This window comes from Actinobacillus succinogenes 130Z, from assembly GCF_000017245.1.
Taxonomy (GTDB): domain Bacteria; phylum Pseudomonadota; class Gammaproteobacteria; order Enterobacterales; family Pasteurellaceae; genus Exercitatus; species Exercitatus succinogenes.
This window is the reverse complement of record NC_009655.1, coordinates 1,268,776-1,384,118: the sequence shown is the minus strand read 5'-3', so window position 1 is coordinate 1,384,118 and position 115,343 is coordinate 1,268,776. Positions and strand designations below refer to the sequence as shown.

General features: G+C 45.2%; 102 protein-coding genes, 2 tRNA genes and 1 pseudogene (2 of these 105 only partly in view). 37 read left to right on the top strand and 68 right to left on the bottom strand.

Translation table 11 applies throughout. The features are described from left to right. From ASUC_RS06495 to ASUC_RS11245, 11 genes are all read right to left on the bottom strand, one after another. A protein-coding gene (locus ASUC_RS06495) for a phage portal protein (RefSeq protein WP_012072975.1) crosses the window boundary here: on the bottom strand, nucleotides 1-706 show its 5' portion. It extends 515 nt beyond the left edge of the window; only the first 706 of its 1,221 coding nucleotides appear in the window; its start codon is at nucleotides 704-706; its stop codon lies off the left edge, out of view. Next, nucleotides 703-855 (bottom strand): hypothetical protein, encoded by a 153-nt coding sequence (locus ASUC_RS11290; protein WP_012072974.1) that lies wholly within the window; start codon nucleotides 853-855, stop codon nucleotides 703-705. The genes ASUC_RS06495 and ASUC_RS11290 overlap by 4 nt, the downstream gene beginning before the upstream one ends. Then, on the bottom strand, nucleotides 852-2,555 hold the full coding sequence (locus tag ASUC_RS06490) for a terminase large subunit (RefSeq protein ID WP_012072973.1): 1,704 nt from the start codon (nucleotides 2,553-2,555) through the stop codon (nucleotides 852-854). Before ASUC_RS06490 ends, ASUC_RS11290 begins: the two co-directional genes overlap by 4 nt. Continuing rightward, the gene (locus ASUC_RS06485) at nucleotides 2,543-3,037 is read right to left on the bottom strand and encodes a phage terminase small subunit P27 family (protein ID WP_012072972.1); all 495 of its coding nucleotides are present in this window, start codon (nucleotides 3,035-3,037) and stop codon (nucleotides 2,543-2,545) included. The genes ASUC_RS06490 and ASUC_RS06485 overlap by 13 nt, the downstream gene beginning before the upstream one ends. A 115-nt stretch (nucleotides 3,038-3,152) precedes the next feature. Further along, a complete protein-coding gene (locus tag ASUC_RS11135) occupies nucleotides 3,153-3,503 on the bottom strand; it encodes an HNH endonuclease (RefSeq protein ID WP_012072971.1) in 351 nt (116 codons plus the stop codon). After that, entirely contained in the window at nucleotides 3,484-3,732 is a 249-nt protein-coding gene (locus ASUC_RS06475; protein ID WP_012072970.1) for a hypothetical protein, read from the bottom strand. The genes ASUC_RS11135 and ASUC_RS06475 overlap by 20 nt, the downstream gene beginning before the upstream one ends. A gap of 9 nt (nucleotides 3,733-3,741) precedes the next feature. Continuing rightward, nucleotides 3,742-3,954: an Rz1-like lysis system protein LysC gene (gene lysC, locus ASUC_RS11420; RefSeq protein ID WP_143228904.1), complete on the bottom strand. Its 213-nt coding sequence runs from the start codon at nucleotides 3,952-3,954 to the stop codon at nucleotides 3,742-3,744. After that, nucleotides 3,929-4,276 (bottom strand): DUF2570 family protein, encoded by a 348-nt coding sequence (locus ASUC_RS06470; protein ID WP_041834636.1) that lies wholly within the window; start codon nucleotides 4,274-4,276, stop codon nucleotides 3,929-3,931. Before ASUC_RS06470 ends, lysC begins: the two co-directional genes overlap by 26 nt. A 94-nt stretch (nucleotides 4,277-4,370) precedes the next feature. Further along, nucleotides 4,371-4,976 (bottom strand): lysozyme family protein, encoded by a 606-nt coding sequence (locus ASUC_RS06465; protein WP_143228885.1) that lies wholly within the window; start codon nucleotides 4,974-4,976, stop codon nucleotides 4,371-4,373. Then, nucleotides 4,939-5,328: a phage holin, lambda family gene (locus tag ASUC_RS06460; RefSeq protein ID WP_012072967.1), complete on the bottom strand. Its 390-nt coding sequence runs from the start codon at nucleotides 5,326-5,328 to the stop codon at nucleotides 4,939-4,941. The genes ASUC_RS06465 and ASUC_RS06460 overlap by 38 nt, the downstream gene beginning before the upstream one ends. Nucleotides 5,329-5,394: 66 nt before the next feature. Then, a tRNA-OTHER gene (locus ASUC_RS11245) sits at nucleotides 5,395-5,487 on the bottom strand. 78 nt (nucleotides 5,488-5,565) lie between these two features. Between ASUC_RS11245 and ASUC_RS06455 the strand changes: the two genes are divergently transcribed. After that, nucleotides 5,566-6,144, top strand: coding sequence for a hypothetical protein (locus ASUC_RS06455; RefSeq protein WP_012072966.1), 579 nt, complete (start codon nucleotides 5,566-5,568; stop codon nucleotides 6,142-6,144). Nucleotides 6,145-6,299: 155 nt separating this feature from the next. On the opposite strand, the gene ASUC_RS11125 is transcribed toward ASUC_RS06455, so the two are convergent. The 15 genes from ASUC_RS11125 to ASUC_RS06385 all read right to left on the bottom strand — a co-directional run bounded on the left by ASUC_RS11125 (nucleotide 6,300) and on the right by ASUC_RS06385 (nucleotide 14,357). Continuing rightward, a complete protein-coding gene (locus ASUC_RS11125) occupies nucleotides 6,300-7,220 on the bottom strand; it encodes a phage antirepressor N-terminal domain-containing protein (RefSeq protein WP_012072965.1) in 921 nt (306 codons plus the stop codon). Between the two features lie 295 nt (nucleotides 7,221-7,515). After that, nucleotides 7,516-9,015 carry a DUF4041 domain-containing protein gene (locus tag ASUC_RS06445; protein ID WP_041834635.1) on the bottom strand — a complete coding sequence of 500 codons (1,500 nt, stop codon included), beginning with the start codon at nucleotides 9,013-9,015 and terminating at the stop codon, nucleotides 7,516-7,518. A gap of 14 nt (nucleotides 9,016-9,029) precedes the next feature. After that, on the bottom strand, nucleotides 9,030-9,398 hold the full coding sequence (locus ASUC_RS06440) for a hypothetical protein (RefSeq protein ID WP_041834634.1): 369 nt from the start codon (nucleotides 9,396-9,398) through the stop codon (nucleotides 9,030-9,032). A 163-nt stretch (nucleotides 9,399-9,561) separates the two neighbouring features. Next, nucleotides 9,562-9,912 (bottom strand): antiterminator Q family protein, encoded by a 351-nt coding sequence (locus ASUC_RS06435; protein ID WP_012072963.1) that lies wholly within the window; start codon nucleotides 9,910-9,912, stop codon nucleotides 9,562-9,564. 14 nt (nucleotides 9,913-9,926) lie between these two features. Continuing rightward, nucleotides 9,927-10,292 (bottom strand): RusA family crossover junction endodeoxyribonuclease, encoded by a 366-nt coding sequence (locus tag ASUC_RS06430; protein WP_012072962.1) that lies wholly within the window; start codon nucleotides 10,290-10,292, stop codon nucleotides 9,927-9,929. Continuing rightward, nucleotides 10,289-10,579: a DUF1364 domain-containing protein gene (locus ASUC_RS06425; protein WP_012072961.1), complete on the bottom strand. Its 291-nt coding sequence runs from the start codon at nucleotides 10,577-10,579 to the stop codon at nucleotides 10,289-10,291. The genes ASUC_RS06430 and ASUC_RS06425 overlap by 4 nt, the downstream gene beginning before the upstream one ends. After that, on the bottom strand, nucleotides 10,579-10,704 hold the full coding sequence (locus tag ASUC_RS11365) for a hypothetical protein (RefSeq protein WP_281256849.1): 126 nt from the start codon (nucleotides 10,702-10,704) through the stop codon (nucleotides 10,579-10,581). Before ASUC_RS11365 ends, ASUC_RS06425 begins: the two co-directional genes overlap by 1 nt. Further along, nucleotides 10,704-11,339, bottom strand: coding sequence for a DUF1367 family protein (locus ASUC_RS06420; RefSeq protein ID WP_012072960.1), 636 nt, complete (start codon nucleotides 11,337-11,339; stop codon nucleotides 10,704-10,706). The genes ASUC_RS11365 and ASUC_RS06420 overlap by 1 nt, the downstream gene beginning before the upstream one ends. Further along, the gene (locus tag ASUC_RS06415; RefSeq protein ID WP_012072959.1) at nucleotides 11,306-11,821 is read right to left on the bottom strand and encodes a DNA N-6-adenine-methyltransferase; all 516 of its coding nucleotides are present in this window, start codon (nucleotides 11,819-11,821) and stop codon (nucleotides 11,306-11,308) included. The genes ASUC_RS06420 and ASUC_RS06415 overlap by 34 nt, the downstream gene beginning before the upstream one ends. 9 nt (nucleotides 11,822-11,830) lie before the next feature. Continuing rightward, entirely contained in the window at nucleotides 11,831-12,487 is a 657-nt protein-coding gene (locus tag ASUC_RS06410; protein ID WP_012072958.1) for a replication protein P, read from the bottom strand. Then, on the bottom strand, nucleotides 12,487-12,813 hold the full coding sequence (locus ASUC_RS06405; protein WP_083757689.1) for a hypothetical protein: 327 nt from the start codon (nucleotides 12,811-12,813) through the stop codon (nucleotides 12,487-12,489). The genes ASUC_RS06410 and ASUC_RS06405 overlap by 1 nt, the downstream gene beginning before the upstream one ends. Further along, nucleotides 12,810-13,331 (bottom strand): replication protein, encoded by a 522-nt coding sequence (locus ASUC_RS11010; protein WP_049752184.1) that lies wholly within the window; start codon nucleotides 13,329-13,331, stop codon nucleotides 12,810-12,812. The genes ASUC_RS06405 and ASUC_RS11010 overlap by 4 nt, the downstream gene beginning before the upstream one ends. Next, nucleotides 13,328-13,585: a helix-turn-helix domain-containing protein gene (locus tag ASUC_RS06395; protein ID WP_041834633.1), complete on the bottom strand. Its 258-nt coding sequence runs from the start codon at nucleotides 13,583-13,585 to the stop codon at nucleotides 13,328-13,330. Before ASUC_RS06395 ends, ASUC_RS11010 begins: the two co-directional genes overlap by 4 nt. A gap of 76 nt (nucleotides 13,586-13,661) precedes the next feature. After that, the gene (locus tag ASUC_RS06390) at nucleotides 13,662-14,105 is read right to left on the bottom strand and encodes a YmfL family putative regulatory protein (protein ID WP_012072956.1); all 444 of its coding nucleotides are present in this window, start codon (nucleotides 14,103-14,105) and stop codon (nucleotides 13,662-13,664) included. A 48-nt stretch (nucleotides 14,106-14,153) separates the two neighbouring features. After that, complete coding sequence (locus tag ASUC_RS06385; RefSeq protein WP_012072955.1) at nucleotides 14,154-14,357, bottom strand: YdaS family helix-turn-helix protein; 204 nt, start codon at nucleotides 14,355-14,357, stop codon at nucleotides 14,154-14,156. Nucleotides 14,358-14,482: 125 nt separating this feature from the next. Here ASUC_RS06385 and ASUC_RS11005 point away from each other — a divergent pair, with 125 nt between their 5' ends. The 3 genes from ASUC_RS11005 to ASUC_RS06370 all read left to right on the top strand — a co-directional run bounded on the left by ASUC_RS11005 (nucleotide 14,483) and on the right by ASUC_RS06370 (nucleotide 16,835). Then, nucleotides 14,483-15,169: an XRE family transcriptional regulator gene (locus tag ASUC_RS11005; RefSeq protein WP_012072954.1), complete on the top strand. Its 687-nt coding sequence runs from the start codon at nucleotides 14,483-14,485 to the stop codon at nucleotides 15,167-15,169. Nucleotides 15,170-15,401: 232 nt separating this feature from the next. After that, entirely contained in the window at nucleotides 15,402-15,743 is a 342-nt protein-coding gene (locus ASUC_RS06375; protein WP_012072953.1) for a type II toxin-antitoxin system RelE/ParE family toxin, read from the top strand. A gap of 12 nt (nucleotides 15,744-15,755) precedes the next feature. Then, nucleotides 15,756-16,835, top strand: a complete 1,080-nt coding sequence (locus tag ASUC_RS06370) for a HigA family addiction module antitoxin (protein ID WP_041834632.1) — start codon at nucleotides 15,756-15,758, stop codon at nucleotides 16,833-16,835. A gap of 82 nt (nucleotides 16,836-16,917) precedes the next feature. On the opposite strand, the gene ASUC_RS06365 is transcribed toward ASUC_RS06370, so the two are convergent. Both ASUC_RS06365 and ASUC_RS06360 read right to left on the bottom strand, forming a co-directional pair. Continuing rightward, nucleotides 16,918-17,208 carry an addiction module antidote protein gene (locus ASUC_RS06365; protein WP_012072951.1) on the bottom strand — a complete coding sequence of 97 codons (291 nt, stop codon included), beginning with the start codon at nucleotides 17,206-17,208 and terminating at the stop codon, nucleotides 16,918-16,920. Further along, nucleotides 17,201-17,518: a type II toxin-antitoxin system RelE/ParE family toxin gene (locus ASUC_RS06360; protein ID WP_012072950.1), complete on the bottom strand. Its 318-nt coding sequence runs from the start codon at nucleotides 17,516-17,518 to the stop codon at nucleotides 17,201-17,203. The genes ASUC_RS06365 and ASUC_RS06360 overlap by 8 nt, the downstream gene beginning before the upstream one ends. 506 nt (nucleotides 17,519-18,024) lie before the next feature. On the opposite strand from ASUC_RS06360, the gene ASUC_RS06355 reads away from it, so the two are divergent. From ASUC_RS06355 to ASUC_RS06320, 7 genes are all read left to right on the top strand, one after another. After that, a complete protein-coding gene (locus ASUC_RS06355) occupies nucleotides 18,025-18,492 on the top strand; it encodes a hypothetical protein (protein ID WP_041834631.1) in 468 nt (155 codons plus the stop codon). 390 nt (nucleotides 18,493-18,882) lie between these two features. Further along, nucleotides 18,883-18,958: transfer RNA gene (locus ASUC_RS06350), tRNA-Lys, on the top strand. Between the two features lie 633 nt (nucleotides 18,959-19,591). After that, nucleotides 19,592-20,242 carry a ribonuclease H-like domain-containing protein gene (locus ASUC_RS06340; protein WP_041834766.1) on the top strand — a complete coding sequence of 217 codons (651 nt, stop codon included), beginning with the start codon at nucleotides 19,592-19,594 and terminating at the stop codon, nucleotides 20,240-20,242. Then, nucleotides 20,239-20,907 (top strand): DUF1071 domain-containing protein, encoded by a 669-nt coding sequence (locus tag ASUC_RS06335; RefSeq protein WP_012072948.1) that lies wholly within the window; start codon nucleotides 20,239-20,241, stop codon nucleotides 20,905-20,907. The genes ASUC_RS06340 and ASUC_RS06335 overlap by 4 nt, the downstream gene beginning before the upstream one ends. Before the next feature lie 231 nt (nucleotides 20,908-21,138). Then, on the top strand, nucleotides 21,139-21,633 hold the full coding sequence (locus ASUC_RS06330; protein ID WP_012072947.1) for a class I SAM-dependent methyltransferase: 495 nt from the start codon (nucleotides 21,139-21,141) through the stop codon (nucleotides 21,631-21,633). Nucleotides 21,634-21,645: 12 nt separating this feature from the next. Beyond that, complete coding sequence (locus ASUC_RS06325; RefSeq protein WP_041834629.1) at nucleotides 21,646-21,882, top strand: hypothetical protein; 237 nt, start codon at nucleotides 21,646-21,648, stop codon at nucleotides 21,880-21,882. Between the two features lie 341 nt (nucleotides 21,883-22,223). Continuing rightward, nucleotides 22,224-22,409, top strand: coding sequence for a helix-turn-helix domain-containing protein (locus ASUC_RS06320; protein ID WP_012072946.1), 186 nt, complete (start codon nucleotides 22,224-22,226; stop codon nucleotides 22,407-22,409). A 142-nt stretch (nucleotides 22,410-22,551) separates the two neighbouring features. Here the strand turns inward: ASUC_RS06320 and truC are convergent, their stop codons facing one another. Both truC and ASUC_RS06310 read right to left on the bottom strand, forming a co-directional pair. Next, complete coding sequence (truC, locus tag ASUC_RS06315) at nucleotides 22,552-23,268, bottom strand: tRNA pseudouridine(65) synthase TruC (protein WP_012072945.1); 717 nt, start codon at nucleotides 23,266-23,268, stop codon at nucleotides 22,552-22,554. Then, complete coding sequence (locus ASUC_RS06310; RefSeq protein ID WP_012072944.1) at nucleotides 23,268-23,588, bottom strand: YqcC family protein; 321 nt, start codon at nucleotides 23,586-23,588, stop codon at nucleotides 23,268-23,270. The genes truC and ASUC_RS06310 overlap by 1 nt, the downstream gene beginning before the upstream one ends. A 54-nt stretch (nucleotides 23,589-23,642) precedes the next feature. Between ASUC_RS06310 and ASUC_RS06305 the strand changes: the two genes are divergently transcribed. Genes ASUC_RS06305 through can form a run of 4 tightly spaced genes read left to right on the top strand, consistent with a single transcriptional unit; the run spans nucleotide 23,643 to nucleotide 27,349 of the window. After that, nucleotides 23,643-24,437, top strand: coding sequence for a Zn-ribbon-containing protein (locus ASUC_RS06305; protein WP_012072943.1), 795 nt, complete (start codon nucleotides 23,643-23,645; stop codon nucleotides 24,435-24,437). Further along, nucleotides 24,424-25,263, top strand: a complete 840-nt coding sequence (queF, locus tag ASUC_RS06300) for an NADPH-dependent 7-cyano-7-deazaguanine reductase QueF (RefSeq protein WP_012072942.1) — start codon at nucleotides 24,424-24,426, stop codon at nucleotides 25,261-25,263. The genes ASUC_RS06305 and queF overlap by 14 nt, the downstream gene beginning before the upstream one ends. Nucleotides 25,264-25,265: 2 nt before the next feature. Beyond that, entirely contained in the window at nucleotides 25,266-26,633 is a 1,368-nt protein-coding gene (gene ppnN, locus ASUC_RS06295; protein ID WP_012072941.1) for a nucleotide 5'-monophosphate nucleosidase PpnN, read from the top strand. A gap of 23 nt (nucleotides 26,634-26,656) precedes the next feature. After that, nucleotides 26,657-27,349 carry a carbonate dehydratase gene (gene can / locus ASUC_RS06290; RefSeq protein WP_012072940.1) on the top strand — a complete coding sequence of 231 codons (693 nt, stop codon included), beginning with the start codon at nucleotides 26,657-26,659 and terminating at the stop codon, nucleotides 27,347-27,349. Nucleotides 27,350-27,627: 278 nt separating this feature from the next. On the opposite strand, the gene citG is transcribed toward can, so the two are convergent. The 5 genes from citG to citD form a co-directional block, all read right to left on the bottom strand. Next, nucleotides 27,628-29,010, bottom strand: coding sequence for a triphosphoribosyl-dephospho-CoA synthase CitG (gene citG / locus ASUC_RS06285; protein ID WP_012072939.1), 1,383 nt, complete (start codon nucleotides 29,008-29,010; stop codon nucleotides 27,628-27,630). A gap of 20 nt (nucleotides 29,011-29,030) precedes the next feature. After that, nucleotides 29,031-29,510 carry a ribonuclease E activity regulator RraA gene (rraA, locus tag ASUC_RS06280; RefSeq protein WP_012072938.1) on the bottom strand — a complete coding sequence of 160 codons (480 nt, stop codon included), beginning with the start codon at nucleotides 29,508-29,510 and terminating at the stop codon, nucleotides 29,031-29,033. Nucleotides 29,511-29,589: 79 nt separating this feature from the next. Beyond that, nucleotides 29,590-31,092, bottom strand: coding sequence for a citrate lyase subunit alpha (gene citF, locus ASUC_RS06275; RefSeq protein ID WP_012072937.1), 1,503 nt, complete (start codon nucleotides 31,090-31,092; stop codon nucleotides 29,590-29,592). Nucleotides 31,093-31,106: 14 nt separating this feature from the next. Continuing rightward, the gene (gene citE, locus ASUC_RS06270; protein ID WP_012072936.1) at nucleotides 31,107-32,000 is read right to left on the bottom strand and encodes a citrate (pro-3S)-lyase subunit beta; all 894 of its coding nucleotides are present in this window, start codon (nucleotides 31,998-32,000) and stop codon (nucleotides 31,107-31,109) included. Beyond that, nucleotides 31,997-32,284 (bottom strand): citrate lyase acyl carrier protein, encoded by a 288-nt coding sequence (gene citD / locus ASUC_RS06265; protein WP_012072935.1) that lies wholly within the window; start codon nucleotides 32,282-32,284, stop codon nucleotides 31,997-31,999. The genes citE and citD overlap by 4 nt, the downstream gene beginning before the upstream one ends. Before the next feature lie 189 nt (nucleotides 32,285-32,473). Between citD and purR the strand changes: the two genes are divergently transcribed. Beyond that, complete coding sequence (gene purR, locus ASUC_RS06260; protein ID WP_012072934.1) at nucleotides 32,474-33,484, top strand: HTH-type transcriptional repressor PurR; 1,011 nt, start codon at nucleotides 32,474-32,476, stop codon at nucleotides 33,482-33,484. Nucleotides 33,485-34,029: 545 nt separating this feature from the next. After that, on the top strand, nucleotides 34,030-34,659 hold the full coding sequence (locus tag ASUC_RS06255; RefSeq protein WP_012072933.1) for an OmpW family outer membrane protein: 630 nt from the start codon (nucleotides 34,030-34,032) through the stop codon (nucleotides 34,657-34,659). Between the two features lie 81 nt (nucleotides 34,660-34,740). Here ASUC_RS06255 and ASUC_RS06250 read toward each other — a convergent pair whose 3' ends face one another. The 3 genes from ASUC_RS06250 to codB form a co-directional block, all read right to left on the bottom strand. After that, the gene (locus tag ASUC_RS06250; protein ID WP_012072932.1) at nucleotides 34,741-35,889 is read right to left on the bottom strand and encodes a 5-methyltetrahydropteroyltriglutamate--homocysteine S-methyltransferase; all 1,149 of its coding nucleotides are present in this window, start codon (nucleotides 35,887-35,889) and stop codon (nucleotides 34,741-34,743) included. Nucleotides 35,890-36,059: 170 nt separating this feature from the next. Further along, nucleotides 36,060-37,322, bottom strand: coding sequence for a cytosine deaminase (locus ASUC_RS06245; protein WP_012072931.1), 1,263 nt, complete (start codon nucleotides 37,320-37,322; stop codon nucleotides 36,060-36,062). A gap of 15 nt (nucleotides 37,323-37,337) precedes the next feature. Beyond that, nucleotides 37,338-38,558, bottom strand: a complete 1,221-nt coding sequence (gene codB / locus ASUC_RS06240; protein ID WP_012072930.1) for a cytosine permease — start codon at nucleotides 38,556-38,558, stop codon at nucleotides 37,338-37,340. Between the two features lie 171 nt (nucleotides 38,559-38,729). Between codB and ASUC_RS06235 the strand changes: the two genes are divergently transcribed. Further along, nucleotides 38,730-39,545 (top strand): DNA ligase, encoded by an 816-nt coding sequence (locus tag ASUC_RS06235; RefSeq protein WP_012072929.1) that lies wholly within the window; start codon nucleotides 38,730-38,732, stop codon nucleotides 39,543-39,545. Between the two features lie 42 nt (nucleotides 39,546-39,587). Here the strand turns inward: ASUC_RS06235 and gloB are convergent, their stop codons facing one another. Beyond that, nucleotides 39,588-40,289, bottom strand: coding sequence for a hydroxyacylglutathione hydrolase (gene gloB / locus ASUC_RS06230; RefSeq protein ID WP_012072928.1), 702 nt, complete (start codon nucleotides 40,287-40,289; stop codon nucleotides 39,588-39,590). 11 nt (nucleotides 40,290-40,300) lie between these two features. On the opposite strand from gloB, the gene ASUC_RS06225 reads away from it, so the two are divergent. The 3 genes from ASUC_RS06225 to ASUC_RS06215 all read left to right on the top strand — a co-directional run bounded on the left by ASUC_RS06225 (nucleotide 40,301) and on the right by ASUC_RS06215 (nucleotide 43,769). Then, a complete protein-coding gene (locus ASUC_RS06225) occupies nucleotides 40,301-40,996 on the top strand; it encodes a class I SAM-dependent methyltransferase (RefSeq protein ID WP_012072927.1) in 696 nt (231 codons plus the stop codon). Between the two features lie 55 nt (nucleotides 40,997-41,051). Further along, nucleotides 41,052-42,812 (top strand): 30S ribosomal protein S12 methylthiotransferase accessory factor YcaO, encoded by a 1,761-nt coding sequence (gene ycaO / locus ASUC_RS06220; protein ID WP_012072926.1) that lies wholly within the window; start codon nucleotides 41,052-41,054, stop codon nucleotides 42,810-42,812. Between the two features lie 75 nt (nucleotides 42,813-42,887). After that, nucleotides 42,888-43,769, top strand: coding sequence for a DUF808 domain-containing protein (locus ASUC_RS06215; RefSeq protein WP_012072925.1), 882 nt, complete (start codon nucleotides 42,888-42,890; stop codon nucleotides 43,767-43,769). Nucleotides 43,770-43,822: 53 nt separating this feature from the next. Here ASUC_RS06215 and recD read toward each other — a convergent pair whose 3' ends face one another. The 4 genes from recD to ASUC_RS06195 form a co-directional block, all read right to left on the bottom strand. Beyond that, a complete protein-coding gene (gene recD, locus ASUC_RS06210; RefSeq protein WP_012072924.1) occupies nucleotides 43,823-45,784 on the bottom strand; it encodes an exodeoxyribonuclease V subunit alpha in 1,962 nt (653 codons plus the stop codon). Further along, nucleotides 45,777-49,460: an exodeoxyribonuclease V subunit beta gene (gene recB, locus ASUC_RS06205; RefSeq protein WP_012072923.1), complete on the bottom strand. Its 3,684-nt coding sequence runs from the start codon at nucleotides 49,458-49,460 to the stop codon at nucleotides 45,777-45,779. Before recB ends, recD begins: the two co-directional genes overlap by 8 nt. A gap of 75 nt (nucleotides 49,461-49,535) precedes the next feature. Continuing rightward, nucleotides 49,536-49,892, bottom strand: coding sequence for a DsrE/DsrF/TusD sulfur relay family protein (locus tag ASUC_RS06200; protein ID WP_012072922.1), 357 nt, complete (start codon nucleotides 49,890-49,892; stop codon nucleotides 49,536-49,538). A gap of 19 nt (nucleotides 49,893-49,911) precedes the next feature. Then, the gene (locus ASUC_RS06195) at nucleotides 49,912-51,222 is read right to left on the bottom strand and encodes an NCS2 family permease (protein ID WP_012072921.1); all 1,311 of its coding nucleotides are present in this window, start codon (nucleotides 51,220-51,222) and stop codon (nucleotides 49,912-49,914) included. A 314-nt stretch (nucleotides 51,223-51,536) separates the two neighbouring features. On the opposite strand from ASUC_RS06195, the gene dolP reads away from it, so the two are divergent. The 6 genes and pseudogenes from dolP (at nucleotide 51,537) to ASUC_RS06175 (ending at nucleotide 55,108) form a co-directional block, all read left to right on the top strand. Further along, a complete protein-coding gene (gene dolP, locus ASUC_RS06190) occupies nucleotides 51,537-52,124 on the top strand; it encodes a division/outer membrane stress-associated lipid-binding lipoprotein (protein ID WP_012072920.1) in 588 nt (195 codons plus the stop codon). Between the two features lie 129 nt (nucleotides 52,125-52,253). Next, nucleotides 52,254-52,682 carry a GtrA family protein gene (locus ASUC_RS06185; protein ID WP_012072919.1) on the top strand — a complete coding sequence of 143 codons (429 nt, stop codon included), beginning with the start codon at nucleotides 52,254-52,256 and terminating at the stop codon, nucleotides 52,680-52,682. Between the two features lie 3 nt (nucleotides 52,683-52,685). Continuing rightward, the gene (locus ASUC_RS11360; protein WP_281256850.1) at nucleotides 52,686-52,895 is read left to right on the top strand and encodes a glycosyltransferase; all 210 of its coding nucleotides are present in this window, start codon (nucleotides 52,686-52,688) and stop codon (nucleotides 52,893-52,895) included. Beyond that, a pseudogene (locus tag ASUC_RS11355) lies at nucleotides 52,850-53,143 on the top strand (glycosyltransferase); the annotation flags it as partial. The gene ASUC_RS11360 and the pseudogene ASUC_RS11355, both read left to right, overlap by 46 nt. 36 nt (nucleotides 53,144-53,179) lie before the next feature. Continuing rightward, entirely contained in the window at nucleotides 53,180-53,632 is a 453-nt protein-coding gene (locus ASUC_RS11350; RefSeq protein ID WP_245822122.1) for a hypothetical protein, read from the top strand. A 3-nt stretch (nucleotides 53,633-53,635) separates the two neighbouring features. Next, complete coding sequence (locus tag ASUC_RS06175) at nucleotides 53,636-55,108, top strand: glucosyltransferase domain-containing protein (protein ID WP_012072918.1); 1,473 nt, start codon at nucleotides 53,636-53,638, stop codon at nucleotides 55,106-55,108. A 120-nt stretch (nucleotides 55,109-55,228) separates the two neighbouring features. On the opposite strand, the gene ASUC_RS06170 is transcribed toward ASUC_RS06175, so the two are convergent. Then, nucleotides 55,229-55,843 carry a riboflavin synthase gene (locus ASUC_RS06170; RefSeq protein ID WP_012072917.1) on the bottom strand — a complete coding sequence of 205 codons (615 nt, stop codon included), beginning with the start codon at nucleotides 55,841-55,843 and terminating at the stop codon, nucleotides 55,229-55,231. 40 nt (nucleotides 55,844-55,883) lie between these two features. Here ASUC_RS06170 and ASUC_RS06165 point away from each other — a divergent pair, with 40 nt between their 5' ends. The 3 genes from ASUC_RS06165 (at nucleotide 55,884) to ASUC_RS06155 (ending at nucleotide 61,550) form a co-directional block, all read left to right on the top strand. Beyond that, on the top strand, nucleotides 55,884-57,281 hold the full coding sequence (locus ASUC_RS06165; protein ID WP_012072916.1) for an MATE family efflux transporter: 1,398 nt from the start codon (nucleotides 55,884-55,886) through the stop codon (nucleotides 57,279-57,281). Between the two features lie 295 nt (nucleotides 57,282-57,576). Next, nucleotides 57,577-59,697, top strand: a complete 2,121-nt coding sequence (locus ASUC_RS06160) for a TonB-dependent receptor (RefSeq protein ID WP_012072915.1) — start codon at nucleotides 57,577-57,579, stop codon at nucleotides 59,695-59,697. Between the two features lie 74 nt (nucleotides 59,698-59,771). Then, nucleotides 59,772-61,550 (top strand): ABC transporter ATP-binding protein/permease, encoded by a 1,779-nt coding sequence (locus ASUC_RS06155; protein WP_012072914.1) that lies wholly within the window; start codon nucleotides 59,772-59,774, stop codon nucleotides 61,548-61,550. 281 nt (nucleotides 61,551-61,831) lie between these two features. On the opposite strand, the gene pyk is transcribed toward ASUC_RS06155, so the two are convergent. After that, nucleotides 61,832-63,268: a pyruvate kinase gene (pyk, locus tag ASUC_RS06150; RefSeq protein WP_012072913.1), complete on the bottom strand. Its 1,437-nt coding sequence runs from the start codon at nucleotides 63,266-63,268 to the stop codon at nucleotides 61,832-61,834. Between the two features lie 227 nt (nucleotides 63,269-63,495). Here pyk and ASUC_RS06145 point away from each other — a divergent pair, with 227 nt between their 5' ends. Then, entirely contained in the window at nucleotides 63,496-63,768 is a 273-nt protein-coding gene (locus ASUC_RS06145; RefSeq protein WP_012072912.1) for an ACT domain-containing protein, read from the top strand. A 9-nt stretch (nucleotides 63,769-63,777) separates the two neighbouring features. After that, nucleotides 63,778-65,133, top strand: coding sequence for a PFL family protein (locus tag ASUC_RS06140; protein ID WP_012072911.1), 1,356 nt, complete (start codon nucleotides 63,778-63,780; stop codon nucleotides 65,131-65,133). A 164-nt stretch (nucleotides 65,134-65,297) separates the two neighbouring features. Here the strand turns inward: ASUC_RS06140 and ASUC_RS06135 are convergent, their stop codons facing one another. The 14 genes from ASUC_RS06135 to idnD all read right to left on the bottom strand — a co-directional run bounded on the left by ASUC_RS06135 (nucleotide 65,298) and on the right by idnD (nucleotide 97,167). Further along, on the bottom strand, nucleotides 65,298-66,272 hold the full coding sequence (locus ASUC_RS06135) for a 2-hydroxyacid dehydrogenase (RefSeq protein ID WP_012072910.1): 975 nt from the start codon (nucleotides 66,270-66,272) through the stop codon (nucleotides 65,298-65,300). Between the two features lie 9 nt (nucleotides 66,273-66,281). After that, entirely contained in the window at nucleotides 66,282-67,226 is a 945-nt protein-coding gene (locus tag ASUC_RS06130) for a sugar kinase (protein ID WP_012072909.1), read from the bottom strand. Beyond that, nucleotides 67,226-68,242, bottom strand: coding sequence for a LacI family DNA-binding transcriptional regulator (locus ASUC_RS06125; protein WP_012072908.1), 1,017 nt, complete (start codon nucleotides 68,240-68,242; stop codon nucleotides 67,226-67,228). The genes ASUC_RS06130 and ASUC_RS06125 overlap by 1 nt, the downstream gene beginning before the upstream one ends. A gap of 6 nt (nucleotides 68,243-68,248) precedes the next feature. Then, nucleotides 68,249-69,520, bottom strand: a complete 1,272-nt coding sequence (locus tag ASUC_RS06120; RefSeq protein ID WP_012072907.1) for a TRAP transporter large permease — start codon at nucleotides 69,518-69,520, stop codon at nucleotides 68,249-68,251. Nucleotides 69,521-69,530: 10 nt separating this feature from the next. Then, nucleotides 69,531-70,013 (bottom strand): TRAP transporter small permease, encoded by a 483-nt coding sequence (locus ASUC_RS06115; protein ID WP_012072906.1) that lies wholly within the window; start codon nucleotides 70,011-70,013, stop codon nucleotides 69,531-69,533. Nucleotides 70,014-70,032: 19 nt separating this feature from the next. After that, nucleotides 70,033-71,022, bottom strand: coding sequence for a TRAP transporter substrate-binding protein (locus tag ASUC_RS06110; protein WP_012072905.1), 990 nt, complete (start codon nucleotides 71,020-71,022; stop codon nucleotides 70,033-70,035). Between the two features lie 269 nt (nucleotides 71,023-71,291). Further along, nucleotides 71,292-72,404 carry an MBL fold metallo-hydrolase gene (locus tag ASUC_RS06105; protein WP_245822086.1) on the bottom strand — a complete coding sequence of 371 codons (1,113 nt, stop codon included), beginning with the start codon at nucleotides 72,402-72,404 and terminating at the stop codon, nucleotides 71,292-71,294. Nucleotides 72,405-72,613: 209 nt separating this feature from the next. Next, nucleotides 72,614-74,389 carry a gamma-glutamyltransferase gene (gene ggt, locus ASUC_RS06100; RefSeq protein ID WP_012072903.1) on the bottom strand — a complete coding sequence of 592 codons (1,776 nt, stop codon included), beginning with the start codon at nucleotides 74,387-74,389 and terminating at the stop codon, nucleotides 72,614-72,616. 196 nt (nucleotides 74,390-74,585) lie between these two features. After that, nucleotides 74,586-75,980 (bottom strand): Do family serine endopeptidase, encoded by a 1,395-nt coding sequence (locus tag ASUC_RS06095; RefSeq protein ID WP_012072902.1) that lies wholly within the window; start codon nucleotides 75,978-75,980, stop codon nucleotides 74,586-74,588. A gap of 460 nt (nucleotides 75,981-76,440) precedes the next feature. Next, nucleotides 76,441-77,391 (bottom strand): bile acid:sodium symporter family protein, encoded by a 951-nt coding sequence (locus ASUC_RS06090; RefSeq protein WP_012072901.1) that lies wholly within the window; start codon nucleotides 77,389-77,391, stop codon nucleotides 76,441-76,443. A gap of 194 nt (nucleotides 77,392-77,585) precedes the next feature. Then, the gene (locus ASUC_RS06085) at nucleotides 77,586-93,365 is read right to left on the bottom strand and encodes an ESPR-type extended signal peptide-containing protein (protein WP_012072900.1); all 15,780 of its coding nucleotides are present in this window, start codon (nucleotides 93,363-93,365) and stop codon (nucleotides 77,586-77,588) included. A 610-nt stretch (nucleotides 93,366-93,975) separates the two neighbouring features. After that, nucleotides 93,976-95,325 (bottom strand): GntP family permease, encoded by a 1,350-nt coding sequence (locus tag ASUC_RS06080; protein ID WP_012072899.1) that lies wholly within the window; start codon nucleotides 95,323-95,325, stop codon nucleotides 93,976-93,978. A gap of 22 nt (nucleotides 95,326-95,347) precedes the next feature. After that, nucleotides 95,348-96,112: a gluconate 5-dehydrogenase gene (idnO, locus tag ASUC_RS06075; RefSeq protein WP_012072898.1), complete on the bottom strand. Its 765-nt coding sequence runs from the start codon at nucleotides 96,110-96,112 to the stop codon at nucleotides 95,348-95,350. An 11-nt stretch (nucleotides 96,113-96,123) separates the two neighbouring features. Further along, nucleotides 96,124-97,167 (bottom strand): L-idonate 5-dehydrogenase, encoded by a 1,044-nt coding sequence (idnD, locus tag ASUC_RS06070; RefSeq protein ID WP_012072897.1) that lies wholly within the window; start codon nucleotides 97,165-97,167, stop codon nucleotides 96,124-96,126. Between the two features lie 225 nt (nucleotides 97,168-97,392). On the opposite strand from idnD, the gene ASUC_RS06065 reads away from it, so the two are divergent. Next, nucleotides 97,393-97,908, top strand: a complete 516-nt coding sequence (locus ASUC_RS06065) for a gluconokinase (RefSeq protein ID WP_012072896.1) — start codon at nucleotides 97,393-97,395, stop codon at nucleotides 97,906-97,908. Between the two features lie 284 nt (nucleotides 97,909-98,192). Here ASUC_RS06065 and ASUC_RS11000 read toward each other — a convergent pair whose 3' ends face one another. The 4 genes from ASUC_RS11000 to ASUC_RS06045 all read right to left on the bottom strand — a co-directional run bounded on the left by ASUC_RS11000 (nucleotide 98,193) and on the right by ASUC_RS06045 (nucleotide 103,823). Then, nucleotides 98,193-98,738 carry a transglycosylase domain-containing protein gene (locus tag ASUC_RS11000; RefSeq protein ID WP_049752183.1) on the bottom strand — a complete coding sequence of 182 codons (546 nt, stop codon included), beginning with the start codon at nucleotides 98,736-98,738 and terminating at the stop codon, nucleotides 98,193-98,195. 31 nt (nucleotides 98,739-98,769) lie between these two features. Next, nucleotides 98,770-99,360, bottom strand: coding sequence for a hypothetical protein (locus ASUC_RS06055; RefSeq protein WP_041834626.1), 591 nt, complete (start codon nucleotides 99,358-99,360; stop codon nucleotides 98,770-98,772). Beyond that, nucleotides 99,360-103,298: an ATP-dependent RNA helicase HrpA gene (hrpA, locus tag ASUC_RS06050; RefSeq protein ID WP_012072894.1), complete on the bottom strand. Its 3,939-nt coding sequence runs from the start codon at nucleotides 103,296-103,298 to the stop codon at nucleotides 99,360-99,362. Before hrpA ends, ASUC_RS06055 begins: the two co-directional genes overlap by 1 nt. Nucleotides 103,299-103,370: 72 nt before the next feature. After that, on the bottom strand, nucleotides 103,371-103,823 hold the full coding sequence (locus ASUC_RS06045; RefSeq protein WP_012072893.1) for a DUF441 domain-containing protein: 453 nt from the start codon (nucleotides 103,821-103,823) through the stop codon (nucleotides 103,371-103,373). A gap of 137 nt (nucleotides 103,824-103,960) precedes the next feature. On the opposite strand from ASUC_RS06045, the gene ASUC_RS06040 reads away from it, so the two are divergent. Then, entirely contained in the window at nucleotides 103,961-104,890 is a 930-nt protein-coding gene (locus tag ASUC_RS06040; protein WP_041834625.1) for an AEC family transporter, read from the top strand. A 127-nt stretch (nucleotides 104,891-105,017) separates the two neighbouring features. Continuing rightward, nucleotides 105,018-105,890 (top strand): LysR family transcriptional regulator, encoded by an 873-nt coding sequence (locus tag ASUC_RS06035; protein WP_012072891.1) that lies wholly within the window; start codon nucleotides 105,018-105,020, stop codon nucleotides 105,888-105,890. A 69-nt stretch (nucleotides 105,891-105,959) separates the two neighbouring features. Here the strand turns inward: ASUC_RS06035 and purD are convergent, their stop codons facing one another. The 5 genes from purD to ASUC_RS06010 form a co-directional block, all read right to left on the bottom strand. After that, on the bottom strand, nucleotides 105,960-107,249 hold the full coding sequence (gene purD, locus ASUC_RS06030) for a phosphoribosylamine--glycine ligase (protein ID WP_012072890.1): 1,290 nt from the start codon (nucleotides 107,247-107,249) through the stop codon (nucleotides 105,960-105,962). Nucleotides 107,250-107,757: 508 nt separating this feature from the next. After that, nucleotides 107,758-109,356: a bifunctional phosphoribosylaminoimidazolecarboxamide formyltransferase/IMP cyclohydrolase gene (purH, locus tag ASUC_RS06025; protein ID WP_012072889.1), complete on the bottom strand. Its 1,599-nt coding sequence runs from the start codon at nucleotides 109,354-109,356 to the stop codon at nucleotides 107,758-107,760. A gap of 134 nt (nucleotides 109,357-109,490) precedes the next feature. Continuing rightward, the gene (locus ASUC_RS06020; RefSeq protein ID WP_012072888.1) at nucleotides 109,491-110,381 is read right to left on the bottom strand and encodes a Dyp-type peroxidase; all 891 of its coding nucleotides are present in this window, start codon (nucleotides 110,379-110,381) and stop codon (nucleotides 109,491-109,493) included. 13 nt (nucleotides 110,382-110,394) lie between these two features. Continuing rightward, nucleotides 110,395-112,113 (bottom strand): protein-disulfide reductase DsbD, encoded by a 1,719-nt coding sequence (locus tag ASUC_RS06015; RefSeq protein WP_012072887.1) that lies wholly within the window; start codon nucleotides 112,111-112,113, stop codon nucleotides 110,395-110,397. Nucleotides 112,114-112,157: 44 nt separating this feature from the next. Continuing rightward, entirely contained in the window at nucleotides 112,158-112,724 is a 567-nt protein-coding gene (locus ASUC_RS06010; protein WP_012072886.1) for a TetR/AcrR family transcriptional regulator, read from the bottom strand. A 156-nt stretch (nucleotides 112,725-112,880) separates the two neighbouring features. Here ASUC_RS06010 and ASUC_RS06005 point away from each other — a divergent pair, with 156 nt between their 5' ends. Together ASUC_RS06005 and rbbA are read left to right on the top strand one after the other, a co-directional pair. After that, a complete protein-coding gene (locus ASUC_RS06005; RefSeq protein ID WP_012072885.1) occupies nucleotides 112,881-113,864 on the top strand; it encodes an HlyD family secretion protein in 984 nt (327 codons plus the stop codon). Then, nucleotides 113,864-115,343, top strand: the 5' portion of a protein-coding gene (gene rbbA, locus ASUC_RS06000; protein WP_012072884.1) for a ribosome-associated ATPase/putative transporter RbbA. The gene runs 1,265 nt beyond the window's last position; only the first 1,480 of its 2,745 coding nucleotides appear in the window; the start codon lies at nucleotides 113,864-113,866; its stop codon lies off the right edge, out of view. Before ASUC_RS06005 ends, rbbA begins: the two co-directional genes overlap by 1 nt.

Genomic DNA, 115,343 nt, shown 5'->3' with positions numbered 1-115,343 from the left:
GTTCCGAGCTTGCTTTATCCCAGAACTTTTTGAAGCTCACCCAAGATTTTTCGTTAAGCGGCGTTTTCACACTCACAATCCCTGCTGGGCGAGCATTACCAAGGAAAAACGATCCGGCAAAATCTTTCGCATTCAGACCTAATCCGATCGTTTCCGCGTGCTGCTGAATAACGGATTTACCCGTTTTCAACGACGCACCAAGCGCTTTAATATGGATCATGTCATCAGGACTGATTGACAGCGTTTCATCTTCGCCGTAATAGCCGTAAATATAGCGTCTGCCGTTTTTCAGTAACTGCACCAACCATGGCTCGCGTGTTTCAAGCGATTCGATTTCACCACTTCGGCGGCGGACAATGTGTAAGTAAGAGTTCCCGTGTAAAAGTACCGCACTTTGTCCATATTCCCGCATTTTGTAGGACGTCTGCCAGAAATTCGGACTATCGTGTAACAGGTAAAATAACGGGTGGTCGCGTGCCGGCTCTATGTTTTTCCCGTCTTTGCGCATAACGTGTAACGGTAACTGAGCGATAGCACTTGATAGCACATACACGCAGGCATATACCGCACTTAATTTCATCGCTGTGTCAGCATTGACTGTTCGGGGCTGCAACGTGCCGAATAGATCATCATAAGCACCTTCAGCACTCAAGGGTACCTGAGGATTTTCTAAAGACCGTGCAGCAAATAACTTATCAAAAATCATTTACGCCCCCGTGAAGCGACAACCGCATATAACAGACACAGACCACCACCGACAATACAGGTTTGGGCGATCCCATATTGGAGATAAACGCCGGCACACAATGAACCAAGTCCAGCCAAGCCGACCAGATCAATAAAAAATGTTCTCATAGCGTTAATACCTCGTCCGGGATAAAAATCCCGTCATCTTCATTTAGCATAATTCGACCGATTGCCATCATTAAGGCAACCGCACCATCAATTTTGTTTTCAGGGATTTCTTTCACCGGGCGTACAATATCATCGTTCCCGACGGCAGATTTTCCCACGACATTACCGATACACCACGTCATGATCGGATTGCCGTCGTGATGGAACCTGCCGCTTTCAATAGCGGCCTCTAGTTCTTTCATGGGGTCAGATAGGTTCGTATAGTTTTGTGTGATCGTGATGGGATTTAAGCCTTCATCCGCCATATCGTGTGCGATTGCTATAGCTCCGTGCGGGTCGATTGCGACACAATTAACTTGATGTTCTTTGTTTGTGTCTTTAACACACTCAAGGATTTCGCGATAATCCACTTCCGCCCCATCGGTTGCTATTAAATGTCCGCTATTTACCCATTTTTGATATTTGTCCACCACCCGCTTTAAAGCAGTATCAATGCTGAAAACCGTATCTTCCGGTACAAAAAACAGCGGCGATATACAGTAATAATGACGTTTTCCGTCAATCATTCGACTAAATACCCGCACAAGCGAGTTCATATCCAGCTTCCGCGCCATATCAAGCCCCAAAACCACTTCTTCACCTTGGAAATCTTCAAGGCTTAATGTTTCGTCGTAGCACTTCTCCCAACTCACCATGTTGAAATAAGATTCTTTCGCTGATACCCAAACATTTAAGTGTTTTGTTTTAAATTTATTAGCAAAACGCGGATTGTTGATTGCCTGCTTTTGTTGGCTCAGTAGATAATCACCGTACACTGATACATCAAAGTTAGGATTAGCTTTTCGCAGCACATCCGAGCTTGTCCAGTCGTCGCCTTCATCAATAGTGTAAATCAGCCCAAATAGTTCATCGTTTGGCACAGCGCCATTCAGCATTTCAATCACTTCACGGCGTTTGTCGTAACAAGGACCTTCGATGTTGTAGCCTGCTGTCGTGATAATCCACATTAACGGCTGTCGACGTGCGCCCATACCGGTAAGCATGGTCGTGTAAAGTTCATCGTCTTTATGTTCGTGGTATTCGTCCACGATTGCGCAGCTTGGTGACGCGCCATCACCCGGATTCCCGATCAGCGGTTCAAAGCGCGATCCGTCTGCTGGGCGATTTAGATTAGACGCGTTGACCTCAACCCCAAACGTGGTACAAAGTAATTCAGTTTTCTTACACATCAATCGAGCCGGGCGAAACACTTCCCAAGCTTGTTTTTCCGTTGTCGCGCCGGAATATACCTCTGCCCCAAACTCACCATCAATACAAAACATATACAAGCCGACACCGGCAGATATAGCCGATTTACCGTTTTTACGCGGGATTTCAGTATAAACTTCACGATAACGGCGCAATCCATTGGATTTTTTCAACCAACCGAAAGCATTAGCAACGGCGAATAATTGCCATGGTTCAAGCGTGATTAGTTGCCGCTTTAGCGCCCATTCGCCTTTTGTGTGTGGCAAAAGCTGAATAAACTTACAAGCGCGTTCCGCCAGTGCCTCATCAAACCGAAAAGGGAAATATTTGTCCTTTTGATTGTCTAGATCGTCTAAATGACGCTGACAAGCTTTAATCACCAAACGGCAGGCGGGAATTTTTCCGGAAACAACGTCTTTCGCATACTTATTCGCTTTCTTTACGTTGTCCATTGTTGCATCAACTCCGCAAATGGATTAGTTACTTGATTATCCGCATTACCCATCAATCGCGATCGGCTAGATGGATCAAGCCCAAGCAGTGAGCCAAACTTTGCCATATCTGCCATTGCTTCTTTGAGCGTTGTATAGGCCGGATTCCGCTTAATGCCTGAATCCGTCACAATAACACTGCCGTGCTTTTCAATATCTTGATTCGCTTTCTTGCGGTTTTGATAAGCAATGCAGTAATTCGCAACGGTTTGTAAATCTGTTTTCATTAGCACTTTTTGCGGGATGAGTTCTTTCAGCACAAACCCCCACATGATTTGACCATTTTCATCTAAATCATCGGGCGGGGGAACGTGTTCATCCAATTCGCTAAAGTGCGGTTCATTTTCGTTTAATTTTCTCTTTCCAGGGTTGCCTTGACGGATTTTCACTGCCGTTGGCTTAGGCTTGCGCCCTCGGCCTGGAACTAATGCTTTACCTGTCATTTGGGCGTACCTTGTAAATTTTAATTTCGCGGTTGTAAAAATTGAGTTCCACGGGCGGTTTCCATAGGCGAAACCTATAGAGATTTTCCCACCCCCACCCGTACCATCGCATAGGCTAACTCAATCGCTCTCTTGCTGTTTTTGCTTTGTGGCATAAATCGCACAAGCCCTGTAGATTAGATAAATCATCACTACCGCCATGTGCCTTAGCTATGATGTGGTCGACTGTTGTAGCCGATACATACAATCCTTTCTTTAAGCATGCTTGACATAGATAGCGATCACGCTCTAATACGATAGCACGTAACTTACGCCATTGCGCACCATATCCACGCTGTGATGATGTTCTGCCCTTTTGGTGTCTCACCCAACCGCAAGCTTGATGTTCAGTACAGTAACCGCTTTTATCTGTCGTTGTGTTCCTACACCCTTGCTTACGGCATGCTTTAGGTATTTTTGCTGGCATATACCCACCCAATAATAGGTAGCTCTACCATATCAACTACTTCAACCACGTCTAACGGACTAACGTCATCAGCGTAAAAGCTACCGTCAGCATTATGCCAGCGTGTTAATGGTGGCTCTTCCGTGTATATGCGTTCGACTAATAGCCATTTACCAAACTGTGTTTCATACACCACATCGCATAATTGTCCATTGCGTAGTTTAACTACATCCCCTTTCTTGATATTCATTCTGTCACCTTATTTACTCAATTCTTCTTTCTGCCATTCGCGGATTTTATTAATCCGATTTAGGCACATATCACGCTCACGCTTTAGGATCACCGCATACTGTGTTACATCACCATAAGTGCGACCATCAAAAGCCGTCTTATCCAAGTGTGCGGTAAACGCCGCTGGGAATTGCGGACAAGCTGTAATTTCAGTCTTACTCGCGCAGGAACTCAATAACATTGCGAGGAGCGTCAGCATTAAAAGCGTTGCTCGCTTTAACTTGTTTTGGTATTGCTTTAATAACTCCATCTGATTTACTCCTTGCTTCTGACTCAGCCTTGCTTAAGGCTTGGGTCAGCTGATTATTATATTCCGCATCTGCCTTTAGTCGTTTGATTGTGCTGCTTTGCGTAGCGATGGTTTGCTTGTGCGTCTCAATCTCAGCGTTAAGATTATCAATCTTGTTTGATTGATGGTAAATCCAGCCACACAACCCAAAGACAACCACCACACAAAGCACAAGTAACCAAGCTAATTTAGTTAAACTATCACCAATACCCATATCATCACCTTAATTAAATAGCGGTGCGGTTTAAGACTCTTACGTATACGCTTGCGCCATCTGATTTACTTAGTCCCATAACCGCACCACTAATCTAAACGCCACGGACGCTTTTAGCGCCGAGATCGTAATAATCCTTAATTGATGTGCCGTAGCCGTCTTTAGTTACCGCGCCTGTTTTAGCAAACTTGAGCGCATTACCGGCACCTTTTAAGTGCGCCGCGAATAACAAGCCTGCTTTATGACTTGCGTCGCCAGTATATACCGCCTTGTTTGTCAGATACTTGGCATTGCGGTTCATTAGTTTTATTATTGTTTCGTCTTGCATTTGCGGGCTATTGAGATAAGTATCTTTACCGCCGCGAATAGTCCAGTTTGATTCGCTCGCAAGAAAACCTTTATGCGCAGATGGGCTGCTACCATTAGCAATGCCTTTAGTCATTGCTACCGCCTGGTTATATTTAGCCTGATTAATCAAACCAACATCAACAAGAGCCGCCGCGCCGAATTGATAAGCTCCTAGATAACCGTAACTATTTTCCGCTTTATAATTGCCCGCACTTTCTCGTTTGGCTAACGCCTTTAAAAGTGCTTTTGTTTGTGTGGCAGTCAGCCCAGTTATAATTAATTCTTCCGATTCCATTTTTACACCCTTAAACATTTCAACGGCGAAATTCGTCGCTATCGTTGTAGCTGTCATCACTCTTACCACCAAGGCTTATATCGTTGACTTCAATTTTTTTACGGATCAACGCAAACAAAAATTCACGGATTTTTTCCGCGCCCACAAAGCCAAACAGCCCACCGACAAACGTCGACACATGCTCTCCAACGCCCAAATACGTCAACATTGACATGCAAGACAAGGTGAGTGCACCACAGATTGAGCCATCAAGTAAGCGTTGCCGGTATGAGCTTTTCTGCTGAAGGAACCATGCTCTAAGTATGGCCATAAAAAAAGCCATCACGAACCCCGTAATGGCATTATAGTTTTGTTGTATGTAGGCTAAGACTGCCGCCCACAAGTCAGGGGATTTTTCAGGCATTTTCATTACTCCACCTCGTTTTTATCGAGGCAATAAAAAAGCCCAGTATCAAAATACTGAGCTATGTATTGACGGCAGGAGCGGGAGTTGAACCCGCAATAATTCGTTCACTGGAAGCATTTGCGTGAACGGCTTCTCGCCTTACCTCATTCAGCCATTCCTACCCATAGAACCCACCTATTACAGTGGGCATAAGTTCTGTTAAGATAAAGTTCCCACACAATAAAATAACAGAGGTTTAAAATGATTCAATTAGATGAAATTGATGATGGCTTTTATAAATTTCCTTATCGTCCTGGAGAAAGCCTTTCTGAAACAGATACACCTGCACCAAATACCGGCGGATTTGATTTAATAACCCACCCTGAAATGATAGAAAACATTCCAGAATTAAAATATTCTCCGATGTTAAGAAAATTATTGGTAGATTTAAATGCACCAGAAAGCCCATACATGACCTTAGGATGTGGTTATTGGGCTAATTATGCAGAAAATGAAGTTTCATACTGCTATTTAGAATTTTCTTTCAGAGAAATAAATATTGCCAATAATAAAAACTTTTCACTTGCACTAGATGAAAAGCTTGTCAATTATCTAAATGAAAATAAAGAAGTTTTATCTAAAGCATTTGATGTGCCGCCTCAAGCCATCCCAAACGCGGTAAACCATTTCGAATGGAGATACCGTCCTTTCCGTTATTTCGAGAGCGAAGAACGCACCTTGCTATACTTTCAGGCTGGTAGTTATCAACATCAAGATCTTGAGGTTTTTCTTGATATTTTACATCGTTTTTTAACTCAGTACCTTGTCGTTCCATCATAACCACCAACAAAAAGCCCCGACGGCATAAACCATCAGGGCTGTTAAAATCATTTGTGCGTTTTAAATGTGCAAAACCGCACTCATAGCACAAACTATATACTTTTAGTGTACACTTTGCAAGTGTTTTTTAAAGTGCGGTCAATTTTGGTTAAGTTTTAACGTCTAATTAATCTATGTTTGGGGTATAGCACATCATTATCCCGAATAGTTGGTAATACCCGGTTCCAGTTTTGATCTTCCCATGTTCCGGTTTTAAACTCAGCGGTAAGCTTTTGGAGAAGTGGTTGATGCCGGCGGAGCATTGAACCATATTCGGATACAATACTGTGTGCCTGTGGTGCAAATTTTGATTGTATGCTATCTAATGCCGGCAAGATATAACCGGTAAACTCAACGCACTTGAATAAAGCGAACCAATCCCACGCAAGCTGTTGCAATTCAGCTTCTGTTAAAGCAACCTGCTCTTTGCGTTCATCAATAATCAATTCACCTTCCAAAGGTAAACGAGCGATTAAACTCACGGCTTCAGCAAATTGATCATCGTTAATTTCTTTGTATGTTTTGCCAAAGTGATTTTTCAATGCTGCCCATTGTTTAATAATCACGGACGCTTGTTTGTCTTTCGGTAAATTTTTTGCTCTGCCTAAGACTAAATCTTTAATTGCAGTTTGATGTTCCGCAGAAAGTTTCTCAATTTTGACCGCACTTTGTCTTTCCGCTTTGCCAAAGTGCCAATAGTTGTAAAGTGCCTCAAAACATTCTTCTTGATAGCGGATCACTTTTTCTTTTAAATCAGGCCGCACTTTCTCAGGGTTAATGCTAAAGAGCCAGCCATTGAGTTTTTTCAGTGGCATACAGAGCATTTTGCGAATTTTACCGTCTGCCCCAACCGTTTCGATATCGAAACAGTTGAATTTATCTTTGTTCTTATTTAGCTTAATTGATTGAGCTCCCCAAGATAAACCTAATGCTTCAGCAATAGGTCTAACTGCTGTATAGATAACATCTTCAACTTTTAATGTAATAAGAGCTGAACCGTAGAACGAGATAGTTTGAGTAGAGATTTGATTAGACATAGTTGTCTCCTTGTTGTTCTTACGAAATTTACCCTATCGAATAGGGTGTCGAGAGGTTCGTAAGCCTCAACAAGTAGGCTGGGATTATTCCCCTTTCGGGTATTGTATTCTCCGCCCTCTCGACATTGAGTTTTCCAAATCTATTTTTAATGGCAAGGAAAACAGATCTGCAAAATTTTGACATAAAAAAACCGCTTGTCTGACGGGTGCGGATTGCCGCTTGTTGTTAAGGTTACGACACCTTATGGAGGATAATAATAAAAAAAGCCTGCTTTGTAAACAGGCTTTATATTTTTTATTCAATAATACTTTTATATGTACCACGGATACGCTGTGTTTCATAATACTCTTCTGCTAAAGCAGTCATATGAAAATCAACGTCACTACCTGTAATATCAATAATAACTTGCCTAATATCTTCTAACTTAACATTAAAAAATTCTCTTCTATAGTTAACGGCATTAACTCTACGATCGTTGAATCGATAATGTAACTCCCTTTCTAAGGCCGGGGCATCTTCAGAATAAATAAATGCATGTACATCAAAGAAGAATGGTACACTTGCATCACCTAATTCCCTCACTCTTTCCATTGGGTCTAACCTTCTAGTCAAACCAATTTTATATATATTTTCCCCGAATGACCCAATATTACTAATTACATAGATATATCCACGTCGGGTCTGTTCTGCAAGACTTCTAGCCCTTTCTTCTTTATTTTGGGCTTCAGCTAATTGTTGCTCAAGTAACTCAATTTGCGCTTTTACTGCCGCCATTTTTTCAGCACTAGCTGACTGCAATTCTAATTTAGCCTTTTCAAGCAAAGCGTTATACATTTTCTCCTCTTTTTCTGCATCCGCTATTGCTTTTTCATATTCACGTCTCGCTTTCTGCTCCTCTCTCATTTGTTCTCTAATTAAACGTTGCTCTTCATCTTCTTCTTGTTTTTTGAGCTTATATTGATATTGTAAAGTACACTCTTCAAGTTTTAATTCAATATATTTTATATTAAATCGACATTGAAAATGGACTGATAATTTTTCTAAACTATCAGCCAAACTTTTTATTCTTTCCAATGTTTTTGGATAATACCCTAGTCTTACTTTACTGATTAAAAGATCACAATCTTCATTAAAGGCCAATAACATCAATTTAACTTGACCTTCTAAAGCCCGACGACTATCAGACTGTGTGCCTATCACCGCACCTAACGCAGTTTCCGGAAAGTAGATTGCATCTTTAGCCTGAATTAGTGCTTTTTGCTCTTCCCTTACTCGTTTAATTTCTTCTGCAAATCTCTCTGATGTTTGATATAAATAATCTGGCAGCTCAAAATGTCCGGAATCTGAAAACTCTTCTAAAGTCGAATATAAATCTATTTTACTTTGCAATTTATATATACGCTCTTCTAAGCTATCTCTTTTTTCATATAAGTCACTAAGAGTTGTAGATAAATTGACCTTTTCTTTTTCTTTGTCACTAACTGTTTTTATAAGACTATCGGCATTACTTTTTAAAGTTCTTAACTCTTCGGTTTCAGAATATATTTCATCATATTCATCATTGATTAAGTTCATTTTTTCTTCAATAGAACTCAACTGCTCTTTAGCTTTTGATACCGAATCATTAACTTTATCAAGTTCTTCTTGTGACTCTTCTAGAGCTTTTTTCGTCTCAACTATTGCTTCTTTATAGCTTTTATATTCACCTAACTTTCTCTTAAAATAAATATAAACACCAATAACCAATAAAATAAAAGAGGATAAAATAATAAAAAAACCTACTAATAGTTCCATAATACCTACCATATTTATTTTAAGTTTTTTCTAATATATTTTGTTATTATTTTTTTTCGTTCTTCACAACGCTTTTCATAATCTTTCTTAGCATTGGATAAGAATTTAGAAATATCTTCCTTCTTTTTTAGCGCCAATAGTTTCTCGTAGTCTCTAGCCTCCCTCTCTCGTTGCTTCATTTCGCTAAGTCTACATCTTTCCTGTGCTTTTTTTGCCCTCTCTATCTCCTTTTCTTGCCTTAATAATTCCTGATTAGCCTTTCTTATTTCTTGCAAAGCTTGTTTTTCAAGTCTAATACGTTCTTTTTCTGCTCTCTTAGCTTCTTTTGCAGCATGCTTCGCTATCTTGAATGCGACACCTAAGAGAGATACTTTTCTAGCCATAAAAACTTTCTCACTATTCCAAATAGTTTGTCAGTTTACAAAACATAATTAGATTTTCTACGATCTAGATCACAAAACAGATAAAAGGATTCAATTAATTGATTTTTTGAATAATTTTTGAGCAATTAATATCTCTTGATTTGTAGTGAATATCACTCGTCAATTACGCAAAGAAAACGACTTCACCGCGCAACAAATACCCTATCAAAAAGCTTTCCGCTTCGTGTAACAAATTGTAATAGTGTTTCAGACTGATGTTTTTAAAATGACAAATATCCGCCCGATCATATCGCTTGACGTAAGTCAGCATAAAAACGTGGAATTGGTCGAAGTTTATTTGTTTCATCAGCAGTAACCCTTTATCAATGAGCATACCTTCATCATCACTTAGTGGGTCTAAGTATGGTTTTGTTCTATCTGCCCCTTTTATACCGACTGTCGCGACGGGATAATCCGTTTCCAGCCGTGAATTGCCCCAATAACCAAACCGAATAAATTTTGCCTTAAAATTCATTATTTGTACCCCATTTACGCATTATTAATTCCTTTAATCTTGATGATGGTTTTGCCTTTGGCGATAACGCCTTTTTCTTCGATGGAATATTTGCGAATGATTGTGCGGTTGTCATCTTTGATTAGACCAGCACCGACTAAACTATCAAAAATACCTTTGGGTAAGTTGTCTAGGTCACGAGCGCGGTTATCGGGAAAATAAATCTCTATCTTAATTTCGACCGCACTTTCAAACGGATCGAACTGTTTACAAACTTCAGTTGCAATGCGCTTAAATTCGCGCCCTGCTTTTGAAATGTAATGTCTGCCGCTTCTTGTGTGTTTCCAATAATGATTTACCGACGGTGGATAAGGTAAGGCAATCTCTAACCACTCACTCATAGTTTGCCTTCCTTGCGTAAAATCGCTTGAGTGCGCATAACGCCTTCCGCATGAGCTAAGCGCACAAATTCAGTATCCATTTTGCGCGTTCTGCGGTCGCATTCATCGTGGCAACTACTGCAACACCACGCACCTAAAATATCATCGGGCTTTTGCCCTACTCCATTAAGCCCTGCTATGCGATAATGCGCTAATACGACTGTTTCTGGGTTATGGTTGCAAATCCCAGGTAACCGCACTTGACAATCGCGCCCTTTAGCTTCCTTCCTCAAATCTACCTTTGCCATTATTTAGTTCTCCCGTTTATCACATCAGTATCACGGCGTCCGCTTTGTTGCCACTTACGCCAATCTTTAAGCTGTTTCATCAACCCGGCATAAAGGCGGTCGCTTTCTTGTTTCTTCTCACCCATCAGCAAAATCCTATTAATTGATTAATTTTGTTATCCAATTCCCATTCGCTTTCATAGATATTACAAAGTGTTTCATTCCAGATAACCCCAAATACAGCCCTGTAAACGGAATTGAATTTTTCTTGGCTCATATTCGCAAATGAGATTGACCAACGTTCTTTCGTTGTGCCACCATCTTGGCTTGGCTTAATATCGTAAAACCCAGCCTTTTTCATCACATGATCTAAATAGGCTTCAAGCGTCTTCATCCCCTCATAGTCCAATTTAGATTCGCGGTTTGACCGCACTTTTGCTAAAACACGATCTGCGATTGGCTTTGTTACGTTCTGATAGAGATGTTCATCATTTGCCACTATAGCAATTTCATGTGCTACCGCTTGAGCAATCCATTCTTCCGCTTGGGTTAATACGCTAAATTCAGGTTGCCAATACTCAAATCCAGCGTCCAAAAGTGCGAAAAATTTCTTGTGGTGTTGATAGTTTCGATTATTGGATAGCGGCATAATTTTGACCGCACTTCCAACAGGCAAGCTTTTCAGCAAATTGCGGTCGTAATCCGTTTCCGCCACCACCGCACCATTTGCGTATTTCACCGCATGAATTACGGTTTTCTTTTTCTGCTGTTTACTCGCCATTCAAATTTTCCCAAATCATCAATGTGGATATTGCGGATGACTTGCCCCATATTGCGGTGGCGTGGATCAAATATCGCTAAGTGATTGCCACGACAAACATCGGTCCAGTCGCCTGTTTCAGGGCTTACGAACTTAATGCGTCCACCAACAATAAAGCGGATTTCAGTTGCCTTCCGTGTAATAAGCGAAAACCATTCCGTGCTAATATCAACCGGTAACAACATCACCACCAAGCAGTTATAATATTCGAACAATTCAATGGACCGCTTGATAAAACTTAACGGATCGCTAAATGGCGGATTGATGAAAATACGCTCGTTCTGAAGCTGGTAAGTTAAGAAATCCATTTCAGGCGTGACATATCGATCGCACTTTGCGTTATTCGGTAATGCAGCGCCATCAAGTGTAAAATTAAATTCCGCATCAAGCGGCAAGAACAACGAAAGCGGTGTTGGGTAAGTATCTTTATCAAATTTGCTCATATGAAATCCTTAAGCTGTAACAGTGTTTTGAGTTTTATTGCCGCGCAATATGGAGCGCATTTTTGCCAAGTAATCCATGGCTTTTTCATCAGTCACCTTGATTTTGACTGTTTTCGGGATTTGGCGACGGCGCTCAGGGATTGATTCGCCACTGGATAATCTGCCAGCCCATGCATCCAACGTTTCTTTTACGCCGGCGTCAAATTGCTTGTCATTCCAGCGATTAACCTTGCATTTGCGATACACGTCGGTGATTAACCAGTATTCGAGGTCGCTTGCAAAGGCGAATTGGTCTTCCAGCTCAAAGCCATACCCCATAAACGCCTTTGCGCGTCTTGCCAATTCGTCGGCGCTTGGTAAGCCCAGATGTGCGTACTTATTACCAGCCTTGCACCAGCCGATAAACTCGCCCACACTTGGCAAATAACCATTTGGCTTTGCTCGCGCAGCTGCCATGCCACGTTTCACTTGCTCAAAAGTTTTAATTTCATTCTCGGCAAAACCTAAAATCCATTGTTGCTTCAGAATGTCTAATTGCTCTCCGCTGATGGTGAGTAGGATTGGGCAGCTCGCGGTTAAGTTCTCAAAAATCCGATCAACCATGTCTTTCGCACGTTCAGGGACGTAAGTTGAGCGCACTTGCTGTTTTTGTGTTAATTGATTCATCAAAATACCTCCGCCATTTTCTCAGGGGTTGCCCAGTCTCTTGCGTTTTTCTCGGCAAATGATTCTTTGCGTTTAGTTGATTCACTGAACTGCTGTTTAATCACAAGCTGATCCCATTTTTCACGTAATTTTGCTGGACTAAGAATATTTGCAGCCCAGAATGAATCTTGGTTTGCCCATTTGAACAATTCACAAATATCTTTGTGAGTTCGTTTATCACGTTCACGCATAAGCCTGATTTCGTTTGCCCAAGAGGCAATATTTGGCACTCTTGCGTTCGGATTGATATTTTTGATTAAGCTAAAAATCCAATTAGCTGCCTTCAAGTCATCGTCAGAATAGGAGATTTTTTTCTCTCCGTCGGCGGGAAATTTTTTCCCGACGTAGTATTATTTGTGTTTTGTATAGTGTGTTTTATATTGGGTTTTGTATGTTCACTTTCTGAACTAGTGACTAGTTCACTTTCTGAACTAGTGATGTTCACTTTCTGAACTAGTTCACTTTCCGAACTAGTTCGGTTTTTGAACAAGTCAGCTTCTGAAACAGTCGTAATTTTTGAAAAATCAAGAGAATACACGCCAGTATTTCTTGCACCTGTTGTTCTGATAAATAATCCACGATCAACAAGGCTTTTGCAGGCATCAATAACTTGCGTTTTTCCTGCGCCTGTAAATTCAACAAACTGAGAAATTGAAATAGCATCACAATCTTTCCCCCAGCCCGTAGTTTTGCGAACAACAAGCGAATAGCATTTAAATTCAACGCCAGTTAAGTGTCGCATTAGTTCATCGACAATCGCATTAGGAGTTTGAAAGGAATTAGCTATAAATCTGCGATCACTCATTCCGCCACCTCATTCATAAAATATTCCGCCACACGCTTACCTCTCGCCACAGTCACCATACGACGCTGAATATCGTGTCCTTGTTGTTTTAAATCATAGATACGTGCACCAAGACGGGTACAACCAAAGCGTTCATACGCTAATAATTGCGTCAGCCTTTCGCCGTTACGAAGTGCGGTCAAAATCATCTTGCATTGCGTTTTACTTGATGTTTCATTCGCGTTAAGATTTCCGCTTGATTTTTGTTTTAACATGCCTGATAATCCTCCCATCGGATGATAGTTCCTTTATATAAATTCGCCGATACTAACCGCCGGAAACGGCGGTTTTTCATTGCCGTTTATTCAGCGTGATGACGCATTCAACCGAATGCTGTGTCGCCGCTAAATGCTTGCTTAACAATCTGCGGATTAAATCTTCTTCCGAAGTTGTAATTTCGCCATCTGCCAGTGCACTTTCTAACGCCTTAAACAACAGCCCGCGCGCTGATAATTCACGTAGCTGCAGCGTTGAAATTTCCACTGCGTCTAATTCGCTTGCGTCGGCATCCGGCACAAACCGTCCACCGGCAGTTCGGCACAGTTCATCGATAAAATCTGTACAGCCATATTCAAGCTGCAGTGCAACAAGCTCTTCGTTCTTAAAACGCTGCCCTTTTGTCTGATACAAGCGGTTGTTTAACTCCGCTTCCGAAAATCCCAAGAATCCCGCAACCGCACTTTTACCACCCGGTATCTTCTCGATCATTTCGATAATGATTTGCTTCATCGCCATAATTTTTGCCCTATTTTTATGGTTTTCTTTTGGATTGATGTTGGTAAATTAATCACGAGTAAGCGATTTAAGTATTTCAATCTCGCCGATCTTTCCATCAGTGGCTTTAGCAATTAAAGGGATGTATTTAGCACTTATCCCTCCGCCATTTAGCCAAAAGCTAACGGATACTTGAGAAACTCCGCATTTTTGGCTGAGGCTTGCTTGAGACCCACAGATGGAAATTGCTTTTTCTATAACTTTGTTTTTCATGAATTATCTCTTATAGACAAATTATTCTTATAAAGAATATAAGATATTTTATGAAATGTAAAGCTTATCTTATTTGAATTTATATAAGCTTGCTTATAACATTCCTCAATAAATTAGGAGGTACGATGAAAACACTGCCAGAAAGATTATTATTTGCGATGCAGCAAAAAGGGCTAAATCAAGCAGAATTGGCCTCTATGTCCGGAACATCACAAGTAACAATAAGTAATATTCTCAACGGAGTTACCGATGTTCCTAGAAAGGGGTTAGAAATAGCGAATGCTTTAGATGTTTCTTTAAATTGGCTACTAACTGGTGTCGAAGATAGCGTTACTGTTTCGACTAAAAGCGGAAAAAACGATTCAATAATTATGACACTATTGGATAATCGACTTGCTGCTGGTGATGGCGTCATCAATCTTGACTACCCGGACACGATCCGTTCTATCGAGTTTTCTGCTGAAAAATTTATGGAATTATTCCGGCGCAAAACGGCAAATAACCTATCAATGGCGATCATCGATGGGAATAGCATGTACGACCCAAACAACGAAGAAATAAGCCTTAAACACGGCGATGTTGTGTTTATCGATACATCGATCCAAGAATTCAAAAATGATGGCATCTATGCTTTTGTATTTGAAGGGCAAGCCAGAATCAAACGTTTGCAATATATGAGCGGCTATCGCCTTAAAGTGATTTCGGATAACCCGACTTATGAGACAGAAATTCTAGAAAAAGAACAAGTTGAGCAAATTCATTTTATCGGACAGTTAATCAAGAAAATGCCGATGGAAATGTTCGATCTGTAACCGTAGCAAGAGAGCGAATAGAGGCGCTGTAAAAGTGTAAAGGAAAGGACTGATGTACTCTTACCAGCGGGATATTAAACAAAAGGTTACACATAAAACCATATAATTTACCGGCGTCCTGTGAAGTGAGTAGGACTTGTTTTGAAGTGGCTATAAATTAAATAATCTAACAATAAACAATAAAAATATCTGTACTTTTAGTTTAAAAGTGATAACCTAATAGGTAAATAATATGGAAATTATTTTTGCAACAAAGAAAATGCAAAAAATAATGAACAACGAGTGCGAAATGCAAAAAGTATATGGTCAGCATAGGGCACGTAAATTACAAAGAGTGCTTTATTCGCTTAGAGCAGTATCTACACTTGCTGAATTGGGCGCACCTTATAGCCCACCACATCGATGTCATGAATTAACAGGGGATAAAAAGCGCTTACTAAGCCTTGATCTTGATCACCCCTATCGTTTATTGTTTGAACCGTATCACGACCCAATACCGACAAAGGAAGACGGTGGTTTAGACTGGTCTAAAATTACTTGTATCAAGGTATTATCCATTACTGATACACATTAAGAGATATTATCTATGAGCAATCAATTTATACCTGACTATGCTATCTCACCGGGTGAGATATTAGAGGATGAGCTGGAAATGCGGGATATGTCCCAGCGGGAGCTTTCCGAAAAGACTGGTATCTCAACAAAGCATATCAGTCAAATTATCAATGCTAAAGCGCCTATTACACCAGAAACTGCACTCAAGTTTGAGCGTGTATTAGGTATGCCTGCGCGTTATTGGCTAAACCTTGAAACTCAATATCAAGAGGCGCTAACCCGCATAGCAGACAAAGAAAAACTTTCACAGCATGCAGAATGGGTAAAACAATTCCCATTAAATGAACTGTACAAATGCAATTTCATATCGAAATATACGAAAATTTTCGATAAAGTAGATGCAATACTACGTTTTTTCGGTGTAAGTTCACCTGACGATTATCATACTGTGTGGGGTAATATTTCTGCATCCTACAGACAAGATCAACGTAGCGCAATTAATCCGCACAGTTGTGCCGCATGGCTTAGAGCAGGTGAATTAAAAGCTACCGAGATTCCTTGTGTATCTTATTCGGAAACCAACTTCAAGCAAGCATTGCAACAGATTAAAAGGCTCACTAGAGAGGTTGATCCTGATGTTTTTATTCCTCAATTAGTGGAAATTTGCGCTAAAGCGGGTGTTGCGGTTGTTTTTGTACCTTGTTTTGCTAAAACCGGTATAAGCGGCGCAACTCGATGGGTGTCACCAAATAAAGCGGTTATTCAGTTGAGTTTGAGATACAAAACCAATGATCACCTTTGGTTTACTTTCTTTCACGAGGCGGGACATGTTTTATTGCACGGCAAAAAAACGATTCACCTTGAGTATAATCGTGCATCAAATTTAATGCAGGAAGAGAATGAAGCTAATGAATTTGCACAAAAAAATCTTATTCCTCGAACCTATTGGCATCAGATCATCATGCAACCAAAGCTGACTGAAAGTTATATTCGCACAATAGCGGCAGAAATTGGTATTGCAGAGGGAATTATTGTAGGGCAGTTACAGCATCATAACTTATTACAATATCATGAATTAAATCATTTAAAAGTTAGTTATCGTTGGCAATAATCAACTAAAACCGCCCTCGGGGCGGTTTTCTTTTATCTCGATGAAATCAATTTCGTCGACATCTCTTAAGCATAACTAGACATTAAGCATGTGTAGGGACAAGCTTAATGCCTAAGGCCTGTGTAATTTTCATTATAGTATCAAAACGAGGTTTGCTGCCGTACGATAGCGTTTTATAAAGGCTTTCTCTTCCTAAACCTGTTTTCTCTGCTAATTCCGTCATCCCTCTTGCTCTGGCGACATCTCCTAATGCAGAAATAAATTCGTTTGTATCGCCGGATTCTAAGACTTCGCTTAAATAAGCGGCAATCATTTCCTCGCTATCCAAATATTCAGCCGCATCAAATGGCTTCAATTCTATTTTTTTACTCATGATTTAATTCCTCCTGCCGCTTTATTTCTTCCCATAAAGCTTTCGCCTTTACAATATCTGCCTTTTGTGTGGATTTATCCCCACCTGAAATGAGCAAATAAGTTATTTCACCTGACTTGCCATAATAAACCCTATATCCGGGACCTTTTGCAATACGCATTTCATACAATCCACCCCCTACCGATTTATGATCACCGAAATTGCCGTTCGCTGCTCTGTTAATGCGAGCAATTATTGCAGCTTTGCCCGATAAATCCTTTAGCCCCCTTAACCAATCACTAAATATTTTAGTTTGAATAATAGTGAACATGTTCCCTCCGTTTCATTGTTTCTTATTGTATCTAATTGGATACAAATTATCAATGATATTTTACTTCCCACTACTCTACTTTTGTGATCTAGCTCACAAATTCAGCAATTAATCAAAAAATTTTCAAAATTCTTTTCTTTAGAAATCAATGACTTAATAAGTTTTCTTATAAATATTTATAAGATTTTATAAATAACTGCTTTACAGGTTATAAGTTATCTTATATTATATCCCCATCAAAACGAGATACACATAATCTCAATGCTCTTTAAAAATCTAAACAAAAACACATTGTTTGCCTGATGGTGAGGTGGTTAGTAAAAGTGCGGTAACAGACCCGCCGCCACCAACAAGACGGAACCAAAGCCCGAATCAAGCGATGTGCGAGCTGGTGGAAAAGTTAGCAACGGCAGTGATCGTGTAGCATAAACGCCAGCTTACATTTCAAAGCGCATTTGCGAGTGTGTTTTGAAATGGCAAACAATAAATTTAAGCGAGGTTAAATAATGAACGAGGTAACAATTTCCAAATCACATTACAATTATTTAGTTACTCAAGCTAATCGTATGAAATTCCTCCAGCATTACAAGCCAACCATACATGAAGATGGCGAACCTGGAACGTACGAAATGGTTGTTGGTGAAAATGGACTTATTGACACCGTAAGATACGGTACCATGACTGATTGCATTGATAATTCGATTAAGGACCTTCGAGATCTGCAGAAGGTATTCTGGGTGGGGGAAGAAACAGAAATTTATGCCGGAGGGTCAATAGAATTGATTCTACTTGAATTCTTTAATGGAGATGAGCGCGAGGAAATTCTAAAAGAAAATCTGTATGGAGAAGTTGATTTAACTCAAGAAGTCTGCGTTAAAGATGAAGAAACTGGCATTAAAACAATCATGACTATTAATCAGTTATTTAACGAAACAGTTGTATTCCCCAACTTGCTCTCGACATCCTATAACTAATAAAAAAACGTTCGTTTATCTTCAGAATTTAATAGGACTTCATAGGATTTGAAGTTTGCTCAAAGATTTAGTCACTGCGAGCCACCTCAAGAGAGGTTCTGACTAGGGATGACGACCCAACTTCAACTCAAGCGTCTTGCCTTTCGTTATTTGGTTTGGGCGGGCTGTTCCTTGTAATGATTACTGTCACTAATTAATTACGGCGGAACTGTCTAACAACCGAATACGACACCTATGTAGTCGATAACATGGGGCTTGCTGACTGTGGCAAGCTAAAATAATCACAGTCATTATTGTAAACCGCACTTGGGTATATTAACAATTGAATTGATTTTATTTTTCTTAAAAGTGCTTGGTTCTGAGTGCGGTTTACAATAATGACCTTTATAAGGGCGCATAGCTCAACTGGTAGAGCGGCAGACTTTTAATCTGAGGGATAATGGTTCGAGTCCATCTGCGCGCTCCAAATTTGACCGCACTTTTGTTTGATTAATTAACATGTGTTTGTTTGAAGTTGTGTAGGGTAAAAGTGCGGTCAATCCCCTATCCAGTTGTTATTTAAAGCGGTTCCGGCGCGTATTTTTTTACAGATACGCAATATTAGATTAATTGTTGGACAGCCCCGGAGCCGCTCTAAATAATAACTATAACAACTCAACCTAGGCATAGGTACTCTCCGTTAGGTGCCCGCATGACATGAGGCGGGCTTTTTTTATGAGGTAAGAAAATGAAAGAACAAATTATTTGCTGGAGCGTTGCGCTGATGTGTGGGGCTTTGGCCGTATTGATTATTAGTTTGTGAGGTGCGTCATGGGGCAACTAAGACAAATTATCCCGGTATCAATTATTGTTTTATTGATGGGTGTGGTTGGCCGAATGGACTACGAAGACCACGTCAAAATCGAACAATACAAGTGCGAGCAACAGCAAGGCACATGGACGATACAGAGCAATGGCGATCAATATTGTGCGTGGAGCGTGAACAATGTTAGACGTAGATAAACAAGCGGAATTGGAAGATCCATTTACTGGCGTAGCGTATGTCACGCCACAACCGAACACGAATTATTTAAATCAATCCAAAACAAGAGGGCATATTATGCGGATTTTTATTGACATCGAAACCATCCCAACCACAAACGCAGACTACCAAAATTACGTATGCGAAAACCTAAAAGCGCCGGGAAATTATAAAAATGCTGAAGCGATTGAAAAATGGCTTGAAGAAAACAAAGGCGAAGCAGTGAATAAAACCGCACTAGACGGCGCATTCGGCGAAATCGTTGTGATTGGTGTCGCGATTGATGATGAAGAACCAGTGTTGTTTTACCGTGAAGATTGGCAATCGGCAGACCGTGAAACGGACATTTTAACGCGGTTTAATAATTATCTACGTGAGCACGCCAATAAATCAACGTCCGCCCCACAATTTATCGGACATAACATTACAAAATTTGACGACCGATTTATCTTTCAGCGCTCTGTTGTCAATGGCGTAAAGCCGTATTACACCACCAGTCGGCAAAATACTTACGACACGATGACAGAATGGGCGGGCTATGGCGGTACGGTATCGCTTGATAAGCTCTGTAAAGTGCTTGATGTAGAGCAAAAAGGTGATATTGACGGCTCCAAAGTATGGCAGTACGTCCAAGACGGCAAGATCAGCGAAGTGGCGGAATATTGTGCGAAAGACGTTGAGCGTGTGCGCCAAATTTACAAACGGATGACCTTTGAGGGGGCGCTATGAGCTTACAACAAAAGGCGTGGGAAACCCTATCTAAAATAAACGTAAACGACAAAACAGAAACAAAGGGTGCGGGCAAATATGCCCTAACCTATCTTTCCTGGGCTTGGGCGTGGGGCGTGTTGATGCAATATTTCCCACAATCAACTTATTTGATCCACGAAGACAGATTATTGCCTGATGGCTCTGTGATTGTTGGTATAACCCTCACTATTAAAGAAGGTGAAGAAGAATTCAGCCGTTATATGTGGCTGCCGGTAATGGATCATTTAAATAAATCCATAAAAAACCCCGATGCAATGGCAATTAACAAAGCCTATATGCGTTGCCTTGCTAAGGCTATCGCAATGTGCGGCTTGGGACATTATATTTATGCCGGCGAAGATTTGCCGAATGAAGAAGACGGCAAAGAATCCCCAAAGCCAAAATCTCAGCCCAACTCAAGCAACTCAACGAAGCGGAATATGAATTCTACTCCGCCTAAACAACCATTGGACGACAAATCAACAATGGAGAAGCTGAAAGATGGTCTGCGTGAATGTGAAAACAAACAGGAACTTGAAGAACGATACAGCAAACAAATGCCGTGGCTAGAAAAAAACCATATCGAATTAATTGACGAATACAACGCATTTTATGATGAATGCTTATTTAATTTAACTGTTTAGAAGAAAGACTGGTTTAAATATCCAGATATTCAATAAAACGAACAACACAAGCCGCAAATTAGCGGTTTTTTTATTTACCAACAATCCAACATAGGAGAAACCAAAATGGCAAAAACCAATATCCACGACTTCCTCGGCACAGCTAATTTTTGGCAGCCACTTCCGGGGCAGCCGAAACTTGATTAATTCTGACCGCGCTTTAGGTGCGGTTAATTTTTGCTGGAGCGCAAAATGGGAAAGTTTATTTTAGATGCTTGCTGTGGCAGTCGGATGTTTCACTTCGACAAAAACAATCCTCTCGTATTGTTCGCCGACAATCGTTCGTTCGAAGGTACGCCTTGTGATGGGCGGTTGTTAAAAATAGATCCGGATGTAATCCACGATTTTACAAGCATGCCCTATCCTGACAAGTCTTTTAAGCTTGTAATTTTTGACCCTCCGCCCCTAATTAAGGGCGGCGATAAAGCTTGGCTAATCCAAAAATACGGAAGACTTGAAGAAGATTGGAGGACGCAATTAAAACGGGGCTTTGATGAATGTATGAGGGTGCTTGATGATTTCGGCACCCTTGTTTTTAAGTGGAACGAAACGCAAATACCAGTGCGAGAAGTTTTAAAGGTGTTATCTGCTCAACCTGTCATCGGACACAGGTCCGGAAAAGCCAATAATACGCACTGGATGTTATTTTTTAAGCTTGATCAAGAAAATGTCCGTGAGATGAAATAAAGGAGAGACGAAATGATTACAGAACAAGATAAACAGGCTATTTTGAATGGGGCTTGTGGTATTACACGAGATGGGAATAAGGCTAAGTTATTGTTTCAATCTGACAAAAACCCAATTGATAGTAAATATTTATTTCTAATTTATAGAAAAGATGGTCACGATGATGCGTGGTTAAATGAACAGCTTCAGTATTTTGATGACTCTACTTGCAGAGATGATGTTGTTGGTTTATGGCAGAATAAACCATAGCCAGAATCCAAATGTTGTTTAAATGGTAAACTGGGTTTTTATTAAAGGATGGTGGTAATGGAATATTTTATTTTTAAAAGACGTCCGGAAAATTGGGACGGGAAATATCTTTTAAAGTGTAAGCATTGCAGAGGTAGATCAGAATCTAAATATCTTATGTATTGTAATTTAGTTAAAGAAATGCCTAATAATCGGGTTAAAGTTAAGGTATTTGGGTATCGTTGCTCATCGATTGCCGGCGAAAGAATAAGATACATACATCGTTCAAGACTGATAAAAGAAGAATCGTAAATAATAAAGGATAGACCGCAAAAGTGCGGTCTTTTTTTAGGATCAAAAAAATGAACATAGAAGAACATTACTATTCAATCAAGGACCTGGTAGAAAAGGGATTGGGCTCAAAAGCCACTTTACACCGCATGATTAAAAACGGTAGACTAAAGAAAGTTAAATTCGGACGCTCTACGAGGATTGCCGAAAGCGAAATAGCTCGTTATTTACGGGAACAATCCCCCACTGCTCAATAATGGTAGTAAATTAAGCAGTAACAGGATTGCAAACAATACAAAATCATCTTATAAATCAATCAATTAAACAAACAAATCAACTCCCGCCAGCTCCACCAAATTCTAAAAGCCTTAACTCTCAACAAGTTAAGGCTTTTCCTTTTTATTCATTCCAACCAAACATCCTCAGCAGTTTTAGCCATTGTTCGTCAAATCCCGCCTGTAATACCAACCGGGTTTGGTTGACGGGATGGTTAAACGCCAGTTTTTCCGCATGCAGCATTAAACGGGAGACTTGCGTTTGTTCGGCTAAAGCGCGGTTTTGGTGTAAATCGCCGTATTGGGTGTCGCCTAAAATCGGGTGAAAAATATGCTTCATGTGGCGACGCAGCTGATGTTTACGTCCGGTATGCGGCATTAAGCGCACTAAGGAATATCGGCAGGTTTGGTACTTCCCTACCGCCCATGGCATTTCCGCGGTTTGTAACCCGGTATAATCCGTCACTGCCGCTTGCGCTTCTTTATTTTCCTGACTGAATTTATCGGCGATTTTATCCCGCCGGATTTTCAGGGCATAATCAATCCGCGCCTCGCCGCTCAGATACCCTCGCACCACCGCCAGATAACTTTTCCGTACGGTTTTTCCTTCAAACTGTCGACACAGCAAATTGGCGATGTCACTGTGTAAAGCGAACAGTAACACGCCCGAAGTAGGGCGATCCAAGCGGTGAATAGGAAAAACATGTTGCCCGATTTGGTCGCGTAAAGTCTGCATCACAAATTGGGTTTCGTGCCGATCCAGCCAACTGCGGTGCACCAGCATGCCGGCAGGTTTGTTTACCGCAACGATAAACTCGTCCTGATATAAAATGTCCAGCATTATTGATGTTTCAGTAATTGTTCGATTTCAATGATCGGTCGCAGCAATTCCGCCAGGCGTTCCTGCTCTTTTAACGCTTCTTCAATATAAGGAACAACCGCAATTTGCGTCGGTAAGGGGTGTTCACTGTCCAGCAACGCATGCATACGCGGAATAAAAATCCACTGTAACCATTCCGTCGCCGACATGGTATCAATGGCAAAAGGCTGTTCGCTGAGGAAAGCTTCTTCTGCGGGCGGGACACTTTGCCACAGAGCCAGTTCATGCATAATCGCCTGAAGTGCGGTCAGATTTTGACGTGTTTTTTGTCGAATTGGCATAAATTTTTCCAATGAGTTAAGATGTGAGTCATTTTAACGAAAATAGTCAAAAAAATGTATCTTATCGAAGTTTTTTTCCGGAATCAGCCCGCCGATAATCTCCTTGCGCAAATGCCGTTAATAAATAAAGTAATCGATCAATGGCGTTATAACGGGCAGATTCTTGGCCGTGAAATTCCCGTTTTTCCGGCACAACAGGACGGACAACCGGGTCTGGCAACGCGCGTAATTTGCCCCGAGCAATCCAGTTTACTGCCGGAAAATAACAACGTTGAAGTGGAAAAAGCCTTGGCACAGGCGGAAAAGTGCGGTCTGTTTTTAGACAGTTTTCAGATTATCGGTGAGGATCTCAATTCCGATATTACCTTTGCACAAAACAAACCGCAGTGGCAGGTGCTCTATACAACTTATCTGCAAGTATGTTCGCCACTGCACAGCGGCGATCGACTGGCGCCGATTCCGCTGTATAAACAGCTGAAAACCATTCCGCACTTAAGCATCGACATAATCAAATGGCAGGAAAACTGGCAAGCCTGCGACCAATTGCAAATGAACGGCGCCGTACTGGAAAAACAAACATTGGCGGAAATTTCCGATACTGCCGGCAATCTGTTCAAACACGGTTATTATCTGGCGCAGGAAATAGAACGGCACACCGGCATTCCGACCTTCTATTATCTTTATCGTGTCGGCGGAGAAAGCGCAAAAAGCGAATCCGCCCGTCTCTGTCCGCTTTGCGGCGGCGAATGGCGATTACCTACACCGCTTTTTGACCTTTTTACATTTAAATGCGATGATTGCCGTCTTGTTTCGAATTTCTCTTGGAATTGGCAAAATGAATCGATATGACAACAGTCTGAGCGGCTTAAAACTCGGACAAAAAACAGAATATAACGCAAAATACGACCGCACTTTACTGCAGCCCGTACCGCGCCGCTTAAATCGCGATGATTTGGGCATCAGTGCACAACAACCGTTTAACCAAGGTGCGGATATTTGGACGGCTTACGAGATTTCATGGCTGAATCCGAAAGGTTTGCCGCAGATTGCCATTGCGGATGCGGAAATTGATTTCCGTTCGGAAAATCTGGTGGAATCCAAAAGTTTTAAGCTCTATTTAAACAGCTTTAACCAGACTAAGTTCGCCTCCCCGGCAGAGGTTCAAGACACCATACGACGGGATTTACAGGATTGCGTTCAGGGCGAAGTCAAAGTGCGGTTAAATTCTGTGGCGTTTTATACTCATCAACCCATACATGAACTTTCGGGCGAAATTATTGACAATCAGGATATTGAAATTTCAGATTATGGCTTTAATGCCGAATTACTGACGAATTGCACCTGTGACGTGCAGGTGGAAGAAACCCTCGTCAGCCATTTATTGAAATCCAATTGTTTGATTACCGGTCAGCCGGACTGGGGAACGCTGCAAATTCGTTATGCCGGCAACCGAATTGATCGCGAAAAACTGCTGCGTTATATCGTGTCGTTCCGTCAACACAATGAATTTCACGAACAATGCGTCGAACGTATTTTCTGCGATATTCTGCATTATGCCGAACCCGAAAAATTAACCGTGTATGCCCGTTATACACGACGTGGCGGATTGGATATTAACCCGTTCCGTTCCAATTTTGAACCCGTGCCGGGCAATTTTCGTCTGGCGAGACAATAATTATGAGCAATATTTATTACATTAATCCGAAAGGCAGTATGGATCAGCTTTCCCATATGGAAGTGCGTCAGTTGACGCGTCAAGCCGAATCCTCTCTTTATCAGCTTTACCGTAACTGTTCGCTGGCGGTGCTCAACTCCGGCGCCGTCACCGACGACAGCCGCGGTTTGCTGAACAAATATCAGGATTTCGATATTCATCTTCTCACCAAAGAACGCGGTGTCAGTCTGGAATTGCATAATCCGCCGGAAACCGCATTTGTTGACGAGGTGATGATTCTTAACATTCAATATAATCTGTTTGCGGTTTTACGCGATATTCTGTTTGTAAATGCGATGATGCACCGTTTCGGTCTGAATCGCCACCAGGACAGCGAAAGCATTACTAATCAGGTTTTCAGCATTTTGCGTAATGCCAATGCGTTAAATATCGACAAAGAACCCAATCTGGTGGTTTGCTGGGGCGGACATTCTATCAGCGAAGTGGAATATCAATACAGTCGCGCGGTAGGGTTGGAGCTCGGTTTGCGCGAACTCAATATTATTACCGGTTGCGGTACGGGTGTTATGGAAGCGCCGATGAAAGGCGCGGCAATCGGTCATGCCAACCAACGAATCAAAAACAGCCGCTTTATCGGGATTACGGAGCCTTCAATTATCGCTTCCGAACCGCCTAATCCCATTGTAAACGAATTGATTATCATGCCTGATATCGAAAAACGGCTTGAAGCCTTTGTCCGCATGGGGCACGGTATCGTAATTTTCGCCGGCGGCCCCGGTACCTTTGAAGAATTTATGTTTATTTTGGGCATTAAACTGAATCCTGCCAACCGGGCGCAACGGTTGCCGCTGATTTTAACCGGTCCGAAAGAAAGTGCCGACTATTTTGCCGCCATCGATCAATTCGTAGCGGAAACCTTAGGCGAAGAAGCACAAAAACTATACACGATTATTATTGATGATCCCGTCACCGTAGCGCGCCATATGCAAAAAGCCATGCGTGATGTCCGTCATCAGCGTTACGCGGATAGCGACAGTTATTGCTTTAACTGGTCGCTGAAAATCGATTATGCGTTCCAGCAGCCTTTTGTGCCTACTCATACAAATATGGCGAATTTAAATCTGCATTTAAATCAAAGTGCGGTGAATTTAGCGGCAAATTTACGTTGTGCCTTTTCCGGCATTGTGGCGGGTAATATCAAAGCCGATACGCAGGATGAAATCGAAAGATTAGGAAAATTCAAACTGCACGGTGCGCCCGAATTAATGAAAAAAATGGATAAACTGCTGGAAAGTTTTGTTAAACAGCACCGGATGAAATTGCCGACCGGCGATGCCTACGTGCCTTGTTATGAAATTCATCAGCAATAAAAAGAACAAAAAAGGAAATATACATGAAAAAAATTGAGCAGCTTTTCGCCAACAACCACAGTTGGGCGTTGCGCATGAAAGAAGAAAATTCCGACTATTTTCGCGAACTCGCCGAACACCAGACACCGCATTATCTATGGATCGGCTGTTCCGACAGTCGTGTGCCGGCGGAAAAACTTACCAATCTGGAACCGGGCGAACTGTTTGTTCACCGCAATGTCGCCAATCAGGTAATTCATACGGATCTCAACTGTCTGTCCGTAGTGCAATATGCCGTGGACGTCTTGGATATCGAACACATTATTATTTGCGGCCATACCAACTGCGGCGGAATTCATGCCGCTATGGTCAATAAAGATTTAGGATTAATTAACAACTGGTTACTGCATATTCGCGATATTTGGTACAAACACAGCAGTTTGCTGGGAAATCTGTCTCCGGAAAAACGGGCGGATATGATGACGAAATTAAATGTGGCCGAACAAGTATATAATTTAGGGCGTGCGTCAATTATTCAGGATGCCTGGAAACGCGGCAAAAAGCTGTCCTTACACGGCTGGGTTTACGATGTCAAAGACGGTTATCTGATTGATCAGGGCGTATTGGCGACCGGCCGGGAAAGTCTTGAAATTTCATACCGCAACGCTATCGCCCGCTTGCAAACCATGAAAGAAGAGGAAATTTTAAAACGAGATGTGAATGCGCCGGAATTTTGATCCCGACATATTAAAACCAGGCAAAAAACGACCGCACTTTTCGATCCTAATTTAGGGAAAACCGAAAAAGTGCGGTCATTTTTCAGTGTTTTTTAGAAAATTGCCACAGCCAAACCTACAACAATCGCTAATGCTAGAATCGACATCATAATGCCGTAACCTAAATCGCTCATGTTTCTCTCCTAAAATAGTGCTAAGTTCCGGCATTCTAACAGTAAGTCCCGTGTTTGCCTACCCTATTTTGCGCAAAAAGGCGTCGCGCCAAAAACACGTAAACTTTATGTTCTCGCCAAAAAATAAAAGAAAATGGTCAACGCCAATAAATCCGCACTGCCGCCCGGGCTTAAATTCCGTTCGATACAATCGCTGTCAAATGCGGTTAAAGCCTCGTAAAGTGCGGTCGGATTTTGACGAATTTTTGGTTGTTCCAGTAAAGCGCGAGCCCGGTTTTGAACAAAATCCAATCCTGCCATACCGCCCCGATGCACCACATTAGTGTCCTGATTTTCCGCCATTAAAGTCAACAGCATAATCAATAATTGCGGCTCGGAAGGCGCTGTTTGATTCTGTTCAAGAACGGATAAATTTTGCCGCACGATAGCGAATCCGCTTTCCGCTTCGCCGCGTGCACCGGTTAAGCCGAATTCGCGGTATAACTTCACGCCGGCGGTTTCCGGCAGGTGAGCGGGATAATGTTCCAGTTCCGCCGTTAAACCTTGAGTGAAAGCGGACACTAAACGGCAAATATGTTCTATCGAGGCTTCGTCGTGGTGAACATAAATTCTGCCGATTGCCGCACAAACCAGCCCGAAAGCAAAAATCGCCCCCTTATGGGTATTCACATTGGCGGTCGCCCGAAACATCGCTTTTTCCGCTTCCAGTCCCAACGGACGAATAGTTGCCAGCACTTCGGATTCGGAAAATTCCGCGCTCGCCATACCTGCCAGTACGAACTTGGCGAAAAACGGGCGTAACGCCGCCGCACTTTGTTCAAAAGTCTGCAAATTCATATCTTTGTGAGCGCCGTTGGTAAGACTGTCGACCAACCCGGGTTTAGGCGAAAGCCGCGCTTCGCCGACTAATGCGTGATAAACTCCGTCAGCGATTTGATCGGCAAAATAATCCGCTTGTACGCGCCGTTGCATTTCTGCATAAATTTCTTCAAAACCGTGCTTACGGGAACGGGCGCAGGATTTGGCGTTATCGCTACACACCAGGCAGGGACGAGGCGGAAAATCAAACTCTGTGCGACTGAGCAAACGTCCGTCTGCGGCAATTACATCAATGTCCCATAAGCGGGCCAGCGGCGAGCTGTCTTCCAGCCGCATAGCCGCCCGCTTTAATGTCGCCGCCTCAACGGGCAATACGAATAACGCTTCATGACCGGTTTCCAACGGTCGGATAAAGGATTCGGCGGGTTCAACGTTTAACGCAGCAAAAAGTGCGGTCAAATTTTGCAATGCTTTTTCAAACACGTAATCCAGCAGCTCGTTTTTCTTGACGCCGCCCGCCGCAAGCAGAGTTAACGAAAGTACGGTCTGGTCATACTTCTCTAAACATTGTTGTTGTAACGAGACGCGCGCTTCCCGAGCGGCTAAAAGTTGCTCAAGGGCAATTTCTTGCCCCTGCCGTGAAAATATCTTGAAAAATTTGCTGAACATTTTATACGAAATACGAGAATTTAAATAAGTGCGGTTTCCGACACGATAATACCGTCTTCATCACTGTAAACGTAGTGCGACGGGGTAAAACTCAAGTTTCCGAATGTCACCATCACATCCACGTCACCGATACCGTTTTTGGCTGATTTTTTAGGATTCGAACCTAACGCTTTGATGCCGAAATTCATACCATTGATGGCAACCGAGTCGCGGATCATACCAAAAATGATAACGCCTGCCCAGCCGTTATCCATCGCTATTTTAGCAATATTATCGCCCATCAGCGCGCAATCTCTTGCGCCTTTGCCGTCAACAACAAGGACATCACCGTTTCCCGGCTGACTGACTAAACGGCGTAACAAAACGTTGTCTAAATAACAGGAAACGGTACGGATTCTGCCGTAAAATTTTTTGCGTAATCCGTATTGTTTGAAATCGGCGGTGCAAGATGCGACATCAGGATAAGCGTCACAAAGATCTGCCGTTTGAAAGTCTTTCATAAATCCCTCCGGCGTATAAAGCGGTTAAAAAAATGATGGCACAAGACCCGTCTTATGCCATCACAAATATCATGAGAAATTACGCTTTCACTTGATATACGGTATCAATCACCGAACCGTCACGATAACGGACAACCGCAACCGGTTTATCGGTAAACTCAATGTCTTTCGGTTTACCGGTGATACTGTAAGCGCGAGCACAAAGTTCTTCAATAGTGAACAGTTTGATACCTGCCGCCGTTAACGCTTCGATTAAATCCGGACGTTTAGGATTCACCGCCGTACCGTGATCCGTCACCAGAATATCGATGTTTTCCCCCGGTGTCACGCAGGTCAGCACATTCTCAACTACGGTCGGAATACGACCGCGAACCAATGGCGCAACGATGATCGCTACCTGCGCGGAAGACGCCGTATCGCAGTGACCGCCCGAAGCGCCGCGAATCACGCCGTCGGAACCGGTTAATACGTTGACGTTGAATTTGGTATCGATTTCCAATGCGGAAAGAATCACCACGTCTAAACGTTCGACCGACGCACCTTTAGAACTGAAGTTGGCATATTGATTTGCTGACACTTCAATATGATTCGGATTTCGGGCTAAAGATTCCGCCGCGCCTTTATCGAATGACTGTACGTCGATTAATTTTTTGATTAATCCCGTTTCATGCAATGCCACCATGCTGGAGGTGATACCGCCCAGTGCAAAGCTTGCGGTGATATTGTCACGGCGCATTTTGTCTTCTAAGAAGCGGGTTACTGCCAGTGATGCACCGCCGGTACCGGTTTGTAATGAGAAGCCGTCTTTAAAATAACCGGAATTGAAGATCACTTCCGCACATTTCCGGGCGATTAATAATTCGCGCGGGTTGGTCGTCATACGGGTCGCACCGCCGCCGATTTTTTTCGGATCGCCTACCGCGTCAACCTGAACGATTAAATCTACTTTGTCCTGGCCGATACTGATTGGGTTTAACGGATATTCGCCGAACTCTTCGGTTAGCAACACCACTTTATCCGCATATTCCGCGTCAGTGCGGGCATAACCTAACGAACCGCAAATACTTTTACCGGTGAAACCGTTCGCATTACCGAATTTATCGCACATCGGCACGCCGAGGAACGCTACGTCGATATGTAATTCACCGGATTTAACCAAATGCACGCGACCGCCGTGAGAATGGATATTAACCGGTTCGTTTAAAATCCCTTTAGAGATTTCATCGGCTAATTTACCGCGAATACCCGATGAATAGATTTTTGTTACCACACCGTTTTTAATGTGTTCGATAATTGGGAAATGGCTGTCGATTAACGAGCTTGATGCCAACGTTAAATTTTTAAAGCCCATTTCGGCAATTTTATCCATTACCATGTTCACGACAAAGTCGCCGGCACGGAATGCGTGATGGAATGAAACGGTCATACCGTCTTTTAAACCCGAACGACGAATTGCGTCTTCCAGCGAATCACAGATTTTACGATCTTTTTCGGTACGGGCAAGAGATTCTGCTTTTGGTACTGCTTGGTAAACAGGTTTGCCACCGTTAAATTTCTCGATACGTTGTTCTCTAGTTGTCATAGTGGTTATCCCCCTTACTCTTCCCGAATACCATGTTTAGCGCGTTCAAGCACTAACGCCGCGCGATCAATAATCGGCGCATCAATCATTTTACCGTTTAGTGAAACGACACCTAAACCGTTACGTTTCGCTTCTTCCGCCGCATCAATGATTTTTTGCGCTTGATCCACATCTTTTTGGGTCGGTGCGAATAAATTGTGAAGTAATTCGATTTGGCGAGGATTTACTAAAGATTTACCGTCGAAACCTAATTGTTTGATTAATGCCGCTTCGGCCAGGAAACCTTCCTCGTTGTTCGCGTTAGAATAAACGGTATCGAACGCTTGAATACCCGCCGCACGGGCAGCTTGCAGAATAGAACAACGGGCGAATAACAATTCGATACCTTCCGGCGAACGTTCGGTTTTTAAGTTACGAACATAGTCTTCCGCACCTAATGCGATACCGATTAAACGTTTTGAAGCCGTGGCAATTTCATTCGCCTGAGTAATACCCAACGGAGATTCGATTGCCGCCAGCATTAACGTCGAACCGACTTCCCGACCACAAGCTTTTTCAATTTCGGTAATCGCCGCATCCATATCCGCGACATCTTTAGCGGTTTCGGTTTTCGGCATACGCACCACATCCACACCGGCACGCACGACGGCATTTAAATCGGCCAAACCGAATTCGGAATCTAACGGGTTTACCCGCACCACACATTCGATATCCTGATAAAGCGGATGACGTAATGCGTGCGCAACCAACATCCGGGCCGAATCTTTTTCTTTTAACGCCACCGCATCTTCTAAATCGAACATGATTGAATCCGGACGATAAATAAAGGTGTTACTGATCATCGCTGCATTCGAACCGGGAACAAACAGCATACTTCTTCTCAATTTCGTTTTCATTGGTTGACTCATAGCATTTTCTCCCAGTTAATCGGTTCGTCAGTTGCACGTAATAATGCCGCTTTTAAACGCGCACGAAGTACGCAGTCTAACGCCCCCTTGTCCTCAACAACAATTTGTGCGGCCGTCACGTCAAGCTGGTTTAAAACATCTTTCAATGTAGCGATAATATCATCGCCGAATTGCTTTCCGACCGAACTGTTCAATTCAATTTCAAGTGTACTTGCAGGTGCAACACGCACTTGTGCATCACTAGATTCCAGTGTGCCAGCTACTGCTGTCTTGGTTATTTGCATAATACATTCCTTACTTATATACATGTTTAAATGATCTATTTCATTATAAACAGCTAAAATGATTTTTTGTAATCAAAAAGCGTTATGTTTGATGTAAATCAATAAATAAAATGAATCATTATCCCGGCTTTTATTTTTACAAATACCTCAACGGATTTTATAATAGTGAAAAGCTCAAAGGAGAATATTATGGCAACTATTAAGGACGTCGCAAAATTAGCCGGCGTATCCACCACAACCGTGTCTCATGTTATTAACGAAACGCGCCATGTAGCGGAAGAAACCAAAAAAATCGTATTAAACGCAATCGAACAACTGCATTATTCGCCAAGTGCGGTCGCTCGCAGTTTAAAAGTAAACACCACAAAATCCATCGGTATGATCGTCACCACCAGCGAAGCGCCTTATTTTGCCGAGATTATTCATGCGGTGGAAGATCACTGCTACCGTCAAGGCTATTCGTTATTTTTGTGTAATACACAAAATAATCCCGAAAAAATTAAAAACCACTTGGAAATGTTGGCGAAAAAACGGGTGGACGGTATTTTAGTGATGTGTTCCGAATATACTGCTGACAGTTTGGATTTAATGAAATCCTTCAGTGACTTACCGATGGTGGTAATGGATTGGGGACCGGTGAATCCGAATACCGATCGTATTTTGGATAACAGTTTCGAAGGCGGTTATCTGGCGGGCAAACATCTGGTTGATAACGGACACAAAGAAATTGCATACCTCAGTGCAGAACTGAAAAAAACAACGGCACGCAAGCGCTACGAAGGATTTTTAAAAGCACTGCACGAAGCGGGACTGGAAATGAATCCCGATTGGCTGTTGGAAGGTTCTTTCGAACCGGAAGACGGTTATGAATGCATGAACCGCCTGTTGGCGCAAGAATTCCGCCCTACTGCGATTTTCTGTTGCAACGACGTCATGGCGTTAGGTGCGATTTCCGCCATTACGGAAAAAGGTTTCCGGGTGCCCGAGGATTTTTCCGTCATCGGTTATGACAACGTACATATTTCCCGTTTCAGCGCACCGCCGTTAACCACGATTCACCAATCCAAAGCACGTCTTGGCGAACGCGCATTGCAGTTATTATTCGAACGCATTCAGGATAAAACCGCCAAGCGCGAAACCATTGAAATCCATCCGGAATTGGTGATTCGCAAATCAGTAAAAAATTTAAACCGTCATTAATAAAAAATACGGATTAGTTTGGGAAGAACACGGCAAAAACACAGAAGAATGCTGAAAAATCATATTCCCGTGCCGATTGAAGAACAAGCACGCAGGATCGCTATCGCCGATTCTGCTGCTACAATCCGGCAATTACAGTTTTTAATTCAAAGGATTGTTTCCGTTCTCTCAAACTTCTTGAAAAATCCACCTCGGTCAAATTAACCTGACCTATACCAAGCCGTCTTAATAACGCTGAAAAAGCCTTATTTACGATGAATATTTTGTCGCAAATGACTGCTCTTTACATTTCCAACATCTATTCAATCCTTACACCGCATAATTTCATAGTTACTCGTAAACTTAAACTTGATATAGATCAAATTTATTATTTTTCTTAAAAAAGAATAAATACGGTTATAAACAAAAACAAATACATTATCAATTTTCATAAATATGATCTTGATCACAGATCTCATTACGCTATGCAAGTATATTTACATTCGCATTAAATGCACTTTTTTTACAAGGTTTTATAAATTCAAAAGGAAACACAGGAGCCGATTATGAAAAAATCGATATTGGCATTAGGCATTAGCGCAACTTTAATAAGCTCGGTGGCAAGCGCACACCAGGCAGGCAGTTGGATTGTGCGTGCCGGGACGGCACATGTGATGCCGACGCATGTAGAAAATACTTCCAACACCGCCACACCGGCATTAGGACTGGATGTAAATACCAATACGCAGTTAGGCTTAACGGGTACATATATGGTGACCGATAATATCGGTATTGAATTATTGGCAGCCTCTCCGTTCAGCCATGAAATTACTTTAGGCGGTCAATTAGTGGGGAAAACCAAACACTTGCCACCAAGTCTGTATGCGCAATATTATTTCTTAAATAAAGATTCTAAAGTGCGTCCGTATCTCGGGGCCGGCGTGAATTATACCAATTTCTTTGATGAAACTGAAAAAATGGCGGGTGTGACCGATCTTAAACTTCATGATTCATGGGGTTTGGCGTTAAACGGCGGTTTAGATATTAATCTGACCGAGAAGCTGATTTTCAACACCGCAGTTTATTACGCAAAAATTAAAACCAAAGCGGATTTCAAAGTGGCGGGCACTCAATTATCACAAGACGTTCGTTTAGATCCGTTAATATTCTTTATGGGCGTGGGTTATCGTTTCTAATTTATACGCATAACCTGCTTTAATGAAATACATAAAAACCCGTACCTTAAACGGTACGGGTTTTTTGAGTTCGGATTGATCTTATTTTCCCCACACTTCTTCCGCGATTTCACGAATAAAATTGAGTTTTGCCCATTGTTGTTCTTCCGTCAGTATATTGCCTTCTTCCGTTGAAGCGAAACCGCATTGCGGACTTAAACAAAGTTGGTTGATATCCACATAACGGGCGGCTTCTTTAATGCGATTAATGACGTCCGCACGCTTTTCCAAAGCGCCGTCTTTTGAGGTCACCAACCCTAACACCACTTGTTGATCTTTAATGAAACGCAACGGTTTGAAGTCGCCGGCGCGATCAGAATCATATTCCAAGAAAAAACCGTCCACACGACAAGTGCCGAATAAGATTTCCGCCACAGGTTCATAACCGCCGGCGGAAAACCAGGTTGAACGGAAATTACCGCGACAGATATGCATAGTGATAGCAAGGTCATCGGCAGGTTTCGCATCCACAATTTTATTCAGCATATACACATAATCTTTGGCGATTTGATCTAAATCGAAACCGCGCGCCTGATAAGCTTTGCGCTTATCTTCCGCACAGAATTCGCCCCAGCTGGTGTCGTCTAATTGCAGATTACGACAGCCTAATTTATAAAAAATATTCATGGCTTTAATATAAGCGTCTGCAATATCGTCCAGCAACAATTGATTGTTGTTTTCGTAACGGGGTATCGGTTGATAATCCGTCGCGCGCACGTTAGTGATTAAATGCAGCATGGAAGGTGACGGAACCGTAAACTTCACTTCCGTACCGTCTGCAATTTTTTGTATTGAACGAAAGTGTTCAACAAACGGATGGTTTTCGGAAAAATCGATTTTATCCACGATTTTCAAGGTCTTCGGACGCACATTGTGGTGTTTGAATTGCACCGAAAATTTGTCCGCATCCACTTCTTCCACACCGTCCAAACCGGCTAAAAAATCCAAATGCCAGAAAGTACGACGGAATTCGCCGTCCGTTACCGCATGCAATCCCACCGCTTTTTGATGCGCTACCAATTTGGCGATTTCTTCATCTTCTACGCGAGTTAAATCCGCACGGGAAATATCACCGCAAGAACAAGCGGAACGGGCGGATTTAATGGCGTCGGAACGTAAAAAACTACCTACGATATCGAATCGGTAAGGTGCTGAGGTACGAGGCGCGGCGTTTGGGAATAATGTTGTCATTGATCTTTTCCTTGAATGAATAGTTTTAATGTTGAAATGATTCTAGCAAAGATTAATCGCGGAATTGAATGAAAAATATTTTGACTGAATATGAAACGGATTCATATTGAAAAGTGCGGTCGAAAGAATGAAGTTTTTTATGACCGCACTTTAAATCCGGAATATATCAATTAACGATAATTCACCGTCTCCGATTGTTCCAAATGAATCCGGGTTACAGCCGGTTGAGTTTGCGCAATCAGCTGGCCGTGACGAACGGAATAACGGGTCGGCACTTGACGGCGTACGGCATCAAAACCGTTTTCCGCCGGCAAAATAATGAAATTCGCCGGGTTCCCTTCGCGAATGCCGTAATCTTTCAAACCCAAAGTTTTCGCGCTGTTTTCCGTCACCAGTTTTAAACCGTCGTTGATTTGACCGTATCCCATCAGCTGACATACGTGCAATCCCATATGAAGCACTTGCAGCATATTTGCCGTACCCAGCGGGTACCAAGGATCAAACACATCATCATGTCCAAAACACACGTTAATGCCGCTATTCAACATTTCTTTCACCCGCGTAATACCGCGACGTTTCGGATAAGTATCGAAACGTCCCTGAAGGTGGATATTCACCAGCGGATTCGCCACAAAATTGATTTTCGACATTTTCAGCAAACGGAATAAACGGGAAGCGTAGGCGCCGTTATAAGAATGCATTGCCGTAGTGTGACTCGCCGTGACTTGTTCTCCCATTTCATATTTCAAAGCGAGCGCCGCAACGGTTTCCACAAAGCGGGATTGTTCGTCGTCAATCTCATCGCAGTGAATATCCAGTTGCTTACCGTATTTACGTGCAATTTTGAAGGCGATGTGCATGGATTCCACGCCGTATTCGCGGGTGAATTCAAAATGCGGAATGCCGCCCACTACGTCGGCGCCCAATTCCATGGCTTTATCCAGCAACGCTTCACCGTTCGGATAAGATAAAATTCCCTCCTGCGGAAATGCCACGATTTGTAAATCCACCCAAGGCGCCGCTTCTTTTTTGACTTCCAGCATTGCCTTAAGGGCGGTCAGAGTCGGATCCGAAACGTCAACATGGGTACGAACGTATTGAATGCCGTTGGCAATTTGCCACTTCAAGGTTTTCCATGCGCGGGCTTTGACATCTTCATGGCCGAGCATTTCCTTACGTTCCGCCCAACGTTCGATACCCTCGAACAGCGTACCGGACTGGTTCCAGTTCGGCTGACCGGCGGTTTGCGTGGCATCCAGATGAATATGCGGCGCGATAAACGGCGGGTAAGCGATGCCGTTTTCGCCATCTAACGTTTCGCCTGCAAACTCAATATACTCTTCGTTTGGCATGATTTTTACGATCTTGCCGTTTTTCACCAAGATCTGCCATAATCCGTCGCGATCGCTCAAATGGGTATTTTTAATTAACATTGTTTACTCCTTTGCTTACTGACGCAGTTTTGCCAATAACGGGTTTAAAATCAAATAGGCTACGGCACCGCCTAAAACCGCATTCACCGGAATAATTCCCGGGATAAACTGACCGCAAGCTACGCCTGCCGCCACAGCTAAAATTGCCGCCCAGTTGATATTTACAAAATGGGCTTTTTCAAAATCCGCATAGGATTTGCTGCGTAATAAATAATCCGCAATAATCACGCCGCCTACCGGTGGAATAGCTGCCGATAAGAATGTCAGCCAGCCTACGAAATTGTTGTACAACCATAAAGCGCAAACAGTCCCCACAATACCGTTCACTACCGATAATGTACGGCTGCTCAAACCGGTAATATTGGCAAACCCCAGGCCGGAAGCATAAAGCGCGTTATCGTTAGTCGTCCAAATATTCAGTCCTAATACAATCACCGCCGGAACAATCAACCCCTGCGCCACCATCACATCGGAAATGTCCGCCATACCTTTCACCGCCGCACCGGCCGCACCGAATACGAACATCAAGGTGTTACCGAGGGAAAAAGCAATCATCGCAATCACAATGGCCTGTTTCGCTCTTTTACCGAAACGTACGAAATCCGCCGTTAATGTTCCGGCGCTGACGAAAGATCCCACGACTAAGGCAATCGCCGTCGCCAATGCCATAGGTTCCTGCGGCGTAATCATTTTCAACGCATCCAAACCGCCGGTTTCACCTACGGCGAGATACACCGAATAGCTGCCTAAAATGGCAATCGCCGGTACCGCAACGGCGGATAAAACCGTTAATGCGGAAATACCGAAGAACACTGTCACAGTCATCATAACCCCTGATATACCTATAAGTAAGCCGGTATCTACGCCCGTCACTTTATTAACCGGAATCGCAAACATCGCCACACCAACGCCAAACCAGCCCACTTGGGTACCGCCAAGCAATAATGACGGCAGCCAAGAACCGCGCACGCCGAACGAATAACGCGCCAAAATATGGGTGGTTAAACCGGTTTTCGCGCCGATATAACCTAGTGCGGAAGTATAAACGCCCAACATTAAGTTACCGATAATCACCGCCGTCCAAAAATCATCGTAATTCAGCGATGTACCGAGCGTCCCGCCCGTCCACATACTTGCCGAGAAAAAAGTCAGTCCGAGCATCACAAACGTTAATGCCAACGCACCTTTCCGTTCGCTTTGCGGAACGGGTTTTAAGCTGAAGTTATCCAAACTCATGGTTTTTCCTTTTATTACATCTGACAACGCGCCGTATTATACCCAAAAACCCGTTTATTTTTGACCGCACTTTTACGAATTTCGTGATCCCGATTCAAAAAACGTAACCGATTGCTTGCCAAATAAACGGCGATATTCAAAATGCCAATAATTTATCGCGGAGAATCTGTTATGCAAAAAATACTGCTGAGTTTATATCTGCTATTCTTTACGCAAAGTGCGGTCGGAAATCCACCGGATTTAATGTTATTACAAAGCTACGACAAACAGGATATCGACGGTTGGGTGATGAGCGAAAAACTGGACGGTATACGCGGCTATTGGGACGGCAAACGACTTTATACCAGACAGAACCGAATTCTTACCCCGCCGCACTATTTCGTACGGGATTTTCCGCCCTTTGCCATTGACGGCGAACTGTTTTCCCAACGAAACCAGTTCGAAAAAATTTCCTCTATCGTTCGTTCGCAAAAGGATAAAGGCTGGGAAACCCTGTCACTGCACGTATTCGACGTGCCTGATGCGGCGGGAAATTTATTCGAACGTTTAACCGTATTGGAAAACTATCTGAAACATCATCCTTCACCGCATATTAAAATCATTCCCCAGATTCCCGTACGAAACCGGCAACACATTTTGGATTTTCTGCATGAAATCGAACGGGCGAAAGGTGAAGGCGTAGTAATTCGCAATCCCGACGCCCCTTACGAATTCGGCAAACGCAGTAATCAAATCCTGAAAGTTAAAACCGCGCAAGACGAAGAATGTACGGTGATCGCACATCATAAAGGCAAGGGACAGTTTGAAAACGCGCTCGGCTCTCTCACCTGTGAAAATCACCGCGGACGATTCAAAATCGGCTCGGGATTTAATTTGGAAGAACGCATTAATCCGCCGCCAATCGGTTCGGTTATCAGTTATAAATACCGCGGTTTAACCAATGCGGGAAAACCGCGTTTCGCCACGTATTGGCGTGAAAAGAAATAGTTACTTCGATTCGGCACGAATTTTGTTGTGAATACCAAAAGATCAGAACTGATCTTTTGCTTTACGCCATGTTTCGAATTGTGCCGGATTTTCAGCGATCAAAAAAGGATTAATCTGTTTTTCTAACCCTAAGGTCGTAGGCACGCTCGGTCGGTTTTCAGCACGTTTTTTTTCCACTAAAACCCGCTGATTTTTAACCGCACTTTTGTCTTTCATCACGCTTTCGGCAAAGGCTAAATTAGCCAGCGTATATTCATGTGCCGGGCAAACCAACGTGTCATCGGGCAGTGTTTTCAGGCGTTGTACGGAATCGTACATTTGCCCGTAATTACCGGTAAACACTCTTCCGCAACCGGCGGAAAATAAAGTATCGCCGCAAAACAGGCAACCGTCCGTCACATAGCTGACGTGTTGCGCCGTATGCCCGCCGGTAGGAATAACCCGAATACGGTAATTTGCCGTTACAATTTCCCCCTCGTTTACTATGCGAGTCGCTCCTTTATCCGCGCATTCTTGCGGACCGTAAACCGGTACATCGGGGAAATACCGTTTAAATGCCGCTACGCCGCCCACATGATCATCATGTTTATGAGTTAACAGCACCGCTTCCACGGCAAATTTATTTTCCCGTAAAAATGGCAATAAGGGTTCGATTTCGGTAATATCAACTACAATAACGGGACAATTTTCCCGTCCGTAAACCCAAATATAATTATCGTTTAATGCAGAAATCGGTTTTAACATAAGTAGATCCTATGAAATGGAAAGCAAAATCGCCTTACAGTTTAACGCCGCCGGCAAGTTGGTCGCAACTGCCTTTCGGCGACGCCTATTCTACCCTAATCGGCGCAAATTTTGAAAAATGGTTTGCCCGCATAGCGGGGCGGCGGCTGTTGAAAATCAGCGGGTTAAGTGCGGAAGTACCTTGTTATCAACCGCTTCAGCAAGTGGTGCTGAATGATAAAACCAGTGAAAAACTGGCCGCACTTTGCCGCCGTCAGCAAGCGATTCTTATAGAAGGCAGCTTACAGGAACTGCCTTTCGGCGAAGAAACCGTAGACGCCTGCCTGCTCGCGAACACGCTGAATTTCACGCAGGACCCCCACCAACTTTTACGGGAAACGGAACGCATTCTCAGTGATGACGGATACCTGTTGATTTCGTTATTTAACCCCTGCAGCAAATTACTGTTCAAACGCAGACTGGGCAAATTCGACTTTCGCCTTTTCTTGCCGTTCCGGGTTATCGACTGGCTGGAATTGCTGAACTTTGAAATTCTGTCGCAGCAAACCCTTTGCTTCGGGCATGAGCCGAAAGTATTCGGTTCCCTGTGTTTGATCGTCGCCCAAAAACGTACCCTGCCGTTAACCTTACAGCCGCAAAAAGTGCGGTTCGAAAATCAGGAAATTTTAAATCCCGCCGGTGCGTTCAAGGAAAAAATAAACACTTGAGCAATCAGCCTTTTTCGCCTATCATGCGCTGAATTTTTTGAGCGAAGGAAACGGCATGACAGAACAAACCTTTATTCCCGGCAAAGACGCCGCACTGGAAGACAGTATTGCAAAATTTCAGCAAAAACTGACTGCACTCGGTTTTAATATCGAAGAAACCTCGTGGCTGAATCCGGTGCCGAATGTTTGGTCGGTGCATATACGCGACAAAGATTGCCCGCAATGTTTCGCCAACGGCAAAGGCGCCAGCAAAAAAGCGGCGCTTGCTTCCGCATTAGGCGAATATTTCGAACGCCTTTCCACCAATTATTTCTTCGCCGATTACTATTTGGGACAGGATATCGCCAACGGCGATTTCGTGCATTATCCGTCGGAAAAATGGTTCCCCATTGAAGACGAAGACGCATTGCCGGAAGGCATTTTAGACGATCGCTTATTGGATTATTTCGATCCCGCAGGCGAATTAACGCCGGAATTATTGGTAGATCTACAATCCGGTAATGTCGAACGCGGCATCGTAGCGATGCCCTATACACGCCAATCCGATCAAAAAACCGTTTACATTCCGCAAAGCATCGTCGCCAACCTATACGTATCCAACGGTATGTCTGCCGGCAACAGCAAATTTGAGGCGCGCGTACAGGGTTTGTCGGAAATATTCGAACGTTACGTGAAGAACAAAATTATCGCGCAAGCCGTCAGTCTGCCGCGCATTCCCGAGGACGTTATCGTTCAGTATCCGAGTATTCGGGCCTCCATCCGAAAACTGGAACAGGAAGGTTTTCCGATTTTGGCTTACGACGCCTCGTTAGGCGGCAAATATCCGGTAATTTGTGTGATTTTACTTAATCCGAACAACGGTACCTGTTTTGCTTCATTCGGCGCACACCCGAATTTTCAAGTGGCGTTCGAACGTACGGTGACGGAATTGCTGCAAGGTCGCAGCCTGAAAGAGTTAGACGTGTTTACGCCGCCCTCATTCAATAACGACGACGTAGCGGAACACGCCAATCTGGAAACCCATTTTATCGATTCCAGCGGTTTGATTTCTTGGGATTTATTCAAACAAGACGCCGATTACGATTTCGTACACTGGAATTTTTCCGGCAGTACTCATGAAGAATACGACAATTTAATGGCGATTTTCGCCGCCGAAGGCAAAGAAGTCTATATTATGGATTACGATCATTTGGGAGTATATGCCTGCCGGATTATCGTCCCTTCTATGTCGGATATTTATCCGGCGGACGATTTGATTTACGCCAACAATAATATGGGTATGAACTGGCGTGAAATTCTGCTGGATCTTCCGCATTTCCATCATGATAAAGACACTTATCGGGAGCTGCTCGCTCAACTCGATGAAGAAGGCATTGACGACGCCATCCGCGTGCGCGAATTAATCGGTATTGTGCCGCCGCCTAAATCCGGCTGGACGACATTACGGATAGGCGAATTAAAATCTATGCTGTATCTGGCGCTGGGGGATATAGAATCTGCGTTCGACTGGGCTAACTGGAGCTATAATATGAACGGTTCCGTCTTTACCGCCGAACGCGCCAACTATTATCGTTGTCTCATCAATTCTATGGAATTATTTTCGGATGAAAAACGAGAACCGCAACAATACCGCGGCGTATTCGAAAAAATGTACGGAAAGGCGACGGTAGATGCCGCTTGGCAGGCGGTTCGGGGCGGTAATCCGTTCTACGGTTTGATTAGTGATGACGAGCATTTGCAAAAATTCGACGCACATCAGAAATTATTAGCGGCTTATACAAAACTGCAAAAGGCAAAACGCGAAAATTGGCGGTAAACAAGCTCGGGAACGCACAGCATTGTGCGTTCTTTTTACAAAGATTATATATTTATTTGATTTCTAAGGAAAAACATGGCTTTCAGCTCTTTATTTACATTACTGGACGATATAGCCTCCGTGCTGGACGATGTCTCGGTAATGACAAAGACGGCGGCAAAGAAAACCGCCGGCGTACTCAGCGATGATTTGGCGTTAAACGCCAATCAGGTCAGCGGCAAGGACATCACACCGCAACGGGAACTGCCTATCGTATGGGCGGTGGCAAAAGGATCGCTCATCAACAAAGTAATTTTAATTCCTCTCGCTTTATTGCTGTCTATCTATTTACCTTCCGCCATCAACTGGTTATTGCTGATCGGTGGCGGCTATTTATGTTTTGAAGGAGCGGAAAAACTGCTGCATAAATTTCTGCATAAAAACGAACCGCACTTACCTGCCGAAACGAAGATCCCGCTGGCGGCATCGGAAAAAGACAAAATCAAGGGTGCAATCCGTACCGATTTTATCCTGTCCGCCGAAATCATTATTATCGCGTTAGGCGCATTACAGCAGGCGGACACGTTAACCAAAATTCTGTCGTTATGCGCGCTGGGAGTAGGCATCACCCTTTTCGTGTACGGGTTGGTGGGCTTGATAGTCAAACTGGACGACATCGGTTACTGGATGTTGCAAAAGAAAAGCGCCGTTTCTCAAAAATTCGGACAATTTCTGCTGTTCATCATGCCGTGGTTTATGAAATCCCTGTCCGTTATTGGTACCATTGCGATGTTTTTGGTGGGCGGCAGCATTTTCGCGCATTACTTACCGATAATCCACCATTTTATCGAAGGTTTAAACATTCCCGCCGGTTTTGGTTGGCTTGCCGATTTCGCCGTCGGTCTGGCCGTGGGGCTCATTTTATGCGCGGTCTTATTACCGCTAATGAAATCGGCTGAAAAACAGCAAGCTCATTAATTTTCTCTCCGTATAAGAAAAGCGGAAGATTTTCCGCTTTTCTGTTATCCGTTTCACGGCTCCGGATTTCCATATTCTTCATCGGTCTGTTCCAGCAGAGTCCCTAATCCGCTTTGCCGTTTAATCGGATTTCTCACTGCAGCCAGCCAAATTTCCTCCGAAGCAAAAACCGAAAGCCGCGGTTTTGCCCGTGTAACGGCGGTATACAATAATTCTTTCGACAAAATCGGCGAATAATCCGGCGGCAATACGACGACGGTATGCTCGAATTCCGAGCCCTGAGATTTGTGGATTGTCATGGCAAAGGCAGGTTCATGCAACGGAATACGCTGCACCGACACGCTGTTATAACCGTCACCCGCCTCGAAATACACAAGGTTATTGCCCAGATATAACCCGATATCGCCGTTAAACAATTTTGCACTATTGTCATTTTGCGTGACCATAATCGGTTTGCCCGCAAACCAATCCCGACTATGTTTAAATCGGACCAAGCCTTTCTGACGTAATGCTTCGGCAATCTGTCGGTTAAGGTTTTCCACGCCGAATTCGCCGGCACGCAGCGCGGTCAGAATACGCACCGAATTAAAAGCTCGGAAAATCTGTCGTAACTGCACCTCGGTAGGCGTATCGTTTTGCGGAATCAGTTTCAAATAATGTTGATAATTTTCCACCGCACTTTGTAATAATCGGCTTAAATAATAATGACGAACCGCTTGTCGGTTTTTCGCATTATCGGCGGGTTCAACGAATTCCAGTAACGGGATATCCGTACCGTCTTGTAATAAGCGCCAGCTTTCCCTCGCCCGCATATTATTGACGGCGACCGCCAGTCTGCCTACGGCGGAGTCTGCATTGAAACGGGTACTGCGGGTTAAAAATGCCAAATGGTGACGAATATTATGACAATTCGCCGATCCGTTAATCCGTTCGCCGCTTAATTCCTGTAGTTTCGCCGCGAATTCCGGCGAATAATCATAACGCAGGAACTGACCGAGTTCGCCCAGAACCGCCCCCGCTTCCACCGAAGCCAGCTGATCCTTATCGCCCAATAAAATCAGACGGGCATCAAGCGGCAAGGCACGTAACAATTTTGCCATCATCGACAAGTCAATCATCGAAGCCTCATCGATAATCAGTAAATCCAAGGGCAACGGATTTCCCGCATGGAATCTCACGCTGTCTTCGAAAGGACGCACGCCCAGCAAACGGTGTAAAGTAACGCTTTCCGTAGAAATGTTTTCCCGTACCGCAGACGGCAAATCCAGCTGCAGCAAACTGGCTTCCAGACTTTCTTTCAAACGCGCCGCCGCTTTTCCCGTGGGCGCCGCTAAACGAATACGCAACGGCGGCAACTGCTGTTCGTATTGCAGCGTTTGAACCGCCGCCACTAAACGCGCCACGGAATAGGTTTTGCCTGTACCCGGTCCGCCGGAAATTAAAGTAAAAGGCTGAATTAACGCGGTGGCAACGGCAATTTTCTGCCAATCCGTTTCCTGTTTCTTTTCCCCGAAAAAACGGGATAACAGATTGCGTGCATTTTCTGTCGGAACAAAAACCGGCGGATTTTTGACCGCACTTTTCAGGTAATTCGCCACGGTCTGTTCATCCTGCCACAGGCGATACAGATACACCGCATTATGCTGAAACACGAACGGACGGCTTTGTTCCTGCGGCGTATCGGTGAAAGCGATATGCCCCGCCAGTGCCGTCTGCCATTGTTCGACCGGCAAAAAATTGATTTTTTGTTTGATTTCAAGCAGATAATCCCGTTCATCGTCCAGCGTTCGATATGCCAAAGCGAACGGGTTACGCTCCAAATCCTGATCTAAAAACAAACAGCTATTGCCCTGCAAATAACCTGCATGCACCAACGCCGCCAACAATACCGCCAACGCCTGGCGGGTTTCATCGTATCCCATGCCCTGCTGTTTTTCGTCGATCAGTTTGGCGAAATAAAAATCGGCTTCCGTCAGCACCTTAAGCGCTTTCAATCGCGCTAACACATTAAGCATGCAGCAATTCCTCCAATCCGCGAATCAAACGTGCGGCGGGACGGGTTGTAAAAACGCCCGTCTTGCCGCTGCCGTCCATGCCGCGTACGTAAGCATAAATGACGCCGCCGAAATGGGTTTCGTAATCATAAGCGGGCAGACGCCGTTGCAGAAAACAATGTAACGCCAAGCTGTACAGCAAATACTGCAAATCATAATAATGCTGTTGTATATCCGTCCGAATACGTTCTTCACTGTATGCGGGTAATAAATTGGTTTTATAGTCCAGCAGATAATATTTGCCGTCGTGGCGGTAAACCAGATCGATAAATCCGCGCAGCATGCCCCGAATATCATCTAACAGATAAGGTTGCTGATACAGCGGATGATATTGCCGTAGCAGCAGATTAAAGGCTTTCACGTCAAAAGTGCGGTCTAAATTCAAATAGAATTGCATTTCTTTCAAGCAATGTTGCGGGCGGATGTCCGTTAATTTGAAGCCCGCCGACAACGGCGTAGTTAACACCGCTTCAAGCCACATTTTTAAAGGCTGAATCCAGGTTTCGTCCAGCTGCAAACCTTGGCAAAGGGCAAGCAGTTCGGCATCCTCAATGGGTTGGGAAAAATCATGTTTTTCGAAGAAGCGATGCAGAATCACCCCGAATTTTGCACCGCCTTTTAATGCCAACGGGCTGTATTCCGCAGGCAAATTCCGCCACAAAGCGTTCGCCTCCTCATCAGTCGGTGAAAACACATCCTGTTGTTCGTCATAATCCAGCGCATCATCAAAAATCGCAGTAAATTCGACCGCACTTTCTTCCCCGTGAAAACGCCGGTTTTGTTCATGCATTCGGCTTAATGCGGTGAAACTGGTAACGCCCCAATTTTGTTCGATTTTACCGGTAAAGGTTGCCGCCGAAAGGGACACTTCGGCATTCGTCTGCGGCAGCCATTTATCGCCGGAAACGGTTTCGGGGATAGTTTCCAGCGTATAATTTTCCGCCTCCAAATGAGCGGATAATAAAACCGCCGTTTGTTTTTCCGCCTTACCCGTAATTTTCATACCGTCGCCGATTTCGCCCCGGCTCAAAGCGTACCAAACGGGATTCCAATAAGATTCCTTTTTGCCGCCGAATTCCGCCGGTAATGCCATCGCCACTTGATATTTTGCCCGCGTCAGCGCCACATATAACAGACGCATTTCCTCCGCCAGTTTTTCTTTCGCCGATATATCCTGATGCCGCGCGTTCATATCCCACAGCGCCTCGGCGTCTTTATCATGGAAGATGGAAATCTCATCCCGGTTTTTCACATCGTCGAACCCCAAAAACGGCAGCCACACCAAATCGTATTCCAGCCCTTTGGATTTATGGATGGTGACGATTTTCACCAAATTCCGTTCACTTTCCAACCGCACTTGCTGTTCCGCCTGCCGATCTTTCCCCTGAATCTGACGTTCAAACCAGCTCAATAAAGCGGATTCGCTTTCATGTAAGACGGCGGCTTCCTGCAGCAATTCGGCTAAATGCAATAAATCCGTTAAACGCCGTTCCGCATTGGCTTGAGCGGCAATTTGTCCGACGATATCGGCTTGCTCGCCCCGTTTACCTTTATCCAGAAAAATCCGGTGCAACATCGGCAACACGCCTTGCCGGCGCCAGATGCGCTGATAATCTTCGAAACGCGTCATCCAACCGTCCAGTAATTCGGCCTGCCGTTTAATTTGCTGTAATTGCGCCATAGAAAAAGCAAAAATACCTGTCGCCAAGGCATTCATAATATGACGTTCACTGAAAGGATTAAGACAGGCCGCCAGAATAAACGCTAATTCCCGCGCCTCCGCACAGTCGAAAACATTGGTGCGATCCGACAAATAAACGGAAGCGATACCGCGTCGTTGCAGGGCGGATTTGATTTTCTCCGCATCACTGCCCTTGCGCACCAACACGGCAATATTTTCAGGGCGAAGCCGAAGATTCCGGCCGTTGTCCTGCGCCGTATCCATAACAAATCCGGCCTGATTTTCATCCGCACTTGTTAACCACTGCCGAATATTGTCGGCACAATATTCCGCCGCCTGTTCGCGCGAGCCTAGATAAAACGCCATCGGCGCCTGTTGTGCGCCCCGCCACACAAAGTGCGCCTGATCTTTGCCCGCCGCCACCGGCTCGAACCGAATATCGTCGTACATAAATGCGGCGGGAAAATCGAACAAACCGTTCACCGCCCGAATCAGACTACCGTCGGAACGATAATTTTTGCTTAAGGTGAAACGCTCCTGTTCGGCGTCCTTCGCCGCTTTTAGATAAGTAAATATATCGGCGCCGCGGAATTGATAAATCGCCTGTTTCGGATCGCCTATCATCATGAATCCGCAATCCGGCCGATTCACATAAATAGCGGAAAAAATTTGATATTGCTGTTCGTCCGTATCCTGAAATTCATCAACCATCGCGAAAGGATATTGATGACGAATGAACGTCGCCAACTGTTCGCCCCGTTCCGATTGCAATGCGTTTTTTAACAGCCGCAGCAAATCGTCAAAACTCTTTTCCGGATGATGCCGCTTGTAAGCCGATAATCGTTCATTCAATGTTCGCAAATAATGAAACAATAGAATTTTTTCATCTAAATCCAGTTGGGTCTGCGCCGCTTCGATTCGGGCTTTTTGTTCCGCTAAATAATCAAAAAACGGATGACTAAACGCCGTTTTGCCTTTTAATACCGCGCCGTTTAGATAATCCTGCGTAAAATACCAAAGTTCGTCGGGAATATCGCGGCGTTCGCTGTCCGCCCACGCCTGAATTTTCGCCGTGCGGGCAATAAAATAATCCCGTTTGAATTTATTACCGTTAAACACTGAAGCGCCGGCATAATTCGCCTCAAATAAAGCGGAAATTTCAGCAAAATTATCCGTCCAGGCGGATTTTAATTCGTCAGGAATATTATCGGAACCGGCTAAATGAACCGCCAATTCCTGTTGCAAAAATTCGGCGGTGGACATGGTTAACAAGTGCGGTCGGTTTACCGATACTTTTAGAGTTTCCCCTTTTAAATAAGCGCGGATCTTTTTTAATACCTGCTGCGGCGATTCCAGTTTACGGTGAATAAATTCCGTTACGACAAAAGACTGTCCGTAAAACTGTTCCCGCCAAAAATCGTTTGCCAGCCGGTTCAATAAATCCGTTTCGTCCGTCACCAGCTCCAAGTTAAAGTGAATGCCGGAATTCACCGCATACTGCATTAACATACGACGGCAAAAACCGTGAATGGTGTAAACGGCGGCAAGATCCATATTCTGCTCGGCAAAGCCGAGGCGACGAAACGCCTCATTCGGATCCAATTTTGCCAGAAAACGATCCGTCAATTGTCCGTTTTCTTTCACCAGAAACTCGTTATCCGTATTGAGAAACACGGTTAAATCCTGCGTTTCTCGGTAAGCGGCAAATTGCGCTTTCGCCAGATGAATACGGGCGCGAATGCGCTCCTTCAGTTCTTCGGTCGACGCTTCGGTAAAGGTGACCACCAGAATCTGTTCCACCGTCAACGGTACCGAAAAGGCATTGTCCCCCGCCTGCAACAGTAAACGCAGATACAACGACGCCATGGTAAAGGTTTTGCCGGTACCGGCGGACGCTTCAATCAATGTTGTAGTTTGCAACGGTGTACTAATTGGATTTAAATGTTGAACCGGCATAGATTTATCTCATACCATAGATTTCAGTCGTACAAATAAGGGGGATTTCATTTCCCCCTTGACTCAATTCGTCGGTTAAAAATTAAAGACTTTATCCGCCTCTACCGACCAATCGGCGAGTTCGACCAACGTACCGATTTCCACGCCGTCGGCTAAAGCAAGATCCGTCATACCGCGCGAATCGGTACAGGTTTTACATAATTTGACGGCGGCGCCCTGTGTCGTCAGAATTTCCAGCATTTGCTGAATGTGATAACCCTCCGCCGGATTCTGTTTCGCCAATCCGCCCGCCACCGCATCGGACATTAAAAACAGCTTCAAATCGACCGCACTTTTATGCTGTTCCTGAATCTGTAACGCCAGACGCAAGCCGCTGAAAAAACTTTCATTGCCGTAAGGGGCGGCATGAATAATGAACAATAACTTTTGCATACGGTTCTCCTTAGCGGATTTATCCCACCCAAATGAATTTAATCAAAAACAGAATGGCCACGACCCAAACCGGCCCATTTACCTCGCGAACACGTCCGGTGCAGGTTTTCATCACGCAATAACTGATAAAGCCGAATGCAATGCCTTCCGTAATGGAATAGGTAAACGGCATCATAGCGGCGGTGATAAATGCCGGCGTAGCTTCGGTTAAATCTTCCCAATGTACTTTAATCAGGCTGGAGGCCATTAAAATACCCACATAAACCAACGCCCCGGCAGTGGCATAGGCCGGTACCAATCCCGCCAACGGCGAGAAGAAAATAGTTAACAGAAATAACAAGCCGACTACAACCGCCGTCAAACCCGTTCTGCCGCCGACGGATACGCCCGCACCGCTTTCCACATAAGTACTGATGGCGGAGGTGCCCACGTAAGATCCCGCGACGCCGCTCAAACTGTCCACAAACAATGCCTGACGCATTTTCGGGAAACGACCTCTTTCGTCGCTGATGCCCGCTTTATCGGTCACACCTAATAACGTACCGGAAGAATCGAATAAATTTACCAGCAGAAATGAAAAAATAATCCCCAGTAACGCACCGTCCAACGCACCGGCGATATCCACTTTGCCCACGACGGCATCCAAACTCGGCGGCATCGATATCACCCCGTGGAACCGTACCGCCGGATCCAAACATAACGCTAATCCCGTCACCACCACAATGGAAATCAACACCCCGGAATAAATATTGCGCGCCGCTAACACGGTAATGATGAAAAAGCCGAGAATCCCCAGCAGCACTTTCGGATCATGCAGCTCGCCCAATGCCACCAAGGTTGCCGGATTCGCCACAACCAGTCCCATATTTTTAAAACCGATTAAAGCGATAAAAAAACCGATGCCCGCACCGATTCCCACCCGCAACCCAAGCGGAATCGACGCCATTAACCAATAACGGATTTGAAACAAAGTGAGCAAAAACAGACCGATAGACCCCCAGAAAATCGCCCCCATGCCGATCTCCCAGGAATAACCCAGTTTCGCCACCACCACATAGGCGAAAAAGGCATTCAGCCCCATAGCCGGCGCCAGCGCGATCGGCAAATTACTGAATAGCCCCATAGCTAACGTACCGAAACCGGCAATCAAACAAGTGGTCACAAATACTACCTGTTTGTCCATGCCGGCGTCGCCCAAAATTGACGGATTCACAAAGACAATATATACCATCGTAAAAAACGTGGTGATGCCCGCCACAATTTCCGTTTTGGTGGTGGTATGTTTTTCATTGAACTGAAAAAAACGGGAAAGGAAAGATTGATTTTGCATGATTGGTTCACTTTTAAATAAAGAAATTAAATCGGAATTTTAACAAATTCCCAATTAAACTGCGATGTATTTTTCCTAAAAGTGCGGTCGGAAAAACAATGTTTTTTACCCGTTGATAACGCGAATGAAAACACTGATACCCCCCGAAAATCAGATATACGATTTTGGGTAAAATCCGCCATCTTTTCAGGATTTTTCCTCTCCGGCAGATCGGCTCGGTTTGTTTCCGCGCCTCCGACGATACAGTAAAAAGTTGACAAGTTTTCCCTTTGGCAGCAAACTAACGGCTGGTGTTTTATCGGAGAAGATAATTTATGACTATCAAACAATTTAAAAAATTCGCTTTTATCGGGCTTTCGGCATTAATGTTGCAGGGCTGTGTCGCCGCATTGGTAGGCGGGACGGCCGTGGGTACAAAAGTCGCGACGGATCCCCGCTCCGCCGGTACCCAACTGGACGATGAAACCTTAGAATTCAAAGTCTACAACGCCGTTACCAAAGACGAACAGATTAAGGCCGAAGGACGAGTAGTCGTCGTGTCTTACAGTAACCGCTTATTGTTAATCGGACAAGTACCGACGGATACTGCCAAAGAAACCGCCACCAATTTAGCCAAAGGTGTGGAAGGCGTGAACGCGGAATCTATTTACAACGAAATGACCGTCGGTCCGGTAATCGACTTAACTCAACGGTCAAAAGACAGCTGGATCACCAGTCAGGTGAAATCCAAAATGTTAGTCAATTCTTCCGTGAAAACCACCGATGTGAAAGTGATTACCGAAAACAGTCAGGTATACCTGATGGGAAATGTCACGCAAGAACAGGGCAATGCCGCGGCGGAAGTGGCACGCAATATTGCCGGCGTCACCCGTGTGGTGAAAGTGTTCAAATATCTCGACTAAACGAACGGATAATCGGATAAAAACAAAGTGCAGTCAAAAAATTGAATGTTTTTTGACCGCACTTGCTATATAAATTAGAGCCATATAATGTTAATTTGACAAAAATATTTTTATTTACCGATATAAACAATGTATTACATAGGAGAGAAAATAAACTTGCTACAAAAAATAAATTTTTTTACTATTCATCAATTTTTAGTTTTTGGTATCTCCGGAATATTGGGATTTGTTGTCGATACGTCAATCCTTTATTTATTTAAAGATTCCTTAGGATTATATCAAGGAAGATTACTATCTTTTACAGCAGCCGTTATTACTACTTGGTTATTCAATCGAACAATTACATTTAAAACTAAAAAAGAACGAAATATCGCTATAGAATTTCTCTATTATTTCTTCGCTATGATTATAGGAGGACTTGTTAATTTAATTTCATACTATATTTCCTTACGTTATCAACTTATAATAACGTATCCTATTTTAGGAGTGGCGATTGGCAGTATCACTGGTATGCTGATCAATTTTATATCATCAAAATGGTTTATTTTTAGGTCTTAACACATGAATATATCTCTTGTTATACCCGTTTTAAATGAAGAAGACACTATTCCGATTTTTTACAGAGAAATTTGTAAATCACCTGATTTAGCATCTTATAATTTAGAACTAATTTTTATTAATGACGGCAGTACCGATAATACACTGTCTGTTTTACAAAACCTGCAATCCGCAATCCGCAATCCGCAATCCGCAAAATATCTCTCAAATTAATTGACTTATCAAGAAATTTTGGAAAAGAAGCTGCTCTTTTTGCCGGTTTAGAAACTGCTAGCGGGGATGTAGTAATACCTATTGATGTTGATCTGCAAGATCCTATTTCTGTCATACCACAACTTATTTCTAAATATCAGGAAGGATTTGATGTTGTCCTTGCTAAAAGAACCAATCGTCCAAGTGATAGTTACCTTAAGCGTAAAACCGCTGAATATTTCTATAAATTACACAATAAAATTTCCACATTAAAAATTGAAGAAAATGTTGGAGACTTTAGATTAATGTCTAGAGAAGTTGTAGATGCAATCATCCAATTACCCGAACGTCAATTATTCATGAAAGGAATATTAAGTTGGGTAGGATTTAATACAGCTATTGTCGAATATACACGAGCTGAACGGGTTGCAGGCAAAACCAAATTTAACGGATGGAAATTATGGAATCTCGCTCTGGAAGGTATTACATCATTTAGTACCGTCCCACTGCGATTATGGACATATATAGGTTTTATTATAGCATCCTTTAGTTTTATCTATGGTTCAGAGCTTATTATTAGAAAATTAGTTTGGGGAAATAACGTCGCTGGTTATCCGTCAATAATGGTTTCTATTTTATTTTTAGGTGGTATCCAACTTATTGGAATCGGAGTTTTAGGCGAATATATAGGACGCATTTATTCAGAAACAAAACAAAGACCAAGATTTATTATTAAAAAACAAAAAAATAGAGAATAAACCATGAAAAGCTATTTGAAATTAATTTACCAAGACTTTATTTCCTGCTTAGAACTGTACAAAAAGGATAATATAAAATATTTTTTCTTTATATTCTTCATATATTTAATAGGATATGCTGCTTTATTAAGAGCTGATTCATTATATATAGATGATATGAGACGTGTTATTGACGGTATTCCTGGATGGGAAAATTTTAGTCGATTTTCATCAAATTTTTTATCTCATTTTTTTCATACGGGAAATTTATTAGTGGATATATCTCCATTAAGTCAATTAATAAGTCTAATATTTCTAAGTCTTAGCTCAATAATCATTGTCAAGCTATTCACAGGAAAACTTACTTATTTCTCATTATTTTCTAGCATAGCTTTAGGATTAAGCCCCTATTATCTAGAAAATATGAGTTATAAATTTGATTCAATTTATATGTCTATAGCTGTATTCTCTACAATCTTTCCATTTTTATTTATAAAAAATACCAGTCTATATCTGATTACTGGAATTTTATCTCTATTATTGATGTTCACTACCTATCAATCAGCAAATAGCATTTTTATAATCATAACAATATGCTATGCCATGAATTTATATATTAATGAGGATAAATCAAAAAATATCATTAAATTTATATTATTATCTGGAGTAATATTTGCCATATCTAGTTTATTATATAAATTATTTATAGTTAATGAAATCAATGCCTATGTGTCATCTTCAGCTCTACCAAGAAGTAAATTAATAGAAGGTGTTATAAAAAATTTCACTATCTATCACAATGATATTTACAATAATTTCAGAACCACTGTTATAGGAAAAATAGGAATAACACTTATAGTATTATTTCCTTTTTTATTAGCAGCCCATACTAAAAAATTTAAAAATTTACTTATAGGTAGTTTAACATTATTATTAGCATATACATTGTCTTTCGGATTATATACAATCTTGGATAAGCCTTTATTCGCAGCTAGAGCGTTTACCGGGATAGGCAGTTTATTTTCAATTATAATAATCTTACTTAGCACATTTAAAATTAAATATATTTTTCCAATATATACTATCCTTATTTTTAGTTTCAATTATTGTTTGCTAACTATATCTAATAGTTATGGAAACATTTTAAAAGCACAAGATTCATTTAATAAAGATAGAGCGATATTACTAATTTCAAATCTTAACAATATTCTACCTAGCAATAAAAATCATACTATATTTATTGAAAGTGGAGCCATTCACTCACCCGAATTAAATTTAGCCAGAAAAGAATTTCCAATACTAAATAAATTAGTCCAAATTAAACTACAAAAAAACTGGGTATGGTCTGCTTCTGCCATATATAAACTTAATACTAAGTTTAATTTTAGTACAAAAAAGTGTACCCAATCTAATAGCACTTTATTAAAAGTTGTAGATTCAATTCATCATAATATTAAAATATATGATAATGATTGTATTGTTGTTAATTACAAATAAATCTATAGTAGAAAATTCTATATTATTAATCATCTACTCATTCTAATTTAAAGTGCGGTCAAAAAATTGAATGTTTTTTCGACCGCACTTTTTATGTCCGTTTATATCAGAATTCGGGCGTTAGGCATGGCGGTTCGCCAGATAGCGTTCCACCGTATCTACAATCGCCTGGGTTTGCGGATCTATTTCGATATTGACTAAATCCCCTATTTCCCGTTTGCCGATCAAGGTACGGTGAACGGTTTCCGGAATCAGATTCACGCTGAATCTGTTGTCTTTCACTTCGCTGACGGTCAGGCTGATGCCGTCGACAGCGATAAAACCTTTGGTCAGAATGTATTTCATCACATCCGCCGTCGGCAGTTCAAACCAAAGCTGCAGATTATTTTCCGACGGAATCCGTTGCACCACTTTGGCGGTACAGTAAACATGCCCGGACAGAATATGTCCGCCCACTTCCGCGCCGAATTTCATCGCCCGTTCGATATTAACGAAATCACCCGCTTTTAATCCGCCGAGATTGGTGATACGCAGGGTTTCGATCATTAAATCAAAACTGACCGAATCGCCGTCGATTTTAACGACAGTCAAACAGACGCCGTTATTCGCCACGGAGGCGCCGATTTCCAAATCCGCCAGCAATTCCTGTGGCATTTTGACGGTATGTGTTCTAAAATTCGCTTTCTCGGTAACGGACTGAATTTGTGCCGTGCCTTGCACGATGCCTGTAAACATAATAAATCTCCAACAAAAAATTGCCCACATTATACTTGATATGAAAAAATTTCTAAACATCGCCGCCTACCAGGAACAAGCTAAACGCCTGGTTTTGCTCGCCTTTCCGATTTTGTTGGCACAAATCGCCCAGAATTCCATGGCATTGGTGGATACCATTATGGCGGGACGGGTCAGCGCAGCGGATATGGCGGCAATTTCCGTGGGGGCATCCGTTTGGTTTCCGTTAGTTTTATTCGGGCAAGGCTTATTGCTCGCCCTGCCGCCGACCATTTCCTATCTGAACGGTTCCGGTCAACGCAATCGTATTGCCCACCATGTGCGCCAAGGGTTATGGATCGTATTATTCGCCGCCGTTCCCATCGCCGCGTTGATTTATCACAGCGATATTATTATCCGGAACATGAATATGGATCCTAAACTCGCAGAAATTACCATCGGTTATTTGCATGCCATGGTGTGGGGGTTGCCGGGGTATTTGCTGCTGGTGAATTTCCGCTGTTTAAACGACGGCATCGCCAAAACCAAACCCGCCATGGTGATTACTTTTTGCGGTTTGTTGCTGAACATTCCCCTGAATTACATTTTTATTTACGGCAAACTCGGCGTACCGGCATTCGGCGCGGTGGGTTGCGGCATCGCCACCGCCTTGGTGAACTGGGCGATGTGCATTATGATGATCAATTACAGCAAACGGGCGAAAAATCAGCGGGATCTCAAAGTGTTTGAGCACCTCATCGAAAAACCGAACTTCGCCACGCTCGGCAAATTGCTGCGCCTCGGTTTTCCCATTGCCGTCGCGCTGTGGTGCGAAGTGGCGTTATTTGCGCTGACCTCGCTGTTTTTATCGCCGCTGGGGACGGATATGGTGGCAAGCCACCAAATCACCCTGAATACCAGCTCGTTTATCTTTATGTTGCCGATGTCCTTAGGTATGGCCACAACGATTTTGGTCGGACAACGGCTCGGCGAAGGTTCGCCGCAAAATGCCAAGAAAGTGTCTTACGCCGCCTTAATGGTGGGGCTGAATATCACCGTGTTGACCGCATTTATCACCGTCACATTCCGGGAGCAAATCGCCTCCGTTTTTGTGAACGACACGAAAGTTATCGCCATGGCAAGTTCGCTGTTATTGCTCGCCGCGCTTTATCAATTTTCCGATACCGTTCAAGTGGTTATCGGCGGTGCGTTACGCGGTTATAAAGATACCAAAGCCATTTTGTATATTACCGTTTTCTGTTACTGGATTATCGGTATGCCGGTGGGTTATACGCTGGCGATGACCGATTTTATCGTCCCGCATTTAGGCGCCGAAGGATTCTGGATCGGTTTCGTCGCCAGCCTTACCACCGCTGCGATCTGTTTAAGCGTGCGAATGCGGAAAATTCAATCCCGCCCGGACGAAGTTCTGCTTGCGCAGCTGGATAAACTGAAATAACCCTGCTGTTCATACTAAATAAAACCCAAAGTGCGGTCATAAAAATCGAAGTTTTTTGAATATCGGATTTATCTTAGCGCGGTCAATGACGCAAAAGAAGCACATCACCGTCGCCGGAGTGCGGAAAGTAAAAAACCGGAATTTTCCGCCCTTAATTTAAATGAAAATAGTTCCCATTAAAGATTGATTAAGGTAACCGTTTTCGCTATACTCGCCCAAAATTTTTCATTGTGATCCGCTCGGGCGTCTTTTTATGCCCGGGTAATCCTTCTCTCATATCATTAGGAACGCCTGCATGAAATTTAGACTAAGCCTGATTTACACCGCACTTTTTACCGGCATCTCTTCCGCCGCCATAGCTGAAACGAGCCAAGCTCATGATGATTTAGAGCAAATCAATGTGGTCACCGAATTGGAAAAAGCCAAAGCGGCGGGCGATAAACAAAAAGATATTGTCAATCTTAGCTTACTCGGCCGTCAAACCGCCTTTACTTCACCTATTTCCGTGGTGAACTACGATGAAAAAGCTTTTGAAAATTCACAGCAACGTAATGTGGTCGACGCCATTTCTAAAGTGGATTCTTCCATTATGAATTTCGGCGGTGAAACCAATACGATTTCCGGTATATACGTACGCGGTTTACAGTTGGACGCCCGTCAAATCACGGTAAACGGCTTACCCGGTCTTTATTCCACCTATAACTCGCCGACGGCCGCCGTCAGCTCCGCCCAATTGATTAAAGGCGCTTCGACAGCGATCGGCGGGATGGATCCGGAAGGCGCGGCGGGTTCTTCAATGAATATCGAAACCAAACGCGCCACCGACGAAGATATCAATAAAATCAGGTTCGGCTGGTTCAGTAATAACCGGTTACAGGAAACGTTCGATTTCGGTCGCCGTTTCGGTACCAACAAAGAATGGGGCGTCCGTTTAAACGGTAAATACCGCGACGGCGATACCGCCCGCAATAATTACGACGAACGTAACAAAGAATTTGCCGTCGGCGTCGATTATCGCGGTGATAAATTCCGGGCCGGTATCGATTATATGTATGCCAAACGGGCGACCCACGGCGGTCGTGCGCGGGTTCAGGATATTCAGAATCTGAATTTCCGTTTACCGGATGCGCCGGACGGTTCGACCAATTTAAGTCCGTATTGGAGCGGTCAAACCACCGAAGATCAAACCATTATGGGTACTTTCGAATATGATTTGCCATACGATATGATGTTATCCGGCGGTTTAGGTTATATGGATTCCCGTTATTACGGTTCCTTCGGGCAAATCCGTATGACAAATACAGACGGCGACTACTCCGTACGTTCCATGCGGGCGATGGATTATCACACCCGAACAACCAGCGGTAACTTAAAATTACAGGGCGAATTCGAAACCGGCTCCGTTTATCACAACTGGAGTCTGGCATTCGATGCCGTCAAACGTCAGCGCGATCATAATCAAAGTTCGACCGCCAAAAGCTTTACCGCCAATATCTATAATCCGGTATTCAGCAGCGGTCAACCGACTTATAGCGCATTAGAACAAGGCACCAACGAAAAATTAGGCAGCTATAGTTTAGCCTTGGCGGATACGGCGGGTTTTGTAAACAATACTATCCGGCTCACGCTTGGTGGTCGCTTTCAATGGATAAAACAACACGACTATTCTACCGACATCAAAGCTCATGAAAACCGCTTCAGCCCGATGGTAACGCTCGCCTACGTCCCTAATCCGGATTTAGTGTTCTACGGCAATTATTTAGAGGATTTGGAACCCGGTTCCGTAGATGAAGATACCGGCGTCATGGCAAAACCGATTGTAAGTAAGCAAATCGAGTTCGGCGTACGCAAAAACTGGCACGAATTGTTTACCACCACCCTCAGTATTTATCAATTATCCCGCCCGGGGATTCATCGTCTAACCGGCGAACAACAAGGAAAAGAGCGTAACCGCGGTATCGAATTTAACGTTTATGCCGACCTGCTTGAAAAATCGCTGCGTCCGTTCTTAGGCGTAACATATAACCGCGGCGAATTAATCGATTATTCACGCTATTCGGACGGTGCGATTATTAACGGCTCGCAAGTCGCCAGTCCGCGCTGGATAATGAAAGCGGGTGTGGAATGGGATACACCGTTTATCAATAATTTAACCTTAAACGCCGCCGTTCAGCATTACGGTAAATCCTATCAGGATTATGCGGAAAACTATGAATTTCCGTCTTACACTACCGTGGATCTAGGGGCGAAATATGTCGCGAAATTAGATACCAAACAAACCCTGACCTTCCGTGTGGGCGTTGAAAATCTATTCGACAAGGCTTACTGGCAGGTACAGCGCGGACGTTACGATCGCAGCTTTGCCGTGCTCGGTATGCCGCGCACTTACTGGGCGAATGTGGAATATTCATTCTAATCATTTGGCGGGCTGGCAAGCCCCCTACCTTAAGAGCGGTTCTCCGCTCTTTTGTCGTTTTTGGAAATCTTTTTATGAACTGGCAAACCGAATTACACAACAGTTTTCCCTGGCTTTTAAAATCACTTTTCTGGTTAATTTCAGGCTTAATTCTGACCGCACTTTTGTTGCGCCGAACCGAATTCGGACGGAAATTCTGGTTAATTACCCGCCCCTGCCTAACGCCGCAAAACCGTTGGAAAAGCTTAGGATTAATCCTTTTACTGCTGGTGTTTATTCTGCTTGAAGTGCGAATCAGTGTGCTGAATACTTTTTTCTACAACGGGCTGTACAGTTCCATGCAGAACAAGGCGGCGGACGCTTTTTGGTTTTTTGCGATGATCAACGCCCTGCTGGTCGGCTTTAAAATTATTCATGCTATTCTGCATTACTTTGTCCGGCAAGTGTTTGAAATTCGCTGGCTGGAAAAATTAAACGAACAAATGCTGAACCGCTGGTTGCAGAACAAAAATTATTATCGCGTGAAATACGAGAAGGATCTGCCCGACAATATCGATCAACGTATCGAACAGGACGCGCGGGAATTTATTACCGGCACCGTAGATCTGGCGGACGGCGTGGTAGGTGCTGTTCTATCCATTATCGAATTTACCGTCATTCTGTGGGGATTGTCGGGCATGCTGGCGCTGTTCGGCATGGAAATTCCGAAAGCGGCGGTGTTTTTCATTTACGGATTCATTATTCTGGCTACCGCCCTTTCCGTATGGATCGGTCATCCGCTGATTAAACTGAATTTTAACAAAGAAAAATTCAACGGGGATTATCGTTATTCGCTGATTCGGGTACGCGACAACGCGGAAAGTATTGCGTTTTACGACGGCGAAAATAAAGAACACGGTCATTTACAGCAAAAATTCCGTGCCGTCATTCAAAATCGTTGGGCGATTGTGCGCCGGATGTTGGGATTGGACGGATTTAACACCGGCGTCACGCAAATTGCCATGATTTTACCGCTGATGTTACAGGCACCGCGCTTTTTCGCCGGCAAAGTAACGCTGGGCGATATGCACCAAACCGTGCAGGCATTTAACCGTCTGATGCGCTCGTTATCATTTTTCCGCCTGTTTTATGAAGAATTCACCCTTTATCAGGCGCGATTAAACCGTTTATACGGCTTTATGAGCAAACTGGATTACCTCGACGAACACCAAATTTCACATCCCGCCGAATGCGGTTCGGGAATTCGTTTAAAAGATTTCGGTTTGTGCGATCAACAAGGCGATCCCTTATTACAGCACATTAATCTCAATTTAAAAGCGGGCGACGCTTTGCTGATTCAAGGCCCGTCCGGTGCCGGTAAAACCACCTTACTGAAAGCGATTGCCGGCATTTATCCGTTCGCCACTTTCGGACAATGCGAACGTCCCTGCAACGCCAATATTCTGTTTCTGCCGCAACGTCCTTATATGCCGCAAGGGTCGTTGCGCGAAGCGATTTGTTACCCTCATATCGCCCCTCATCATCCCGAATTGGAACGCTACATGCATAAATGCCGTTTAACCCATTATATTGCGGCGCTTGATCAGGAAAGCGACTGGCAGGCGATTTTGTCGCCGGGAGAATTACAGCGGGTGGCCTTTATCCGGATTTTCCTTACCGAACCGGATATTGTATTTTTGGATGAAACCACCTCGGCACTGGACGAACCGACGGAATTTATGCTGTATGACAAAATCCGCAAAAAACTACCGAATATGATCGTACTGAGCGTCGGACACCGAGGCACATTGCACCAATTTCACAATCAGGAATTTAATCTCGGCGCCTGCCGGATTGCACAACAAAACGGTTAAAAAACGACCGCACTTTTATATGACGTAACGGAGAAAAGTGCGGTCGAATTTTATGCTGTTTTTATCTCAACCCTACATACACACCGTATAGGGCGCTTTAATCCGAACCGTTTTGCCGCTTACAATAGCCGCCTTAGAGGCGTTTAGATTAACTAACGCGATACCGTGCCAGAATATAAAATTTCGCCGAACCAACCGGTATTACCGAGCCTGACATTATTTTTGCCAAAGAAAAAGGGAGACGGTTTCATGCGTCTCCCTTTACTTATGTCATCGCCGAATTATTCAACGATTAATGTGCGGCATACGTTAGTTGATGTGCCTAGTGCGTCCCCCTGAGTTAATAACACCAAGTCGCCCGACACCAAGAATCCTTTTTCTTTCAACAGATTGACCGCCGCTTTCGCGCTGTGTACGGTGCGGGATTCCTGTTCGAACAGAATCGGCGTTACACCGCGGTATAACGCGCATAAGTTTAAAGTGGATTCGTTACGCGATAAGGCAAAAATCGGTAAACCGGAACTGATACGCGACATTAAACGCGCCGTACGGCCGCTGTTGGTCAAGGTAATAATCGCCGCCACACCTTTCATGTGGTTTGCCGCATACATGGAAGACATCGCTACGGATTCTTCGATAGTGGCGAATTGACCGTCCATACGGTGTTTAGATACGTTGATACTCGGCATTTTTTCTGCCCCCAACGCCACTTTCGCCATAGCCGCCACCGTTTCGGACGGATATTGACCGGCTGCGGTTTCCGCTGAAAGCATTACGGCATCGGTACCGTCCAACACGGCATTCGCGACGTCCATTACTTCCGCACGGGTAGGCATCGGGTTGCTGATCATCGATTCCATCATCTGAGTCGCAGTGATAACCACTCGGTTTAACTGACGTGAACGACGGATTAATTTTTTCTGAACGCCCACTAATTCCGGGTCACCGATTTCCACCCCCAAGTCACCGCGGGCAACCATGATAACGTCCGACGCTAAGATAATATCGTCCATAGCTTCGTCAGTCGCCACGGTTTCCGCACGTTCTACTTTCGCTACGATTTTTGCATCTAAGCCGGCGGCTTCCGCCAATTCGCGGGCATAATTTAAGTCTGCGCTTGAACGCGGGAAAGACACCGCCAGATAATCTACGCCGATACGTGCCGCGGTAACGATATCCGCTTTATCTTTCTCGGTTAATGCGTCCGCCGATAAACCGCCGCCTAATTTATTGATACCTTTGTTGTTTGACAAAGGACCGCCTACCGTTACTTCGGTAAACACTTTCGCGCCGTCCGTAGATAATACTTTTAACTGAACGCGTCCGTCGTCTAACAATAAAATATCGCCCGGCACGACATCCTGCGGTAAAGTTTTGTAATCCAATCCGACCGCTTCCTGATTACCTTCACCTTTCGGTAAATCCGCATCTAAAATAAATTTATCACCGATACTTAAGAAAATTTTGCCTTCTTTGAAAGTGGAAACCCGGATTTTAGGGCCTTGTAAATCACCCAAGATTGCGACGTGTTTGCCTAATTTTTTCGCAATTTCTCGTACTTTATCGGCACGGGCGATATGATCTTCCGGCGTTCCGTGGGAGAAGTTCATACGTACTACGTTTGCACCTGCGGCAATGATTTTTTCAAGGTTGTTGCCTTTGTCGGTCGCAGGTCCCATCGTACATACGATTTTCGTTCTTCTTAATCTTCTAGACATTGATTACTCCGTCAATTGTTTTTTTAAGTGATTATTCTCGCTGGATTCCGGACATACAACTTTTCGCCGCGGAAAAACTGGCGCATATTATACGCTGAAACGCACCTAAGATCGAGATCGAAACATACAAATTTTTTACCGCACTTTAACAATCGCCCGGCTTTCTTACGAAATTAAAAATTTGCTATACTCTTGTTCCGAATTCAATTCTTAATAAGGATATTATCATGTCAAATTCAGTGATTACGGTGATCGGTAAAGACCGCATCGGTATCGTTTACGATGTTGCAAAGATTCTGGCGGAAAACCGAATCAACATCATGAACATCAGTCAACAGTTAATGGACGATTATTTCACTATGATTATTCTGGCGGATACGGCGAAATGTCCGAAATCCTTTTCCGAACTGGCGGAAATATTCACCCGGGAAAGTAAAAATCTCGCACTTGACATTCGTCTGCAGAATGAAGAAATCTTCAGCGCCATGCACCGCATTTAGAGGTAAAAAATGAGTATTCAATCCAATGAAATTCTCGAAACCATCCGTATGGTGGCGGATCAAAATTTCGACGTACGAACCATTACCGTCGGGATCGATCTGCACGACTGTATCAGTTGCGATATTGACGAATTAAATCGAAATATTTACCGAAAAATCACTACCGTCGGTAAAGATCTGGTTGAAACCGCCAACATCCTTTCCGCCAAATACGGCGTACCCATTGTCAATCAACGGATTTCCGTCACGCCTATCGCGCAAATTGCGGCGGCGACTAAAGCGGATTCTTATGTATCCGTCGCCCAAACGCTGGATCGCGCGGCAAAAGCTATCGGCGTATCCTTTATCGGCGGTTTTTCCGCACTGGTGCAGAAAGGTATGTCGCCTTCCGACGAGGTGTTAATCCGTTCCATTCCGGAAGCCATGAAAACCACAGACATCGTATGCAGCTCCATTAATATCGGCTCCACCCGTGCGGGTATTAATATGGACGCGGTAAAACTGGCAGGTGAAACCATTAAACGCACCGCCGACATCACGCCGGAAGGATTCGGTTGCGCCAAAATCGTGGTGTTCTGCAATGCGGTGGAAGACAATCCGTTTATGGCGGGCGCATTCCACGGTGCCGGCGAAGCGGACGCGGTAATTAACGTAGGTGTGTCCGGTCCCGGCGTGGTAAAAGAAGCGCTGGCGAATTCCCATGCCGACACATTGACAGAAGTGGCGGAAGTGGTGAAAAAAACCGCCTTCAAAATCACCCGCGTAGGCGAATTAATCGGTCAGGAAGCGGCAAAAATGCTGAATATTCCCTTCGGTATTCTGGATTTATCTCTCGCCCCGACGCCGGCTATCGGCGATTCCGTAGCCCGCATTTTAGAAACTATGGGGCTGACCGTTTGCGGCACGCACGGTACCACCGCCGCTCTTGCGTTATTAAATGACGCCGTAAAAAAAGGCGGTATGATGGCATCCGGTTCCGTGGGCGGATTAAGCGGCGCATTCATTCCCGTTTCCGAAGACGAAGGCATGATCGCCGCCGCGGAAAGCGGTATTCTCACGCTGGATAAACTGGAAGCCATGACGGCGGTGTGCTCCGTGGGACTGGATATGATCGCCGTGCCGGGCAAAACGCCGGCACATACGCTTTCCGGTATTATTGCGGACGAAGCGGCAATCGGTATGATCAACGGCAAAACCACAGCCGTACGCATTATCCCCGTCACCGGTAAAGACGTGGGGGAAAGCGTTGAATTCGGCGGCTTGCTCGGTTACGCTCCGATTATGCCGGTAAAAGAAGGTTCCTGCGAAATATTCGTCAATCGGGGCGGCCGCATTCCCGCTCCGGTACAATCCATGAAGAACTGATTATCATCGGTTACAGCAAAAGTGCGGTGAAAATTCTTGTCGTTTTTTCACCGCACTTTTTCATTCTCTGATATTTTACTATTATCCCGCTGCATTTGATGTTGCAGCGATTGATTGCATAATAAACATAATTCGCCTATTCGCTGTCACAAGCTAAAACATCCTCAATCCACTTCCGTATTAACCAAATTCTTTTCGGGTTTTTCCGGCTTTAATGCCGCGATTAAATTATCTACCGCACAAGCGACCATATTATGTCTTGTCTCTTCTGTCGCCGAACCTATATGAGGTAATAAAACCGCATTAGGCAAATCTAATAATTCGGAATTTAAAGGTAACGGTTCAACCTCAAAAACATCAAGTCCGGCGGCACGAATAGTTTTATTTTTTAATGCTTCGGTTAATGCGTTTTCATCGACAATTTTACCTCTGCCGCCGTTAACTAAAATGGCGGTCGGCTTCATTAACCGTAATTTTTCTTTTGAAATTAATTTTTCGGTGTTTTTATTTAATGGTAAGGTAATGCAGACAAAATCCGATTTTTTCAATAATTCATCCAATTCGCAATATGTCGCCCGGTATAAAGATTCCACCTCCGTTTTACGTGAAGACGAATGATAGAGTATCGTCATATCAAACCCGCAAAAGGCGCGTTTCGCCACAGCCTGCCCGATGCGTCCCATTCCTAAGATTCCGAGCGTTTTATGGTGAACGTCCGTGCCGTAATATTCACTGCCGATACTTTTATGCCATTGTTTATTACGAATAAAATCGGACAATTCCACCGCTCTTCTTGCCGTCATTAAAATCAACATAAAAATTGTGTCCGCCGTCGTATCGGTTAATACATCGGGAGTATGCATCAAGCGGATATTACGTTGCGTTAACGAGGCGACATTAAAATTATCATAACCGACCGATATGGTGGAAACGGCCTTTAAACGAACTGCCGAATCAAGCGCATCCCCCTTAAAACTTGCACTTGAACCGAGCATACCTTCACATATTTTTAATTTTTCAAACACGTCTTGTCTGTTATATTCATCAATGCCATCGAAATAAAATACATTAAACTCGCGTTGCAAACGAACCAGTTGATCAGCCGGAATCTTTTTATAAACCAGAATATTTTTTTTCATACATAAACCCTAATAATTTCCCAGTTCGATTTGAGTCGGTAAACCTTCATTATCGCCGGAAACTTGAATAACCAGCGAACCGATTTTGTTTCCCCGAAGGACCGCATGTTCCGGCGTTTTACCTTCTAAAAACGCACTAATGACCCCGACCGCAAAGCCGTCTCCCGCGCCGACCGTATCGACCACCTGTTCTACTTTAAACGGCGCAACGATTTTTTGATAACCCTGCCGATCTTTGAAATAAGCCCCTTCGGTACCAAGTTTAATGACGACGAGCCCTACGCCTTGTTCAAGATAAAAATCGGCGATTTCCTCCGCCGAATACAGCCCGGTTAAAATACGGCCTTCTTGAATACCGGGTAAAAACCAATCCGATTTTACGGCAAGACGGTTGATTTTTTCCCGCATAACCTTTTCGTCCCGCCATAAAGAGGGTCTTAAATTGGGATCAAAAGAAATCGTTTTCTTTTTGCTTCGCATGAAATCCGTCAAATAACAAGAAAGCGCATAGGACGACTCGGAAAGCGCCGCGGCCACGCCGGTTAAATGGAGATGACGCGCTTTTTCAAATACCGAAGATACCACATCATCAACAGACATATAACTTGCCGCCGAACCTTTTCTAAAATATTCCACCTTAGGATCTTCACCGTTTTGGGCTTTTTCTTTTAATTGAAATCCCGTAGGGTGAAAATCGTCTATAGAAACCAATTCGGAATTGATGTTTTCTTTATCTAAATATTGCAGAATAAAACGACCGAAAGAGTCGTTGCCTACTCTGCTCATCCAGGTAACGGACAAACCTAACCGGGCCAATCCCGTTGCAACATTTAATTCCGCTCCGGCGGCTCTTTTACTAAATAACGAAATGTTTTCCAACTTTCCGTATTCTTCGGCGACAAACATTGCCATCGCTTCGCCGTAAGTGATCACATCAATTTCATTTTCCATCATTATTTTCCTTGCAGATAAGAAGTTGATTTACGAATAATCAATTCACCGGAATAATAAATCTCTTTTATGTGATGGTTAGGGTTATGTAACCGTTCATACAATAATTGAAATGCGGTCCGCCCCAGTTCAAAAGTCGGTTGTCTTAACGCGCTGATCCCAACACCTGCAATTTCAGTCCATTTAGGATCATCAACCCCCACTAATCCTACATCTTTTCCCCAAACGACATTTAACCGTCTTAATGTTTGGGACACAGTAAGCGTGACGGAGCTGTTGGCCGTAATAATTGCTTTGGGAGCGGTTGGAGAAGATCGCATAAAACGGCATACGCAATTCTCTAATTCCGGTTCATCGGTTATTTCAAATAACTCACCGGTTACCGTTTCGTTCATTTCGATTTTACGCCAAAAACCGACCGCCCTTTCCTTTCTTGAGAGAAGATCACCTATCGGTTCGGTAATAAATAAAAAACGTTCGAACCCCTGCGAATAAAGGTGAGACATTATTTCATCCATTGCCCGGGTATTATCAAGTCCGACAATATCCGCTTTAAAATTATCGATTTTTCGATCTAAAAATACTAAAGGAAAAGGAAATTTAATAAAGTCGTTATAATGTGACGCCGTAGTATGGACAATCGCGCCCTCGACTTGATAACCGATTAAGCTGGATAAAATATCTTCCTCGAGGTTGACATCATTACCCGCATTGAAAACCAGCAACGTATATCCGTTTTTCCGGCAGGCATATTCAATACCCTGCATCACTTCAATAGAGTATGCATTGGTAATATCGGCGACAATTAAGGCAATCAGTTTGGAATTGCCTTTTTTGATGCTTCTTGCCATTAAACTGGGTTGGTAACCAAGTTCCGTTATTGCGGATTTTATACGGGTTTGAATTTCATCCGACAAAATATCGAACTTACCGTTTAAATATCTTGATACGCTTGCTTTACCCACCTTAGCCAGCTTAGCGACATCGTTAATAGACGCTTTTTTATGTTTTTCTCGCATGTCGTTTTAAAGTAAAGTCTCGGACAGTAAAATTTGCGGCACAAAAACGATTAATGACAATGTCAGCAAAATAATCATGATATAGGGCATTACGGCTTTAAAGGATCTATCGATAGGCAATTCGCCGATCACACTGGCGATCAACAAACATAAACCGTAGGGCGGAGTGACTAAACCTATCGACAATGTCACTATCACCAGGATACCTAATTGGACGGAATCAATCCCCATGGACTGTGCGACGGGATAAATCACCGGTACAAATAAAACCATTGCCGGAATGGCGTCCATAAAGGTTCCGACGAACAAAAAGAACAACACCACTAACCCTAAAAATATATATCGGCTTCCGCCTATACCGTTAAAGAAATCCACCACCATCGCATTGATTTTGAAATAACCTAAAAATTCGCCTAATGCCGAAGCGGCCGCTAATGCAAACAGCGATAAACAGCTTAATTTTAAGGTATCGACCAGAATAACCGGTAAATCTCCGAAGGTGATCGTTTTGTAGTAATAAACGCTGACAAAATAAGCATAAATGGCGGAAAACGCCGCCGCTTCCGTCGGTGTGAAAATACCGAAAACGATACCGCCGATAATGATTAACGGTGTGAACAATGCGGGCAGAGAATCTTTAAATAATCGTAAGAACAATTTCAACGGTAATTTTTCTTCTTTCGGTAAATGTTGTTTAACGGCCACATAGTAAATAAAGAGCATCATACCGATACCGATAGTAAGTCCCGGAATAATACCGCCTATAAACAATTTACCTACGGACGTATTGGTCAGACCGCCGTAAATTACCATAGTAATACTAGGCGGAATAATACTACCGATTGTCGAGGACGCCGCCGTGACGCCCACCGCCATTTCCTTACTGTAACCGCGTTCGATCATCTGGGGAATTAAAATTTTCCCCATGCCGGCGGTATCGGCTTGAGACGAACCGCTTACGCCGGCGAACAACATCGATACCATAACGTTTGCATGCCCTAATCCGCCCGGACAACGCCCGACTATTCCTAAAGAAAAGTTAATCAGTTTACGTGAAATATTACCTTGATTCATAATACTGGCGGTGAGAACAAACAAAGGTACCGCCAGCAACACATAGGAATTTAAACCGTAAAACATCTTCATCGGTATCATGGTCGGTGGTACGCCCGGAATCATATGAATACCGATAAGCGCGGCAATCGCAATCGAAAATGCAATAGGAATACCGATAATGATTAATGTAATAAATAAGCCGGTAATAAATAAAATTGTCATAACGGGTTCCTTATGAATTTTTATCACGTATTAATTTATTAATTTGCTTAATTGAGTCTTCTATCACATAAATTATCATGGTCATAAAAGTAATAGGTAAAACCAGCCAAACGTATCCTTGTTTAAACTGAGGAATAGATACCCACTTTGAATTCCAAAATGCTTGGGTGATTTCACTGCTGTAGACAAAACATAATGCACAGAATGTGATTAAAATAATGTTTTGAAAAATAATCAGAAAGGCGGATTTTCTGTCCGACAGATAAGATGCCAGAAAACCGAAGCTAAAATGCTGTTTTTGTCTGACCATTACCGCCGCCCCCAGCATCATCGCCCAAATAAAAGTATTAACCGCCAGTTCTTCCGTCCAGGTAGCGCTGATCCCCAAATACCGCGTACTTACCTGCAACAGGGTGGCTATAACAAAAATAACCAGAAATATAGCCCCCAGTATTAACTGCACTTTTTCTATGTAATTAATAATTTTTTGCATAGCCGCCCCTCACAACCGATTATCGGATAGCTCTGATTTTTTCAAGAATATCCGTCATGTTATTGTCTTTTGCCCATTTGTCTTGAATAGTTGTCGCAATCTCGGCAAAAGGTTTCACATCCGGCGTATTGACCACCGCGCCGTCAGCGATTGCTTTCTCTTTATACTGGGATTCTTCGGTATAAATGGCGTTTCTTTCCGCTTTAGTCGCTTCCTGAACCGCGTTTTGCAATACCGTTTTTTGTTCGTCGGTTAATTTATCCCACGTACTTGCTCTTACCAACAGAAGTCGGGTGGTATAATCATGGGCGGTTTCGGAAATAAATTTACCGTTTGCGGTTTTGTGATGTTCCATCGGCACAAGATACGGATAAGCATTTTCGGCGCCGTCCACCACATTACTGGCTAACGCCTGATAAAGTTCCGCCCAAGCGACGGAAGTCGGAATAGCCCCGACGGCCGACCAAAAATCGGAAACCACGCCTGAAGTCTGCGTTCTGATTTTTAATCCTTTCGCATCGGCTAAACTATTAATGGGTCTTTTACCGTACCAATGACGGACGGCCGCACTCCAATATGCGATGACGCGGTATTTATTACCTGATTTTTCATAAATAATATCGGACAGTTTTTTACCTATTTCACCGTCAACTACCGCTTCCCAGTGCTTATAATCATTGAACAGATATAACAGAGAGAATAAATCCACTTCATTAATGCCTGCCGAAGTCATGAAGCCCGGAGACACCAACACGATATCCGCGCCGCCTAAAACCAATTTTTCGACAAGTTCGTTTTCGTTTGTACCGATGGTTCCGGCGTGTACCTCCACTTCAAACTGCTTATCGGCTTCGGCCGCTTCTTTAAGTTTATTCATACCCGATTGGTACGGGCTGGTGATATTGGTTTGATTATGTGCGGCAACAATTTTCACCGTCCGGTTATCTGTCCCCGAATCATTACAACCGGCGAGAACAACTGACATTAAAAGTAAGAATATTTTTTTCATAAGATACCTCATAAAAGAAAATTAGCGGTCGTTTTTTAGACGAATCCAATATAGTCTGAAATCGGTTTCATAAAAATAGTCTTATACGAATAATGTGAACCGGATCACAGAATATTTATCGTGATCACCGCAGATTTCGCCTGACTTCACAGGTGATTATCAAAACGGGTAAATCTACCCTAACCGTGACAGCAAAAGTGCGGTGAAAATTCTTGTCGTTTTTTCACCGCACTTTGCTCGTCTAAGGGTATGACGGGATAAATTCCGTCCTACTTTTCTACGTCCTTCCACCAATTTTCCCGGAATTTCGGACTGTCCGTCTCACGGTCTTCGTCAAAATAAAATACTTCGCCGATTTTCGGAGTAAACAAATTGAAATGCGCCTCGCGGGCATGCTCATAAACCGTTTGCAACGGCGCGCGCCAGTCATGGCGGCCCAAAGCGAACTTGGAATGATGTACCGTCATTAAACGCTTCGGATGTAACTCTTTCACGGCCTGCACCAGTTGCTCCGGCATAATATGAATATTCGCCCAATCCCGATTATACTGACCGTTTTCCAGCAAAGCCAAGGTAATGTTATAGCGTTCGCCGATTTCCCGATAAATCGGATCGTAACCGCTGTCGCCGCCGATATAAACGGTTTCCGTCGGGGTTTCCAGCATAAAAGACGACCACAGGGTTTTATCCCGCCGCAATCCTCTGCCGGAAAAGTGACGCGCCGGAAGTGCGGTCATCTTAAAGCCGGTTTTTAAAACATATTCGTCCCGCCAGTCCAGTTCGATGATGTTATCTGCCGGATAACCCCAATATTCCAAATGCGCGCCTACCCCAAGGGAGGTTATCACTTTCTCTTTCATTTTCGGCTGCAATTGAATGACGGCGTCATAATCCAGATGATCCCAATGATCATGGGTAATTACCAAATAATCGAATTCCGGCATATCCGCAGGCCGATAAGCGTCCGTCCCCCGAAACATTTTATTGGCGAAAGACAAAGGCGAACCGGAAACCAACACCGGATCCACTAAAAACCGCGTACCGTCCGACTGAAGCAAATAAGAGGAATGCCCGAACCATACGATAAAATTTTTATCCGCAGGTAACGCCTGCAAATCCGTTTTCACTACAGGCAAAGGCCGGCTCGGCACCAAATGTTCCACATGCTGAAATAAAAAATCGTACCAGATTTTCCATAAAGGCTTATCCGTCGTTTGTACTTCCGTGGGCAGCCGGTTATGAAATTTACCGTCGCGATAATTCGCCGACTGTTCTATACGCGCCAAACGTTCGCCGGACGGGTGCTGCCCGAAAGGCTTGCTATGCATAAAAACGGTAATAGCTAAAACAGCGAGAAGAATCAAACCTAACAATGCAGACACACAGTATTTCAAAATATTCATGAATGATAAGAGATGTGTAAAAAGTGCGGTCATTATAGCAAAAGAATTTTTGTAATAAGCGCGGAAATAATGAATTGATTATGAACCGAAAACGAATAATCCGGCGGAAAACAACAGCGATCGGTTTTTATCGTCTTCAATGCCGCAAAAACAGACCAAAAACCGACCGCACTTTTTATAATGACGGATTAATACCCTAAAGTTTTACCGTCCGGATTACGGGGATCGGAATAACCGTAAAAACCTTCGCTGTCCGCCTGAATAATCTGGATCCGTCCCATCGGAGCCTTCTCTTTAACGGTGTACCCCATGCCTTTCAGCAACGTTAAGGTATCCGGGCTCAGTCCTTCCTCGACCCGCAGTTCGTCCGGCAACCACTGATGGTGCACACGCGGTGCGACAATGGCTTCCGCCGGATTCATACCGTGGTCTATAGTGTTCAGAATACTTTGCAGCACGGTAGTAATAATCCGCGCACCGCCCGGGCTGCCGGTAACCAGCCAAGGTTTATTGTCTTTCACCACGATAGTCGGCGTCATTGAAGAAAGCGGACGTTTTTTCGCAGCGATAGCATTGGATTCGCCGCCGATTAAACCGTATGCGTTGGCGACACCCGGTTTGGCGGAGAAATCGTCCATTTCGTTATTCAGCAGAATTCCCGTGCCTTCCGCCACAATACCGGTGCCGAAATTGGTATTCAGAGTGTAAGTCACCGCCACGGCATTACCTTGTTCATCCATCACGGAATAATGCGTGGTTTGGTCGCTTTCATAAGGCTGCGGTTTGCCCGGTTTGATGTCGGAAGCGGACTTGGCGGCATTGTATTTAATGCCGCCGATTAGTTCTTTAGCGTAATCTTTCGATACCAATCCCTGCACCGGCACTTTCACGAAGTCCGGATCGCCCAGATATTCGGAACGGTCGGCATAAGCCAGTTTCATGGTTTCCGCCAAGGTGTGGATGGTTTTCGCACTGTTTGCGCCGTATTCCGATAACGGATAATTTTCCAGCATATTCAGAATCTGCACCAAATGTACCCCGCCCGAACTCGGCGGCGGCATGGTGATCACTTTATAACCGCGATAATTTCCTACAATCGGCTGGCGTTCCAGCGCCCGATAATTTTTCATGTCGTCAAGGCTGATCAACCCGCCGTGTTTTTCCATTTCAGCGACGATCTTATCGGCGATATCGCCTTCATAAAACGCTTTAGCCCCTTGGTCGGCAATTCGTTTCAGCGATTCGGCCAAATCCTTTTGCACCAATAATTCGCCGGCGGTAAGCGGTTTGCCGTCCTTAAAGAAAATCTTTTTGCTGCTTTCCCATTTACCAAGGGTTTCTTTTTCGGTTTGCAGGGTTTTCGCCAACGTCAGACTGACGGGAAATCCCTCTTCCGCCAATTTTATAGCGGGCGCCAACACTTTTTCCAGCGGTAGCGAACCCCATTTTTTCAGGGCGTATTCCATCCCCGCCACAGTGCCCGGTACGCCTACGGCAAAATGGGTGTAGAGCGATTTACCGTCCGCCACGTTGCCTTTATCGTCCAAATACATATCTTTGGACGCTTTAAGCGGAGCCATTTCACGAAAATCCACAGTAAAATCCTGCCCGGATTTAGCATCGTGTAGCACCATAAAACCGCCTCCGCCGATATTACCCGCATTCGGCAGCACCACTGCCAGCGCAAAACCGACGCCCACCGCCGCATCCACCGCATTACCGCCCTGTTTCAGAATGTCCAGCCCTACTTGCGTGGCCAGTTCCTGTTCGGAGGCGACCATACCGTGCTTGCCGTAAACCGGATGAAAAATATCGTTCGCGCTGTCGTAACGCTGTGCGGCGACTGCCGCCGCATTAGACTGCACGGCAGGTTGAACCGCTTGCGCCGAAGCGGACGCGGCAGCCAACGATACCGCCACAGCCAAGGTACTTAATAAGAAAGGTTTGATGAAGTGTTTGTGCATAATAATTTTCCTTCTTGTAAGATTGCCGAATTTGACAATCTGTTTGAGATTATGTGATCGATTCGTGAAACGCAAGACTGCATTAACCCAAACGCCGCATCATTTAAATCACTTTGCTGAAAATGCAAAAAGTGCGGTCAAAAACGTGTTTGTTTTTGACCGCACTTTAAATTAACGTCGGATTATTGCTAATTCGCTATTGGATCAACAAATAAAAATTGCTGTCGCCACGGACAATATTTAAAGCGACGGCGGACGGTTTATCGTCTAAAATTTTGCGTAAATCCGCAATATTCGCTACGGATTGACGGTTAACGCCGATAATCACGTCACCGGCTTTTAAACCGCGTGCCGCCGCCGGCGAATTGGCTTTCACATTTTTAATTTCAATACCGTCTTTGCCGTTGTGCAGTTCCGCGCCTTCTAAAGCGGCAATCGCTGCGCCTTCGGAGGTATTATTTTGCGCCTGCTTGCCGTCTTCCGCCTGTAATGTGACGTTCACTTTTTCCGTTTTGCCTTCGCGTAACAAAGTTAATTCCAACTGTTTGCCGGCACCGGACGTAGCGATTTTGGCACGTAATTCGGCAAAGCTGGAAATACGCTGACCGTTTAATTCGGTGATCACATCGCCCGCTTTAATACCGGCTTTTTCCGCTGCCGAGCCCGGCATGACTTCACTGACGAACGCACCGCGTTGCGCATCTACATTGAACGCTTTCGCCAAATCGGCATTGAGTTCGCCGCCTTTAATACCCAATTGACCGCGTCTGACCTCGCCGAACTCGATAATTTGCTGCACCAGATTATTCGCCATATTGGACGGAATAGCAAAGGCGATCCCCGCGTTGCTGCCGCTCGGTGAAATAATGGCGGTATTGATACCGATTAACTCCCCGTTTAAATTCACCAACGGACCGCCGGAGTTTCCTTGGTTCACCGCCGCATCGGTTTGAATATAGTTTTCATAGGCGCCGCTGTCCGAACCGGTGGAACGTCCCAAAGCGGAAATAATACCCGATGTCGCCGTTTGTCCGACCCCGAACGGGTTACCGATCGCTACAGCGAAATCCCCCACCCGTAACTTATCACTGTCCGCCAACTTCACGGAAGTCAGCTTACTCGGATTTTCGATTTGCACCAACGCCACGTCGGATTGGGAATCTTTACCCAGCACTTTGGCCTTAAATTCGCGACCGTCGTTCAATGCCACGGTGATTTTGTCGGCACCGTCGATAACGTGGTTATTGGTAATCACATAACCTTTTTCCGCGTTAATAATTACACCGGAACCTATACCTCTGAATTTACGCGACGGAGACTGACGGCTACCGAAAAAATCATCCCCGAAGAAAAAGCGGAATTCTTCCGGAATATCGAATTTGCGCTGATTGGCTTTTTGCGTACCTTCTACCGAAATGGACACCACCGCCGGCAACACGCGTTCCAACATCGGTGCCAGACTGTTCGTCATCATCGGTGCCGGCATCGCGGCATTTTCCACCAACGGCGGCAAATCCGCCATACTAACGGTTGAAGCTAAACTCAATGCTAATGCCGTTAAGGTAAATTTTACGTTTCTTATTTTTTTCATTATTTCCTTCCTAAATAAGAGAATTAATACACCTGATTCGACAAAATATATGGGGGAATGTTCGAGGAAATTCAAGAGAGAAAAAAGTGCGGTCAAAATTCAACCGATTTTTTGACCGCACTTTTAAGCCGTTCATTTTCTTTGCTTGTGCAAAGAAAACGAACCAAAAGAAACACACCCCGACTTCGACGCTTTTCTTCGCTTGGTTGAAATTTGCTTAACGGAAAATAAGTAAACTCGCTTCGCTCAGACAAACTTATTTTCCTACAAATTTCAAGTCGCTCAGGCGTCTTAGACGGGGAGTTATACCAATCTAATAAAAACATCCGAATTTTTAACCGCACTTTTTAGTTTTACCCTTGATAGTGCGCGTCTCCTGATGTGGGTTTAAATCACGAAAAAGGCACGCGTCGGGAGGATTTTTGACTGCACTTAAGGATGAGATGATATAGAAAAGTTATTAGGTTTCGTCGTCTTTGCCGTCGCGGTTTTTCATATTTGAGAAAATATTAGCCAGGATCGGGCCGGACACATTGTGCCAAAAACTGAACACCGCGCTCGGCACCGCGGCCAGCGGATTAAAATGCGCGGCGGCTAATGCGGCGCCCAAACCGGAATTCTGCATCCCGACTTCAATGGAAACGGCTTTGCTGTCTGCAGTATTCAAGCCAAGTAATTTTGCGGCACTGAACCCCACCAGGTAGCCCAAGCAGTTATGTAGCACCACTACGCCGAAAATTAACAAACCGGATTCCACGATTTTATCTTTGCTTACCGCCACCACAGCCGCCAGAATCAGTACGATGGAAATTACGGAAATCAACGGCATGGTTTGGCTCATTTGGGCGATTTGTTTTTTGAACAGTGCGCGTACGATTAAGCCCAGGAAAATCGGAAACAGCACCATTTTCAGCACGGAAACGAACATCGCCGCGGCATCGATTTCCAACCACTGACTCGCCAGCACATAGAAAATAATCGGTGTCAGCAAGGGAGCTAATAAAGTGGAAATCGTGGTACAAGCCACGGATAAAGCGGTATTGCCTTTGGACAGATAAGTCATGACGTTAGAAGACGTGCCGCCCGGACAGGATCCCACTAAAATGACGCCGATGGCCAAATCCGCCGGCAGATTAAAGACTTTCGCCAAACAAAAAGCGATGACGGGCATAATCAGAAATTGTCCGATTACACCGATTACTACGGATTTCGGATGTTTGAATACTTCGCCGAAATCATTGAAAGTCAGCGTAATGCCCATACCGAACATCACTAAACCGAGCAAATACGGAATGGCATCTTTCAACGGTTTGAACGTGTCGGGGAATTGAAAAGCCAGGTAAGCGAAAACCAATACCCACAAGGCGAAAGTTTTGCTGAAGAAACGAGTAATTTTTAGCAATGTCTGCATAGTTAATCCTTAGGATGATAGTTTTACGACATATTAAGTACAAGCCAATGTGTCGCTTCGATTAGAAAGAAATTATAGCTCTTCCGGATAGTTTAGATATTTTAATAAAGGGAGCGTACATTACCACAAAACCCTAAACAGAAAAAGTGCGGTCAAATTTGACCGCACTTTTGGCTTAAGATTTCAGTGTTTCACTACCATTGATAGCCTATACTTGCCGCCGCGCCGGCATCACCGCGGGTGTTGCTGTTCACAGAGAATTTCACACCGAGTTTGCCGTTATCCGACAAGCGGGAGTAACCCACTGCAATCGCACTTTCACCACGGTATGTACCCGCACCGGCCGCCACCATGGATTTACCCGGCGACGTTGCATGGTATAAACCGCCCGATGCCAAGGCACCCGCAACCCCCGCACGTAATTTACGGTCTACGCTGTGAACCTTACCGGCAACCTGGTTAATCGCATTTGCGTTACGAATCACCTGTTGGTTGGTTGCATGTAATTGGCTACCGTTAACCGCATCGGTAGAGTTTTTCGATACTTCACCCGGTGCGACGTTGGTAATTTGATTACCGCCGACATCCAAGGCTGAAGCTTCTTTACCTTCCACATTCGTTTTGGTAACGGTTGTCAATTTAGTTGAGGCGGAACCGTTGCTGATGGTTACGCTGTTCAAACCGCTCAGATCCTTCGCCAGTTTCACATTCAGCGTACCTTGACCGTCGGAAACCACACCGATATTGTTATCGGTTAATTTCGCCGTATCGGTCACACCGCCTTTAACTGTGACGGTAGAACCCAGTTTTCTTTCTGAAGGCGTACCAGTGTCGCCTGCGAAAGTTAACGGTTGAGTCGCTACATTCGCAGTGTATTCACGCAATTGATCGACATTCACCGCATCCGTACCGTTTGTACCCGCCGCAACGTTGGTAATTGTTTGATTACCCGCGCTGATACCGTCTTTACTGATGGACGCATCACCGGTGCTGACTTTACCGGTTGTTCCGTCAATCACCACAGTATTGGCGCCGCTACCGATATTCAACGTATCGCTTAAATCAAAGGTTACGTTGCTGCCGTCTTTAGTAATATTGACGTTACCGTCTTTATTCGCTAAATCTACGGTATCGTTCGGTTTCACATTCGAGCTATTATTACCGTTCGCAGTTAAGTTCCAACCGGCGTTCGCCGTCGCATTTACAGCATTTAACTGATCGACGTTCACCGCATCGGTACCGTTCACACCCGGCGCTACATTGGTAATGGTGTTACCGCCCGCATTAATACCGCTGGTTGTAACGGATACATTACCTGCTGTGAAGCCGGTATCCGTTACAGTGACATTATCACCGACTTTGATATTACCGTTAGTAATTACCGTTGAACCGATGGTCATAGAACCGTTATTAGTTAACGCAATATTGTCAGCCAAGTCGAAGGTCACATTCGTACCGTTTACAACCGCAACAGTATTGCTACCGTTGTTGAAGCTTACAGTTTGATTACCCACAATTGTCGCATTGGCATCATCATTATTACCAGTGATCTTCCATGCATTCGCTGCGGTACTTGCGTTCAATTGGCTTACATTAACTGCGTCGGTATCATTAGTACCCGCCGCCACATTGATAATTTTGTTACCGCCATTATCTAAGCCGTCTTTACTGATTGATACATTACCTGTAATCACTTTACCGGTGGTTCCGTCAATCACGACAGTATTAGTTGTACCGTTAGTAAATGCCGCACCAGTTAAGTTAGTCAGATTTTGAGCTAACTGAATCGTTAACGTATCCGTACCGTCCGCTACCACGTTAATATTACCGGCCGCGCTTGTGAAGTTCGCCGCAGCCTCCGCACTTACCCCTTCACCCACGATATTTACTAAGCTGTTTAACGTATGGTTATTCACGGTGCCGTTGTTGTTACCGGTGAATTTCAAGCCGTCTTCCAGCGTCGCTACGGTGTGGTTCGTACCGTTCGGATCGGTATATTCGATACGGGTAATATTCGTTCCATCTACGCCCGCTTTACCGTCTTTACCGTTCACACCGATCGATGAAGTGCCGTCCGCGCCATCTACCCCGTGATATACAATCGCATCTTTGGTAATGGTAATGCCGTCCTTGCCGTCCGCGCCTTTCACGCCGATTTGACCGTCTTTGCCGTCTTTACCGCCTACCGTTAAGTTGCTGTTCAGACCGAAGGTCACGTTGGTGCCGTCGTTAGTGATATTGATGTTGCCGTCCGTATTCGCTAAATCTACGGTTGCATTCGGCGCTACGTTCGAACTGTTTTGACCGTTTGTCGTTAAGTTCCAACCGGCATTCGCCGTCGCATTAACTTCTCTCAACTGGTCTACGTTCACCGCATCGGTACCGTTTTGACCTGCCGCCACATTGGTAATCGTGTTGTTACCGTTATTTAAGCCGGTGTCGGTCAAGCTGACCGTACCGTTATCTCCGCCGTTAATGGTGACACCGTTACCGTTCACTACCGTGTTGGTGGTACCGTTGGTAAAGGTCGCACTGGTTAAGTTCACCAAGTCTTGCGCCAATTGAACCACTAACGTGCTGTTACCGTCCGCTACCACGTTGATATTGCCGGCCGCGCTTGTGAAGTTCGCCGACGTATCTTTATCTACGCCTTCGCCTACGATATTCACTTGAGTATTCAGTTTATGGCGGTTCAATGTATCATTGTTGTTACCCGCAAAGATTAAACCGTCATCTAATGTCGCTACCGTTGAGGTGCCGTTCGGCGTTTCGTATACGATACGATCCGTTCCGTTTACACCGTCTACGCCGGCTGGTCCTTGTGCCAAGGTTACGGTGCCGTTGGTACCGTCTTTACCGTCGATACCGATTGTGCCGTCTTTTCCGTTTAATACCACGCCCGTACCGTTCGCACCCATTGCACCGATTTGACCGTCTTTGCCGTCTTTACCGCCTACCGTCAGGTTACTGTTCAGATCAAAGGTCACGTTGGTGCCGTCGTTAGTGATATTGATGTTGCCGTCCGTATTCGCTAAATCTACGGTTGCATTCGGCGCTACGTTCGAACTGTTTTGACCGTTTGTCGTTAAGTTCCAACCGGCATTCGCCGTCGCATTAACTTCTCTCAACTGGTCTACATTCACAGCATCCGTACCGTTCACGCCCGCCGCTACATTAGTGATCGTGTGGTTGCCCGCATTGATGCCGTCCTGGTTGATCACTACGTCACCCGCATTGAAGGTGGTGGCGTTCACGGTATCGAACGTGACGTTATCCGCCGTGGCAATGGCGATGCCTGTCGCCGACGGCGTTAATACGATGTTTTTACCGGAAGTAAAGTTCGCATTATTATCATCTTTGTTCAGGGTTTGCGCGACCACACCGTCCGCACTGGTGGTTAACGTTTGGATTGCAGTATCCGCTTTATCCAACGAATCTTTCGCTTTATCGCTTAAGTCTACGGATACGTCGGTGCCGTCTAATGTAGTGACGATACCGGATACGTTGGCGCTGTCCGCATTCGCCGAACCTTTCACCGCAACGGTGCCGTCATCCGGTACATCCGTTGTGTTTGTGCCGTTCGAGATGTGCCAGTTGTAAGCGTTGTCCGTGATAGTTTGAGTTAACTGATCGACGTTCACCGCATCCGTACCGTTCACACCCGTCGCTACGTTGGTGATGGTATTGTTACCGTTATCTAAACCTTCTTTGGTTAAGCTGACATCACTGCCCGCCGTACCGTTGCTGATAGTCACGCCTTCACCGTTAATGGTGGTATCGCCACCGAATACTGCGCTGGTCAGGTTAGTCAACTCTTTCGCTAGCTGAACGGTTAACGTATCCGTACCGTCCGCTACCACGTTGATATTGCCGGCCGCGCTTGTGAAGTTCGCCGCAGCCTCCGCACTTACCCCTTCACCCACGATATTTACTAAGCTGTTTAACGTATGGCTATTCACGGTGCCGTTGTTGTTACCGGTGAATTTCAAGCCGTCTTCCAGCGTCGCTACGGTGTGGTTCGTACCGTTCGGATCGGTATATTCGATACGGGTAATATTCGTTCCATCTACGCCCGCTTTACCGTCTTTACCGTTCACACCGATCGATGAAGTGCCGTCCGCGCCATCTACCCCGTGATATACAATCGCATCTTTGGTAATGGTAATGCCGTCCTTGCCGTCCGCGCCTTTCACGCCGATTTGACCGTCTTTGCCGTCTTTACCGCCTACCGTTAAGTTGCTGTTCAGACCGAAGGTCACGTTGTTGCCGTCGTTAGTGATATTGATGTTGCCGTCCGTATTCGCTAAATCTACGGTTGCATTCGGCGCTACGTTTGAACTGTTTTGACCGTTTGTCGTTAAGTTCCAACCGGCATTCGCCGTCGCATTAACTTCTCTCAACTGGTCTACATTCACCGCATCCGTACCGTTCACGCCCGGCGCTACATTAGTGATCGTGTGGTTGCCCGCATTGATGCCGTCCTGGTTGATCACTACGTCACCCGCATTGAAGGTGGTGGCGTTCACGGTATCGAACGTGACGTTATCCGCCGTGGCAATGGCGATGCCTGTCGCCGACGGCGTTAATACGATATTTTTACCGGAAGTAAAGTTCGCATTATTATCATCTTTGTTCAGGGTTTGCGCGACCACACCGTCCGCACTGGTGGTTAACGTTTGGATTGCAGTATCCGCTTTATCCAACGAATCTTTCGCTTTATCGCTTAAGTCTACCGAGACGTCGGTGCCGTCTAATGTAGTGACGATACCGGATACGTTGGCGCTGTCCGCATTCGCCGAACCTTTCACCGCAACGGTGCCGTCATCCGGTACATCCGTTGTGTTTGTGCCGTCCGAGATGTGCCAGTTGTAAGCGTTGTCCGTGATAGTTTGAGTTAACTGATCGACGTTCACCGCATCCGTACCGTTCACGCCCGTCGCTACGTTGGTGATGGTATTGTTACCGTTATCTAAACCCTCTTTGGTTAAGCTGACATCGCTGCCCGCCGTACCGTTGCTGATAGTCACGCCTTCACCGTTAATGGTGGTATCGCCACCGAATACTGCGCTGGTCAGGTTAGTCAACTCTTTCGCTAGCTGAACGGTTAACGTATCCGTACCGTCCGCTACCACGTTGATATTGCCGGCCGCGCTTGTGAAGTTCGCCGCAGCCTCCGCACTTACCCCTTCACCCACGATATTCACTAAGCTGTTTAACGTATGGCTATTCACGGTGCCGTTGTTGTTACCGGTGAATTTCAAGCCGTCTTCCAGCGTCGCTACGGTTTGTGTCGTATTGGTATTCGGATCGGTGTATTCGATACGCGTAATGGTGGTACCGTTTACTCCGTCTTTTCCGTCTACGCCGTTCACACTGATTGCGGATTGTCCGTCTACACCGTCTTTTCCGTTTACACCGTTAAATACGATGGTGTCCGGAGTAATGGTAATGCCGTCCTTGCCGTCCGCGCCTTTCACGCCGATTTGACCGTCTTTGCCGTCTTTACCGCCTACCGTTAAGTTGCTGTTCAGACCGAAGGTCACGTTGGTGCCGTCGTTAGTGATATTGATGTTGCCGTCCGTATTCGCTAAATCTACGGTTGCATTCGGCGCTACGTTCGAACTGTTTTGACCGTTTGTCGTTAAGTTCCAACCGGCATTCGCCGTCGCATTAACTTCTCTCAACTGGTCTACATTCACCGCATCCGTACCGTTCACGCCCGGCGCTACATTAGTGATCGTGTGGTTGCCCGCATTGATGCCGTCCTGGTTGATCACTACGTCACCCGCATTGAAGGTGGTGGCGTTCACGGTATCGAACGTGACGTTATCCGCCGTGGCAATGGCGATGCCTGTCGCCGACGGCGTTAATACGATGTTTTTACCGGAAGTAAAGTTCGCATTATTGTCATCTTTGCTCAGGGTTTGCGCGACCACACCGTCCGCACTGGTGGTTAACGTTTGGATTGCAGTATCCGCTTTATCCAACGAATCTTTCGCTTTATCGCTTAAGTCTACGGATACGTTGGTGCCGTCAAGGGCGGTCACTATGCCCGTTGTATTTGCACTGTCGCCATTTGCCGAACCGGTGATCGCTACCGTACCGTCATCCGGTACCGGATTGCTATTCGTACCGTCGGACAAATTCCAGTTATAGGAATTGTCACCTACATAGTCTTTCAACTGAGCGAAGTTTACCGCATCACTATCTTCCGTACCTTTAGAAACATTAGTGATTTTCGTATCACCTGCATCAATACCATTATTATTGATCGTTACAGGACCTGCCGTTAACGTGCTTGTGTTAACACTGTTGAAATCCACATCATCAGCCGTCGCCACTGTGATATCTTTATCTGTACGAGTAATGTTGATGTTCTTACCGTCTTTAAATTGTACGGTATCCCCCGGCGCCACTTTAGTTGCAGTGTCCCCGTTGGTTTGAACGTTCCAACCGGTATTCGCTACATCAGAAACATTTTTAATTGCATCGTGAATTGTGGTTTCACCTGTGCCGCCGATGTCAGTAAATGTAATATTACCGTTTTGATCAACCGCCGCATTACCACCGAAGTTATTTACGACAGAATCCGTTACATTACCTAACACTTGGTTAGTTGCATGAAGCTGGCTACCATTGATTGCATCGGTTGAAGTCGCAGAAATATTACCCGGCGCCACATTTTTGATTTGACGCTCTTGTCCTGCAGAACCAATACTTACATAGTCACCCGTTGCAATATTATCAGCGCCTGCAAAACCCGAATAGGTTAAATTGTTAACCGTAGCCGTTGTTTCGGTAGTCGCCTCTGCAGCTGCCGAGCTGTTACCTAATACTACAGAACCTGCAGTATTCACATTAATATGGTTACCTAATGCTGTTGTATTAGCTCCGGTCACGCTTGAACTGTAACCGATGACAGTAGCGCCATCAGCCGAAGCTGATGCATTCGAACCCACAGCCGTAGCTGCCGATTCAGTTGCATTTGCACCCGCACCAAGCGCTGTCGCCCATTGTGAAGTTGCTTGCGCACTGGAGCCTAAAGCAGTCGCATAATCGTCAATGGCTTTAGCATTAATCCCCATCGCCATTGACCAAGTATGATTCGCTACGGAATTCGTACCTATGGCAATAGTATAAGAACCGGTCGATTGAGCATTATTACCGATAGCAATCACGCTATCGCCTTTACTTGATGTAGCATTTGCATTACTACCAATCGCAACAGCAGCTGCACTATTTGCTTTTGTTCCATAACCGATTGCCGTTGCATTTTCACCGGAAGCCGCTGCATTTGCCCCGGCTGCCATAGCATTCGCACCGGTTGCACCGTCATTATTACGGTTACCTGAAACATTTGAGTTCACAGAATAGTAACGGGTAGTATTTGCTTCTAATTGTGCCACATTCACCGCATCCGTCGCATTGGTGCCGTTCGCCACATTAGTGATGGTGTGGTTGCCCGCGTCGATACCGCTGTTGTTGATGGTTACGTCACCCGCTTTGAAGGTGTCGTTCACCGTTACGTTCTCTACCGCAATACTGCTGTTCAACGCAAACGCAATCGCATTATCGCTTACTGTTGTGATAATGTTACTGTCGCCCTTGAAGTCGACGGTTTCGCCCAACTGAACGTTATCCGGCGCGTTATTATCCCCATTGATGTCGAAGCCTTTGCTCACTGTGGTGTTGGCGTCCACACCTTGTTGGATGTCCTCTTTCGCTTTGTCACTCAAGTCTACGGATACGTTGGTGCCGTCAAGGCCGGTCACTATGCCCGTTGTATTTGCACTGTCGCCATTTGCCGAACCGGTGATCGCTACCGTACCGTCATCCGGTACCGGATTGCTATTCGTACCGTCGGACAGATTCCAGTTATAGGAGTTGTCGCCGATATATTTTTCCAATTGACTCAGGTTCACCGCATCCGTCGCATTGGTGCCGTTCGCCACGTTGGTGATGGTCGTGTTGCCCGCATCGATACCGCTGTTGTTGATGGTCACGTCACCCGCTTTGAAGGTGTCGTTCACCGTTACGTTGTTGAACGTCACCTCATTGGCGGTCGATACTTTAATCTTGCCGCCTTCATTGGTGATGTTGATATTGCTACCGTCAATAAAGTCCACCGTACTGCTGGTTTGATTTACAACTTTCGCATCCGCTCCGTTCACCTGTGCCGTCCAGCTTTGTAACGCGCTGTCCGCTTTATCCAACGAATCTTTCGCTGCGTCGCTTAAGTCCACCGCATAATCGGTTACATTATTACCTTTATCTGTCGGTGTCACCGTCACTTTGTCCGAACCGTTGCTTACCGTCGAGGCGTTCGCGTTCACCGTATACACCGTGCCGTTCGCATCGGTCGTCGAGGTGATGTTGACGTTATTGCCTTCCTCAACGCTTACTTTGCTGGCGTTTAACTGGCTTAAGTTTACCGCATCGCTGTCTTGCGTGCCGTTCGCCACATTAGTGATGGTATGGTTACCCGCATCGATACCGCTGTTGTTGATGGTCACGTCACCCGCTTTGAAGGTGTCGTTCACCGTTACATTACCCACCGTAATGCTGTCCGCCAACGTCAGTTTCACCCCGTCCGTCACCGTGCTGACCACCAGATTGCTGTCCGAAGTCACGTTGATGGTGTCGCCCAGAGCGAAGTTGTTCGCACTGGTGCCGTTACCGAAGTTGATACCTTTGTTGATGGTATTGGTATTGTTGGTAATGTTCTGCGTGTTGTTGGCAATCGCATTGGTATTATTGGTAATGTTGTTGGCATTATTAGTAATATTCTGCGTATTGTTCGCCACGTTCGCATTCGTTGCGTTTAACTGGCTTAAGTTTACCGCATCGCTGTCTTGCGTGCCGTTCGCCACATTAGTGATGGTATGGTTACCCGCATCGATACCGCTGTTGTTGATGGTTACGTCACCCGCTTTGAAGGTGTCGTTCACCGTTACGTTGTTGAACGTCACGTCATCCGCGGTCGCCACCGTAATGCCGTCCGCCGACGCTGTCAGCTTAATATTGTCGCCCGAAATAAAGTTCGCATTGGTGTTGTCTTTATCTAAGGTCTGGGCCTTATTTCCGTCTGCACTGGTGGTCAGATTCTGTAACGCGCTGTCCGCTTTATCCAATGAATCTTTCGCTGCGTCGCTTAAGTCCACCGCATAATCGGTTACATTATTGCCTTTATCCGTCGGTGTCACCGTTACTTTGTCCGAACCGTTGCTTACCGTCGAGGCGTTCGCGTTCACCGTATACACCGTGCCGTTCGCATCGGTCGTCGAAGTGATGTTGACGTTATTGCCTTCCTCAACGCTTACTTTGCTGGCGTTTAACTGACTTAAGTTCACCGCGTCGCCGGCATTGGTACCGTTCGCCACGTTAGTGATGGTCGTGTTGCCCGCATCAATACCGCTGTTGTTGATGGTCACGTCACCCGCTTTGAAAGTGTCGTTCACCGTTACGTTCTCTACCGCAATACTGCTGTTCAACGCAAACGCAATCGCATTATCGCTTACTGTTGTGATAATGTTGCTGTCACCCTTGAAGTCGACGGTTTCGCCCAACTGAACGTTGTCCGGCGCGTTATTATCCCCATTGATGTCGAAGCCTTTGCTCACTGTGGTGTTGGCGTCCACACCTTGTTGGATGTCCTCTTTCGCTTTGTCACTCAAGTCTACGGATACGTTGGTGCCGTCAAGGCCGGTCACTATGCCCGTTGTATTTGCACTGTCGCCATTTGCCGAACCGGTGATCGCTACCGTACCGTCATCCGGTACCGGATTGCTATTCGTACCGTCGGACAGATTCCAGTTATAGGAGTTGTCTCCGATATATTTTTCCAATTGACTCAGGTTCACCGCATCCGTCGCATTGGTGCCGTTCGCCACATTAGTGATGGTGTGGTTGCCCGCGTCGATACCGCTGTTGTTGATGGTCACGTCACCCGCTTTGAAGGTGTCGTTCACCGTTACGTTGTTGAACGTCACGTCATCCGCGGTCGCCACCGTAATGCCGTCCGCCGACGCCGTCAGCTTAATATTGTCGCCCGAAATAAAGTTCGCATTGGTGTTGTCTTTATCTAAGGTCTGGGCCTTATTTCCGTCCGCACTGGTGGTCAGATTCTGTAACGCGCTGTCCGCTTTATCCAACGAATCTTTCGCTGCGTCGCTTAAGTCCACCGCATAATCGGTTACATTATTGCCTTTATCCGTCGGTGTCACCGTTACTTTGTCCGAACCGTTGCTTACCGTCGAGGCGTTCGCGTTCACCGTGTAAACCGTGCCGTTCGCATCGGTCGTCGAAGTGATGTTGACGTTATTGCCTTCCTCAACGCTTACTTTGCTGGCGTTTAACTGACTTAAGTTCACCGCGTCGCCGGCATTGGTGCCGTTCGCCACGTTGGTGATGGTCGTGTTGCCCGCATCGATACCGCTGTTGTTAATGGTCACGTCGCCCGCTTTGAAAGTGTCGTTCACCGTTACATTACCCACCGTAATGCTGTCCGCCAACGTCAGTTTCACCCCGTCCGTCACCGTGCTGACCACCAAATTGCTGTCCGAAGTCACGTTGATGATGTCGCCCAGAGCGAAGTTGTTCGCACTGGTGCCGTTACCGAAGTTGATACCTTTGTTGATGGTATTGGTATTGTTGGTAATGTTGTTGGCATTATTAGTAATATTCTGCGTATTGTTCGCCACGTTCGCATTCGTTGCGTTTAACTGGCTTAAGTTTACCGCATCGCTGTCTTGCGTGCCGTTCGCCACATTAGTGATGGTGTGGTTGCCCGCGTCGATACCGCTGTTGTTGATGGTTACGTCACCCGCTTTGAAGGTGTCGTTCACCGTTACGTTGTTGAACGTCACGTCATCCGCGGTCGCCACCGTAATGCCGTCCGCCGACGCTGTCAGCTTAATATTGTCGCCCGAAATAAAGTTCGCATTGGTGTTGTCTTTATCTAAGGTCTGGGCCTTATTTCCGTCTGCACTGGTGGTCAGATTCTGTAACGCGCTGTCCGCTTTATCCAATGAATCTTTCGCTGCGTCGCTTAAGTCCACCGCATAATCGGTTACATTATTGCCTTTATCCGTCGGTGTCACCGTTACTTTGTCCGAACCGTTGCTTACCGTCGAGGCGTTCGCGTTCACCGTATACACCGTGCCGTTCGCATCGGTCGTCGAAGTGATGTTGACGTTATTGCCTTCCTCAACGCTTACTTTGCTGGCGTTTAACTGGCTTAAGTTCACCGCGTCGCTGGCATTGGTACCGTTCGCCACGTTGGTGATGGTCGTGTTGCCCGCATCGATACCGCTGTTGTTAATGGTCACGTCGCCCGCTTTGAAAGTGTCGTTCACCGTTACGTTCTCTACCGCAATACTGCTGTTCAACGCAAACGCAATCGCATTATCGCTTACTGTTGTGATAATGTTACTGTCACCCTTGAAGTCGACGGTTTCGCCCAACTGAACGTTGTCCGGCGCGTTATTATCCCCATTGATGTCGAAGCCTTTGCTCACTGTGGTGTTGGCGTCCACACCTTGCTGGATGTCGTCTTTCGTACTTTGAGAAAGATCAAGATCGTAATTGGTTACCGTGCCGGTTGTATTTGCGGTTGCAACGATCGTACCGTTCGTGCTGTTTACGGTGGTAGTTTTTTCGGAATCATTAATTGCTTTCGCAACTTGTTCCGCCGTTGCAAAATTATTGCCATTTTCGACCGCACTTACGGTGCCGTCGGAAGCTACTGTAAGGTCGGATTGATTTACGGAATAAGTTACGGTTGAGGTATTTTCCGTCGAATCCACAGAAACATTTGCCGTGGTACCGGTACCGTCGGCGAAACTTACGTTATCACCGGCATTAACCACATCTTTTTGCGTGCCGTTTTCCTGAATATTCCATGAAGTATTTACGTCACTGATTGCCGCTTTTAATTGCGCAACGTTCACCGCATCGGAGTCTTCCGAACCGGCGGCAACATTAATAATTTGACGCTTAACGGTGTCGGAACCGACACTGACAGCCCCTGTATTGGCAATGGTCGCATTAATTGCGTCTGATTGCGTTGCATTTGCCGTTTCCGGAATATATGGAGTCGTAGTTGAAGCATGACCGGTTGCCGAACCGCCGGCTCCCCGATTTGAAATACTATTCGCACCTAATGCTACGGCACCGTCTACGGAGGAACTCGCATTCGCACCGAGAACGGTGGAATATTCACGTGAAGCCGTTGCGTCAGATCCCATCACCGAACTATATTGGCTGGTAGAAGTTGCAGAAGCGTTTGAACCGATAACGATTTGTTTTGCCTGACTACCGCTTGCAGAAGCGCTTTTACCGATCGCTATATTATCAAGTCCTGTTGTGGTCGCATTCGTACCGATAGCGATAGAATCTTTTTGACTACTGCTTGTATTGGCATTGTAACCGATGGAAATTGAGCTTGTGCCCGTTGCGCTTGCATTTTCACCAATTGCAACGGAAGCTCCGCCGCCATCGGAATTTGTAATAGAGGCATTGGTACCGAATGCAATACCGCCGTTTGTTGAATTTACAACCGCATTCGTACCGATGGCATAACCGTTAGCCGAGACACTGGAACCGACTGAAGCATTGTTACCCAACGCAATAGAAGAACCATTCGACGAATCTGATTTTGAATCTTTACCGATAACGACGTTGTTACTACCGCGGGTTACATTAGTGTTTGAACCGAAAGCAATGTTATCCGTACCGGCAGAACGTTCAACATTTGCACCCGTACCAATCGCCGTATTATTAGTGCGGTAAGCCGTTGCACCTGTACCAATCGCTAAGGTATTTACACCGTTTGCTTTTGACGACGTACCGATAGCAGTTGCATTAGTTGAAACTTCACCTGTTTCATACAAAGCATCGCCAACCACTGCTCCGTTACCGATAGCGGTAGAATTAGTGCCACGCACCTTAATATCGTTACCCATAACATGAGAACCGTCAGATGTGCTGGCGCCGCCATCACCTTGAGACAACACGTTATTATTACCGATAACAGTTGAATTATCATCAGGAATCGTATTGTTGTTACCTAAACTGTAAGATCCTTCACCTGAAATTGTTGTCGGATCACCGATCGCCCCTGAATTTTTACCCGTTACGATATTGCCCGTACCGATCGAGATGGCATTTTCTGCCAATGCCTGTGCGCTGCTACCAATGGCAAGGGCATTTAAACCTTCAGTGGTCGCATTGAAACCGGCAGCTAAAGATCCTTCTCCTGTCGCCGTAGAATTTGACCCCATTGCCATGGAATCTGCTGAGTTTGCCGTAGCATTAGAACCGATGGCACTTCCATGATCGCCCAAAGATGTCGCTTGATAACCGATTGCGGTAGAACGAAGATTTCTGGCGCGCGCTAACGCACCGATGGCGGTGGCTTCCGTCGCCGCCGTAGCTGTCTCTACGTTTGTTGCCGTGTCCGTTTCATCACCGGCAGTAGCAAGTACACCGATTGCAGTAGAACCGTTACTTAATGATTGCGCGTGTACACCAACGGCAACGGCGGCAACACCTGTTGCAACAGAACGACGATAAACTTCTTTTGTATCGATAAATCCATATGGCGAACCTGAAGCATAAGGATCATTATTAATACTTGAACCGGAATCGTCACCGCCGATAACGATTGAACCGAATCCGTAAGCATTGGCATCGTTACCGATTGCCGTTGCCTGTTCGCCGGATTTAGATGCCGCTCCGATAGCGACAGACTGATTACCCGTAGCATTAGCTTTCGAACCGATTGCCGTTGCTCCGTTTGTTTTACCCGGATCATCATTTTTTGCCACCGATTCCGCACCGATAGCGACAGCGGCGCTACCGACTGCACTGGCGTTGGTACCCATTGCAACGGAATCCTGGAAAGTCGTAGTCGTGTTATATCCCAGCGAAATAGAACGTTCGCCCGCTGCCGTACTGTTGGTACCGAAAGCTATCGTACTCTGGTTGGAAGATACGGCGTTAAAGCCGATGGCATTAGCCGCGTAACCTGAAGCGCTTGCATTAAGACTTGCGGCAAAGGCGGAAAAACCGGACGCGTTAGCATCGTTACCCAATGCAGTAGAGGCATTGTTTGAAGCTTTAGTACCCGTTCCTAACGCCGTACTAAATACCGCACTGGCATTGGCATTATTGCCGAGTGCAGTGGAAGAATTTTGTAAAGCCTGAGCGGAATTACCGACAGCAGTACTCTGCTCACCTTTTGCACGGGTATTTTTCCCCAGAGCTAAGGTATCACTATTCGTCGCCTGAGAGTCATCACCGATAGCGATTGCACCATCAGTCGTTGCATTGGCAGTAGCACCCAGTGCGATAGAATTCACACCTGAAGAAATTGTATTCTGACCAAAAGCAAGTGCGCCGGTGCCGTTCGCCGTTGACTGTAAACCAAATGCAATGGCGCCGCTAACACTGGCATTAGCCGCCCGACCGAAAGCCATTGTCTCATTTGCCGTAGCCCGGGAACCCTCACCGATAGCCACGGCCATATCACCGGAAGTTTCGGCATTGTAGCCGATAGCAATTTGATTTGAGTGGTTTTCCGCCGTTTTGGCCGTTCCGCCTACAGCGACATCATATGCACCCAAAGCCCGAGCATTTCCACCTACAGCGGCGGCTTCCTCACCGGTTGCTTGTGCATTGGCACCCACCGCGGAAGCCCCTGTGCCGGAAGCGATTGCATTTGCCCCGATAGCGCTGGTTCTGTCACCCGCCGCCTGAGCGTTAGAACCGATAGCCGTTACGTCTTGTCCGGTCGAATTTGCGGATAAGCCGATTGCAACGGCATTACTTCCGTTACTCACCGTATCCGTACCGAATGCGATGGATCCTTCTCCTGTCGCAGTAGAATTTACACCGAAAGCAACCGCTTTATCATTTTTTGCCGTTGAGTCGCCACCGATAGCAAACGAAGAAACCCCCATCGCATGCGCATTCGAACCGATCGCTATAGCATGCTTAGCCGCCTGGTCGACAACTGCCGTAGTATTGCCGCTTGACGTAGTAAAATTACCTGTAGTCGCATTAGAGCCAAGCGATAATGAATCATCACCGTTTGTTTTCGCCGCTGTCCCGATAGCAATAGAACGATCACCGATACTTTGGGTATTAGTATCACCGTTATAAGTTAAAGCATCGGTTGAAGTTCCCGAAGAATAAACCGTGCGGGTTTCTAATTCCGTGCTGCCGATAGCGATAGATGAATGCCCTTTTGCCGTTGCCGAAGCCCCCATCGCAACCGAACCGGTACCGTTCGCCCAAGCCGTCGTACCGATGGCGGCCGAATAATTACCGACCGCCGCCGAATTTCGCATCATGGCAAGAGAATTAAATCCTGACGCATAAGACGCAATACCCAACGCCATTGAACTTTGTCCCGTAGCTTTCGATAGTCCGCCGATGGAAACGGATGAACCGCCCGTAGCAGTAGACAGATCGCCTATCGCAATCCCGTTCGAAAAATATAAATCACGGGTACTATCATAACTAATCGCATTAGAACCGTTACCAATAGCGACGCCCCACGTCCGATAACTTGAGTAATCATCATTATTGGTATTGGCACTGCTTGCATTTTCATAAGACAAACTGCCGGGGTTACGATAACTTACAATTAATGTTCCGCTATCGTTCCGACCATAATAGCTCGCATTTGCAGCGGCATTAGTTTCGATAACGTATCCGTTAGAAATATAACCGATGGAAATACCTTTATAATTGTTACTGGTCGCCCATGCTTCGGGCGCATAGAGCGTACCGCCCAATATTGCCGCGCCGGAGGTAATAAGAGACAACGCGATAAGATGCGAATTAACTAACTTACCGACATTAAGCCCGGAAGTACGGCTTTTGGTTTTGCCTTTTGCTTTACATAATTCAGAGACAACAACTAAAGATTGAGTGGTTTTGTTCCAGATGACTTTATAGATGTGATTCATAGTGGATCCCTTATAAAAATTCCTAAAATATCCTGCGCAAATTTGCTCGGAAATTATGGTAGTTACAGCTATTACTACTAATTGACATAATTATCTAACTAATTTATTGCAAGTGCAAAGAAATATTTACAAAAATCATAAAAAATTTGAATTTTTTTCCGAAGGTGAGAAGCAATATCAATAAATTGCTCAAAATATAGACAAAACAAGGCTTCAAGGGGGAAAAGTGCGGTTAATTTTTTACCGATTTTTTTGTTAAATTGTAAAATCAAGTAAATTTTTCTCCTTCGAAAAGTTTCACGACGGACGATTTTTGTCAATGTAACTTGCGAAGGCGCGGGCGAAAAATTCGGATGTTTTTTATTAGATTGGTATTTCCCCGTTTGAGACGCCTGAGCGGCTTGAAATTTTCAGGAAAATAAGTTTGTTTGAGCGAAGCGAGTTTGCTTATTTTCCGTGAAGAAAATTTCAACCAAGCGAAGAAAAGCGTCGAAGTCAGGGGTTCTTTTGGTTAGTTTTCTTTGCACAAGCAAAAAAATGAACGGATCAAAAAGTGCGGTCAAAAACTCAATGATTTTTGACCGCACTTAATTAATTAAAAATAATGATTCTACAGAATAATCGAACCGACCAAAGAAATGCCGAAACCGACCAAGCCGATTAAGGTTTCCTGCACCGTCCAGGTTTTGAACATGGTTTTGGTGTCGATTTCCAGGAAACGGCTGACCAGCCAGAAGCCGCTGTCGTTCACGTGAGCCAATACGGTGGCGCCGGAGGCGATGGAAATCACGATAAAACATAAATCGAATTCGCTTAATCCCGTTGAAGCCGCTACCATCGGCGCCACTAAGGCGGATGTGGTGGTAATGGCCACCGTTGCCGAACCTTGCGCCACCCGTAACGCGGTGGAAATCAGGAAGGCGGCGACAATCACCGGCATACCGGTGTCGGACAACATTTCCGCTAACACATCGCCGATACCGCTGGCACGTAAAACGCCGCCGAACATCCCGCCCGCACCGGTGACTAACACGATGGAACAAATCGGACCTAAAGCGTTGTCACAGATTTTTTCGATTTGTTCTACGCTGCGTTGTTCTTTCAGCAAGACAATGGTGACAAGCAAAGTAATCAGCAAGGCGATCGGCGTTTTACCCAGTAACCGTAAGCTTTCCACCCATAGTGCGGAACCGTCGACGATTTTCATTACGGCTAAGGTATTTAATACCGTGTCCAGCATAATGAGGAATAACGGCAATAGTAAAATGAATAATACTTTGCGGAAACTCGGCGGATTCATCACCGCGGTTTCATTGATTGGTGCGGAGTTCAGGAACGATTTCGGTAAATCCAAATGGAATTTTTTACCTAAGAACGTACCGTATAAATACGCCGCAAAATACCAAGTAGGAATCGCCACAATTAAAGCGACAATCAGTAATAAGCCGATGTTGGCGCCTAAAATGTCACCGGCGGCAACCGGGCCCGGATGCGGCGGCAGGAAGGCATGGGTGACGGCGAAGGCACCGGCGGCCGGGAAGGCATAACGGAACAGAGAACCGCCGAATTGTTTCGCCACACTGAAGATAATCGGCAACATCACCACTAAACCGGCATCAAAGAAAATCGGAAAACCGAACAGGAATGAGGCGACGCCCAATGCGAACGGCGCTCTTTCTTCACCGAATTTATTGATGAGGGAATCCGCCAGCACTTTTGCTCCGCCGGTAATTTCCAGCAGGCGACCGATCATCGCGCCCAAACCTACCAGCAAGGCAACCGCTGCTAAGGTACTACCGAATCCGCCGAGCAGGGTCGGCACGATTTTGTTCACCGGCATACCGGTGGCAAGTGCGGTCAAAAAGCTCACTAAAACCAAGGCGACAAACGCATGCACCTTAAATTTCATAATCAGGATGAGCAGAAGCGTAATGGATGCGATTAAAATAAAAATCAACATGGAATGTTCTCCTTTCCTTATACTATACTGCGGCTAACATTCCGCCGTCTACGAACAGCAAGTGTCCGTTAACGAAATCGGAAGCTGCGGCGGATAAAAATACGGCGGCGCCGATCAGTTCTTTCGGATCTCCCCAACGGGCGGCCGGCGTCCGTTTACACAACCATTCGCTGAATTCTTTGTTTTCCACTAAAGGTTGAGTGAGTTCGGTGGCGAAATAACCCGGTGCGATACCGTTTACCTGAATGTTATAACGGGCGAGTTCCACACACATACCGCGGGTTAACATTTTCACCGCACCTTTGGAGGCGGCATAAGGAGTGATGGTGTCGCGCCCCAGTTCGCTTTGCATTGAACCGATGTTGATAATTTTGCCCCGATTACGTTTCACCATGTAACGCGCCACCGCCTGAGAAACGATAAACACCGCTTTTTGGTTGACTTTTACGATGTCGTCGAAATCTTTTTCCGGAAATTCGCAGAACGGGTGACGACGCTGAATACCGGCGTTGTTGATTAATACATCGATCGGACCGATGTCTTTTTCAATGTGATCGACCGCTTGTTGCACCGCTTGCGAATCGGTTACGTCGAAAGCGACGGCATAAGCTTTTAAGCCCTGCGCCGTTAATTCGTCCGCGACCTGTTGCGCTTTTTCCTGATTGGTGCCGTTGATAATGACTTCGGCACCGTGTTCGGCAACGCCTTGAGCAAGTAAACGACCGATGCCGCGGGTGGAACCGGTGATTAAAATATGTTTGTTTTTTAGTGAGAATAAATCGCTCATGTTGTATTTCCTTATTCGAATCTGAGTTGGACTTTTGCCGTTTCGTCTTTGTTTGAGGCCGCGTTCAGCGCGTCTTCAAGTTGCCGGAAATCGAAAACTTTAGACAGTAACGGTAACGGATTCACTTTACCCGTGCTGAGCCATTCTACGGCGGTGTTGAATTCTTCGATAAAGCGGAAGGATCCTTTCCAGCTGATTTCTTTGGCGATCAGCGTCATCATATTGAATTCCGGAAGCGCCCCGCCCATACCTACTTGAATTAGCGTGCCGCGTGCTTTGGTTATCGCAAGACAGCGTTCGACGGAAGACGGATGACCGGAAGCTTCAAAAGATACGTCGAAATATCCCTTGTGTTCAGCGTAAACGGAGAAATCGTCATTGGCGGCATGCAACGCTTTAGTCGCCCCCATTTTTAAGGCTAAATCCAAGCAGCGCCGGCTCATATCCGCACACACGATTTCCGCCGCACCTAAGGCTTTCACCGAAGCGACCACCAGGCAACCGATTGGCCCGACACCGGAAATAAAGACTTTTTTACCGGTTAAATCACCGGCTTGTTTTGCCGCATGAATGGTGACGGCTAAAGGTTCGGCGAACGCCATCACGTCATCGGACGCCTCTTGCGGATAATCGATACATTGCGCGTTATCCACGATTTTATATTGAGTAAAACCGCCGTCCACGTGCGGGTTGTACATGGCGCTGCCGAAGAAACGCATGGTTTCGCATTGGTTGGTTTCGCCGGATAGGCAGTATTTGCATTGCTGACAGGGTTTGCTCGGATTGATGGCGACTTTTTGCCCCGCATACAATTTCGGATCATTGGTTTTCACGATTTTACCAATCACTTCATGGCCTAAAATCATCGGGTGTTTGACTTCAAAATTACCCACTTTACCGTGCTGGTAATAATGCAAATCGGAACCGCAAATGCCCCCGCGGGTGATTTGCACTAAGGTTTGTTCCTGACTGTTTTCATCATAATCAAGGTGTTGTGTGATGACATCCACATCGTTTTTGCCGTTAACAACACAAGAAAGGGTTTCGAGTTTCATAAGATTCTCCTTGTTTGATTGTTACCAGTAACATATCTTTTTTCATGAAAAGAGTAAATTAACAAAATGTAAAACTGTGATCCACTTCAAATTATTTTGATTATTTAAGTATAATGCAGGTAAATATAAAAAATTATTGTGATATTGATCACAAAAATAAATGTTACTGGTAACAGATTGATATTTTTTTGTTATGGTAAATAAAAAAATTACGGAGAAATAAACATGTCGAAAGGTAAAAGTTTTATTTTGATGGGTGTATCCAGCACAGGGAAAACCTCGGTAGGCACGGAAGTGGCGCGCCGTTTGGGGATTAAATTAATCGACGGCGACGATTTACATCCGCGCGCCAACATTATCAAAATGGGGGAAGGGCATCCCTTAAACGACGATGATCGCCGCCCGTGGCTGGAACGCATTCGTGACGCCGCATTCAGTCTGGAACATAAAAGCGAAGTGGGCATTATCGTGTGTTCCGCGTTGAAGAAAAAATACCGCGATCTCATCCGCGACGGTAACGACAGCGTAAAATTTTTGTTCCTGCACGGCAGTTTCGAGTTAATTCTTGAACGCATGCGCCGACGTAAAGGGCATTATATGAAAGAAGAAATGCTGAAAAGCCAGTTCGATACGCTGGAAGTTCCGCAAGCAGACGAAACCGATGTCATTCCTATCGATGTCAGCGGCACATTTGAAGAAGTGGTGGAAAACTGCGTTCAGGCGCTAAAACCTTATCTGTAAAACTCCCATTGAAAAGTGCGGTCAGAAAACAAAATGTTTTTTAAGATTCGTAGGGGCGGGCACAGGATCCGCCCTACGGTCAAAATTAATTGCAGTGGAAATAAAAAACAACAGTCAAAAAAAAACTCATAATTTATTGACCGCACTTTTTTCATTTAGACCTAATATGTTGCTAGCGCACGTTTCCTGAGGTGTAGTTAAATTATGAAAAAGGCACGCGTCGGGAGACGCACACTATCAGGGAGACGTGCACCCTCATATGTTATACTAAATATTTAACATATCTATTCTTTGTATAAAAAAACTCTATTTTTTATTTTATCTTCCCAAGTTATCGACTTTACTAGTGGCTCTGGATATTTTAGTCTTGAAACTAAAGATATAATTTCTTCGTTAGAAAAATATTCAAGATGCATATTTTTCCTGATTAGAAAACTACTTAAACCATTTAATCCTGAACCATAAAATGCAACATAAAGATAGCTTTTAGCAATTAAATTCTTATCTTTTATATAATAAACCAACAATAAAGCAAGGATCTGTTCTCTTATTTTTCTTCTTGTAGTTCGCTCATACCTGCCTGTTATAACTCTAACAAATTGCTGCTCAATTGTACTTGCTCCTTGATATTTTCGATATCTTAAATATATATAAAGAACTCTTAAAACAGCAATAAAATCAACGCCATTATGAAGTTTAAACCTATGATCTTCAGCAGCTACTAAATATTCAATAAATTGATAGGGAAGAAATTTATTCGAATGATCGTACACACATAATTTTAATTTTTCTAAATCTGTCTTAATTCCATTAACATCAAGTTTAAGCAAGATTATTCCTAAAATAAGTAAAGGAACACTGTTAAGGTATAATAAACATTTTACTAAAATCGTAATAAGATTGTTCTTTTTGCTCAAATTTATTTTTTTCAATATTAAATGTTCCTTTTTGGCTTGCTATTGTAGATTCAAAAATTCCTTTATAAAACACTAATTCGCCACAAAGAATATATTTTTTACGCACTCTAACTTTATAATAAGTTGTTGATTTACGAGTCTCATTTCTTTCAAATGAGTGAAAAACCAATATATCATAAAAAGATAGGTATCTTTTTTGAATATCTCCCCTTACATTACATATGCTTCTATCTTTTCCTTCGTAATGAATTATATGTGGAACTTTTTTACCTTTTGATGAATCTTCATATATTTTTTCTGCTGATCCTCGCACTTTATTGCCTTCTAATCTTAAAGAGAGTACATATTGAAGTTCCATTCCTTTATAGGGCTTATATGTTGTATCAGACGTAATTTGCTTCAGATAAAATATTCCTGCAATATCAGGTAGTTTAAAAATTTTTTCTTTCAATAGAAAAAACAAGAACGCTAATAACAATGCAGCAAAAAAATTGGCAAAAAAGCTATTCCAAAAAGAAAGATCAAATAAATACATTAAGCACACTCCCCTATACTATTCAACACCCTCTTATCCGAAACCACATACTTCGTTCCTAACTGCTGGGCAAATAAACTCACTCTTAATTCTTCGATCATATAGCGAATTTCCAGCACGTCTTCGCTGAGCGGTTTGGATTTGGGGAGTTTTGCCAGTAGTTGTTGGTAGGCTTGTTGACATTGTTCGACGCGGAGCATGGCGGCTCTATCACGATTAATGTCTTGGGCGAGTTTGTCCATGCGTTTGTCGATGGCTTGCAGGTAGCGGTGGATGTCCGGCAGGCGGGCGTAGCCGGTTTTTTCCACGAACCCCGGGTAAATTAAGCCCGCCAGTTGGGATTTAATGTCGGACAAAGCGAACGCCATGGTAAAATCCATTTTGCCTTTCAGGCGTTTGTTGATTTCAAAGGTGAGCGTGAGCAGTTGTTCCACTTGTTGAGCGATGTCCACAGTGATTTCGTTGAGGTTTTCCCGCACGTAATCACGCAATTTGGCAAAATCTTGCTCATTCCACACAAAACCGCCGAAATCCGCGATCAGTTTATCCACCCCGCAGGCGATGCAATCGTCGATTAAATCCAGCACTTTGCCGAACGGGGTGAAATATAAGCCCAGTTTGGATTTGTTCGGTAATTTTTCGTGTAAATATTTAATCGGTGACGGCACGTTAAGCAAAATCAGGCGGCGCAAACCTTGTTGCATAGCAACGGCTTGTTCGTATTCCGTTTCGAACAACTTGATGCCTACCGCATCTTTTTCATCCGTAATCGCCGGGAAGGCTTTTACGGTGAAGCCTTGTTTTTTCTGTTCAAACACTTGCGGCAGATTGTCGAAATTCCAAATATGAATGCCTGACTGTTCAATGCCGTCGTCCGCCACGGCGGAAATGCTTTGCTGCACCTGATCTTTTAAGCTGAATTTCAGTTCGTCTAAATTCATGCTTTCCGCAATTTTCTTGCCTTTTTCGTCAATCACACGGAATGTCATGCGTAAGTGCGGTGGAATTTGGTCGAGTTTCCATTCGTCCGTTTCCACATTTACGCCCGTCATGCGGCGAAATTCGTAGCTGAGGGTTTCCGCCAGCGGTTTATTGAAATCCGTAACCCGTGCCAGCAAGGCGTCCGCATAATTCGGTGCCGGCACGAAATTACGGCGCAACGATTTCGGCAACGCTTTAATCAATGCCACTATCAGTTCATGACGTAATCCCGGAATCTGCCATTCAAAGCCGGTCATTTCCACCTGATTCAGCAATGGCAAGGGAATATGCACGGTGACGCCGTCCGCCTCGGTGCCCGGTTCAAATTGATAGGTGAGCTTTAACTTCAAATTGCCCTGGTGCCACCAGTTCGGGAAATCCAGTTTGCTGACGGTTTCCGCTTCTTCATTCATCAGGAAGGATTTTTCAAAATTGAGCAATTCGGGCTCTTTTTTGACCGCACTTTTCCACCAGCTGTCAAAATGCTTTTGCGACACCACATCCGCCCCGATTCGGGCATCATAGAATTCAAACAGGGTGCGGTCGTCCACCAAAATATCCCGACGGCGCGATTTATGTTCCAAATCTTCCACTTCGCGAATCAGTTTTTGGTTTTCAAAGAAGAATTTATGACGGGTGTTCCAATCCCCTTCCACTAAGGCGGATTGAATAAAAATTGCACGGCTGGTTTGCGGTTCAATGGTACTGTAATTCACGGCGCGCCCCTGCACAATCGGCACACCGTATAAATTCACTTTTTCATCGGCAATCACCTGCCCGCGGGATTTCGACCAACGAGGTTCCGAATAGGATTTTTTAACCAAATGTTCCGCCAACGGTTCAATCCATTCCGGATCAATTTCCGCCACCATGCGTCCCCACAGTTTGGAAGTTTCCACCAATTCCGCCGCCATCACCCATTTCGGTTGTTTTTTGAAAAGCACCGAATTCGGGAATATGGCAAAATGCGCGTTGCGCGCACCGAGATATTGCTGTTTTTCCGCCTCTTTCATACCGATGTGGGAAAGCAAACCGCTTAACAGTGCGGTATGAATTTGTTGATATTGCGCCGCTTCGGAATTAATCGGCAGCCCCATTTCACGCACGGTGAGACGGATTTGATGATAAATATCCTGCCATTCGCGAATGCGCAGATAATTCAGAAAATCCTTCCGGCATTGTCGGCGGAATTGATTTTTAGTCAGCGCTTTTTGCTGTTGCTGTACGTAATTCCACAGATTTAAAAACGCTAAGAAATCCGATTTTTTATCGGCAAAACGACGGTGTTTTTCATCGGACGCCTGCTGTTTTTCCTGCGGACGTTCGCGCGGATCCTGAATCGACAATGCCGCCACGATAATCATCACTTCCAAAACGCAGCCTAAATTGACCGCACTTAGCAGCATTTTGGCAAGGCGGGGATCCACCGGCAGTTGAGCCAGTTGTTTGCCCTGTGCCGTTAAACGGCGAACCTGTCGGGACGAATTTTGAGAGTCCCGTTGGGATTTGATTTGCACATATTCAAATGCGCCCAATTCTTCCAATAATTTCACGCCGTCCTGAATATGCCGTTTATCCGGCGCGTCCACAAACGGAAAGGCTTCGATGTCATCCAATCCGAGCGACGTCATTTGCAAAATAACGGAAGCCAGATTAGTACGCAGAATTTCCGGATCGGTAAATTCCGGACGATTGTTGAAATCCTCTTCCGAATACAGGCGGATACAAATGCCTTCGCTGATACGACCGCAACGCCCTTTTCGCTGATTGGCGGAGGCTTGAGAAATCGGCTCAATCGGCAGCCGTTGCACTTTGGTGCGATAGCTGTAACGGGAAATGCGCGCCGTGCCCGGATCAATCACATATTTAATGCCCGGCACGGTAAGCGAGGTTTCCGCTACGTTAGTGGCAAGCACAATACGATTGAGCCCGCTCGGATGAAAAATTTTGTTCTGTTCCTGCGCAGACAAACGGGCATACAACGGCAGAATTTCCGTATGGCGTAAATTCTGTTTTTCCAGCGCCTCGGCGGTGTCGCGGATTTCCCGTTCGCCGCTTAAAAAAATCAGAATATCGCCGCGGCCTTCCGCTTGCAGTTCGTCCACCGCATTTAAAATGCCTTGCAACTGATCCTGCTCTTCTGTTTCCGCCACGGGACGATAACGCACTTCCACCGGATAGGTTCTGCCGGAAACCTCGATAATCGGCGCATTGTTAAAATGCTTGGAAAAACGTTCTACGTCGATAGTCGCCGATGTGATGATGACTTTTAAATCCGGACGGCGCGGCAAAAGTTGTTTCAGATAACCGAGAATAAAATCGTTATTCAAACTGCGTTCGTGGGCTTCGTCGATAATCAGGCAATCATATTGATTAAGAAAACGATCGGTTTGAATTTCCGCCAGCAAAATCCCGTCGGTCATCAGCTTGATTTGCGTATCGTCGCCGATTTGATCGTTAAACCGCACTTTGTAACCGACGATTCCGCCTAATTCCGTTTGCATTTCTTCCGCAATACGCGCCGCCACCGAACGGGCGGCAATACGGCGCGGCTGGGTGTGTCCGATTAAGCCTGTCTGTCCCAAGCCTAATTCCAAACACATCTTCGGCAACTGGGTGGTTTTGCCCGAACCGGTTTCGCCGGCAATGACAACCACCTGATTTTCCGTAATCAGCTTTTGAATTTCCGCTTTGCGTTGACTGACAGGCAGACTTTCCGGAAAAACGATCGGATTTGTGACCGCACTTTTGCGTTGTTGCAAACGCAATTGAGCCTGTTGAATTTGAACGTCGATTTCTGCCGCAACCGCTTGTTGCTGCCGTTCGTTTTTAATACGGTTCAAACCTTTAATGCGCGCGCCAAGACGGCGGCTGTCCGCAAGCATCATATCGGTTAATTTGCTGAAAAGTGCGGTCTGAACCGGTGTCGTTTTGACGGAATGGTGATATTTTTTCATATTTCGTAATTAATCAATACAACAAGACAGGCGAACCGCCTGCCTGAATAAAATAAAGGGTGAATTATCTTGTTAAACTTTACCGAGCAGTAAAGACAAAATACCGGCGGCGATAAGCGGCCCTACCGGAATACCGCCAAGCAAACCGACACCTAAAATCGTGCCGATAAGCAAACCGGTTAACAGAACCGGCTGCGATCCCATCAGCGATACACCGCGACCGGCAAGCCAAGCTACCAGCATACCGACCACTAACGATAAGAACATTTTCCAGTGCAACAACTCCGTCAGCGCGGGAATTTTCACTTTGCCCGCCACAATCGGGCTGAGCACGCCGATAGTTAGAATAATCACGCCGATATTTAAGCCGTATTTTTCCATCACCGGAATATATTTCGACAGAAATGTTTGCTGCATAAGCAATAATACGGTGGCGGAAATCGTGATGGAACTGTTATTTCCCAACACGCCCAGCAACGCTAACACAACCAGTAAGAATCCAATAGAATTGAAATGAAGTGACATATCGGCTCCAAAGTGCGGTTAAATTTCAAAAAATTTTGAAGAATTATAACAAATTTTGTGAATCTGACGTTTTTTTATTTGTACTTTATCTCTAAAATATAAGCCGACGACTATTTTTTATAAACATGAGTAATAAAATGGAAATTGCATTTATTCTTGCCGGTAAGATTATCGAGCTGACGCTTATCGTACTTATCGGTTATGCTTTGGTTAAAAGTAAGCTGCTGCAATCAAAAGACAGTTACCCGCTTTCCGTCATCGGTTTATATGTCATCAGCCCGTCGGTGATGATTAAAGCCTTCCAAATCGATTATACGCCGGAATTGCTGAAAGGATTGCTGCTCTCCTTGGGGATGGCGGTGTTTTTGCACATCATTTTAATTGCCTTGGGCGTGGTGATGAAAAAAACGCTGAAGCTGGATCCTATCGAACACGCAGCGTCTATCTATTCCAATTCGGGCAATTTAATCATTCCGTTGGTGATGTCTATGTTCGGCGAACAATGGGTGATTTATGCCACTTGTTTTATTGTGGTGCAAACGTTCCTGTTCTGGACCCACTGCCGTTCCATTATTTGCGGTAAAGGTGCGGTGCCGCTGAAAAATATTGTAAAAAATATCAATATTTGGTCGATTATTGTGGGTGCCGTACTGTTCGCACTGCAAATCAAACTGCCGCCGATTATAACCGGTATGCTGGGCGCGGTAGGATCCTTCATCGGTCCGAACGCCATGCTGGTTGCCGGCATGCTGATCGCCTCCATTCCGCTTAAATCCGTTTTGTCCTCCAAACGGGTGTATTTAGTTACTTTTTTACGTCTGATTTTCGTGCCGATTTGTTTGTTATTCGTGGTGAAAATCGGCGGATTCGCCCATTGGGTGCAAAACGGCGAAACTATTGCGATGATAAGTTTCCTCGCCACCATCAGCCCCGCCGCCGCAACCGTCACGCAAATGGCGTTGGTGTACGGGAAAAATGCGCAAAAAGCCAGTATGATTTACGGTGTCACCACCATGCTTTGCGTCTTCACCATGCCGCTGATTATTGCTTTATATCAGTTGCTTTAATTATCAGGCTATCGCTAATGTATGCTAAATATCGGATAATTCGGCTTTCCAACCGATTATTATTGCAGAAACGGAAAGATAACCTATTATTTGCATACAATTCTTCCACAAGCCAAAGGAACCGCACATGGAAAAAGTCAGTCTGGATGACATGCGTCTGTTTGTTTCCGTAGTGCAGGCGGGCAGCCTGCATCTTGCTTCGGAACTGACGGGCGTCCCCATTTCCCGTTTAAGCCGCCGTATGACGCAACTGGAACGAGCGTTGGGTTCAAAATTGATGGATCGCGGTAAAAAAGGCGTGACGCTGAACGATTTAGGTCTGCCCTTTTTTCAACGGGCGCAACACATGTTACAACTCGCCGAACAGGCGGTTTCCGGCGTGCAGGACAGCCTGACCAAACCCAACGGTCTGTTACGGATTTCCGTCGCCGGCGATATTATGCGTATGCTGATTGCACCGTATTTGCCCGCCTATTTGGCGGAAAATCCCGATGTAAATATCGATATTCATCAAAGCCCGCAGAAAATCAATATGATTCAGGACGGCATCGACATTGCCATTCGGGTGGGTTCTATCGAAAACGAAAACGTAGTGGCGCGTAAATTTCTGGATATCCGCTTCGGCGTTTACAGCGCGCCCGAATATCTGGAAGGACACGAACCGCTTCACAGTCCGCAGGATATTTACCGTCACGCCGGCGTAGTACATGCCCTTTCTCTGCCGTGGCGGTTTATTCAGGGGCATCAGCGACTCGACATTATGCCCGCGGGCAAACTCACGGTGAACGATTATTTGCTGGCGGCTCATTTTATTCGCCAGGGCGCAGGCATCGGTATGCTCCCGACCTTTGTGGGCGATCAAACGCCGGAACTGATAAAACTGTTGCCGGATTGGGAAATGCCTACAGTCCCGCTTTCCGTCATATACTATAAAAACCGCGGCACTGTACCGACTATCCGCAGTTTTACGCAGTATTTGCTGGGATTGAATCAGGCATAAAAACGCTTAAAAAAATGACCGCACTTTAGACGGAATTGGCTAAAGTGCGGTCGCAAAAACAATCGTTTTTTAGCGGTTTTGTTCTCTCGCCACCGCTCTATAACCGATATCACGACGATAGAAACGCCCCGTCCAGTTCACTTGTTCGGCAAGTTTTAAGGCTTTTTGCTGCGCCTCGAAAACACTGTTGCCAAGTGCCGTTACGCAAAGTACCCGTCCGCCGTTAGTCACCGGCTTGCCGTCTTTTTCCGCCACGCCGGCCAAGAATATTTTTTCGTCTTGAGCCGGTTGCGTCGGAATACCGTAAATTTCATCGCCTTTGCGGTAATCGCCCGGATAGCCTTCCGCCGCTAATACGATACCTAACGCCGCTTCTTGCGCCCATTCCGATTTGATTTGATCCAATTCGCCTTGGCAGGCTTTTAAACAAAGTTCCACTAAATCGGATTTTAAACGCATCATAATCGGCTGAGTTTCTGGGTCGCCGAAACGGCAGTTAAATTCGATCACTTTCGGCTGACCGTTTTTGTCGATCATCAAACCGGCGTATAAAAAACCTTTATACACATTATTTTCCGCCGCCATGCCGCGTACGGTGGGATAAATAATTTGTGCCATTACGCGATCGTGAATTTCCTGCGTCACCACCGGTGCCGGCGAATAAGCGCCCATACCGCCCGTATTCAAGCCTTTATCGCCCTCGCCTACGCGTTTGTGATCCTGCGAGGTCGCCATCGGTTCTACGTGTTCGCCGTCCACCATCACAATGAAACTGGCTTCTTCGCCGTCTAAAAATTCTTCAATTACCACACGACTGCCCGCTTCACCAAAGACATTGCCGGAAAGCATATCTTTAATGGCGTCTTCCGCTTCGTTTAAGGTCATTGCGACAATCACGCCTTTACCCGCCGCCAAACCGTCGGCTTTAATCACAATCGGCGCACCTTTTTCGCGCACATAAGCCAAAGCTTGCTCCACATCGGTGAAATTTTGATATTCTGCGGTCGGGATTTTGTGGCGCGCCAGAAAATCTTTGGTAAAGGCTTTTGACCCTTCTAACTGCGCCGCGGACTGACGCGGTCCGAAAATAGTTAAACCCGCCGCCTCAAAGGCATCCACCACACCCACGACAAGGGGGGCTTCAGGTCCCACAATGGTTAAACCGATATTGTTCTCCTGCGCAAATTTCACTAAAGCGGTAACATCCGTTACGCCGATATTCACGTTTTCAATATTGGCTTCGCTTGCCGTACCCGCATTGCCCGGCGCCACAAACACTTTGTCGGCTAATGGCGATTGCGCCGCTTTCCATGCGAGAGCGTGTTCACGACCGCCGTTTCCGATGATGAGTATGTTCATTTTTATTCCTTTTTAATTGTTCGAAATTGATTTCGCGCTTTTATGTAAATCGGGTTTCGCCGATGGCGACTTCCTTTTCTTTACTCGTGTAAAGAAAAGGAAACAAAAGAAACCCGCCCCGACTTCAATGCTTTTCTGAGCTTTATTGAAATTTTCCTAACGAAAAACAAGTAAACTCGCTACGCTCAAACAAACTTGTTTTCCTAAAAATTTCAAGTCGCTCAGGCATTTCAGACGGGGACTGAACCGAACATAAAGTGCGGTTAATTTTTAACAAGTTTTGCCAGTTTTGATATTCCCTAAACGGGTTCCCTTCTTTGCCGCCTAAAAAAGTGTGAATTTGTAGGAAAATGCCGCCTGTTTGAGCGTAGCGAGTTTAGGCATTTTCCGTCAAACGAATTCACGCTTTTTTAGGAAATAAGGCAAAGCAGGGTGAGCTTTCTTTTTACCTACTTTTACTTTACACAAGCAAAGAAAAAGTAGGTCGCCCATCGGGCGAAACCCGATTTTAATGACGGAAATGACGCATTTTGGTTAATACCATCACCATATTATGCTCATCCGCCGCATCAATCACTTCCTGATCACGCATGGAACCGCCCGGATGAATCACACATTCGATACCCACTTCCGCCGCAGCGTCAATACCGTCGCGGAACGGGAAGAAAGCATCGGATGCCATGACACAGCCTTTCACTTCCAAACCTTCGTCTTGCGCTTTGATCCCCGCAATTTTGGCGGAGTAAACACGGCTCATTTGACCGGCGCCGATACCGATAGTTTGATTGTTTTTCGCGTACACAATGGCATTGGATTTTACGAATTTCGCCACTTTCCAGCAGAACAGCATATCTTCCAACTCCTGTTGAGTCGGTTTACGTTTGCTCACCACTTGCAAATCATCAATGCCGACTTCGCCTAAATCCGCGTCTTGCACCAACAGTCCGCCGTTCACCCGTTTCACATCTAAACGCGGTTGCGCTTTAGTTAATGCGCCGCATTCCAATAAACGCACGTTTTTCTTCGCTTTCACCGCTTCAACGGCGGCGGCTGAAACCGTCGGCGCGATAATCACTTCCACAAATTGACGTTCCACGATAGCTTTCGCGGTCGCTTCGTCCAATTCGCGGTTGAAAGCGATGATCCCGCCGAATGCGGATGTCGGGTCGGTTTGATAAGCGCGGTTATAGGCTTCCAACGCGTCTTTACCCAAAGCGACGCCGCACGGATTGGCGTGTTTTACAATCACGCAAGCCGGTTCATCAAAGGATTTCACGCATTCCAACGCCGCGTCGGTATCCGCGATATTGTTATAAGAAAGCGCTTTGCCTTGTAATTGTTTGGCGGTGGAAACGCTGGCTTCTTTCACTTCTTTTTCCACATAGAATGCGGCGTTTTGGTGGCTGTTTTCGCCGTAACGCATGGTTTGTTTGCGGATGAAGTTTAAGTTTAAAGTCCGCGGGAATTGACCGCACTTCGCGTCTTGGTCTTCTTCCTCGGCGGCAAAATACGGTTTCACCGAGTGACCGAAATAATTCGCGATCATAGAATCGTATTGCGCCGTATGTTCAAAAGCGCGGACAGCTAAATCGAAACGGGTTGCCAGGGTTAAGCCGTTTCGGTTTTGATCCATTTCCGCCAAAACCATATCGAAATCGGCATTATTCACCACAATCGCCACATCTTTATGGTTTTTCGCCGCCGAACGCACCATGGTCGGGCCACCGATGTCGATATTTTCCACCGCATCTTCCAATGTGCAGCCCGGTTTCGCTACGGTTTGGGCGAACGGATAAAGATTTACCACCACCATATCGATACCTTCGATGCCGTGTTTTCGCATCACTTCGTCATCGGTACCGCGGCGACCTAAAATCCCGCCGTGTACTTTCGGATGAAGGGTTTTCACCCGACCGTCCATCATTTCCGGAAAACCGGTGTAATCGGACACCTCCGTCACCGGCAAACCGCTGTCCGCCAATAATTTGGCGGTTCCGCCGGTTGATAATAATTTAACGCCGCGTTGCACCAAGCCTTGGGCGAATTCCACAATGCCGGTTTTGTCAGATACGCTTAATAACGCTTGACGAATAGCACGAGTTTGCATGAGCATTTCCTTTTGAATTAGAAAAGTTAGGTTTCATAAAATCCGCAGCATTATACCGCAAACGATTGCGTAAAGCTACGAAGCGGAACAAAAAAGCCCGCAAAGTGCGGGCGATTTTTTCGTTGTTTTCCCCATTAAAGCGCGTTCAACGCTTCCAGAGACGGCGCAAAATAATAACTGCCCGTCACCGGTTTGGTGAACCCCAGCAAACGGTCGGTTTTGCCGTCCAGTTCGCCGAACATACTTAACAATTGCTGTTCGATATTGTGCAGGCGGGCGCAATAGGAAATAAAGAACAGCCCGTGCGTGCCCGTTACCGTACCGTAAGGCAAGCTCTGACGCAGAATTTTTAACCCTTGTCCGTTTTCTTTTAAATCCACCCGTCCTACGTGAGAAGTCGGCGGCACCTCATCCAATTCCACACTGTCCGGTTTGGTGCGTCCGATGACGCTTTCCTGTTTTTCGTCGGATAATTTCGCCCATTTATCTAAGTCGTGTTCCCAGCGTTGAGTAAAGACATAGCTGCCGCCGGCATCTTTACCATCGGCAATCAAGGCGACTACCGCCCGTTGTTCGTCCTGCGGATTTTCGGTGCCGTCGATAAAACCGGTTAAATCCCGCTCTTCCACCCAACGGAAACCGTGAATTTCCTGTCGGATGTTAACCGCACCGCCGAACGCCGCCAGCGCAGCCTGCGCTACGCTGAAATTCACATCCGGGCGGTTAGACTGAATATGCACCAATAAATCGTTTTGTGTTGCCGGTGCGCTTAGTCCGCCTTTGCCTAAGGCCGTGAAAGATTTCAGTTCCGGCGCGGAATCCGCATCGGCAAGCTTGCGCCAAACCTCATGACCGAACGCCACCACGGCACCTAAATCAGCATCGGGATACTGCGCCTGAAAACCGTTCAAACTCGTGCAAAAATCACGGCACGCCTGTCCAATCGCCGTCAAATCCGTAATATCCGCTTCCAAATAAATGCCCGCTTTACAATGTTCCAATAAAATACCGCTTTGAGCCGTCATACTCCGTCCTCTCTTATTTTGTTAATCCGTTAACCCAATCCGCAAAAGGTTGGGCTTGCATAAAGCCTGTCACGCGCGCGCTCTGAATTTCCTTGCCTTTTTGATCGAAAAAAATAATAGTCGGCAACCCCATTACATTCAACCGTTTCATTAATTCCATATTTTCCGCGCTGTTTTTAGTCATATCCGCCCGTAACAACAGCACATGTTCGAAAGCTTGCCGCACCGCGGGGGCAGGAAAAGTATATTTTTCGAATTCCTTACAGGCAACACACCAATCCGCATACAAATCCAGCATAGCCACCGCTTTCGGGTTTGCCGTTAACGCCCGTTGTAATTCATTATAACTGTGAATCCGGCTAAAGTGCGGTTGAAAAACGGCGGATTTTTCGACCGCACTTTCCGCAGAATCCGTATGGTGAATGCCGTGTACCGCAAAAAATGCCGCCAGCGATACCAGCAGGCCTAGCCAATAATATTTCGACGCCAACCAGCAACAAAAAGCAATCGCCCACACCGCCCAAAGCGAAGCGGACCAAGCGGGGAAAACGCGTTCAAGCAGAATCACCGGCAACAGTAACAGCACAAAGCCGAACAGTTCTTTTACACGGTTCATCCATGCACCGGATTTCGGCAGAATTTTATTGCCGAACAAGGTAATCAAAATTAAGGGTACGCCCATGCCCAGCGCCAATAAATAAAGCGTGACGGCGCCGGTGAGCAGATCTCCCGACTGCGCTACATACAGCAATGCGCCGGAAAGCGGGGCGGTCGTACAAGGTGACGCTACCAATCCCGCCAGCATTCCCATGACAAACACGCCGCCAAAAGCGCCGGATTGCTGATTTTGACTGATTTGCGTCAGTTTCGTCTGCCAGCTTGCGGGCAGTTGCAAATTAAACGCACCGAACATGGACGCCGCCAGCAGTACAAACAGCACGGATAAGGTGATCAGCACCGGCGGACTTTGCAACGCCACCTGAAACGGCAAACCGATTGCCGCAACGAGTAATCCGAGCAAGGTATAAGTCAATGCCATGCCTTGTACATACACAACGCTCAGCGTAAAAGCCCGCCACGTATTCGGACGCGCGCCTTGGCCGATCACCACGGCGGACAGCAACGGCAGCATCGGCAACACGCAAGGGGTAAACGCCAGCCCCAATCCCAGCAGAAAAAACCAGAATACCGCATATTTCGACCGAAACAGTCGTGCCGCCAGCCGATCCTGCTCGCTTGCGGCATTTGAAAGTGCGGTCGGATTTTCATCCGTTTTTTTCACCGCACTTTGAGCATCCGCACTTCGTTTGCCGGTCGGCGCCATCAACGCTACGGTTCGGGTTTCCGGCGGGTAACAAAATCCTTTGGTACAGCCCTGATAGGTCACTTCAATTTCGGCATCATCCGCCATATTCCGCAACGGCACCGTTAACGTCAGCCGATTCAAATAAATTTCCGTTTCACCGAAAAATTCATCCTGATGCATCTCACCCTGCGGGAAATCCGCAGCCCCCACATCCACATGTTTTCCCTGCAGCCGGATTTCTTTGCGGTATAAATAATAGTCGTCGGCGATTCGCCAGTTTAAGGTAAGTTCGTCGCCCTGCTGTTGCGTTGAAAACCGAAATGCGTCGTCGGCGCGCAAAAACCGGGATTCGGCGGAACCGAACAGCCCCGCCTGCGCGGAAAGTGCGATCAGAATTAAGGTTAAAAATAAAAATAATCGTTTCATTTGAGGTTCATGAAAAAATAGCTATCCGTAACAAAAGAGGAATTTTACTCGTCTTCATCCTTAATGATCAATAAATTAAACACTTCCGTAATATTTTCTATTACGGTTTGCGATTCAAACCGTTCGATGTTGTGTTCCATAAAATACTGCAGAACGGTTAAAGAAATGGTCGCGAACAAATGCCCCTGAAAATTCAGCTCCTCCAGTGAAAAAACGGAACTGTGCCGTTGATATCTCACATATGCCGTTTTCACCATTTCCCGTAAATCTTCTAAAAAATGGATCTTCGGCGTACGAATCCTGCTTATTTTACGAACCAGTTCCTGATTCTCCAGAAACACCGGCCGCATGATTTTGGCAAATTCCAAAGTCGAAATGGTAAAACGCTGCTCCAGATTAGAACCGAAAATCAGTTTTAATTCGTTCACCAATGCTAACGCGACTTCATTTTTATTCATGTAATATTTGTAAAAGGTGGAACGGTTGATTTGCGCTTTATCCAATATGTCCTGCACCGTCATTTGTTCGAATTCCTTTTCATCCAGTAAATCTAAAAATGCCGCTCGGATTTTGGACAATGTTTTTTCTACCCGAATATCTTGCTTTTTCATCGTTTCGTCTCTTTTTGAATTTTTCACACTGTAACCGAGCAATTAAAATTAAGCAACACTTTGTTGTTTTTTGTCGGTTGAAGTGAAAAAAAGCCACAATATAATAGGTTGCATGAGGGGCAATCCTCCCTATTCGGGGTTAACTAAGGAATAACTATGAAAGCGAAATTTGTCGTCGCCGCGCTTGTCGCGGCAGCTCTTACGGGTGGTGCGGTTTGGTATAACGGAAAATTAAAAGCCGAAAAATTGCCCGGCATTGCCGCCGTTAACGGTCGTCTGGAATTAAAACGACTGGATATCGCCACGCTGTATTCGGGACGGGTGGAAGAAATCTACGTACAGGAAGGCGATGAAGTGCAGCCGGAACAAAATCTCGCCCGTCTGTCTTCCAGTATTTCCCAAACGCAAGTGGACGCGGCGAACGCACAAAAACAACGGGCGCAGGAAGCCGTAACCCGGGCCGCGGCGCAAATCGATTCCCAACAACAACAGCTTAAAGTCGCTAAACTGGATTTGGATAACGCACAGAAATTACGTCGTGAAAATCTGGTTTCCGCCAGCGAACTGGATCGCCGTCAGGCGAATTATCGCGCGGCTGTTGCGGCGGTAAATACGGCGAAAGCCGCCAAAGCGGAAGCGGATGCGGCGGTAAACCAGGCGCAGGCGCAATTGGAACAGGCGCAATCGCAAAACAGCGATATGCTGATTAAAGCGCCGAAAGCAGGCTGGGTGGAATATCAAATCGCCGAAGTGGGCAATGTGCTTGGGGTCGGCGGCAAAGTCATCAGTCTGCTGGACCCTACCGATACCTATATTAATGTGTTCCTGACTTCCCACCAGATGAACCGGGTTAAAATCGGGGACGACGCCCGCATTATAGTGGATGGCGTGGATGCCGTATTCCCGGCCAAAATTACCTTTGTTTCCAGCAATGCGCAATTTACGCCGAAATCCGTAGAAACCACGGAAGAACGGGCGAAATTAATGTTTAAAGTGAAATTGCAGGTACCTCAGGAAATTGCGCTGCAACATGAACGATTTTTAAAAGGCGGCATGACGGCGATGGGCTATGTGAAATATGCACAGGACGCCGAATGGTCCGAACGGCTTACCGTAAAATTACCCGCAGGCAATCAATAATGACAGAAGCACGCTTGGCGGTGTCGGTTGAAAATCTGGTTCATTGTTACGGAAAAACGACCGCACTTTCGCACATTAATTTACAAATTCCGCAAGGCAAAACCGTGGGGTTAATCGGTCCCGACGGGGTAGGTAAATCAACGCTGCTTTCGGTGATTGCCGGCACTAAAATCATTCAGTCCGGCACAGTCGAGGTGTTCGGTGAAGATTTGGCGGATAAAAAAGCCAGAGATACGTTATCCCGCCAAATCGCCTTTATGCCGCAGGGATTAGGTAAAAATCTTTATTTAACCTTATCCATTTATGACAACGTGGATTTCCACGCCCGCCTGTTCGGCTTGCCGAAACAATATCGTAAAGCCCGCATCGAACGTTTGCTGAAAGCCACGGGCTTAGCCCCTTTCGCCGACCGACCTGCGGGTAAACTGTCAGGCGGAATGAAGCAAAAACTCAGCCTCTGTTGCGCCTTGGTGCACAGCCCGGATTTACTGATTTTAGACGAGCCCACCACCGGGGTGGATCCGCTTTCCCGTCGCCAATTCTGGCAACTGGTGGAGTCTCTGCGGCGGGAAACCCCGGATATGACCGTTATCGTCGCTACCGCTTATATCGACGAAGCGGAAAATTTCGAACATGTGCTGGCAATGGATGACGGTGTGCTGATTGCGAATAAACCGACCAAAGAAGTGATTGCCGAAACCCGAAGCGATAATCTGGAACAAGCCTATGTGAAATTATTGCCGCCGGAAAAACGCGGGGCGGAAAACGGTCTGGAAATTCCGCCTTTTGAAGTGAAAGCTGATGAACCGCCGGTTATTATTGCTGAAGGTCTGACCAAAAAATTCGGTGATTTCGTTTCCGTGGATCACGTCAGCTTCACGATTCCCAAAGGCGAAATTTTCGGATTTTTGGGTTCCAACGGTTGCGGTAAATCCACCACCATGAAAATGCTGACCGGCTTGCTCGATCCCACCGAAGGCACGGCAACCTTATTAGGACAACCGGTTGACGCCGGCAACATCGACACCAGAAAACGAGTGGGTTATATGTCGCAGGCATTCTCGCTGTACGAAGAATTAACGGTACGCGAAAATCTGGAATTGCATGCCAAATTATTCCAAATTCCGGCGGAAAAATGGAATGAGCATGTCAATAATGCCATGGAGCAGTTTGATCTCTCCGAGATTGCCGATGAAAGACCTTCGTCTCTGCCTCTTGGTATCCGTCAGCGCCTGCAACTTGCCGCCGCCTGTCTGCACAAACCGGAAGTGTTGATTTTGGACGAGCCCACTTCGGGCGTGGATCCGGCGGCGCGGGATATGTTCTGGAAATATTTGATCAAGTTGTCGCGGGAAGATCACATTACCATTTTCGTCACCACTCACTTTATGAACGAAGCCGCCCGTTGCGACCGAATTTCCTTTATGCACCGCGGACGCGTATTGGGCGTAGGTACGCCGGAACAATTACGCATCGACA

Coding starts and splice junctions, on each gene's coding strand:
- ASUC_RS11135 (WP_012072971.1), bottom strand. CDS start 3,503: ATGCCAGCAAAAATACCTAAAGCATGCCGTAAGCAAGGGTGTAGGAAC.
- ASUC_RS06365 (WP_012072951.1), bottom strand. CDS start 17,208: ATGAGTAAAAAAATAGAATTGAAGCCATTTGATGCGGCTGAATATTTG.
- ASUC_RS06410 (WP_012072958.1), bottom strand. CDS start 12,487: ATGAATCAATTAACACAAAAACAGCAAGTGCGCTCAACTTACGTCCCT.
- ASUC_RS06375 (WP_012072953.1), top strand. CDS start 15,402: ATGGAAATTATTTTTGCAACAAAGAAAATGCAAAAAATAATGAACAAC.
- ASUC_RS06175 (WP_012072918.1), top strand. CDS start 53,636: ATGAAAAGCTATTTGAAATTAATTTACCAAGACTTTATTTCCTGCTTA.
- ASUC_RS06015 (WP_012072887.1), bottom strand. CDS start 112,113: ATGAAACGATTATTTTTATTTTTAACCTTAATTCTGATCGCACTTTCC.
- ASUC_RS06095 (WP_012072902.1), bottom strand. CDS start 75,980: ATGAAAAAAATAAGAAACGTAAAATTTACCTTAACGGCATTAGCATTG.
- purR (WP_012072934.1), top strand. CDS start 32,474: ATGGCAACTATTAAGGACGTCGCAAAATTAGCCGGCGTATCCACCACA.
- ASUC_RS06385 (WP_012072955.1), bottom strand. CDS start 14,357: ATGAAAAACAAAGTTATAGAAAAAGCAATTTCCATCTGTGGGTCTCAA.
- citE (WP_012072936.1), bottom strand. CDS start 32,000: ATGAGTCAACCAATGAAAACGAAATTGAGAAGAAGTATGCTGTTTGTT.
- ASUC_RS06110 (WP_012072905.1), bottom strand. CDS start 71,022: ATGAAAAAAATATTCTTACTTTTAATGTCAGTTGTTCTCGCCGGTTGT.
- ASUC_RS06340 (WP_041834766.1), top strand. CDS start 19,592: ATGCGGATTTTTATTGACATCGAAACCATCCCAACCACAAACGCAGAC.
- idnO (WP_012072898.1), bottom strand. CDS start 96,112: ATGAGCGATTTATTCTCACTAAAAAACAAACATATTTTAATCACCGGT.
- ASUC_RS06085 (WP_012072900.1), bottom strand. CDS start 93,365: ATGAATCACATCTATAAAGTCATCTGGAACAAAACCACTCAATCTTTA.
- ASUC_RS06035 (WP_012072891.1), top strand. CDS start 105,018: ATGGAAAAAGTCAGTCTGGATGACATGCGTCTGTTTGTTTCCGTAGTG.
- recB (WP_012072923.1), bottom strand. CDS start 49,460: ATGCCGGTTCAACATTTAAATCCAATTAGTACACCGTTGCAAACTACA.
- can (WP_012072940.1), top strand. CDS start 26,657: ATGAAAAAAATTGAGCAGCTTTTCGCCAACAACCACAGTTGGGCGTTG.
- ASUC_RS06170 (WP_012072917.1), bottom strand. CDS start 55,843: ATGTTTACAGGCATCGTGCAAGGCACGGCACAAATTCAGTCCGTTACC.
- ggt (WP_012072903.1), bottom strand. CDS start 74,389: ATGCACAAACACTTCATCAAACCTTTCTTATTAAGTACCTTGGCTGTG.
- ASUC_RS06445 (WP_041834635.1), bottom strand. CDS start 9,015: ATGGAACTATTAGTAGGTTTTTTTATTATTTTATCCTCTTTTATTTTA.
- ASUC_RS06010 (WP_012072886.1), bottom strand. CDS start 112,724: ATGAAAAAGCAAGATATTCGGGTAGAAAAAACATTGTCCAAAATCCGA.
- ASUC_RS06420 (WP_012072960.1), bottom strand. CDS start 11,339: ATGGCGAGTAAACAGCAGAAAAAGAAAACCGTAATTCATGCGGTGAAA.
- ASUC_RS06120 (WP_012072907.1), bottom strand. CDS start 69,520: ATGACAATTTTATTTATTACCGGCTTATTTATTACATTAATCATTATC.
- ASUC_RS06195 (WP_012072921.1), bottom strand. CDS start 51,222: ATGCAAAATCAATCTTTCCTTTCCCGTTTTTTTCAGTTCAATGAAAAA.
- ASUC_RS06470 (WP_041834636.1), bottom strand. CDS start 4,276: ATGGGTATTGGTGATAGTTTAACTAAATTAGCTTGGTTACTTGTGCTT.
- ASUC_RS06330 (WP_012072947.1), top strand. CDS start 21,139: ATGGGAAAGTTTATTTTAGATGCTTGCTGTGGCAGTCGGATGTTTCAC.
- ASUC_RS06155 (WP_012072914.1), top strand. CDS start 59,772: ATGAACTGGCAAACCGAATTACACAACAGTTTTCCCTGGCTTTTAAAA.
- idnD (WP_012072897.1), bottom strand. CDS start 97,167: ATGAAACTCGAAACCCTTTCTTGTGTTGTTAACGGCAAAAACGATGTG.
- ASUC_RS06245 (WP_012072931.1), bottom strand. CDS start 37,322: ATGTTAATTAAAAATACCCATTTGAGCGATCGCGACGGATTATGGCAG.
- ASUC_RS06130 (WP_012072909.1), bottom strand. CDS start 67,226: ATGATGGAAAATGAAATTGATGTGATCACTTACGGCGAAGCGATGGCA.
- ASUC_RS06305 (WP_012072943.1), top strand. CDS start 23,643: ATGTATCTTATCGAAGTTTTTTTCCGGAATCAGCCCGCCGATAATCTC.
- ASUC_RS06135 (WP_012072910.1), bottom strand. CDS start 66,272: ATGAAAAAAAATATTCTGGTTTATAAAAAGATTCCGGCTGATCAACTG.
- ASUC_RS06040 (WP_041834625.1), top strand. CDS start 103,961: ATGGAAATTGCATTTATTCTTGCCGGTAAGATTATCGAGCTGACGCTT.
- ASUC_RS06235 (WP_012072929.1), top strand. CDS start 38,730: ATGCAAAAAATACTGCTGAGTTTATATCTGCTATTCTTTACGCAAAGT.
- ASUC_RS06200 (WP_012072922.1), bottom strand. CDS start 49,892: ATGCAAAAGTTATTGTTCATTATTCATGCCGCCCCTTACGGCAATGAA.
- pyk (WP_012072913.1), bottom strand. CDS start 63,268: ATGTCTAGAAGATTAAGAAGAACGAAAATCGTATGTACGATGGGACCT.
- citG (WP_012072939.1), bottom strand. CDS start 29,010: ATGTTCAGCAAATTTTTCAAGATATTTTCACGGCAGGGGCAAGAAATT.
- ASUC_RS06475 (WP_012072970.1), bottom strand. CDS start 3,732: ATGAATATCAAGAAAGGGGATGTAGTTAAACTACGCAATGGACAATTA.
- ASUC_RS06055 (WP_041834626.1), bottom strand. CDS start 99,360: ATGTATTTATTTGATCTTTCTTTTTGGAATAGCTTTTTTGCCAATTTT.
- ASUC_RS06005 (WP_012072885.1), top strand. CDS start 112,881: ATGAAAGCGAAATTTGTCGTCGCCGCGCTTGTCGCGGCAGCTCTTACG.
- ASUC_RS06435 (WP_012072963.1), bottom strand. CDS start 9,912: ATGAATTTTAAGGCAAAATTTATTCGGTTTGGTTATTGGGGCAATTCA.
- ASUC_RS06460 (WP_012072967.1), bottom strand. CDS start 5,328: ATGAAAATGCCTGAAAAATCCCCTGACTTGTGGGCGGCAGTCTTAGCC.
- hrpA (WP_012072894.1), bottom strand. CDS start 103,298: ATGAAAAAATATCACCATTCCGTCAAAACGACACCGGTTCAGACCGCA.
- purH (WP_012072889.1), bottom strand. CDS start 109,356: ATGCAAACTCGTGCTATTCGTCAAGCGTTATTAAGCGTATCTGACAAA.
- ASUC_RS06430 (WP_012072962.1), bottom strand. CDS start 10,292: ATGAGTGAGTGGTTAGAGATTGCCTTACCTTATCCACCGTCGGTAAAT.
- ASUC_RS06165 (WP_012072916.1), top strand. CDS start 55,884: ATGAAAAAATTTCTAAACATCGCCGCCTACCAGGAACAAGCTAAACGC.
- ASUC_RS06335 (WP_012072948.1), top strand. CDS start 20,239: ATGAGCTTACAACAAAAGGCGTGGGAAACCCTATCTAAAATAAACGTA.
- ASUC_RS06065 (WP_012072896.1), top strand. CDS start 97,393: ATGTCGAAAGGTAAAAGTTTTATTTTGATGGGTGTATCCAGCACAGGG.
- ASUC_RS06425 (WP_012072961.1), bottom strand. CDS start 10,579: ATGGCAAAGGTAGATTTGAGGAAGGAAGCTAAAGGGCGCGATTGTCAA.
- ASUC_RS11350 (WP_245822122.1), top strand. CDS start 53,180: ATGTCTAGAGAAGTTGTAGATGCAATCATCCAATTACCCGAACGTCAA.
- dolP (WP_012072920.1), top strand. CDS start 51,537: ATGACTATCAAACAATTTAAAAAATTCGCTTTTATCGGGCTTTCGGCA.
- ASUC_RS11290 (WP_012072974.1), bottom strand. CDS start 855: ATGAGAACATTTTTTATTGATCTGGTCGGCTTGGCTGGACTTGGTTCA.
- ASUC_RS06465 (WP_143228885.1), bottom strand. CDS start 4,976: ATGACAGCTACAACGATAGCGACGAATTTCGCCGTTGAAATGTTTAAG.
- ASUC_RS06490 (WP_012072973.1), bottom strand. CDS start 2,555: ATGGACAACGTAAAGAAAGCGAATAAGTATGCGAAAGACGTTGTTTCC.
- ASUC_RS06390 (WP_012072956.1), bottom strand. CDS start 14,105: ATGGCGATGAAGCAAATCATTATCGAAATGATCGAGAAGATACCGGGT.
- ASUC_RS06215 (WP_012072925.1), top strand. CDS start 42,888: ATGGCTTTCAGCTCTTTATTTACATTACTGGACGATATAGCCTCCGTG.
- rraA (WP_012072938.1), bottom strand. CDS start 29,510: ATGAAAGACTTTCAAACGGCAGATCTTTGTGACGCTTATCCTGATGTC.
- citD (WP_012072935.1), bottom strand. CDS start 32,284: ATGCAAATAACCAAGACAGCAGTAGCTGGCACACTGGAATCTAGTGAT.
- ASUC_RS06310 (WP_012072944.1), bottom strand. CDS start 23,588: ATGCCAATTCGACAAAAAACACGTCAAAATCTGACCGCACTTCAGGCG.
- ppnN (WP_012072941.1), top strand. CDS start 25,266: ATGAGCAATATTTATTACATTAATCCGAAAGGCAGTATGGATCAGCTT.
- purD (WP_012072890.1), bottom strand. CDS start 107,249: ATGAACATACTCATCATCGGAAACGGCGGTCGTGAACACGCTCTCGCA.
- citF (WP_012072937.1), bottom strand. CDS start 31,092: ATGACAACTAGAGAACAACGTATCGAGAAATTTAACGGTGGCAAACCT.
- truC (WP_012072945.1), bottom strand. CDS start 23,268: ATGCTGGACATTTTATATCAGGACGAGTTTATCGTTGCGGTAAACAAA.
- lysC (WP_143228904.1), bottom strand. CDS start 3,954: ATGTTATTGAGTTCCTGCGCGAGTAAGACTGAAATTACAGCTTGTCCG.
- ASUC_RS06115 (WP_012072906.1), bottom strand. CDS start 70,013: ATGCAAAAAATTATTAATTACATAGAAAAAGTGCAGTTAATACTGGGG.
- ASUC_RS06145 (WP_012072912.1), top strand. CDS start 63,496: ATGTCAAATTCAGTGATTACGGTGATCGGTAAAGACCGCATCGGTATC.
- ASUC_RS06255 (WP_012072933.1), top strand. CDS start 34,030: ATGAAAAAATCGATATTGGCATTAGGCATTAGCGCAACTTTAATAAGC.
- gloB (WP_012072928.1), bottom strand. CDS start 40,289: ATGTTAAAACCGATTTCTGCATTAAACGATAATTATATTTGGGTTTAC.
- ASUC_RS11125 (WP_012072965.1), bottom strand. CDS start 7,220: ATGTCTAATCAAATCTCTACTCAAACTATCTCGTTCTACGGTTCAGCT.
- ASUC_RS06360 (WP_012072950.1), bottom strand. CDS start 17,518: ATGTTCACTATTATTCAAACTAAAATATTTAGTGATTGGTTAAGGGGG.
- ASUC_RS06225 (WP_012072927.1), top strand. CDS start 40,301: ATGAAATGGAAAGCAAAATCGCCTTACAGTTTAACGCCGCCGGCAAGT.
- ASUC_RS06185 (WP_012072919.1), top strand. CDS start 52,254: ATGTATTACATAGGAGAGAAAATAAACTTGCTACAAAAAATAAATTTT.
- ycaO (WP_012072926.1), top strand. CDS start 41,052: ATGACAGAACAAACCTTTATTCCCGGCAAAGACGCCGCACTGGAAGAC.
- ASUC_RS06080 (WP_012072899.1), bottom strand. CDS start 95,325: ATGTTGATTTTTATTTTAATCGCATCCATTACGCTTCTGCTCATCCTG.
- ASUC_RS06320 (WP_012072946.1), top strand. CDS start 22,224: ATGAACATAGAAGAACATTACTATTCAATCAAGGACCTGGTAGAAAAG.
- recD (WP_012072924.1), bottom strand. CDS start 45,784: ATGCTTAATGTGTTAGCGCGATTGAAAGCGCTTAAGGTGCTGACGGAA.
- codB (WP_012072930.1), bottom strand. CDS start 38,558: ATGAGTTTGGATAACTTCAGCTTAAAACCCGTTCCGCAAAGCGAACGG.
- ASUC_RS06395 (WP_041834633.1), bottom strand. CDS start 13,585: ATGTTAAAACAAAAATCAAGCGGAAATCTTAACGCGAATGAAACATCA.
- ASUC_RS06160 (WP_012072915.1), top strand. CDS start 57,577: ATGAAATTTAGACTAAGCCTGATTTACACCGCACTTTTTACCGGCATC.
- ASUC_RS11005 (WP_012072954.1), top strand. CDS start 14,483: ATGAAAACACTGCCAGAAAGATTATTATTTGCGATGCAGCAAAAAGGG.
- ASUC_RS06370 (WP_041834632.1), top strand. CDS start 15,756: ATGAGCAATCAATTTATACCTGACTATGCTATCTCACCGGGTGAGATA.
- ASUC_RS06440 (WP_041834634.1), bottom strand. CDS start 9,398: ATGGCTAGAAAAGTATCTCTCTTAGGTGTCGCATTCAAGATAGCGAAG.
- ASUC_RS06140 (WP_012072911.1), top strand. CDS start 63,778: ATGAGTATTCAATCCAATGAAATTCTCGAAACCATCCGTATGGTGGCG.
- ASUC_RS11010 (WP_049752184.1), bottom strand. CDS start 13,331: ATGAGTGATCGCAGATTTATAGCTAATTCCTTTCAAACTCCTAATGCG.
- ASUC_RS06250 (WP_012072932.1), bottom strand. CDS start 35,889: ATGACAACATTATTCCCAAACGCCGCGCCTCGTACCTCAGCACCTTAC.
- ASUC_RS06045 (WP_012072893.1), bottom strand. CDS start 103,823: ATGTCACTTCATTTCAATTCTATTGGATTCTTACTGGTTGTGTTAGCG.
- ASUC_RS06355 (WP_041834631.1), top strand. CDS start 18,025: ATGAACGAGGTAACAATTTCCAAATCACATTACAATTATTTAGTTACT.
- ASUC_RS06020 (WP_012072888.1), bottom strand. CDS start 110,381: ATGACGGCTCAAAGCGGTATTTTATTGGAACATTGTAAAGCGGGCATT.
- ASUC_RS06415 (WP_012072959.1), bottom strand. CDS start 11,821: ATGAGCAAATTTGATAAAGATACTTACCCAACACCGCTTTCGTTGTTC.
- ASUC_RS06455 (WP_012072966.1), top strand. CDS start 5,566: ATGATTCAATTAGATGAAATTGATGATGGCTTTTATAAATTTCCTTAT.
- ASUC_RS11360 (WP_281256850.1), top strand. CDS start 52,686: ATGAATATATCTCTTGTTATACCCGTTTTAAATGAAGAAGACACTATT.
- ASUC_RS06485 (WP_012072972.1), bottom strand. CDS start 3,037: ATGACAGGTAAAGCATTAGTTCCAGGCCGAGGGCGCAAGCCTAAGCCA.
- ASUC_RS06125 (WP_012072908.1), bottom strand. CDS start 68,242: ATGCGAGAAAAACATAAAAAAGCGTCTATTAACGATGTCGCTAAGCTG.
- queF (WP_012072942.1), top strand. CDS start 24,424: ATGAATCGATATGACAACAGTCTGAGCGGCTTAAAACTCGGACAAAAA.
- ASUC_RS11365 (WP_281256849.1), bottom strand. CDS start 10,704: ATGGGTGAGAAGAAACAAGAAAGCGACCGCCTTTATGCCGGGTTGATG.
- ASUC_RS06090 (WP_012072901.1), bottom strand. CDS start 77,391: ATGCAGACATTGCTAAAAATTACTCGTTTCTTCAGCAAAACTTTCGCC.
- ASUC_RS06325 (WP_041834629.1), top strand. CDS start 21,646: ATGATTACAGAACAAGATAAACAGGCTATTTTGAATGGGGCTTGTGGT.